The following is a 113,142-nucleotide window of genomic DNA, read 5'->3' on the forward strand; positions in this document are numbered from 1 at the left end:
TTTGATCTTCTTCAACGTGCCGGTGAGCTCGGCAGCGAAAACTGGAGTGCTGATCAGAGCGGCAGCAATGGCTGCGCCCAGAATATGGGGAACGATGCGCATCAAATTTTCCTCGACATTGTTTTTATATGGAGCCAGTTCATCGGCCCTTTTGTGCTTCGAATGAGTGTCGGCTTCTGTAGGTCGGCGCAACAAGCATTCGTTCCAAGAGTGTAGAGCATGACTCGTGCCAGGCTAGGTGATATCGGACAACATGTTGATTATTAAGGATATTAAAAATTTATGGCGTGGGTTTCGTAGAAAGATAATCCGGTTAACCGAATTGACCGGCAGGTCGCGTTCGGAAAACCGAATGCAATATCGAAGTGCGAGCACAGACCCTGTGGGAGCGGGCTTGCTCGCGAACGCGGTCTTTCACCCACATTGATGCTGGTTGACACACCTCTTTCGCGAGCAAGCCCGCTCCCACAAAGGGATTTATGGTGTTCTGCGAATACAAAAAAACCCCTGAATCGTCAGATTCAGGGGCTTTCGCTTAACCGGATTTCGGATCAGGCCGCTTCGATCTTGCTGCGGTTCTGTTCGACCTTGTTCAGGTAATTCGCAAGTTTCTGTTGCTCGGCCTCAGTGGTGAACAGGCCGAGCTTGCTGCGGCGCCACAGAATGTCATGCGCCGTGGTTGCCCACTCTTCGCTGCACAGGTAATCAACTTCGCGGGTGTAGAGACCCCCGCCAAGGTGTTCACCCAGATCGCTGAGGTTCTGCACGCCCTCGAGCATGCGCCAAGTGCGGCTGCCGTAGGTGGTGGCCCAGCGGCGGGCGATTTCAGTGGGCACCCAGTCGAACTGGTCGCGAATTCGTGAGCTCAGCGCCTGCGGTGTGGTCATGTCTTCGCCCCCCGGCAGGGTTGCCGTGGCGGTCCAGCTCGGCTTGATGTGCGTGAAGTACGGCGCCAGCTGTGCCAACGCCGACTCGGCCAGTTTGCGGTAGGTGGTCAACTTGCCACCGAATACCGACAGCAATGGCGCTTCTTCTCCAGTGCCCGACAAGGCCAGGGTGTAGTCGCGGGTGACGGCCGACGGATTGTCGGATTCATCGTTGCACAGCGGACGAACACCGGAATAGCTGTGCAGGATGTCGTCGCGGCTGAGCTGCTTTTTGAAGTGAGCGTTGACCACTGTCAACAGGTAATCGGTTTCACCTTCGGTGATCGCCACCTTCGCCGGATCGCCGGTGTATTCGCGGTCGGTCGTGCCGATCAGGGTGAAGTGGTTCAAATACGGAATGGTGAATACGATGCGCTGATCTTCGTTTTGCAGAATATGCGCATGCTCGCCTTCGTAGAGCTTTGGCACGATAAGATGGCTGCCCTGGATGAGGCGGATGCCGTAGGGCGATTCCATCTTCAGATCGTCACGAATGAACTTGGCGACCCACGGACCGGCCGCATTCACCAGTGCCTTGGCGCGAATCGAAAACAGGCTGCCGTCGGCGCGCTCCAGGTGAAGATGCCACAGGCCTTTGGTGCGACGAGCGCTGACGCAACGGGTCTGGGTGTGAACATGGGCGCCTTTCTCGCGGGCAGCCATGGCGTTCAGTACCACCAGGCGAGCATCGTCGACCCAGCAATCGGAATATTCGAAGCCTTTAGTGATTTCACTTTTCAGCGGGCTGTCAGGGCCGAACCTCAGGCTTTTCGAACCTTCCAGTTTTTCTCGTTTGCCCAGGTTGTCATACAGAAACAGGCCGGCGCGGATCATCCACGCTGGACGCAGGTGCGGGCGGTGCGGAAGCACGAAGCGCATTTGCTTGACGATGTGCGGTGCCTTGGCCAACAGCACTTCGCGCTCGGCGAGGGCTTCGCGCACCAGGCGGAATTCGTAATGTTCAAGGTAGCGCAGACCACCGTGGATCAGCTTGCTGCTGGCCGACGAGGTATGGCTGGCCAGATCATCCTTTTCGCAAAGGAACACCGAGAGACCGCGGCCGGCGGCATCCGCTGCGATCCCCACGCCATTGATCCCGCCACCGATGACGGCAATGTCGTAGACCTCAGCGAGAGGGGGCGTAGGCAAGGTAGAAGTGGGCATCGGCTGGCCTCGGGCTCTTTTGATTTTCGGTATTGGAAATCGAACATGAATGTTCATTTACGAAAATCTTAGCCCATAAAGCTGTGCACGACCAGTCAACTTCGATTAAAAATACTCATCGAAGGGCTGTTAAAGGAAAATTTACGAACATTTATGTCGTTGCGAAGAACAACTGTGGCGAGGGGATTTATCCCCGTTGGGCTGCGCAGCAGCCCTAAAACCTGAAACTACGGTAAGTCTGATACACCACGTGCGATGGTTTGACGACTGCTTCGCAGCCGAACGGGGATAAATCCCCTCGCCACAGGGGAGGGTTAAACGACTTCGAGTCTAATCTTGTGCTGACTCAACAACTGCGCCAAGGCCGGCACAGGCTGCTGATCCGTTACCAGGCAATCAATCAAACTGATCGGCCCCAAGCGAATCATCGCGTTGCGCCCGAATTTGCTGGAGTCCGCCGCCAGAATCACCTGCCTTGCATTGGCAATGATCGCTTGCGACACCCGAACTTCCTGATAATCGAAGTCCAGCAGACTGCCGTCTTCATCGATACCGCTGATGCCGACCAGCGCAAAATCGACCTTGAACTGGTTAATGAAATCGACACTCGCCTGACCGACCACACCGCCGTCGCGCCGCACATTGCCACCGGTCAGCAGTACGTCGAAGTCGTCCTTGGCACTGAGCATCGAAGCCACGTGCAGGTTGTTGGTGATGATCTTCAGGTGATTGTGGTTGAGCAGCGCCCGGGCGATCGATTCAGTGGTTGTGCCGATGTTGATGAACAGCGAGGCGTGATCGGGGATCTGTGCGGCAATGGCTTCGCCGATACGCTGTTTTTCATCGCGCATCTGATCGGCGCGCATGGCGTAGGCAGTGTTTTCGACACTGGAGTCGTAGGCCGCGCCGCCATGGTAGCGACGCAACAGATTGGCTTCCGCAAGCTGATTGATGTCGCGGCGGATGGTCTGCGGTGTAACGACGAACAGCGTGGCCATCTCCTCAATGCTGACATAACCGCGTTCGCGGACCAGTTCGAGGATTTGCTGCTGACGGGGAGGCAGATTCATGGGGCTTCCTTTGGGCTGCCGTGCAAAATTTGCCCATGATGCCGCAGGAATCTGCTCCCGACCAGTTACAACCGGATACGAGTCCGGTGCGTGACTTATTCAGCGCCTTCGTGCGGTTCCCAATCACGCGTGCGGCTGACCGCTTTTTTCCAGCCAGCGTAGAGTTTTTCCTTCGCGGTCTCGTCCAGCGTCGGTTCGAATTCGCGTTCGATAACGGCCTTGCCGCGCAGCTCTTCCAGGCTGCCCCAGAAGCCACACGCCAGGCCGGCGAGATAAGCAGCGCCGAGTGCTGTGGTTTCGCGCATTTGGGGACGCTCGACCTGAGTACCGAGAATGTCGGCCTGGAACTGCATCAGGAAGTTGTTCGCCACTGCGCCGCCATCCACGCGCAGGGCCTTCAGGCGTTCGCCGGAATCCTGCTGCATGGCGTCGAGAACGTCGCGCGTCTGGTAGGCAATCGACTCCAGCGCTGCACGAATGATGTGATCCACGCGTACGCCGCGAGTCAGGCCGAACAGTGCGCCGCGGGCATACGGGTCCCAGTACGGCGCGCCGAGGCCGGTGAAGGCCGGTACCAGGTACACCCCGTTGCTGTCCTTGACCTTATTGGCGAAGTATTCGGTGTCGTGAGCGTCATTGATGATCTTCAATTCGTCACGCAGCCACTGAACGGTTGAACCGCCGTTGAACACTGCGCCTTCCAGCGCGTAGGCCACTTCGCCACGCGGGCCGCACGCGATGGTGGTCAACATGCCGTGCCTGGATTTCACCGCTTTGTCGCCGGTGTTCATCAGCAGGAAGCAACCGGTGCCGTAGGTATTTTTCGCCTGGCCGGGCTCGACGCACATCTGGCCGAAGAGGGCGGCCTGCTGGTCGCCGGCGATACCGCCAATGGCAATGCCGCTTTTGGTATGGCCGTAGATTTCAGACGAGGACTTAACTTCCGGCAGCATCTCGCGCGGAATATCCAGCACCTCCAGCATCTTCTCGTCCCACTGCAATGTGTGGATGTTGAAGAGCATGGTGCGCGAGGCGTTGGTGTAGTCGGTGACGTGTACCTTACCTCCGGTAAATTTCCAGATCAGCCAGGTGTCGACGGTGCCGAACAGTAACTCGCCTTTGCGCGCACGTTCACGGCTGCCTTCGACGTTGTCGAGGATCCACTTGAGTTTGGTGCCGGAGAAGTACGGGTCGGTGACCAGGCCGGTGGTTTCGCTGATGTATTGCTCGTGGCCGTCGCGCTTGAGCTGTTGGCAGATCTCGGTGCTGCGGCGGCACTGCCAGACGATGGCGTTGTAGATCGGCCGGCCGGTGGTCTTGTCCCAGACCACGGTGGTTTCACGCTGGTTGGTGATGCCGATGGCCGCCACCTGGTCGTGATGCAGACCGGCTTGCGCCAGGGCCTCGACCATCACGGCGCTTTGGGTGGCGAAGATTTCCATCGGGTCGTGTTCGACCCAGCCGGCTTGCGGGTAATGTTGGGCGAATTCGCGCTGGGCGGTGCAAACCACGTTCGCGTCGCGGTCGAAAATGATCGCGCGGGAACTGGTCGTACCCTGATCGAGGGCAATGATGTAGTTCTTATTCTGAATGTCGGTCATGTCGATCGCCTTGGACGAAATAAGGGAGTGAAGTCAGGCGCGCGATCAAATGGGCAGGATCACGCGCCAACGGTATCAAGAAGTTCTTGGTTTGCCGTCAATGGCCGGTGTTGCGTCCTTTGTAGCAGGTTCGGTGCTTGGCAGATGACGGGCAATCAGCCCGCGATACGCCGCAGCACCGAGGCAGGCACCGACAATTGGTGCAAAAACCGGAATCAGGAAGTACGGGATATCGCGCCCGCCGGTGAAGGAAATTTCACCCCAGCCCGCAAAGAAAGTCATCAGTTTCGGTCCGAAGTCCCGCGCCGGGTTCATCGCAAAGCCGGTCAGCGGACCCATCGAGCTGCCAATCACCGCAATCAGCAGACCGATCAGCAGCGGCGCCATGGGTCCGTTAGGCAGACCGTTGTTGTCGTCGGTCAGGGACATGATCACGCCCATCAGGATGGCGGTAATGATCACTTCAACCAGGAAGGCCTGGGCGGTGGTCAAAGCTGGGTTGGGAAACGTGGAGAACACCGACGCTAGCTCGAGGCTGGCTTGAGTGCCACGAACCATATGGTGAGTTTGTTCGTAATCGAAGAAGAGGTTGCTGTACAGCGTATAAACCAACAACGCCCCGCAGAAAGCGCCAGCCAGTTGGGCAAGGATATAGAACGGCAGTTTGCGCTTCTCGAAGTCGGCGAAAATGCTCAAGGCGATGCTCACGGCAGGGTTGAGGTGAGCCCCGGAAACCCCGGCGGTCAAGTAGATCGCCATGCTCACGCCGACGCCCCAGATGATGCTGATTTCCCACAAGCCAAAGCTGGCACCCGCGACCTTGAGCGCGGCAACGCAACCGGTACCAAAAAAGATCAGCAGTGCAGTACCCAGAAACTCGGCCATGCATTGGCTCGAGAGCGACGGTTGTTGTAAAGCAGTTGTCATTGAAAACCTCTTTGTTTTTGTTGTCTGGCGCTTTTTTCGTCATGGCCAAAGCGCGATTTTCGCCGGGCAGGATCCCCATCCTGTTTCCCGGCTTGTTGCTGGGTGCCGCGTTGTCACTGTGTACGGTATTCAGATTCGAAAAAATATAGACAAGAAACACTGCTGTCAAAGGTCGAAAGTGAACCATCGGTCACAATGAAACTATTAGTCACATGAATGATCGTTTTGTTTTACCGGCGGGTCGAACGCTGACGAACGGTAAAGAGTCGCGTCAGGCTGTGGAAACGCTGCCGTAATAGAGCCTTTTATGGAGCAATGCCCTAGAATTCAGCGCAGTATTTTTCTCTGCCGCCCCGTCTGGAGCTGTCATGACCCCCGCATTGGATTTGTTGAAAAAAGTTCGTGCCGAACATCGCGTGCACAGTTACGAACATGATCCAAAGGCAGCGTCCTATGGGCTAGAGGCCGCGGAGAAACTGGGGCTCGACCCGGCGCAGGTGTTCAAGACGTTGCTGGCAGCCAGCGAGAAAGGAGAATTGCTGGTAGCCGTGGTGCCGGTCGTCGGAAGTCTGGACTTGAAAGGCCTGGCTCATGCAGCCGGTGTGAAAAAAGTCGAAATGGCCGACCCGGCCGCCGCGCAACGTTCGACGGGTTATCTGTTGGGCGGCATCAGCCCGCTGGGGCAGAAAAAGCGCCTGCGCACTTTTATCGACACTTCGGCTCAGCCTTTTGCCAGCATTTATGTGAGCGCCGGTCGGCGTGGTCTCGAAGTTGAGCTGGCGCCTGCGGTGCTGGCCGAACACACCCAAGCGACATTCGCCGATATCGGTCGCGTCTGAACCAAGGAGAAAGGTATGCAGCTTGAGTTTCATCAGGTCGACGCGTTCAGTGATCGGCCATTCGGTGGTAACCCGGCGATGGTTTATCGTCTCGATGCCTGGCTTGCCGATGAGTTGATGCAGAAAATTGCCGCCGAACACAATCTTGCCGAAACGGCGTTTGTGGTGCGTGAAGCGCTGAATTGGCATATCCGTTGGTTCACCCCGACTACTGAGGTGCCGTTGTGCGGGCACGCCACTCTGGCCAGCGCTTATGTTTTGTTTGAGATCTACAAAGAGTCCGCCGCGCGTCTGGATTTCATCTGCAAATCCGGCCCGTTGAGCGTGAGTCGCGAAGGTGAGCGGCTGTGGCTGGATTTCCCGGCAATTGTGCCGTCTGAATTGGGCGTGACACTGGATGTCGAACGCGCCTTGGGCGTCGAAGTGGTCGATGTGCTGGGTTCAAATGAACTGTTCGTGGTGTTGGAGTCGGAGCAGGCCGTGCTTGATTGTCAGCCAGACATGGTCGCGTTGGCCAAGCTGCCGTGGCCAGGCGCTATCGTTACCGCAAAGGGCAACCAGCATGATTTTGTGTCGCGGTACTTCGCGCCGGCGATTGGTATCAATGAGGATCCGGTGACCGGATCAACCCATTGCAGCCTGATTCCGTACTGGTCGAAACGCTTGGGCAAGTCGAGTCTGAGGGCGTATCAGTGTTCAAAGCGCGGCGGAGAGTTGTTCTGCCGGCTGGAAGGGGATCGAGTGAAGATAGGCGGGAATGCGACGCTCGTTGCGAGCGGCACGCTGATGCTGGGGTAAGTGGGATCCAGTGTGGGAGCGGGCTTGCTCGCGAAGCGGAGTGTCAGTCACCGTCATCATTAACTGACATGCCCCCTTCGCGAGCAAGCCCGCTCCCACATTTGGCCGTGGGTATCAGCTGGCAGTGCTGTAACGACGGACACCGGCCTCGACCGCCAGGATCTGCGCCGCCATGCTGCCGGATGCCTGGAACAACACCAGATGTTCAGCCGCGACGCGAATGCCAACCTCCGCGCCGATCAGATGATCGGCATGGCTCGGGAAAATCGATTCGAGCTGCGCACCTGTCGGCAACTGCAATCGATACAGCGTCGACGCACCCTGGAACGACTTGCCGACAATCCGCGCCTTTAAATCGCTGTCCGGCGCGTAAACGATATCGTCCGGCCGCAGCAGAACATCCACGGCGCCACCAATCGGCCAGGTGTAAGCCCGATTGCCGCGCAGCTCGCCCAACTCGGTCTGCACTGATTCAGGGCTGCTCAATTGGCCGCGAATGAAGTAACCCTGGCCAATGAAACTGGCGACATACGGCGTCAAAGGTTCGTGATACAGGTTGTAGGGCGTGTCCCACTGCTCCAGACGACCTTCTTTGAAAACCCCCACATGATCGCTGACTGCAAAGGCTTCTTCCTGGTCGTGGGTGACCAGAATCGCGCTGGTGCCGCGAGCCTTCAGAATGTCGCGCACTTCATGGCTGAGCTTGCGCCGCAGTTCGCCGTCGAGGTTGGAGAAAGGTTCATCCAGCAACAATAATTGCGGTTCCGGCGCCAGGGCGCGGGCCAACGCGACACGCTGCTGCTGACCACCGGAAAGCTCATGGGGAAAGCGCTTGCCAAGGTTTTTCAGGTTGACCAGTTCCAGCAGCTCTTCAGTCACGCGGTCCTTTTGCGGATGTTTGCGAATACCGAAGGCGATGTTCTCGGCCACGCTCAAATGCGGAAACAGGGCGTAATCCTGGAACACCATGCCGATCCGGCGTTTCTCCGGCGCAAGGGTAAAACCGGCGCTGGAGATCGTCTCTCCCGCCAGGGTGATTTCGCCTTCGTGCACTGGTTCGAACCCGGCAATCGCGCGCAGGGTCGTGGTTTTTCCGCAACCCGAAGAGCCGAGGAGGCAACCGATGTCACCTGCATTCAAATGCAGGTTGAGGTTCTGCACGACACGCTGGTCTTGATAGCCGCAGGCGAGGTTGCGCAGGTTTAGCAGCAGTGGCTGGCTCATGCGTGGTGATACGCCGGCTCGACGAGAAACTCGAGCAGGGCCTTTTGGGCGTGGAGGCGGTTTTCTGCTTGATCCCAGGCGACGGAGCGCGGGTCATCGAGCAGGTCGAGGCTGATTTCCTCGCCACGGTGGGCGGGCAGGCAATGCATGAACAATACGTCCTCAGCGGCCAGATCCAGCAGCGCGCGATTGACCTGGAACGGCGCGAACAGCTTCAGGCGCTTGGCGGTTTCCTCTTCCTGGCCCATGGAGGTCCAGACGTCGGTGCTCACCAGATGTGCACCACGCACGGCATCCTTCGGGTCACGAACGATGGTCACCCGATCACCGGCCTTGGCCACGAATTCAGGGTTGGGCTCGTAGCCTTCCGGGCAGGCAATGCGCAATTGGAAGTCGAACTGGATCGCTGCTTCTATATAGCTGTTGCACATGTTGTTGCCATCGCCGATCCAGGCCACGGTTTTGCCCTGGATCGAGCCGCGATGTTCGAGGAAGGTTTGCATGTCCGCCAGCAACTGGCACGGGTGCAAATCATCGGACAAGCCGTTGATCACTGGTACACGGGAGTTGGCGGCGAATTCGGTCAGGGTGCTGTGGGCAAAGGTGCGGATCATCACCGCGTCGAGCATGCTCGACATGACAATCGCGCAGTCGCCGATCGGCTCGCCACGGCCCAATTGCGTGTCGCGCGGCGAGAGGAAGATGGCCTGGCCGCCGAGCTGGATCATGCCGGCCTCGAACGAGATACGGGTGCGGGTCGAGGACTTCTCGAAAATCATCCCGAGTACGCGGTTTTTCAGAGGCTCGAACAGTACGCCGCGGTTACGCAGGTCTTTGAGCTCAACGCCTCGACGGATCACGCTGACCAGCTCTTCGGGCGTGCAATCCATCAGGGAGAGAAAGTGCCTTGCGCTCATCATTGACTACCTTTTGCAACAGACCGCAGATACTCAAAGCCTTGTTTAACTGAAAAACGGGCGAGACCTGCGGCGTAAGCCGCACGGGGCGACGAAATAGGGAAGGCGCGATCTTGACATTAAATGTCGCGTTTTTCCAATAGGCTACGGTGTTTAGGGGATTTCAGAAGGGCTACGGGGTGACGGCGGTGGCGCGTTTGAAGCCGGTTTCCTGACAGCAGCCCGTCATTTGTACACTGCGCTCACGGGGCTTTGCAATCAAGCGGGGCGGGGATCGCACAGTGCCGGTCAGTTTTTTGAGCTATTGTTCGAAGTCTTCAATGGCAATGTGCCTCATCTGAAACACTTGCTAATGCAATGTGCTGGGTTATAACTATGTCAGGAATGACGCAGGAAGCCTTCGGAATGGAATCGAAAGAACAGCAACTCATGGAACTGCTCGGCCTCACGGCCCGCTCACTGACGCATCTCACGGCTTCCATGACCTCGATGTCCTTCGAGCTTATGCGAAGCAACGACGAGGTGACCAAGGCTGCGGGCCGGCGGATGATCGATCGCATGGCCACCATCAGCGCAGGGCTCGACGAGCACTGGCGACTGATCGGCGAACTCACCGGCGTGCACGTCGCCCACGAGCAGATTGAAACCATTCAGGAAATCCAGTTGCAGGCGCCGAGGCTGACGCCGAACTGATCCCGAGCGGCCATCGGCTGGCCTGATGGTCGCCGATTCACAAGACGAACGTCGCTGGCGCAACGCCGGGGCCAGGGCCATAGTTTTGTTCCCGCGGCCGACATTGCCCGCCCAGAACAAACAGAGACTGGCCATGACCAAGACTCTCCATCACCGTGCTTGCCACTTGTGTGAAGCCATCTGCGGCCTGACCATCGAGACCACCGAAACCGATGGCAATGTGCAGATCACGTCGATCAAGGGCGACGCTCAGGATACGTTCAGTCGCGGGCACATCTGCCCCAAAGCTGTCGCCCTGCAGGATATTCAAAACGATCCGGACCGTCTGCGTCAGCCGATGTTGCGGGTCGGCAGCGAATGGCAGCCCATCGAGTGGGAAGATGCCTTCAAGCTTGTCGCCGAACGCCTGGCCGAGATTCAGGCGCGGCACGGGCAGAACGCGGTGGCGGTTTATCAAGGCAACCCCAGCGTGCACAACTACGGGCTGATGACCCACAGCAATTACTTTCTCGGCCTGTTGAAAACCCGCAACCGGTTTTCCGCGACGTCGGTCGATCAGTTGCCCCATCACCTCACCAGCCATTTGATGTACGGCCACGGTCTGCTGTTGCCGATCCCGGACATCGATCACACCGATTTCATGTTGATCCTCGGCGGTAATCCGCTGGCCTCAAACGGCAGCATCATGACTGTGCCGGATGTGGAAAAGCGCTTGAAGGCGATTCAGGCCCGGGGCGGCAAAGTAGTGGTGGTCGACCCGCGTCGCAGCGAAACGGCGGCGATGGCCGATCAGCATCTGTTCGTGCGTCCCGGTGGCGATGCGGCGCTGTTGTTCGGGCTGCTCAATACCTTGTTCGCCGAAGGCCTGACCCGCGACAGCCATCTGCCGGTGGACGGTCTGGATGAGGTGCGCGAAGCCGTCGCGAGTTTCACTGCCGAGGCCATGAGCCCGCTGTGTGCTGTGCCGGCCGAGCAGATTCGCCAACTGGCCCGGGAATTCGCAGTGGCACCGACGGCGGTCTGCTACGGCCGCATGGGTGTCTCGACCCAGGCGTTCGGTACGTTGTGCCATTGGGTGGTGCAACTGATCAATCTGGTCACCGGCAACCTCGACCGCGTGGGCGGCGCGTTGTGCACTGAACCTGCGGTCGACCTGGTGGCGTCCACTTCAGGCGGGCATTTCAACCTGTGGCAGAGCCGCGTGTCCGGGCGTCCGGAATATGGCGGCGAGTTGCCGGTGTCGGCGCTGGCCGAAGAGATGCTCACTGAAGGGGAAGGGCAGGTTCGCGCGCTGATCACCGTGGCCGGCAATCCGGTGTTGTCGACGCCCAATGGCCGACAGCTTGAACAGGCGCTGGACGGGTTGGAGTTCATGGTCAGTGTCGACCTGTACATCAACGAAACCACGCGCTATGCCGATCTGATTCTGCCGTCGACATCGGCCCTGGAAAACGATCACTACGACACCACCTTCAACATGTTCGCGGTGCGTAACGTCACCCGGTTCAACCGTGCGATTCTGGCCAAACCGGAGGGCGCGCTGCACGATTGGGAAATTTTCGTCGGGCTGGCCAAGGCCTTTGCCGCGAAGACCGGCAAAGAGCTAAAACCGACGATTCCACCCGCACAGATGATTGATGGTGGTTTGCGGATGGGGCCGTATGGCGATGCTTCGGAGCACAAGTTGTCTCTGGCCACCTTGTTCGATCAGCCGCATGGTGTGGACTTGGGGGCGCTCAAATCCAACCTTGCTTCACGCCTTAAAACCGCCAACCAGCGAATCCAGGCCGCTCCGGCCGCCATCCTTGCCGACCTGGTGCGCTTTGCCGCGCTGCGAGCGCCGGCCGCCGATGAGCTGCTGATGATTGGCCGTCGTCACGTACGCAGCAACAACTCATGGATGCACAACTACCACCGACTGGTGAAGGGCAAGCCGCGCCATCAATTGCTGATGCATCCGGACGACCTGGCCAGCCGTGGGCTCAGCGATGGGCAGCGGGTGCGCGTCAGTTCCCGGGTCGGCATGATCGAAGTGGAAGTGCAGGGCAGTCTGGATATGATGAAAGGGGTGGTCAGCCTGCCGCACGGTTGGGGCCATGCGCGGCCCGGCGTGCAGATGACGATTGCCAGCAGCCAGCCGGGATCCAGCGCCAATGACCTGACCGACGAGTGTCAACTCGATGAGTTGTCGGGGAATGCGGCGTTGAACGGTGTGCCGGTGACCGTGGCGGCGGCTTGACTGAGTCTGTCGGGGAGACCGAGCATGGCGCTTGGGTTTCCGTTACAATGCGCCACCGTGCCGACCCCTGAGTCGGAAAGTTCAGCCGAGGTGCTCCATGGATATCATCGAAACGATTAAAGAGCAGATTGCCAACAACACCATTCTGCTTTACATGAAAGGCTCGCCGAATGCCCCGCAGTGTGGCTTCTCCGCGAAAGCCGCGCAGGCTGTGATGGCATGTGGTGAAAAGTTTGCGTACGTGGACATCCTGCAGAACCCGGAAATCCGCGCCAACCTGCCAAAATACGCCAACTGGCCAACCTTCCCGCAGCTGTGGGTCGGTGGTGAGCTGGTCGGCGGTAGCGACATCATGACCGAGATGGCTGCAGACGGTTCGCTGCAAGCCACGATCAAAGCTGCTGTTGAAGCCGCCGCTGCGACCAAGTCCGAAGCCTGATCCGCCTTGTGTGGGGGCGGGCTTGCTCGCGAAAGCGGTAGGTCAGTCGACTTATCTATTGAATGTTTCACCGCTTTCGCGAGCAAGCCCGCTCCCACATTTGTTTCAGGGTGAACCTGAAACCGGGCATGAAAAAGCCCCGTCGCTTCAAAAGAGCGCGGGGCTTTTTATTGTTTCGAGTTTAGCGGGCGCTGTTACTCTTCGCCCATCTGCGATTGCAGATAGTTCTCAAGGCCGACTTTATCGATCAGGCCCAGTTGGGTTTCCAGCCAGTCGATATGCTCTTCTTCGGATTCGAGAATGTCTTCGAGCAGCTCTCGGCTACCGAAATCGCCAACTGTCTCGCAATGAGCAATCGCGACTTTCAGGTCAGCGTGGCCGGTACGTTCGATGCGCAGGTCGCACTCCAGCATTTCCTGGGTGTGCTCGCCGATCTGCAGCTTGCCCAGGTCCTGCACGTTCGGCAGGCCTTCCAGGAAGAGGATCCGCTTAATCAGCTTGTCCGCGTGTTTCATCTCGTCGATGGATTCGTGGTATTCGTGCTTGCCGAGCTTGTTCAGACCCCAATCTTCATACATGCGCGCATGCAGAAAATATTGATTGATCGCGACCAGCTCATTGGCAAGGATCTTGTTGAGATGCTGGATGACTGTAATGTCGCCTTTCATGATGGGGTCCTGCCCTGTATTAACTGTCTATAAAGCAGAGTCTGGGCCGCCCAACTAAGAGTGTCAAACCTAAGTTATTGAAACTTAAATGAAAATTAATCGGAATAAGAATGTTTGTGTTCCGCGTCTGGCCTGTAAGCAATTGATTTTCAGGCATAAAAAAACCGGACATGAAGTCCGGTTCCTTGAAATGGGGGTACTACGCGGCAGTAAATTCTACGGGGAAAGGAATTGAAGCCTGAGCTGTTTGCAATTTGGTCAGGGTTTCACGCACCACTTCCTTGGCAAGGCAGGCGCATTTGCCGCATTGGCTGGCTACGCCGGTAGCCTGGCGGACTTCCTTGTAGCTGCAGCATCCTTCATAGATTGCTTCGCGGATTTGTCCGTCGGTGACGCCAGTGCAGAGGCAGACATACATAAGTGAGAACCGTCGCTGGTTGTGGCTCAATTGCGAGGGATCTTAATGTTAACGAGAATGATTGTCAAAGTGGTTTCTGAAAGCTTTGCGTTATAAGCATGCATGACTGACGAACGGTTTTCTCAAGAGCAATCTGCCAGTAATCGCGGCGACGGCAATTTAAGGTGTTGGCGAAAAACCGTTGAGGACAGCTCAAAAACGCAGTGTATGATGGCCGGTCCTTATGAAGCGGGTGGGTGTCACAGGGCTGTCGCCTGAGGGTGGCAGGCTGGCGCAAACCCGGAACTTCACGTTTTTACACCAGGAGATAATCAATGAGCGTACTCGTAGGCAAGCAAGCCCCTGACTTCACCGTACCGGCCGTACTCGGCAATGGCGAAATCGTCGACAGCTTCACTCTGTCGTCGGCCATCAAAGGCAAATACGGCCTGGTGTTCTTCTATCCACTGGACTTCACCTTCGTTTGCCCATCCGAGCTGATCGCTCTGGACAACCGCATGTCCGACTTCAAGGCACGCAACGTCGAAGTGATCGCCGTTTCGATCGATTCGCACTTCACTCACAACGCATGGCGCAACACCCCGGTGAACAATGGCGGTATCGGCCAGGTTCGCTACACCATGGCTGCCGACATGAAGCACGAAATCGCCAAGGCCTACGACGTTGAGTCCGAAGGTGGCGTGGCTTTCCGTGGCGCGTTCCTGATCGACGACAAAGGCGTTGTTCGTTCGCAGATCATCAACGACCTGCCGCTGGGCCGTAACATGGAAGAGCTGATCCGTCTGGTCGACGCTCTGCAATTCCACGAAGAGCACGGCGAAGTCTGCCCTGCCAACTGGAAAAAAGGCGACAAAGGCATGACCGCTTCCACCGAAGGTGTCGCGGCTTACCTGACCGAGAACGCTGCTGCCCTGTAAGGCGCGTTCGAGGCATAAAAAAACCGGCTGTTGAGGCCGGTTTTTTTATGGGTGCGAATCAGTCGTTGAAATCTTCCCAACCGCCCATTTGCTTCCAGCGATTGACGATGCCGCAGAACAGCTCTGCCGTCTTCTCGGTGTCATAACGCGCCGAGTGGGCCTCACGTCCGTCGAAATCGATGTCGGCAGCCTGACAGGCTTTCGCCAGCACGGTTTGACCGTACGCCAGGCCGGCAAGGGTTGCCGTGTCGAAGCTGGAGAATGGATGGAACGGGTTGCGCTTCATGTCCAGTCGCGCAACCGCCGCATTGAGAAAGCCCAGATCGAAACTGCTGTTGTGCCCGACCAGGATCGCCCGCTTGCAGCTGTTGGCTTTCAACGCCTTGCGGATGCCTCGGAAAATATCGGTGAGCGCTGCTTCTTCGCTCACAGCCATGCGCAACGGGTGATCGAGTTTGATCCCGGTGAACTCCAGGGCGGCCGCTTCGATGTTGGCACCTTCAAAAGGCTCGACGCGGAAGAAGTAAGTGTGATCAGGGTATACAAAACCCCTCTCATCCATGGCGATGGTGGTAGCGGCTATTTCCAGCAAGGCGTCAGTGGCAGAGTTGAAACCACCGGTTTCAACGTCGACAACGACTGGCAGGTATCCACGGAATCGAGCTGCCATCGGGTGGCGTGGACCACCTCCGCCGCCTTGACCGTCCTGTTCGTCGTCGAAATGGTCTTCACTCACGCGTGTTCCTCCAGCAGGCGCCAGCGCAGTTTTTCACCGGCGCGCAGCGGGATAACGGTCAGCTCGCCAAATGGCAGGCTGGTTGGGGCGGTCCACTCGTCGCGGACCAGGGTGATGCGATCGGTGTTCACCGGCAGGCCATAGAAACGTGGGCCGTTGAGGCTGGCGAAAGCTTCGAGCTTGTCCAGCGCATTGCGCTGTTCGAACGCTTCGGCGTACATCTCGATCGCCGCATAAGCGGTGTAGCAACCGGCACAACCGCAAGCGGCTTCCTTGGCATGCTGAGCGTGCGGCGCCGAGTCGGTACCGAGGAAGAACTTTTCGCTGCCGCTGGTGGCGGCGTCGAGCAAGGCTTCCTGATGCGTATTGCGCTTGAGGATCGGCAGGCAATAAAAGTGCGGCCGAATCCCGCCGACCAGCATGTGGTTGCGGTTGTAAAGCAAATGATGCGCGGTGATGGTCGCGCCAACGTTGGCCGAAGCCTCATTGACGAACTGCACGGCGTCCGCGGTGGTGATGTGTTCGAACACCACTTTGAGCGTCGGGAAACGCTCGACCACACGACGCATGTGCTCATCGATGAAGATTTTTTCGCGGTCGAACACATCGACATCGCTACGGGTGACTTCACCGTGAACCAGCAAGGGCATCCCGACGTCGGCCATGGCCTCAAGCACAGGGAAAATCTTGTCGATGCTGGTGACGCCAGAATCCGAATTGGTGGTCGCGCCGGCCGGGTAAAGCTTGGCGGCGTGAATGAAACCGCTGGCCTTGGCCTCGCGAATTTCTTCGGGCTGGGTACGGTCGGTCAGGTAAAGGACCATCAACGGTTCGAAACGGCTGCCGGCCGGACGTGCAGCGAGAATCCGCTGGCGATAGCCGTCGGCTTCAGCGGCGTTGCGCACCGGAGGTACCAGGTTGGGCATGATGATGGCGCGGCCAAAGGTGCGCGCGACATCCGCGACGGTATTGGTCAACACGGCACCATCGCGAAGATGAATGTGCCAGTCGTCGGGACGCAGCAGGGTCAGGCGGTCGGACATGAGGGGATTCCAGGCGGGTCAAACTGAGGGGAATCGTACCGGAAAAGACTCTCTCAGGCACTCGCTATCAAGTTTTGCAGGAAGCTTCCGATATCCAACAGGTATGCCGTAAACATGTGTGTGTCGGTCTTTTTGTTGTAGAAGCCAGTGGAGCCTCCCGTGCGCCAGCGTTATTTAGCCTTGCTCAGCGTGTTTGCCAGCCTTCCCGCGATGGCGCTCACTTTCCAGACCCGTCTGGAGAGCATCGAGTGGACGGTCGAAGGGGACAAGTTCGAGTGCCGCCTGACTCAACCGATCACCGATTTCGGTTCGGGTGAGTTCGTGCGCCGCGCGGGAGAGCAAGCGACGTTTCGTCTGAAAGTCTATAACTCGATGGTGGGCGGCGGCTCGGCGACCTTGCTGGCGGCCGCTGCACCCTGGCAGCCGGGGCGTGGCGACATCAATCTCGGTTCCGTCCAGATCGGCAGCGGTAATGTGCTGTTCAACAGCTCGCAAGTTCAAGCCGGACGTTTGATCAGTGGCCTGATAGATGGGCGCAGCCCGGTTGTTCGACATTATTCGGGTGATGGCCGGGTGTCGGAAGTGCGGCTGTTACCGGTCAAGTTCAGCAAGGCGTTCAACGATTATCAAGGCTGTGTGGCGAAACTGCTGCCGAAGAATTTCGAGCAGGTCAAACAGTCGCAGATCGGCTTCCCCGGCGATGGCCTGGATCTCGATGCGCAGGCCAAGGCTCAATTGCAGGTGATGCTGGAGTTCATGAAGGCCGATCCGACGGTCAACCACATCGAGCTCGACGGTCACTCCGACAACAGCGGCAACCGCCTGAGCAATCGAGACCTGTCGCGGCGTCGGGCGTTGGCGGTCATGGAGTTCTTCAAGGCCAACGGGGTTCAGGAATCGCAGATCACCGTGCGCTTTCACGGCGAGCGTTATCCGTTGGCACCCAACACCAATGCAGCCAATCGGGCGAAGAACCGTCGGGTCAATGTGCACCTCGCGCGGGTTGCACCCACCGAGCAGCCGGCGCCTCAGGCCACCGTTTCGGCCAGCGCGGCGAAGACTTCCTGACCCGTCGGTCATCGTCGCGAGTTCGACACAATCTGTCGCTTCGTCGTCATAAGCTGTCGCGCCTCTGTAAATTATCCTGCATGACCGGTAGACTTGACGGCTTTCCGTAGAACCCCGTGGAGTGATGGCATGGCGGACGTAAACAAGGTCGTTCTGGCGTATTCCGGCGGCCTGGACACTTCGGTGATCCTCAAGTGGCTGCAGGATACATATAACTGTGAAGTCGTGACCTTCACCGCTGACCTGGGTCAGGGCGAAGAGGTCGAACCTGCACGCGCCAAGGCTCAAGCCATGGGCGTGAAAGAGATCTACATCGACGATCTGCGCGAAGAATTCGTACGCGATTTCGTTTTCCCGATGTTCCGCGCCAACACCGTTTACGAAGGCGAGTACCTGCTGGGTACTTCCATCGCTCGTCCGTTGATCGCCAAGCGCCTGATCGAAATCGCCAATGAAACCGGCGCTGACGCCATTTCCCACGGCGCCACCGGCAAAGGCAACGACCAGGTTCGTTTCGAACTGGGCGCGTACGCCTTGAAGCCAGGTGTGAAAGTGATTGCACCGTGGCGCGAATGGGACCTGCTGTCCCGTGAAAAGCTGATGGATTACGCTGAAAAGCACAACATTCCGATCGAGCGTCACGGCAAGAAAAAATCCCCGTACTCGATGGACGCCAACCTGCTGCACATCTCCTATGAAGGCGGTGTGCTGGAAGACACCTGGACCGAGCACGAAGAAGACATGTGGCGCTGGACCGTCTCTCCGGAGAAGGCTCCTGACAAGGCGCAGTACCTGGAGCTGACCTACCGCAACGGCGACATCGTTGCACTGGACGGCGTCGAAATGACCCCGGCCACCGTGCTGGCGACCTTGAATCGTATCGGTGGCGAACACGGTATCGGCCGTCTGGACATCGTCGAAAACCGTTACGTAGGCATGAAATCCCGTGGCTGCTACGAAACCCCTGGCGGCACCATCATGCTGCGCGCTCACCGTGCGATCGAATCGATCACCCTGGACCGCGAAGTGGCTCACCTCAAAGACGAGCTGATGCCGAAATACGCCAGCCTGATCTACACCGGCTACTGGTGGAGTCCTGAGCGTCTGATGCTGCAGCAGATGATCGATGCTTCCCAGGCTCACGTGAACGGCGTTGTGCGCCTGAAATTGTACAAGGGCAACGTGATCGTCACTGGCCGCAAGTCCGACGAATCGTTGTTCGACGCCAACATCGCGACATTTGAAGAAGATGGCGGCGCCTACAACCAGGCTGATGCGGCCGGCTTCATCAAGCTAAACGCCCTGCGCATGCGTATCGCGGCGAACAAGGGTCGTAAGCTTTTCTGAAGTTTTTGACTTGGTAATGGAATTTGTGGCCTTGTTTTCGACAAGGCCACAAATTTGGAAATAGGGGTTTTCTTTCTGACATTGCGATTCATCTTTCTTGATTTGTAAACACCATCCCGCCTGCTGCTCTCCGTTGATCCTGAAAAGCTACTGACCGCTGCGTGTCAGTTTGGCGAGTTGATCAATGACCGTCACGTCCTGTGAGCTCAAACTGTAAGCAATGCAAAACGGCGCGCCGCTGCGTTTCTTTACGTGCCTGAAAAATTTGAGCGCGTTTTCTTTGAGTAAATTTTCTGATTCGACATTGATGAGAAACACGACAACTTGCGCCGAATCTCCCTTGGGTAACCGAATCCTTTCCAGTAGCTCGCGGAACCCGATTTTTCTGTTCACCCATCGCGCATCAATGATGTACAGGTCCTTCAGCCGCTCCGGCAACTCGATGTGGTGCTGCACCGAGAGGTTTTCCCGTCCGTCGTTCTCGTCAGGCGTGCCTTGAGCAATATCCGGACGCTCGGCATTGTCCATGACTTTTATGAAATGTTTTCCTTTCTCAAAATCGGACGGCGCATAGAGCGATCGATAATTGAAGTTGAGTGTGGCGAAAAACAAAAGAAGCAAATAAAAAGGAAAGCTGATCAAAAACCAGATGTAGAGCTCTCGTTCCTTATTGTCGAGGAAAGGCAGGGAGAGTGCTGCTGATGTTTCAGACAGTGTTGCGAATATTGCGATGACTGTCATGGGGTTGGTGATTCTTTGTTTGAGTTTTATCATGTTTTGTACTCATAAAAGTTTATCTTTTCTCATTTGGTTAGTGGGTAATGGTTGGGTGTTGCCGTCTTTATATTAGCTGTGGATTTATAGTTAGCATATATCTGTTTTATTCTGCTTGGATCATTGAAGGCCTTTTGCTGTAAAGTTTTATGTGTGTTGCTTTCAAGGTGATATATGCCCTGTAATGCAGGTTCTCATGAAGGGTAGCTCAACTGTCTGGGCGCGTGGGACCACCGTTATGAAATTTTTATTCTGTTTTTTTCTTGTAAATTGATACAAAAAAATTGTTGAAGAATGGAATGTTGTAAAGCAAAAAAAGTTTCCGGCGCTCTGGTCTTGAGGATTTCTTGTAGGATTATTCCGCGTTATTTGTAGGGAATGTCTCTCGGTGTGGGTGGCTGGGGGAGGCGGCATGCCATGGGTGAAACGACTAGGCTATTGTGCGGGCTCTAAAAATTCGAACAGCGAAAATTGGACTTGCCCATGAATAAAGTGCTGATCGTGGATGATCACCCCGTCATTCGTCTTGCGGTACGTATGCTGATGGAACGTCATGGCTACGAAGTCATTGCAGAAACAGATAATGGCGTGGATGCATTACAACTGGCTCGTGAACATATGCCGGATATTGTTATCCTGGATATAGGAATACCGAAGCTGGATGGACTGGAAGTCATTGCGCGCCTGGTTTCGGCAGCAATGCCAATGAAAGTACTGATATTGACTTCTCAGGCGCCTGGACATTTTTCGATGCGTTGCATGCAGTCGGGTGCTGCCGGATATGTTTGCAAACAACAGGATCTCACTGAGTTGCTCAGTGCAATAAAGGCTGTATTGTCAGGCTACAGCTATTTTCCCAATCAAGCCTTGCATACAGTGCGTTCCAGTCTGGGGAATGCCAGTGAAGCCGATATGGTGGATCGCCTGTCGGGGCGAGAGATGATGGTTTTGCAACAGTTGGCCCGAGGCAAGACCAATAAGGAAATTGCCGATGGAATGTTCCTCAGCAATAAAACCGTCAGTACTTACAAGACTCGCCTGTTGTTGAAGCTCAATGCGCGATCCTTGGTGGACTTGATCGAACTGGCTCAACGCAATGGGCTGGTGTGAGTAGTGCTTCACGGGGCTAGGTGAATGGGCGTTTTCGAGGTTTCGCACTAAAAAGCCTCCGTTTCGGGAGGCTTTCAGGTGCTACAGGTCAAAATCGTAATCGGCCAACTGCTTTTGCAGCCGGCGCTCCTCCAGCAGGTTGTCGATCGTGCGGCGTTTGCTCAGGTTGGTCTTTGCCACTTCCACCACCGGTTCCGCGTCATCGGCCTCAACGGGTGTGAAGTCTTCTTCTGCGTCCAATTGCTCGTTGCCAGTGCTCATAAGGTTAACTCCAGGCTAAGACTGCCTTTGGCGCTCCTTATAGCGACAATCTCTCCGCGGGTAAAAAAGATTTTTTCAATCGATAAATCAAAAAACCTAATAGCGCCTCAATCGTCCGAAGTCTTGTGCCTGTATTCGCACAGGTCTTCAATCCGACAACTGCCACAACGGGGCTTGCGGGCCAGGCAGACGTAACGTCCGTGAAGAATCAGCCAGTGGTGGGAATCGAGCAGGTATTGCCTGGGCACAAACTTCATCAGTTTGTTCTCAACCTCCACCACGTTTTTACCCGGCGCAATGCCGGTACGATTACTGACCCGAAAAATGTGGGTATCCACGGCCATGGTCAGTTGGCGGAAGGCTGTGTTGAGCACCACGTTGGCGGTTTTGCGGCCAACGCCGGGTAGCGCTTCCAACTCCTCACGGGTCTGTGGTACTTCGCCTCCATGGCGTTCCACCAGCAAGCGACAAGTCTCGATCACGTTTTTTGCCTTGCTGTTGAACAAACCGATGGTCTTGATGTATTCCGATAACCCTTCCACGCCCAAGGCATAAATCGCCTCTGGCGTATTCGCCACCGGATAGAGTCGGGCAGTGGCCTTGTTCACGCCAACATCGGTCGATTGCGCCGAGAGAATCACGGAAATCAGCAATTCGAAGGGCGAGGAGTAGGCCAGCTCGGTCTTCGGTTCCGGGTTGTCTTCATGCAGCCTGCGGAAAATTTCCAGACGTTTTGCAGCATTCATGGGTAGTGCGTTTCCTCGAAAGCGGTCAGTGTGAGGGATTCGGGCGAGGCCAGGCTTGCCAGCCGGCGATCACGAGCCCCAACACAATGAATCCACCGGGAACCAGAGTGGCCATGTGCAGGCCTCCATTGCCGATGAGTTCGCGCAGCAGGCCCAAGACCACCATCAGCGCGCCGTACAGGCCACATAGGCGAAGACGGTCACGCAATGCGCTCTGGAAGAAGCCCGTGTGCTCAAGAACGACACATTGCAAGGCGATCAGTCCGGAATAGATTCCCATCTGCTGGTGCCATTCCAGTAACCAGACTTGTGCAGCGATTTCCGCGCAACTGGTCAGCGTGGCAGCCAGCAAAATGCCGGCATACAATCGGGCAGACGGTACAAGCCGTGGTCGCAGGGCCGACATGCCGACGCCATACGCACTGATCACCACAATGAACATCAACCACAAGCCCATTGCGGTCATCCATGAGTCGGTGGCACCAATCAGCGGTGCGAGCATCAGCGAGTTCTGCAGCGTCGATGACTTATTCATGGGGACTGTTCCCGATCAACTGTGGCCGATGTTCATCGAAGTAGCGCAAAGCGTCGTGGATGGCGTTGATCACCGCTCTTGAAGTGATGGTTGCCCCTGCGATCTGATCGAACTGGCCCTGATCCTTTTTCAACGCCCAGCCATTGTCGGCCGGTTCGCTTCGCGACTTACCGGCAAAGTCACTGAGCCAGGCATTCGGCCAGTCGGCGATTCGCGCGCCCAGCCCCGGAGTCTCGGATTGCTTCAGGGTTTTGACCGCCACCAACTTGCCGTTTGCACCGATGGCGATCAACAAGTCGATGCTGCCCGCATAACCCAATGCCTGACTGCGCAACAATACGATAGTGGGCCGGCCAGCCTTGGTTGCCAAGTAGCCGCCCTGCAATGTGCTGTTGGTCAACACGGTATCGTCGAGGCGCAACGGTTGTTCCAGCGGTTGATTGTCGTAGCTGGCGGCAGGCAGCAGGTCCAGCAGGTTGCGACTGTCGATCAGGCGCTGTTCGGTGGCAATGCGTGGCGCGCTGCGCTGTTGCACAAAGTAAGTTGCGCCAATTCCCAGACCTGCCAGCGCTACCAGAATCACCACGCTCGACGCTCGGCTCATGGCGCAGCACGCTCCTGTCTTGACGCGACAAACCGGTCCAGCGCCGGCACGCAGAGGTTCATCAGCAGCACCGCAAACGCCACGCCGTCCGGATAACCGCCCCAGGTACGAATTAGGTAAGTCAGCAACCCGACCCCCGCGCCGAACAACAGTCGGGCGCCAGGGTTTTTGGCGCCGGACACCGGTTCTGTGACAATAAAGAATGCAGCCAGCATGCTCGCGCCGCTGAGCAGATGAAACAGTGGCGAGCCATGGGAATCGGAGCCCGACCCGTTCCAGCACAGCAGGCTGATGACGAACAGACTGGCAAGCATGCCGACCGGCGCATGCCAGCTGAACACTCGCCGTTGCAGCAAAAACACGCCGCCCGTCAAAAAGGCCAGGTTGGCCCATTCCACGCCGCGCGCGCCGAAGTGGCCGAATGCCGGATTGCCGGCGAAGAGTTCGTCCATGGTCAGGCTTTTGTTGATTCGCAAGCTGTCCAGTGCCGTGGCCTGGACCCAGGCATCCGGCGTCTGGCTGAGACTGAAGCCGAACACTTGCTGCAAACCGCCGAGCAGGTCCATGCAGTGGGACGACGGCCAATGGGTCATCTGCTGGGGAAACGTCACCAGCACCAGGGCAAAACCGAGCATCGCCGGGTTGAACGGATTTTTTCCGACTCCGCCATACAGCTGTTTGCCGAACAGCGCGAACGCCGTGGCACAGACCGTCAGCCACCACGGGCAATACGGCGGCAAGGCCAAAGCCAATAACGTCGCACTGACCAGCGCGCTGCCGTCGCTCAAGGTGGGTTTGAGCTCCCGCTTGCGCAACTGCAACACCGCCGCTTCAACGGCCAACGCGGTCACGCCGGCCAGAATCAGGTTGATCAATACGCCCCAGCCATACAACCAGAACAACACCAGCATGCCCGGCACGGTGGCCAGCAATACCAGCTTCATCGCCTGCTGCAGGCGCTCGTCGACTGATTCAAGGGGCGACATAGGCATCCACCTGGCGCTCGGCTTCCTGCAGACGGGCGCGTGCTTTTTTCATCAGCTCGGCGGATGTGTCGGTGCGTCGTTCGAGTTTGCTGACGTCGGCGCGAGCGTAGGCCAATTCGGTTTTCAGCTGGCGAAGCTGCTTGTCGATGGGACGCTTTTCAATCCGTGCCAGGTCAGGCGGCGGTTGTTCGCTCTCGGTTTCAGCGGCATGCAGGGCTTTTTCGGCGTCGCCGAGTGCACGTTCCAAGGCTTCGATCTGCTCGGCCGGCGCTTCGCCGGTTTGAGCTTTCTTGAGTTCCGCGCGGCGCATGGCTAACTGGATTTTCGCCCGTTTCAGCTCGGCGTCCTTCACTGGAGCAGAGGGCGCAGCGGCTGGCGGTGCGCTGCTTTCCAACTGCGCCAAGGCTTGTTCGGCCGCTTCGAACTGCTGTTGCAGGACGATCAGTTGCGATTGCTGTTCGAAGGTCGGCGGATGCCCGAACGCCTTGAGCGACTTGTTCAACTGCGCGCGGCTCATTGCCAAATCGATCCTGGCTTTCTTCAATGCAGCATCGGCATTCGCCGCTTTCTGCGCGCGGACCCTTTCGAGCGCGGCCTGAACCGGATCGAGCGTTGTCACCTCTGTGTGTTGCAGCGCGCGATGCGCTCTGGCTAGGCGCTCAGCGAGTTTCTGTTCTTCTTCACGGCGCAAGCGTGCATTTCGCTGTTCAAAACGGCGCCGTGCGTGATTGCGTTTGGCGGCACGCGCCCGTTGTTCTTCAGGGCTGAACGCCAGGCCGCCGACAATCGGCAGCACCGTTGCCAGCGGCAACGGCCGCATCTCGATGCAGTCCACTGGGCAAGGCGCCACGCAGAGGTCGCAACCGGTGCATTCGTCGATAATCACCGTGTGCATCAGTTTCGCCGCGCCGACAATGGCATCTACCGGGCAGGCCTGAATGCATTTGGTGCAGCCAATGCATTCGGCTTCGCGGATATAGGCGATTTGCGCCGGGGCCGAACCGCGGCTGACATCCAGCTCCAACACCGGGACTTTCAGCAAATCGGCCAGCGCCGAGATAGTTTCGCTGCCACCGGGCGGGCACTTGTTGATCGGCTCGCCGCTGGCAATGCCCTCGGCGTACGGCTTGCATCCGGGGTGGCCACATTTGCCACACTGGGTCTGCGGCAAAAGGGCGTCGATGCGTTGAATCAGACTCATGTTTTGATCAGTCCGCTGAATCCGAGAAAAGCCACTGCGATTAATCCGGCGCCGATCAGGTCGATCGGCAGGCCGCGAAAGGGCAGGGGAACATCGTTATCGAGGGTGCGCTGGCGCAAGTCGCAGAACAGACTCAACACCAGCCAGAAACCCAACCCGGCGCCAAGGCTCAGGGCTGTGGCGTGGAAAAATCCGTTGTCGTCCCGCACGTTGATCAGCGCCAGCCCCAGGACGCCAGCATTGCCGAGAAGCAAAGGCCAAAGACCTTCGAACGAAAACGTTGGAAAGACCTTCGGCAGCAGCGTCAGCAGCGGCGCGATCAGCAAAACGCTCAGTGGTAAAAATACGAATAGCCCCAGCGAACTCAACCCCAGCGGCACCAGCAGCCAGTGGTAGAGGGCATGACCGAGCATGCCGACGATCAGCATCAGGCACGTCGTCGCGATGCCCAGCGCATGAACCTGACGACGTTCAGTACCCAGCAGCGGATCGACGCCCAGCGGCCAGTGCAACACCAGGTTGTTGATCAGGGCAGCGCTGATAAGCGTAAGAACAATCTCGGTCATGATCTTGCCGGAAGAAAGAGGGCTCTTTAACGGGGTGGTCTAAAAAGCTTAGGCATTATCCGGCAAGGAAGGAGGGTGGGCCAGACATGAAAATCCCACAGTCGCGCCGGGCACGACTGTGGGATCGATTTACCGGGGACTTACTTTATGCGCTGACCTGGCTTGGCACCGCTGTCGGGGCTGAGCAGGTAGATTTCTTCACCGCCAGGGCCGGCGGCCATCACCATGCCTTCGGAGATCCCGAATTTCATTTTGCGGGGCTTGAGGTTGGCGATCATCATGGTCAGGCGACCATCGAGCTTGGACGGATCCGGGTAAGCGCTCTTGATGCCGGAGAACACGTTGCGTTGCTCGTCACCGATGTCCAGGGTCAGGCGCAGCAGCTTGTCGGCACCTTCTACGTGTTCAGCCTTGATGATCAGCGCTACGCGCAGGTCAACCGCGGCAAAGGCATCGAACTCGATTTCCGGCGACAGTGGATCCCTGGTCAGTTCGCCGTTGCCGGCAGGCGCCGCTTCGCCAGTGTCGGTCTGGCTGGCGGTCAGGTCTTCTTTCGAGGCGTCGGTCATGGCTTGCACTTTCACCGGGTCGATACGGGTCATCAACGGTTTGAACTCGTTCAGCTGATGGTTGCTGAGAAGGGTCGCGTGATCGTTCCACGTCAGCGGCGCGACGTTCAGGAACGCCTCGGCATCGGCAGCCAGCAACGGAAGTACAGGCTTGAGGAAAATCACCAACTGGCGGAACAGGTTGATGCCCAAGGCGCAGATGGCCTGGACTTCGTCGTGCTTGCCTTCCTGTTTGTTCAGCGACCACGGTGCCTTGTCGGCGATCCAGGCGTTGGCGCGGTCGGCCAGGCCCATGATCTCGCGCATGGCACGGGCAAAGTCGCGAGCCTCGTAGGCCTCGGCGATGCCTGGCGCTGCGGCGAGGAAGGCTTCGGTCAGTTCCGGTGCGGCGTTACCCGCGACCAGCACGCCGGCGTTGCCTTTGTGGATGAAGCCGGCGCAACGGCTGGCGATGTTGACGACTTTGCCGACCAGGTCGGAGTTGACCTTTTGCACAAAGTCTTCGAGGTTCAGGTCGAGGTCGTCGACGCCACGGCCCAGTTTGGCCGCGTAGTAATAACGCAGGTATTCCGGCGACAGGTGATCGAGGTAGGTCCGGGCCTTGATGAAGGTGCCACGGGACTTGGACATTTTCTGACCGTTGACCGTCAGATAACCGTGCACGTTGATGCCAGTCGGTTTACGGAAACCGGCGCCTTCGAGCATCGCTGGCCAGAACAGGGCGTGGAAGTTGACGATGTCCTTGCCGATGAAGTGGTAAAGCTCGGCGGTGGAATCCTTGTTCCAGAACGCGTCGAAATCCAGCTCCGGCGTACGGTCGCACAGGTTCTTGAAGCTGGCCATGTAGCCGATCGGCGCGTCCAGCCAGACGTAGAAGTACTTGCCCGGCTCGCCTGGAATTTCGAAACCGAAGTACGGCGCATCGCGGGAGATGTCCCACTGTTGCAGGCCGGCATCCAGCCATTCGGCGATCTTGTTGGCAACGGCATCTTGCAATGTGCCGCTGCGGGTCCAGGTTTGCAGCATGGCCTGGAAGTCCGGCAGTTTGAAGAAGAAGTGCTGGGAATCCTTGAGCACCGGGGTGGCACCAGAGATCGCCGACTTCGGATCCTTCAAATCGGTCGGCGCGTAGGTCGCACCGCACTTTTCGCAGTTGTCGCCGTACTGGTCTTCGGTGCCGCATTTCGGGCAGGTGCCCTTGATGAAGCGGTCGGCCAGGAACATTTTCTTTTCCGGGTCGAAGTATTGCGTGATCGAACGCGTGGCGATGTGCCCGGCGTCGCGCAGCTTCAAGTAGATCTGGCTCGACAGCTCACGGTTTTCTTCGGCGTGAGTGGAGTGGAAATTGTCGAAGTCCACCAGGAACTCGGCAAAGTCGGCGCTGTGTTCAGCCTGGACGTTGGCGATCAGTTGTTCCGGGGTGATGCCTTCCTTTTCCGCGCGCAGCATGATGGCCGAACCGTGGGCGTCGTCGGCGCAGACATAGATGCATTGATTGCCGCGGTGCTTCTGGAAGCGCACCCACATATCGGTCTGGATGTATTCCAGCATGTGGCCAAGATGGATCGAACCATTGGCATAGGGCAGGGCGCTGGTGACGAGGATCTTGCGTGGCTCGGACATGGGGCTCGGCTACTTGATGAAACGGAGGTCGGCCACTATAAAGCGCCGGCGCATATTTTTCACCCCCGAGGCCCGAGCGGTTGCTGGTACAACCTTGCTTTTGCGGCGAGGGGATTTATCCCCGTTCGACTGCGAAGCAGTCGTAAAACCATCGCACACAATGTACCTGGTACACCGATGTAGCCGATTTCGGGGCGGCTTCGCCACCCAACGGGGATAAATCCCCTCGCCACAGATAAATCCCCTCACCACAGACGGGGTTCCCGCCACAGTAATCTGTTCGCCACAAATGTGTCTGCGGCGTACGATACCCGCCTGATTTTCCAGTCTTGCTATCGGAGTTGCCCATGAGCGCCGTCAATCGCGCAGCGGTGGAAGCCGTCCTTCGCCAGTACACCGACCCTTACCTGAACCAGGACCCGGTCAGCGCCGGGTGCGTGCGCAACATCGACATCCAGGGCGATCGGGTCACCGTCCAGCTGGAGTTGGGTTACGCCGCCGGTCTGTTCAAAAGTGGCTGGGCACAGATGCTGCAAATGGCCATCGAAGGTCTCGACGGCGTTACCGGCGCCCGCGTCGAAATCACCACTGTGATCGCCGCCCACAAGGCTCAGGCCCAGATTCCGGGGTTGGCCAACGTCAAGAATGTTGTAGCCGTGGCGTCCGGCAAAGGGGGCGTGGGCAAGTCCACCACCGCCGCCAACCTCGCCTTGGCCCTGGCCCGCGAAGGCGCCAAGGTCGGGATCCTCGATGCGGACATTTACGGTCCGAGCCAAGGCATCATGTTCGGCATTCCTGAAGGCACCCGCCCCAAGGTCAAGGATCAGAAGTGGTTCGTACCGATCGAGTCCCATGGCGTCGAAGTGATGTCCATGGCCTTCCTGACCGACGACAACACGCCGATGGTCTGGCGCGGCCCGATGGTTTCCGGCGCGTTGTTGCAACTGGTGACACAAACCGCCTGGGGCGATCTGGATTACCTGGTCATCGACATGCCGCCCGGCACCGGCGACATCCAGCTGACCCTGGCGCAGAAAGTCCCGGTGGCCGGTGCGGTGATCGTTACCACCCCGCAAGACCTGGCGCTATTGGACGCGCGCAAAGGCGTGGAGATGTTCCGCAAGGTCAACATCCCGGTGCTGGGCGTGGTGGAAAACATGGCCGTGCACATCTGCTCGAACTGCGGGCATGCCGAGCATCTGTTCGGTGAGGGTGGTGGGGTGAAGCTGGCCAATCAGTACGGCGTCGAACTGCTGGCCTCGTTGCCGCTGTCGATGGTCATTCGCGAACAGGCCGATGGCGGCAAGCCAACGGTGATCGCCGAGCCAGACAGTCAGATTGCGATGGTGTATCAGGAACTGGCCCGTCACGTCGGCGCGCGGATCGTGTTGCAGGAAGCGATATCGCCGGCGATGCCGAACATCACCATCAGCGACGATTGATAGCTTTGAGCTAACGCTGAATACCTGTGGGAGCGAGCTTGCTCGCGATGGCGGATTAACATTGAACAAGTATGTTTAATGAACTACCGCTATCGCGAACAAGCTCGCTCCCACATTTGTTTGCGGTGGGCTTAAATCCGCAACCCGCCATCCATCTCCAGAATCCGACCGGTGTAGTAGTCGTTCTCGAAAATGTAAGCCGCCGAATGCGCGATCTCTTCCGGTTTGCCCATGCGCTTGAGCGGAATCCCCGACGTCATCTTCTCCAGCGCTTCAGGCTTCATGCCCAGCGTCATCTCGGTCTCGATAAAGCCCGGCGCAATACCCGCAACGCGAATGCCGTAGCGCGCCAGTTCCTTGGCCCAGGTCACGGTCGCTGCCGCGACACCGGCCTTGGCGGCGGAGTAGTTGGTCTGGCCGACGTTGCCGGCACGGGAGATCGACGAGATATTGATGATCGCGCCGCTGTTTTTCAACTCGACCATTTTTGCCGCGACTTCGCGGGTGCACAGAAACACGCCGGTCAGGTTGACGTCGATCACTGCCTGCCATTGGGCCAGGCTCATCTTGGTCATCTCGCCGTCCTTGACCTTCAGCAGCAAGCCGTCACGCAGGATCCCGGCGTTGTTGATCAACCCATGGATCGCGCCGAAATCTTCGGCCACTTGAGCGACCATGTGCATTACTTGCTCTTCATTGGCGACGTTGCACAGGTAAGCTCGGGCCTCGACACCCATGGCCTTGCACGCGGCAACGGCGTCGTCGAGCTTTTCCTGGTTCAGGTCAACCAGCGCAAGCTTCGCGCCCTTGCCGGCGAAATACTCGGCCATGGAGCGGCCTAAACCCTGGCAACCGCCAGTGATAATGATTACTTTGTCAGTGAGTTGCATTCGCATGCCCCGGTAACAGGTTGGAGTGGTCTTCCTTCAAGAGAGCCTCTCGATCTGCACCGGATGTAACCTGGTTGCACATGAGAACTGCCCCGATGGCGCACTGAAACTTTCACCAGGCGCCTGTCCGTTTTTTCGACGGATTCTATATAAGGAGTCATAAATTGAGCGTAGAAGCGGCCAAGAATGCCCGAGAATTGCTTCTCAAGGAATACCGTGGAGTGCTTTCGACGCACTCCAAGGCGATGCCCGGTTTCCCGTTTGGCTCCGTGGTTCCTTACTGTCTCGACGGGCAGGGCCGGCCGATGATCCTGATCAGCCGCATCGCCCAGCACACGCACAACTTGCAGAAAGATCCGAAATGCTCACTGTTCGTGGGCGAGCGTGAGGCCGAAGATGTGCAAGCCGTCGGTCGCCTGACCTACCTCGCCGAAGCAGAAAAGCTTGAGGACGAGGTCGCCATCGAAGCGGCGGCCGAGCGTTACTACCGCTATTTCCCGGATTCGCAGAGCTACCACAAGGCCCACGATTTCGATTTTTGGGTGCTCAATCCCGTGCGTCACCGCTACATCGGCGGTTTCGGCGCCATTCACTGGGTCGATCACCTGACATTGGCCAATCCCTTCGCGGGCAAGGCGGAAGTGAGCATGGTCGAGCACATGAACACCGATCACGCCAAAGCCATCGCCCACTATGTCGAGCTCGCCGGCCTGCCGAAAATCGAACCGGCACAATTGGCCGGGATCGACACCGAAGGCATGCACTTGCGCATCGGTCAGGGACTCTACTGGCTACCGTTTCAAGCGCCATGTAATACGCCGACACAAGTGCGCGAAGCCTTGGTTTTCCTGGCTCACGCCGCGCAATGGCCAAAAAATGAAGTGGCTGACGCTTGAATTCACGAATCCTCGACGTCATCTAGGGGAGACTGGCAAGGCATTCTTGCGTTGAGGAACCATTTGATGCGCCCTTTTTTGTTGCTCTTTGTACTGTTTCCGGTGTTGGAGCTGTTCGTATTCGTCAAGGTGAGCGGGGCGATCGGGTTTTTCCCGGCCCTGCTGCTGGTCATTCTCGGCTCGATGCTCGGCGTGTTCGTGCTGCGTATCGCCGGCCTGGCAACTGCGCTGCGTGCGCGTGAAAGCCTGAATCGCGGCGAGCTGCCAGCCCAGACCATGCTCGAAGGCCTGATGCTGGCCCTGGCCGGAGGTCTGTTGATCCTGCCGGGCTTCGTCACCGACGTGCTGGGTCTGATCATGCTGTTGCCGATCTCTCGCCGGTTGCTGGCCAATAAAATGCGTCAGCGCGCCGAAGAGGCGGCAGTCCGTCAGCGTGCGTTCGCCGACGATCTTCAGCCACGTGGTGGACCTGCTCCCCGCGAGCCGCTGGGTCGCGAACCCAACGTGATCGAAGGCGAATTCGAGCACCGCGACTCCAAGTAAACCGCTTCCCCTTCACGGCACCTTCGGGTGCCGTGTTCGTTTTCGGGGCATCAATGTAAAAAATTTCGATCCCCGCCCTTGTAATAAGCTTATGCGCCCTTATGTAACGGTCACCGCAAGGTTTCTGGCGATTGCGCCAGACAGACTTCCGCGGTTCGCTTGACGAACCGCACCCGGCACCGCCGGATTTGTTAAACCCGCCGGGAATACACCGGCCGATGAAAACCACAATTAGGAGAGATCGACAATGAAGCTTCGTCCTCTGCATGACCGCGTCGTCATCCGTCGCAGCGAAGAAGAAAAGAAAACCGCTGGCGGTATCGTCCTGCCAGGTTCGGCTGCCGAAAAAGCCAACAGCGGTGAAATCCTCGCTGTTGGTACCGGTAAAGTGCTGGACAGCGGTGAAGTGCGTGCACTGGCCGTCAAGGTTGGCGACAAGGTTGTGTTCGGTCCTTACTCCGGCAGCAACACTGTGAAAGTCGACGGCGAAGACCTGCTGGTAATGAGCGAGAACGAAATCCTCGCTGTTATCGAAGGCTGATTCCCCGCTCATTTTCCCGCTACTACAAAGTATTTAAGGAATATCGATCATGGCTGCTAAAGAAGTTAAATTCGGCGATTCCGCCCGCAAGAAAATGCTCGCCGGTGTCAACGTCCTGGCTGACGCAGTAAAAGCGACCCTGGGCCCTAAAGGCCGTAACGTGATCATCGAGAAGAGCTTCGGCGCTCCGACCATCACCAAGGACGGCGTGTCCGTTGCCAAAGAAATCGAGCTGAAAGACCGCTTCGAAAACATGGGCGCGCAGCTGGTCAAAGACGTTGCCTCCCGTGCCAACGATGACGCAGGCGACGGCACCACCACCGCGACCGTTCTGGCTCAGTCGATCGTCAACGAAGGCCTGAAAGCCGTCGCTGCCGGCATGAACCCGATGGACCTGAAACGCGGTATCGACAAAGCGACCATCGCGATCGTCAAAGAGCTGAAAGCCCTGTCCAAGCCTTGCGCTGACACCAAGGCTATCGCTCAGGTCGGCACCATCTCGGCCAACTCCGACAACTCCATCGGCGACATCATTGCCGAAGCCATGGAAAAAGTCGGTAAAGAAGGCGTGATCACCGTTGAAGAAGGCTCGGGCCTGGAAAACGAACTGTCGGTTGTTGAAGGCATGCAGTTCGACCGTGGTTACCTGTCCCCGTACTTCGTCAACAAGCCAGAGACCATGACTGCCGAGCTCGACGGTCCGCTGATCCTGCTGGTCGACAAAAAGATCTCAAACATCCGCGAAATGCTGCCAGTACTGGAAGCCGTTGCCAAAGCCGGTCGTCCACTGCTGATCGTTGCCGAAGACGTTGAAGGCGAAGCCCTGGCGACGCTGGTTGTGAACAACATGCGTGGCATCGTTAAAGTCGCGGCCGTCAAGGCTCCAGGCTTCGGCGACCGTCGCAAGGCTATGCTGCAGGACATCGCTGTTCTGACTGGCGGTACCGTTATCTCCGAAGAGATCGGTCTGAGCCTGGAAAGCACTACCCTGGAACACCTGGGTAATGCCAAGCGCGTGATCCTGTCCAAAGAAAACACCACTGTGATCGACGGTGCCGGCGTTGAGGCTGACATCCAGGCTCGCGTTCTGCAGATCCGTCAGCAAGTGGCCGACACTTCGTCCGACTACGACCGTGAAAAACTGCAAGAGCGTCTGGCCAAGCTGTCCGGCGGCGTTGCAGTGATCAAGGTTGGCGCTGGTTCCGAAGTTGAAATGAAAGAGAAGAAAGCCCGCGTTGAAGACGCCCTGCATGCAACCCGTGCAGCCGTTGAAGAAGGCGTGGTACCTGGCGGCGGCGTGGCACTGGTTCGCGCTCTGCAGGCTATCTCCGAACTGAAAGGTGACAACGCCGATCAGGACGTGGGTATCCAGTTGCTGCGTCGCGCTGTTGAAGCACCACTGCGCCAGATCGTTGCCAACTCCGGCGACGAGCCAAGCGTAGTTGTAGACAAGGTCAAGCAGGGTTCGGGTAACTACGGTTACAACGCTGCGACTGGCGAATACGGCGACATGATCGAGATGGGTATCCTGGACCCGGCCAAAGTGACTCGTTCGGCTCTTCAGGCAGCGGCTTCCATCGCTAGCCTGATGATCACGACCGAAGCCATGATCGCCGAGATCAAGGACGACGCTCCAGCTGGCGGCGGCATGCCAGACATGGGCGGTATGGGCGGCATGGGCGGCATGATGTAAGCCAGCCTTACCCCCGTACGAAAAAACCCCGCCTGCGAAAGCAGGCGGGGTTTTTTGTTGTCCGTGGTTTCCCCTGGCTTTTAACCTGCATCGGCCCCTGTGGGAGCGAGCTTGCTCGCGATGAGGCCATCACAGTCAACATCAATGTTGAATGTCAGTCCGCCATCGCGAGCAAGCTCGCTCCCACATTTTTGATCTGTGTTTCAGGCGCTAACCGGTTCTGCCTTGGTTGCTCGATCAACCTTCACCGCCGGTCGATAAAGAATGTAGTAATACGACCCCAGACAAATCAGCCAGCAGAAAATTGCCGTCCACACGTTGTGGGAGAAGAAGTGTGCCCCCTGCATCATCCGGCCAATGGAAAACACCGTGCCCAGTGTGAAGGCGAAAACAAACACCACACGTGCCATGCGTGGACGACGGTCACGCAACACAAAGAACAACGCAAACAACGTGAAACCGGTCGCGGCATGCCCGCCGGGCCAGCAGCGGCCGGGTTTTTCCGTGGCTGGTCGAGGGCTCAACAATTCGCTGTAGGTCTCATGACCGCCGAATTGCTCAAGGCTCCAAGGGCACTGCACCGCCGTCAGCGCTTTCATCGGGGTGACAAAGGATGTCGCCAGGCCCAGGGTCAGCACCAGACAACCCAGTTCCCGTTTGAACGGTTTGAGCCTGTCGATGAAAAAGGTACCCATGAAACCCAAGATCGCGAACACCGAGAAAGCGATGACCACTTGCTTGGCACGGTCATGCAGGATGTTTTCGAGGAAGTAACTGTGTCGTCCGATGAAGTCTCCAGCCGCCGGGTCATAGAACAGCCGGGCCAGGTCCATGTCCAGGGACGTCAGTTCGAGCAGCACCAGAATGATCGCCGCAGTAAAGGGAACGCCCAGGCACACCCGGAAATCGAGAGGGCGAGAGGCGGGGCGGGCAGGGGTCGCAACCATGGCAATTCCTTGGTCGGTTAAATGTTTTTGAGAGCGCAGCCGCGCGGAGTGTGAGCCCGGTTGTGTCGACTCTGTGTGAATCGATAGTGAAAAACTCGTCAAGGACTCAACAGGGTTAACGACAGGATTTTCAACTGCACACAGTCCTAGCCCTGAGCCACGCCAAGCCTTAAGCTGCGCGGGCCAAGACGGCCGTTACTGTGTACGGAGGAGGTGCCCATGCGCATTCTGTTGGTTGAAGACAACCGCGATATCCTGGCCAATCTGGCCGATTACCTGGGGCTCAAGGGCTACACCGTGGATTGCGCGCAGGACGGTTTGTCAGGCCTGCACCTGGCGGCCACCGAGCACTACGATTTAATCGTGCTCGACATCATGCTGCCCGGCATCGACGGCTACACCCTGTGCAAACGCCTGCGTGAAGACGCCCGTCGCGACACACCGGTGATCATGCTCACGGCCCGTGATCAACTGGATGACCGCCTGCAAGGCTTCAAGTCCGGCGCCGATGACTACCTGATCAAACCCTTTGCCCTGTCTGAACTGGCCGCGCGGATCGAAGCAGTGATGCGTCGGGCACAGGGCGGCGGCCGTCGCACCTTGCAGGTCGGCGATCTGATCTACGACCTCGATACCCTGGAAGTCACCCGCGAAGGTCGCTTGCTGAAACTCAACCCGGTGGGCCTGAAGTTGCTGGCCGTGCTGATGCAAAAAAGCCCCCACGTCCTGCGCCGGGAAATTCTCGAAGAGGCCCTGTGGGGCGATGACTGTCCGGACAGCGACAGCCTGCGCAGCCACGTCCACCAATTGCGTCAGGTGATCGACAAACCGTTCGCCAAGCCATTGCTGCAAACCGTGCACGGTGTCGGTTATCGCTTGGCCGAGGGCCGTGATGGAGTTTAAACAGAGCCTTGCTCAACGGATCATCATTGCGTTCGCGCTGATGAGCGCACTGGTCGCCGGGGCCTTCGCTATGGGCATTGTCGCGACCGTGCACCTGGTGGAAGAAAAACTGATTTCGGCGGGTCTGGGTGGCGATTTGCAACGCCTGTTGCTGATGGACAGTGTTTCGGACTGGAGCCATCGCCCCGAGCCCGACCAACTTTTTTATTTCAGCGGCGGCCCGGGCGATTTCGAGCTGCCCAAGGATTTGCGCCATCTCAGCCCGGGTTTCCACGAAGTGTTCCGGGAGCAGCTGTCGTACCACGCGATGGTCGAGGTCGTCGATGGACGGCATTATGTGTTGATGCAAGACCAGAGTGATTTCGAAGAACGTGAGCGGGTGTTGTTCGCGGTGGTGCTGGTGGGCTTCGTTCTGAGTCTGGCCTTGGCGGTGTTTCTCGGTTGGATACTGGCGCGCAAAGTGATGGCGCCGGTAGTACGGCTGGCTCGTCAGGTGCGCCATCGTGACCAGTTGCTGGGGTTGGCGCCACCGCTGGCACCGGACTATGCCGCCGATGAAGTGGGCGAGTTGGCCGTGGCCTTCGACGCCACCCTCGGGCGTCTGCGCCAGGCGTTGACCCGAGAGCGCTTGTTCACCAGTGACGTCAGTCACGAATTACGCACCCCGCTGATGGTGCTGGCCAGTTCCTGTGAGCTGTTGCTGGAGAATCCAGGTATCGACCAGCGTGGCCGGGCTCAGGTCGAGCGAATCGCCCGTGCCTGCGAAGAGATGCGTGAGCTGGTGCAGACCTTCCTGATGCTGGCCCGTGCCCAACGTGAAGACGCCGGCATGGCGCCGCAACAGTCGCTGGCCCAGGTCGCTGACGGGCTGCTCAACCTGTGGCGCGAACCGATCGAGGCCAAAGGGCTGTCGCTGATGTTCGAACCGGGCGATCCGGCCAGCACCTGCTACAACGCCACCCTTCTGCAAGCGGTCATGGGCAACCTGTTACGCAATGCGCTGCACTACACCGAACGCGGCTTCATCCGCTTGACCCTGACAACTACCGGTTTCACGGTCGAAGACAGTGGCGTTGGCATTCCCGAAGAAAAACGAGAAGCGATGTTCGAGCCTTTCGTGCGGGGCAATGAGAAACGCGGCGAAGGCCTGGGACTGGGCCTGTCGCTGGTGCAGCGGATTTGCGAAAACCAGGGGTGGAGCGTCAGTCTGACCAACATGGAGCCCCATGGCTGCCGGTTTCAGGTGGAACTCGTTTCATCGCCTATAAACTGATCGAACGCCTGGAAAGGAGTGGTCCTCAGCGATCAATGGCGCCCAGTAAAACCTTGAAATGACTTAGGGTTTACATGACAATTTTTTCACAAAGGCATGACCTGACGCTGACAGGGCGCTACCTAAGGTAGTTGTCATCAGACGTTCAGGAGTCTTTGATAATGGCCGCCCCGATCAAGCTCGAGTTTTCCGAAAAATACGACGATCAACACGCCCAGAAATACCTGCGAAAACATCAGGAGGGCGTCCGTCGTCGACTGTCCCATTGGCGTGACGAGCAACTGGCGCGCAAGGCACTGACGTTGGCTGGCGAGCCCGGTCTGATCATCGATTTACCCTGTGGTGCCGGTCGCTTCTGGCCATTGCTGGCGGAAAAAACCAACCGCGTGATTATCGGTGCGGACAATTCCGAATCCATGCTCAGGATCGCTCTGCAGGCGCAACCCGCCGAAGTCATCAAACGGGTACAACCCTTGCACACTTCTGCATTCGACATTGCCTTGCCTGATAACGCCGTCGACAGCATTTTTTGCATGCGCTTGCTGCACCACATGGGTGAAGCCGAGCATCGACTGGCCATTTTGCGTGAATTCGAGCGCGTCACTCGGGACAGCGTGATCCTTTCGTTGTGGATTGATGGCAATTTCAAAGCCTGGAAACGCAAGCGTTCCGAGAAGAAGCGCGAGCAGGAAGGTTACCAGAATCGATTTGTGTTACCCGCTGCTACGGTTGAAAAGGAATTCGAGCAGGCGGGTTTCCGTATCCAGGAACAACTGGACTTTTTACCGCTCTATGCCATGTGGCGGGTTTATGTATTACGCAAGAGGTAACACGATGGCAGTGCAATGTGCAGCAGGTACGGACGTCGCTTCCCAGGATCTCTTCGACTGTTTCTGGAATCAGCGCGGTGAGTGGGTTGAAGAGCCCAACGTCCGTCGAGGCGGTGAAAGTGGTGTGCAACGCGTCAAGGGCAGCGATGGACAGCTGTTCTACGCCAAGCGTCAGACCGGGCATGTCTACCGAAGTTTTCTGCACCCTTTCGGTCGGCCGACAGTGCTGCGCGAACGCGATGCGCTCGTCGAGCTGAGTCGGATTGGCGTGCGCGTTCCGGAAATCGTTTTCTGCGGAGCGCAGCGCGATCCCGTGCACAAGTGGCGCGCATTGCTGGTGACCAAGGCACTGGACGGTTTCGAGGAAATCGAACACTGGTACGCAGGCGGCGGCCGCGAGCGTCACGGTGAGAGTGTCCATGATCGGGTGCTTAAGGAGCTGGCCGATAATCTGGCGCGCATGCACAAGCGCCGGAGGCAGCACAGTTGCCTCTACGTCAAGCACGTCTTCGTCCGGATCACCGGTGAAGGCGAGTCGGTCAACGTCGAGGTAGCGATGATCGATCTGGAAAAAAGCCGCCGACGTTTGACCGCCCGTCTCGCTGCGACCCATGACCTGAAGCAACTGCGTCGCCATTCGTCGTTCAGTACCACAGACTGGAAAAAATTCGTCTACTTTTACGAGACAGCGTTTGGCAGCGCTATCAAAGGTTTGTAGCAATGAAACTCGAAATTGCACGAGGTTTGTTCTTCATAGGAGCCTTGGCAGTTGCTTCACTGGCGGTGGCGGCTTGGGAGCAGCCCCGCACGCAAGTCCTCGGTTCATTGAACGGAGACGCGCGTTGTCCGATGCCGCGGGTTGCGAAGGCATCCGTTGCAACCCAACCCGATCATGATTTATTGCTGTTCATGTTCGGACTTTCTCAAGGACTGAGGCCGCAGAGTTGACCAGATTGAAGCCCAAATAAAAGGCCTCGCAAATGCGAGGCCTTTTATTTGGGGCGTCCCCTGTGGGAGCGGGCTTGCTGGCGAAAGCGGTGGGTCAGTCTAACTGTCCGGTGATTGACACTCCGCTTTCGCGAGCAAGCCCGCTCCCACAGGGTTATGCGTGTTCTTTGGATTTATCGGGTTTAGCCAACAACGTGTACACGCATGGCAACACAAACAGCGTAAACAGCGTTCCGATCGACATCCCCGTCGCGATCACCGTGCCGATGTCGAACCGGCTGACAGCACCCGCCCCCGTGGCAATGATCAACGGCACCATGCCGAATACCATCGCTGCGGTGGTCATCAACACTGGGCGCAGGCGAATGGCCGCCGCTTCCTCGACTGCTTCGCGCGGCGTCAGGCCCTTTTCCTTGCGCAGCTGGTTGGCGAATTCGACGATCAGGATCCCGTGCTTGCTGATCAGTCCGATCAGCGTCACCAGTCCGACCTGGGTGTAAATGTTCATGCTCGACCAACCGAGGAACAGCGGGATCAACGCGCCACAGATCGACAGCGGCACCGTCACCAGAATCACCAGCGGATCGCGGAAACTTTCGAACTGAGCCGCCAGCACCAGGAAAATGATCGCCAGCGCCAGGGCAAACGTCACCCACAGCGCGCTGCCTTCCTGAACGTACTGCCGCGATGCCCCGGCATAGTCGACGGCAAAACCCGCCGGCGCTTCTTCCCGGGCAATCTGACGTACGGTGTCGAGGGCTTCACCCATGCTGACCAGCGGAACCCCCGACAGGATCGCCGAGTTGAGTTGCTGGAACTGATTCAACTGCCGCGGTCGCGCCCGGTCGGACACGGTGATCAGGGTCGACAGGGCCAGCAGTTCACCCTGGGTGTTTTTCACGTAGTAGTTGTTCAGCCAGTCGGGGTTGTCCCGGAACGGTCGTTCGACCTGCGCGATGACTTTGTAGCTGCGGCCTTCAATGGTGAAACGGTTGATTTCTGCCTCACCCAGCAACGTCGCCAGTGTTCCGCCCAGATCCTGCATTGACACACCCATCTGCGCGGCCTTGGCACGATCGATATCCACCACGACTTCGGGCTTGTCGAACGCCAGGTCGACGTCGACGAAGGCGAACTTGCCGGACTCCATTGCGCGTTTTTTCACCCGGTCCATCACTTGCAGCAGCGACTCGTAGTCGTTGGCGGTATTGACCACGAATTGAAAGGGTAGCCCCTCGCCGGTGCCCGGCAGGGAAGGCAGGTTAAAGCCGAAAATCTGTAACCCTGGAATGCTTTCCAGTTTGCTCTGCACCTCGGGCAGGATCTCCATCTGCGTGCGATCGCGATCGTTCCACGGTTTGAGCAGAAAGCCGCCTATCCCCGATTGCACGCCGTTGAAGCCGTTGATCTGGAACGAGGAGTAGTACTCGGGAAACGCCTTGAAGATGGTGATGAACTCGTCGGTATAAGTATTCAGGTAATCCAGGTTGGTCGGCTGCGGGGCGTTGGCCAGCATGAAAATGATGCCCTGGTCCTCGTCCGGCGCCAGTTCCGATTTGGTGAAGGTAAGCAGCACCGGAATCAGGCAGAGCACGATCCCCGCGAACACCAGCACCACCGGGCGCGTGTTAAGCGTGCCGTGCAGCATGCGCTGGTAGCGGCGCTTGAGGCCTTCGAAAATCAGGTCCAGACGATGGGCCAGACCAGTGGGGTTTTCGTCGTGGCGCAGCAAAAAGGCGCACATCATTGGCGACAGGGTCAGGGCGACGATGCCGGAGATCACCACTGCCCCGGCAAGGGTCAGGGCGAACTCCTTGAACAGTGCCCCCGTGAGGCCGGTGAGGAAACCGATCGGCGCATAGACCGCCGCCAGGGTGATGGTCATCGAGACCACCGGCATGGCGATTTCCCGGGCGCCCTCGATGGCCGCGTCGAGCGGCGTCTTGCCTTCCTCGATGTGACGGTGGATGTTTTCCACCACCACGATCGCATCGTCCACCACCAGGCCGATGGCGAGCACCATCGCCAGCAGGGTCAGCAGGTTGATCGAGTAGCCCATCATCTGCATGAAGAACATCACGCCGATCATCGACAGCGGAATCGTCACCACCGGGATCACTACCGAGCGCAGCGCCCCAAGAAACAGGAACACCACAACGATCACGATGAGCACCGCTTCAAACAGGGTTTTCACCACTTCGTCGATCGAGGCCTGGATGAATAGCGTGGCGTCGTAGGCAATTTCACCCTTGAGGTTCGGCGGCAGCTGGGCCTCAAGGTCCGGCATGATCTTGCGCACTTCCTTGATCACGTCCAGCGGGTTGGCGCCGGGCGTGGCCTTGATGCCGATATACACCGAGGGCGTGCCACCAAAAGAGCTGATGGTGTCGTAGTTTTCCGCACCCATTTCAACCCGCGCGACATCGCTGAGCAGCACGCGACTGTCGCCATCGACCTTGAGTGGAATCGCAGCGAAGGCTTCAGCGGATTTGAGCTCGGTGTTGGCGTTGATACTGGTGACCACATACTCGCCTTTCACTTCGCCAGCGGCGGAAAGGAAGTTGTACTGGCGCACCGCATCGGTCACGTCACTGGCGCTCAGGCCGAAACCGGCGAGCTTCATCGGGTCCAGCCACAGGCGCATGGCGAACACTTGGTTGCCGAGAATCTCGGCTTCGGCCATGCCCGGGAGGGTCGCCAGTTTTGGCTGAATCACTCGCGACAGGTAGTCGGTAATCTGCGGGTTGCTCAGTTCCTTGCTGAAGAAACTGATGTACATCAGCGCCGAGGCGTCGGCGGCCTCCTTGCTCAGCACCGGGTCTTCGGCATCCTGAGGCAGTTGGTTTTTTACCTCGTTGGCTTTGGCCAGCAGCTCGGTGAACAAACGGTCGCTGTTGGAACCGATACGCGCGTAGATCGAGATCACCGAGAAGTTCTGGCGGCTGACCGAGGTCATGTAGTCGATACCCTCGGCGCTCGCCAGACTCTGTTGCATCGGTTGGGTGATGTAGCCCTGGATCGTTTCGGCGTTGGCGCCGGGATATGCGGTGGTCACCGTGATCAGTGCGTTTTCCATTTGCGGATACTGGCGCAACGGCAGCTTGCTCCAGGCCTGGAAGCCCAGCAGCACAATCAACAGGCTAACCACGGAGGCGAGCACCGGGCGGCGGATGAACGGGTCGGTAAAAGCCATGGGGATTCCTTGATCAGTCCGCGCGCGGCGGGCTGTTCTTCTCGGCTAAAGTCTTGTCGTCGCTGATGGCAATGTGTGCGCCGTTGTCCAGTTTGATCTGGCCGGCCGTGACCACTTTTTCGCCGTTCTGCACACCTTTGGTAATCATCACTACGCCGTCACGGCGTTCACCGGTTTCGATGAAGCGGCGTTCGGCGATCAGGATCGGTTCACCCTTGTCGTCTTTTTCCACTGCCCCATCTTCGGCTTTCTTCTGCGCGACGACATAGAGCGAGTTGCCGTACAGCGTGTAGGTGATCGCGCTTTCCGGCACCACGATGCGCGGCTGCGGGTCGGGCAACATCACTTGCAGGCTGGCGAACATGCCGGGCAACAATTTGCCGTCGGGGTTGGCCAGGGTTGCGCGCACTTGGACGTTTCGAGTGCTGTTTTCGACTTTCGGGTTGATCGCGCTGATGGTGCCGGGAAAGGTAAGCGAGGGGTAAGCCGTCGCAACAATCTGCACCGATTGGCCGATGGCGATTTTAGGCACCGACTGTTCGGGCACAAAAAAGTCGACGTAGAGACTGCTGATGTCTTGCAGGGTGGCGATCATGGTGCCGGTGGCTACGTAGTCGCCGACGTCCACCTGACGAATACCGATGGTGCCGCTGAAGGGGGCCAAAATGCTTTTTTTGCCGAGCGCAGCCTTGAGCTGGTTGACCTGAGCTTTGCTCTTTTTCAGGACCGCCGAGAGCCGGTCGAACTCGCCTTTGGAAATCGCTTGGCTGCCCACCAGTTGACTCCCGCGGCTGTAATCCACCTGCGCCAGCCCGAGGTCGGCCAGGGCGGTTTCGAGCAAGGCGCTTTCCACTGCACTGTCGAGCCGGACGATAGGTTGCCCGGCCTTGACCTTCTGTCCCGACTCGAATTGCACATCAATGACGGTGCCGTCGCTCTCAAGACTCAGGTCCACGCCTTGCAACGCTTTGAGCGTGCCGACGGTCGGCAGGCGTGCTTGCCACGGCTGCTCGGTAGCAGTGGCCACGGCAACGCTTATCGGCGGTTTTGGTGCGGAGAAGCCTTGAATCATCGTGTAGACGGAAAAGGCTTTGTATCCGGCCAGGACCAGCACGATCAGCAGAACGATACCCAACATGATCAGCATGCGGCGACGCAGCATATTTCCACTTCCTTGGAGAAAATCAGGTGAGACAGGCGGGCACATTACTCTGAGTGCGGCGGGTATTCCAACTGCCACTTCTAACAGACAGTCAGATAAGGTGCAGGTGGTTGTCCCAGAGCCCCGCCGGCAGCTCCAGCGGTTTTGCAACCAAATCTGTCCGGCGGCAATCGTAGTACCGGCAACGACCTTGCCCGGAGGTCACTACAAAACCGTCGGCCACCGCACCGACGCCTGCGCAATCGGGAAGTGGCGCATCCAGGCGCACTTCACCGCTGTCCAGGTCCCAGATGAAAAAACGGTTGCCCCGTGGCGCAGTCAACGCGACCAGACGCAAGTCACTGTGCACCGCGACGCTGGCGGTGTAATGCCCCATCGCCTGCAACTGATGCTCAGGCACCGGAAACGCCACGAACGGTTGACCGGGCCGCTTGATGGCCAACAGCTCCGAGGATTCGTGAGAGGGGCCCATGAATTGCTGACCGGCGACGATGGTGCCGTCGCTGGCGATCCCCAGATGCCGCACGCTGTTCATCTGCTGGGCGAGGGTTTCCTTGCTCAACAAAGTACCGTCGCGTTGCATCAGCACCAGGCTGGGTTCCATGGCGTTGAGGTTCATCTCGACCCGGCTTTCGGCCTCGGTGCGGATGCCGCCGTTGGCCACCACCAGGGTTTCGCCATCAGGCAGCCACGACACCTGATGCGGACCGATACCGTGCGTGGAAATTTCGCCGCTGTGCACCAGGCGCTCACCTTCAAACTTATACACACCGAGCAAGCCGCGACCCGGGTCGGACGTGTCGTTTTCGGTGGCGTACAGCCAGTCGCCGCTCTGGTGAATCACCGCGTGACCGTAGAAATGCCGGTTCGGCTGCGAGCCCACGGTTTGCAACAGCGTGCCATCGCGCAGGTCGATCAGGTAGCTCTCTGTGCCTGGGCGCCGGGCGACAAATAGCGCAATCGGCAGCGTCGGGTGATTGATGATGTCGTGGCAACGCTGGCCGACCCGGGTGGCGAACACCCGGGTGCCGTCCAGCCGATAACCGACGGCGTAATGCTTGCCGTCAGTATCGTCCCGCGCCGAGAGCAACAGCGGGCTCTTGTCCTTTTGCTTGAACAGCGTCCAGCCGCCCAGTGTCACTGCTCCCAGCAGCAAACTGCCTAACGTCAGAGCCTGTCGTCGCAGCATGGCACTCGCCCTCATCAGTCACCGTCGTTGGCGTTGAAGCCCAGTTGGATGCCCAGCGCCTTCGCCAGTTCGCCTTCGTGCAAGCGATGGACGACGTTGAGGCTGTCGTAGATGTCGTTGAGTTGCTGACGCCCGGCGTCGTCGTTGAGCATCTCGGTCAGCGAGCGCTGGTTGCTGGCGAACAGTTTGAGGGACGCGGCGTAAGCGGCGTCGATCTTGTCGGCCAGGGGCTTCTGCTCGCTTGGCAGCAAACCGCGCAAGCCTTTGTTGTCGACGCCTTCCCACACCGTTTTGGCGGCGGCGAGGCTGGCTTCGAGGCCGGTCAGGGACGATTGGCTGCGCCACGCATCGGCCTGGAACGGTTGTGGCACACCCTTGCTCTGACGGCCCATCGGCGTGCCAAGTTTCTTCTTCAGGCTGTCCAGCGCGGTGACCTGCACGCGCAAGAGATCGGCGATGGCTTCGTGAGAATCGGCGTAACGCTGGTTCGGAAACTTGCTCATCTGCGCGAGCATGCCGTCGGTGTTGTTCCAGCTTTTCAGAATGTCCTCGGCGAGCAGTTTCTGGCGCTCGCCAATGGCTTTCAGCAGCGGGCAGTATTTGGCTTTCTGCGTATCGCTGGCGACGTCCGGCTTGCTGTCGAACAGGATGTATTCGTAGGCGGAAAGGCCTTGAACCACCACGCTGGACTTCGCCAGATCCTCAGCATTGATCTGCGGCTGGGCGCTGACCAGTTGCTCGACCTGACGGCCGACGAGGTTTTTCTTGTCCGGCCAGAACTGCACCTGCCAGGCGCGATTGCCCTCGGCCAACGGCCCGATCAGCAGCGGTTGCAGCTCGGCCCAGGCTTTCTGCGCGTGCAGGAAGTCGGCGCGGGCGGTGTCGAGGTTTTCCTTGCCTTCGCAGTAGGCCAGCGCGCTGACAGCCAGTTGGCGGTCGGCTTCAACCCAGCGCGTGTAGGTCGGCAGGATCACCGACTTGGCGATGGCCGCCGACGTGACGGCCTGCGGATCCTGCGGTGAGCAGGCGCTGAGGGCCAGTGCGGCAAGGCTGGTGAACAACAACTTGGGACGGAACATGTGAGGCTCCCGCTGATTGAACGCGTATTAAAGGGAATTCAAAAACGCCAGCAACGCTGCGCGCTGCTCGGCGTTGAAAGACAAAACCTGTTGTTGCGCCGCTTGCGCCTCTCCCCCATGCCAAAGCACGGCTTCGAGCAAGTTGCGGGCGCGGCCGTCATGCAGGAACTGGGTGTGGCCACTGACCGATTGCGTCAGGCCGATGCCCCACAACGGCGGGGTGCGCCAGTCGCGGCCACTGGCCTGGAATTCGCTGCGGTGGTCGGCCAGGCCGTCGCCCATGTCATGCAGCAGCAGATCGCTGTAGGGGCGAATCACTTGATTGGCCAGTTCAGGTTCAGCCGCGTTGGCGGCGGTGGTGTATTTGGGCGTATGACAGGACTGGCAGCCGGCCTGGAAAAACAGATTCTTGCCGGCCAGCACTTCAGGCGTGCCGACATCGCGGCGGGCCGGCACCGCGAGGTTGCGGCTGTAGAACAGCACCAGGCGCAAAATGTTGTCGCTGACTTCCGGTTCACCTTCGGGGCCGTTGCCGTTCGGGGCCTGCTTGCATGCGGTTTGCGCGTCGGTGCAGTCGTCAAACGGCCGCAGGCTGGTGGTGAGGCCCATATCACCCGAGAACGCGTGCACATTTTGTTGATTGAGGTTTGGCTGCCCGGCCTTCCAGCCAAATCGTCCGAGCACGGTTTTCTGTTGGATATCATCCCAGACCCGGTTCGGGCGGCCGGCGATGCCGTTTTTATCTTTTGCCTGAGCGTCGGCATTGGCCAGGATGGCTTCCTCGGGGATCGCTTCGAGCAAGCCGAGACCAATCATCGGCGGAGCGATGCGAGCCGAGAAACGGGTGTCTGGGTGCATCGGCCCGTAACCCAGCTGGGTCATGTTCAAGCTGGGTTTGCGCAACTCGATTTCGCTGCCGTCCTTGAAGCGCACCAACACCGGCGTGTACTCGACCCGGACCTTGCCTTCCGGAATGACACCGGGGATCGCCATGTCCTGGAATTGCCCGCCGTACACCGGCTCTGGAACCACACCGAGCTGTTCGATGACTTTGGTGTAGGCGGGGGCATCGGGTATCGACAGACGCACCAGCATCGACACGGCATTCGCCGCATCAGGCGTGGGCGGATGACCGCGGCCGTCCTTGATGTGGCAGTTCTGGCAGGCATTGGTATTGAACAACGGGCCGAGACCGTCCCGGGCGGTAGTGGTCGACGGGGCGATCACCCAGGGGTTGCGGAAGAAACTGTTGCCGACGCTGAAGTCCACGCGCCGGGAGGGCGGCAGGTTGGCGGAAGGCAGGGAGAAGGCGTTCTGATCTGTCTTGCGCACGGTCGCACTGCCAGCGGACCGGGCTTCACCGGGTTCGGCTTCGGTAAAACGCGGGGCGTCATCGCAGGCACTCAGGCCCAGGGCCAGCAACAGTGCGGACAAGCGAAGAAGCAGCGAGGGCATCAGACATCCTGCAAGACGAGCAAACAAGGGCGCAAAGTCTAACAGGGCAGGGGAGATTGAATAAGAGGAATTATCGTTTGGTTGATGTGGGGCAGGGTTTTTCCTGCAAACCGCGATCCCCTGTGGGAGCGGGCTTGCTCGCGAAAGCGGTGTGCCAGTCACCAAAACTATCGAATGTGGCGCCGCCTTCGCGAGCAAGCCCGCTCCCACATTTTGATCTGTGTTCGGGCCAATCAAAAAGGCGACCCGAAGGTCGCCTCTTTATTCAGCCGGCGTTGATCAGAACTCGTGATCAGCGTTGTCCGGGTTCAGGTCGCTGATACCCAGTTTGCCAGCGGCCGCTTCGATCGAGCCGGTCTGCTTGACCAGCGAAGCGATGGCGTCACGGACGATCTGGTTGCCAGCGGTGTTGCCGGCGGCGATCAGCTGGTCGTAGTGCTCGCCCTTGTTGGCGTGATCGACGATGACCTGCATTTTGGCTTCGGTCGCCGCCAGGTCTGCCTTCAGTGCGGTGTCGGCGGCCGGGTCGGCTTTGACCACCAGGGACGACAGGCTGGCGCCGGTCATTTTGGTTCCGTCGACGCGGGTGTATTCGCCCAGGTACACGTTACGAACGCCTTTGGCATCGTAGAACTGCGAGTTGTGGGTGTTGTCGCTGAAGCAGTCGTGTTCGTCTTCCGGGGAGTTGGCTTCCAGGGAAACCTTCATGCGCTCGCCCGCCAGTTCGCCCAAGGACAGGCTGCCCATGCCGAACAGCATTTTGCGCAGGCCGGACTCAGCCGGTTCCGCTTCCAGGGTGGCGCGGTAGTTGTCGGCCACGTTCGGCTTCCAGTTACCGACCATTTCTTCAAGGTCGTTGACCAGTAGCTGGGTCACGGACTTCAGGTAAGCGCGACGACGATCGTTGTGACCACCGGTGGCGCCTTTGCCTTCCAGGTAGTCGGAAGCCGGACGATTGCCGGCGCCAGGGCCGGTGCCGTTCAGGTCCTGGCCCCAGAGCAGGAATTCAATCGCGTGGTAACCGGTGGCAACGTTGGCCTCGGAACCGCCCAGCTCGTTCAGGCTGGCGAGTTTTTCCGGGGTGATGTCTTTCACGTCGATCTTGTCTTCGCCGACCTGGACTTGAGTGTTGGCGATGATATTGGCCGTAGCGCCGGGGTTACCCAGTGCGTGCTCATAGGATTTGTCGACATAGTCGATCAGGCCTTCGTCGAGTGGCCAGGCGTTCACCTGACCTTCCCAGTCGTCGATGATGGTGTTGCCGAAGCGGAACACTTCGCTCTGCAGGTAAGGAACGCGAGCAGCGACCCAGGCAGCCTTGGCGGCTTTCAAGGTGTCGGCGTTCGGCTTGGCGAGGAAGGCGTCGACGGCGGTTTGCAGGGTTTTCGCGGTGGATTCGGCATCGCTGTATACGGCGAAGACGATGTCGGCGTAATGCGCGACAACGGCTTTGGCGGCGGCTTCATCGACTTTACCGGCAGCGGCAGGTGCAGGTGCAGGCGCGGCCGCCGGGGCTGTGGTGGTAGCGGCTGGAGTCGGCGCCGGAGCGGCAGCTTTGTCTTTGCCTTCGCCACAACCGGCGAGGGAAATAGCGATGGCCAACAGACTGGCGGTAGCCAGAGGCATACGAATCATGGCGAACATCCTGCTTCGAGAGGGGGTGGAATGGCGCTGCAAGCGCGCAAAGCTGCGACATAATGCAAATCTTTCGCATTATGTGTAAAGGGTTGTGCTTGTAAATATTTCTTATTCAGATAGCGGATGTCGTTCTTTGTAGGAGCAGCCGGTCGACGCTCGATTGCTCGCGAAGGTCGTGAACGATAATGCGGGCTGTCTGGATTAACGCGGCGCCTGTGCGTTTTTCGCGAGCAAGCTCGCTCCTACAGGAAGGCGCCGCGAACGATCCTATAAAATCGCCGCGTTACTGCGCTGGGCCTGTTTCAGGTAGGCGCCCAGTTCTCGCGCCGGCAGCGGTTTACTGTAGAAGTAGCCCTGACCTTCATGGCAGCCTTCAGAGATGATGTAGGCCTCTTGCTCGGCGGTTTCCACGCCTTCGGCAATGACCTGCATGCCCAGGCTCTTGCCCAACTGAATGATGGCCCGAACGATGGTCGCATCGTCGTCGTCATCGAGCAGGTCCTGAACGAAGCTCTTGTCGATCTTGATCTTGTCCAGCGGCAGGCTTTTCAGATAACTGAGCGATGAGTATCCGGTGCCGAAGTCGTCGATCGCGATCAGCGCGCCGGAGCGACGCAGGCTCAGCAGGTGCTGGGCGGCGGTGCTGATGTCTTCCATCAGGCCGGTTTCGGTGACTTCCAGCTCCAGACTGCGCGGTGGCAGGCGGTACATCTGCAGCAGGTTGTTGACCACTCGCGGCAGCTCGGCGTGGTGCAACTGCACGGTAGACAGGTTCACGGCCATGCGCAGGTCGGTGAAACCCTGGTCATGCCAGTCGCGCAATTGTTTGCAGGCCTGATCCAGTACCCATTCGCCGATGGCGATGATGGTGCCATTCTGCTCGGCCAGCGGGATGAACAGGTCCGGCGGCACCAGCCCATGCTCGGGATGTTGCCAGCGTATCAATGCTTCGACGCCCACCACCCGATGATCGCGGTAGCTGATCTGCGGTTGGTAGACAAGGTAAAACTGGTTGCGGGCCAAGGCATCGCGCAGGTCTTTTTCCAGCTCGCGACGGCGGCGCATTTCAGTGTCGACGCTGGCGATATAGAACTGATAACGGTTGCGCGAACGAGTCTTGGCCAGGGTCATCGTCTGCTCGGCCTTTTGCAACAGTTTCTCGGTGCTGTCACCGTCCTCGGGGAACAGCGTGATACCGATGGTGGCGCGCAGGCGAATCTCCTGATGGTCGAGGGCGAACGCCGCTTCCAGGTCATCGAGAACGCTTTGTGCCAGTTCGGCTGCTTCGTAGGGTTGTTCGATATCGGCCTGAACGAGAGCGAACTGGTCGCCGCCAAGACGGGCGAGAGCGCCGAGGCGACCACTATGGGCCCGCAGGCGATCGGCCAGGGCCAGTAGCAACTGGTCGCCGGTCTGATAGCTGAACTGTTCGTTGATACCTTTGAAGTCATCGAGGCCGACACACAGCACCGCGACCCGCCGTTGCAATCTGCCGGCGTCGACGAGAATCTTGTCCAATTGCTGCTGCAACTGCTGGCGGTTCGGCAGTCCGGTGAGGAAGTCGTACTGGGCCATGCGCAGCAGGCTGTTTTCCGCTTCGTGTCGCAGGTGCGTGTTGCGTTCGATGGATTCGAGTAGCTGGTTGGCGGTGTTGATCCAGATTCCCAGTTCGTTTTTTTCGTGACCCCTGAGCTGCGGAATCTTGTGTTCGCTGGGGCGATCCGGGTTGATTTCGGTCAGGTGCTCGATGATCCGCGACAGCGGTTTGGTCAGCAGCCAGTGATAGACCAGATACAGCACCAGCCCCATGGCCAGGGCCCGCAATACCCCGGAAATGAAGATGATCACCGAACTGACGATGAACCCTTCCCCGTAAGTGGCGGTGTCGAGGGTGATGCTCAGGTCGCCGTAGTACTCACTGTAAGGACCACGGCCCACCAGTTGGGTGGTGAAGGTGCGTTCCTTGCCCAAGATCAGGTCGGTCAGCCAGCGACTGTTGGATTGCTGCAAGTCACGGGACTTTTGCGCAAGCATGGCCTCATGGGGATGACCGATTGATGCGTTACGCACAGCGTCGTCCTGAAACAGGCCTTCTATCACCTGCATGCCCATCTCCCGGTCCAGGCTGTAGACGGCCTGGGTCGAGGGGTCGCGAAACATGTCGAGGATGCGCTGGGCATCGCTGGCCACGGCCTGGTGGGTTTTATAGGCATCGAAAACGATCTGCGCGCAGCTCAAGACCACGCCGACGATCAATGCCGACAGGAGCACGACCCGGAGCAACTTTACCGACAAGCTGTTCTTGAGTTCCAGCTTCAAAGAGTCATTCCTTGTTCCGTGCAGGTAGCATCAAGTTGCCATGATTATTGGCAATCCCGTGATGGCAGTCAAAGGGACAATCAAACACAGGGGAATTTGCCTGTGGGTTGGCCGAAATGCTGTTGTCGGGAGTATTTGCCCTATTAGTACTGTGTCGGTAGTCGAGTTCTTCAACTTGAGGGGGATTTTGGACAAATTTTCCATTTGGTTGATGTTAGACGGCTATGTCGTTGGGGCAAGGGGCTGAAGGCTGGTTTCATTGTGGGAAATCGGCCTGGTTTTTGCGGATGTACCCCGTTCAAGTGTGGGAGCTGGCTTGTCGGGTCGCCGCATCGCTGCGAAGGCGGCCTGACAGCCGACCTGTCTTTTGTTGACGGAGTACATATCCATTTCTGCGGTAACGGCCACTTAGGGTTTCGCCCTTACGGCGACTCACTTTTTTTTCAAACGCCAAAAAAAAGTAAGCAAAAAAAGGCTCGCCCCGAGCGTCCGGCCCCTCGCTAAGGCTCGGCGTTCCTTCGCTCCGGTATTCATCTGGGGACACTGCCCTCCGGTCTGCTTCGCGACGACCTACATGCAGCGTGTTCGACTGCGTCGAACGGCGCTGCGCGCCACTCCCCGGATGAACACCTCCACTCAGCCTCCCGAAGGGGCGGGCAGATCAAAATCAAAAGTAGGCGAGACGAGCTAACGCTCGACCTCGTGGTTTGGTGAAAGTACGCCGATCTGCTTTTGTAGGAGCCGAGCTTGCTCGCGATGGCGGTCCAACAGCCGACAAATCTCCTGCGGTTGTACGCGAATTCTGTAGGGATTTTAGAAGGCAAAAAAAACCCGGCTAAAAGCCGGGTTTTTTGAATGGCGTCGATCTTAAGCAGTGAAGGTCTTGCCTTCGAACTGCTCAGCCACGAATTTCCAGTTAACCAGGTTCCAGAATGCTTCGACGTACTTCGGACGCAGGTTGCGGTAGTCGATGTAGTAAGCGTGTTCCCAGACGTCGCAGGTCAACAGCGGGGTGTCGCCGCTGGTCAGCGGGTTGCCGGCGCCGATGGTGCTGGCCAGGGCCAGGGAACCGTCAGCCTTTTTCACCAGCCAGCCCCAACCGGAACCGAAGGTGCCGATGGAGGTTTTGCTGAACTCTTCTTTGAACTTGTCGAACGAACCGAAGGACGCATTGATCGCGTCGCCAAGTGCGCCGGATGGTTGACCGCCGGCGTTTGGCGCCAGGCAGTTCCAGTAGAAAGTGTGGTTCCAGACCTGAGCGGCGTTGTTGAAAATACCGCCCGAGGAAGACTTGACGATTTCTTCCAGAGTCTTGCCTTCGAACTCGGTGCCTGGCACCAGGTTGTTCAGGTTCACGACGTAGGTGTTGTGGTGCTTGTCGTGGTGGTATTCCAGAGTTTCCTTGGAAATGTGCGGCTGCAAGGCATCGTGTGCGTAAGGCAGCGGCGGCAATTCGAAAGCCATGATGATTCTCCTAATCAGGTCAGTTGCGGTGGTCGCAAGGCCGATCACGGGCGGCCGGACAAGCGCCGGGGAGTTTGTACTCTTTGCGGCGCATCGAACCGGATCATAGCACCGGGGGTGCGGCATAACCACGCAACAACTGTGTGGGATAGAGGTTCCAGAGCTGTTTGAAATAATCAGGAGGCGATAATCAACTGACCGGCCACGGTGAACATCATGACCGCCACCAACAGATCAAGGATTCGCCAGGTACTTGGCCGAGCCAGCCACGGCGCCAACCAGGCGGCGCCCAGTGCCAGCGTGAAAAACCACAGCAATGACGCACTGGCCGCGCCGATGACATAAGCACCGGGCTCGGTTTGTTGTGCACCGAGGGAGCCAATCAGCAAAACGGTATCCAGATAAACGTGCGGGTTAAGCAACGTCACCGCCAGGGCGCTGAGCAGCACCGCGCGCAGTGAACGTACCGTCTGGTTTTCGCCTGATTGCAGACTTTGCTTCGAGCAGGCCCGGCGCAGCGCAAGACTGCCGTACCACAGCAGAAACGCCGCGCCGCCCCAACGGGCGATGGCCAGTAATGTCGGGTTTTGCGCCAGCACCGTCGCCAGGCCGAACACGCCGGCAGCCACCAGCAATGCATCGCACGTCACGCAGAGCGCTGCCACCGGCAGATGATGTTCACGTCGAAGGCTCTGGGCCAGCACAAACGCATTCTGGGTGCCAATCGCCATGATCAGCCCCGCGGCCACCAACAGGCCGTTTACATAGCTTTGCCACATAGGTTTTTACTCCGCGTTCGCTGCCAGATCCCGCAGTACTTGCAGGGCACGCTCGGCATCGGCCTGGCCGACGAACACATGGTCGTGGTAGTAACCGGCGATTACGTTGCAACTGATGCCGGCCTGACCCAATGCCGTGGCGAATGCAGCCGTCAGTCCGACGGCTTCCAGCGCCGAGTGCACGTTCAAGGTGATCCAGGCTGCAACGTAGTCGAAGCTGAAACCTGCCTGTTCCGCGTGGGGACGTTCCAGAATTACCGTCAGCCCTTCCTGCTCGCGAAAACTGCCGACAATCTCAAGACCTGGCGGCAATTGGCCGTCGCGCAGTGTGCAGAACACATACTCGCCAGCGTTGAGTTGAGGGCTCATGCTTCGTAGAAGCGTTGCCAATGAAGTTTCGCCAGCCATGTCGGTGTCCTTGTTCAAGAGTTCTTGCCGGGCATTCTCCGCTGCTACCCTGTATAAGAAAAACCAATCATGCTGATCGCTCATTAGGAAAACTGATGTTCGACTATAAATTGCTTTCTGCGTTGGCCGCCGTGATCGAGCAGGCCGGTTTTGAACGCGCCGCCCAAGTGCTCGGTTTGTCACAATCGGCGATTTCCCAGCGCATCAAACTGCTGGAAGCGCGGGTCGGCCAACCGGTGCTGGTGCGGGTCACGCCGCCAGCCCCGACGGAAATCGGCCGACGTTTGCTCAATCATGTGCAGCAGGTGCGCTTGCTGGAGCGCGACCTGCAAACGCTGGTTCCGGCGCTGGACGAAGAAGGCCTGCCGGAACGTCTGCGCATCGCCCTGAATGCCGACAGTCTCGCCACGTGGTGGGCGCAATCGGTGAGTGAGTTTTGCGCCGAGCAACACCTGCTGCTTGATCTGGTAGTCGAAGACCAGACCGTTGGTCTCAAACGCATGCGTGCGGGCGAAGTGGCAGCGTGTGTCTGTGCCAGCGAACGTCCGGTGGCCGGTGCGCGTAGCGTCCTGTTGGGTGCCATGCGTTATCGCGCCCTGGCCAGCCCGGCGTTCATCGCACGGCATTTTCCGCAAGGCGTTCGCGCGGACCAGTTGTCGAAAACGCCAGCGCTGGTCTTTGGTCCTGACGATTTCCTACAGCATCGCTACCTCGCGTCGCTCGGCGTAGATGGCGGTTTCGAACACCATCTATGCCCATCTTCCGAAGGCTTCATTCGCCTGGCCGAAGCCGGCCTCGGCTGGGGCCTGGTGCCTGAATTGCAGGTGCGCGATCAACTGGAACGAGGGGTTTTGCGCGAGCTTTTGCCAGATAAGCCCATCGATGTGCCGCTGTACTGGCATCATTGGCGCAATGGCGGTCAGTTGCTGGGGTTGCTGACCGATCAATTGGTCCATTCGTCCAGGCAATGGTTGGTGCCGTTGGACTGACCGGCAGCGTCAAGACCTCTCGCACTACGCAAAACGAAATATTCGGAGCACTACATGAAGATTCTGGTCACCGGCGCAAGCGGCTTCATCGGCGGACGCTTTGCGCGTTTCGCCCTGGAGCAGGGCCTGGACGTGCGGGTTAACGGTCGCCGGGCCGAAAGCGTCGAACACTTGGTGCGCCGAGGCGCCGAGTTCATTCAGGGCGACTTGAGCGACCCGGAGCTGGCGCGCGACCTGTGTTCCGACGTCGAAGCCGTGGTGCACTGTGCCGGGGCTGTCGGTGTGTGGGGACGTTACCAGGACTTTCTTCAAGGCAATGTGCAAGTCACCGAAAATGTGGTCGAAGCCTGTCTGAAGCAGCGTGTCCGGCGATTGGTTCACTTGTCCTCGCCGTCGATCTACTTCGATGGCCGCGATCACCTCGGGTTGACCGAAGAACAGGTGCCCAAGCGCTTCAAGCATCCTTACGCCGCGACCAAATACCTGGCCGAGCAAAAGGTCTTCGGTGCTCAGGAGTTCGGCCTCGAAACCCTGGCCCTGCGCCCGCGCTTCGTGACCGGTGCCGGCGACATGAGCATCTTCCCGCGTCTGCTCAAGATGCAACGCAAAGGTCGGCTGGCCATCGTCGGCAACGGTCTGAACAAGGTCGATTTCACCAGCGTGCAAAACCTCAACGAGGCGCTGCTCAGCAGTTTGCTCGCCAGCGGATCGGCGTTGGGCAAGGCCTACAACATCAGCAACGGAACGCCGATTCCGTTGTGGGACGTGGTCAATTACGTCATGCGCAAGATGGATGTCCCACAGGTGACCCGCTACCGTTCCTACGGCCTGGCCTACGCTGTCGCGGCGCTCAACGAGGGCGTGTGCAAGCTGTGGCCGGGTCGCCCCGAGCCCACCCTGTCGCGCCTCGGCATGCAGGTGATGAACAAAAATTTCACCCTGGACATCAGTCGTGCGCGGCATTATCTGGACTACGATCCGAAAGTCAGTCTCTGGACCGCTCTCGATGAATTCTGCGGCTGGTGGAAAGCCCAGGACATTCATTGACACACACGCAGCCCCGATACTGAACCGAGCCCGGGAATGAAAGGTCAATCGATGCAGCTGACGGGTTTATACTTCGCCGCATCAAGCCATCACCGCGTTCCACAAAGGTTGACTCAATGTCCATGCGTAACGATGCCAACGACGACTTCGACGATGTACCGAGCCTGCGTGCAGACTTCCCCGATGACGATGATTTTCCGACCACCGCGCGCACCACGGTTCATTCGCGCACCCCGCCGGTGGTCAAGGTCAAGGCTGCCAGTACCGGCCCGTTGTGGGCACTGGTCGGCGCCATGTTCTTTGCGTTCGCCGGCCTGGCCTGGTGGAGCTTTCAGCAAATCTCGCTGATGGAACAGCAACTGGTGGCGACCCAGGAAAGTTTCGCGCGCATCAGTGAGGACGCGGCGGGGCGCTTGCAGGACATTTCCGGCAAAGTCGTCGCCAGCCAGACTAATGTCAACAGCGACAGCGAAGCGCTGAAACTGCAAATCAGGCAGCTGGAAAGCAAGCTTCAGGATCAGAGCAAGCAGCAGCAAGGCGTTGTCGGCCAGACCTCGGATCTGGACAAACGTCTGGCGCAGATGACCGCGCAAACCACCGATCTGGATAAGCGCCTGGCGCAAGCCACCGCGCAGAACACCGAGTTCCAGACGGCCAACACGCAATTGCAGGCCCAGGTCAAAGCCTTGAGCAATGAACTGACCGCGCTGAAAAATGCTCCGCCGGGCACTGACATCTTCGACGCACAGCTCAAAAGCCTCGGTTCCGACATCGTTGCGCTGAAAAAACAAGGCAACCCGAGCGCCGCCATTGAGCGTCTGGAACAAGACATGATCGTGCTCAAAAGCCAGCAGGACAACCGCTCGGCGGGCTCTTCCAACACCGCGGAGTTCGACGCCTTCCGTGGCCAGGTCACCCGCAACATCAACTCCCTGCAGGCGCAAATTCAGAATTTGCAGCAGCAGTTGCGAGCCAGGCCTTGAGTGTGAAGGCTTGGTGATCCGCTGCAATACCATTTTGCGACTCGGTCCACGCGACCAGAGTCGGTGAATTATTTTTATGGATCGAGTGCTTGCATTTTTCACTTGCGGGTCTGTCAATTGAAGGTGAAAACTGAGTCGATAGCTGTGCATTCTGCCAATCGGTGCGATTATCGCCCGCCACCTCCCGAGGCCTGGATTGAAGTTATGAACAAGCCTGACCTGCCTTCGATGCCGGTGTTCAAACTCTACGGTGAAAGCCTGGACTGGCCGACTCCGGACTTGCTGCACTGCGAGACCATTTCCAGGCGCGGCCGCGAACATCAATGGGAAATCAAACCCCATCGACACGCCGATTTATGCCAGTTGCTCTTTGTGTTCAAAGGTCAGGCAGAGCTTGAAATCGAAGGCAAACGTCGGCAGTTGAGCGAACCGGCCATCCTGGTGCTGCCGCCGCTCTCGGTGCACGGTTATCGTTTTTCCGAGGATGTCGAAGGGTTTGTCGTGACTTTGGCCGCGCCGCTGGTTGCCCATCTTCAGGCGCAACTGGGCAACTCGGTGAATGCCTTGGCCCAGGCCGAAAGTTATCTGGCCGGCCCTGACAGCGAGTACCTCAACAGTTTGTTCTCTGCTTTGCAAAACGAATACACCGGCCATCAACCGGCCCGCGAAATGCTCATGCATTCGCTGGTCAGCGTGATTATGGTGTGGGTCAGCCGTCAGGCGCTGCAGCGTCGCTCGGCCAGTCAGCGTCCGCAGCGCGCTCGGGAATACCTCAATGGGTTTATCCAACTGGTGGAAGAGACCTATCGCCAACACGTCAAGGTCGAGGACCTGGCGCATCGGCTGGGGATTTCCGTGTCGCACCTCAACGGCACCTGTCGCGAACTGGCGGGGCAACCGGCGTTGCAGATCATGCACGAGCGGCAATTGCTGGAAGCCAAGCGCTTGCTGACCTACACCAGCATGACCATTTACGAAATGTCCGACGTGTTGGGGTTTTCCGACCCGACCAACTTCACGCGCCTGTTCCGGCGCCGGGTAGGGATCTCGCCCAAGGCCTTTCGCGACCGCTTGAAGGCCGATCAGGACAGCGAGGCCTGATTACTTTCGTTACCGAAGGGCGTTGAGGGTCGCGTTGTGGGGGATGCAACGCTCGAAGTTACAGCTCGCGTATTCGCGGGGCAGTTGCCGCAACTGCTCGACGCGCCAGGCCGCTGTGCCATACAGCGCCAGCGTGGCCGCGCAGGTGATGAAAATCGCGAGGTATCTTCTTGTTTTGATGTTCATGGCGTTGACCTCTGAACGAATACCCTTGGGTACTACTTTCAGCATAGGTCAGCGGCAGTGAGTTGCCAGTCAGGTGGTTTCGCATGTAACCCGGTATTCAGAACATTGATATCCCCATGTGGGATCGGGCTTGCTCGCGAAGGCGGTGGGTCAGTCACTATCTGTGTTGGATAATCCACCGCCTTCGCGAGCAAGCCCGCTCCCACATTTTGATCCGGTTACAGGCCAGCATCCCACTCTGGCTCTTCCGGGAATCTCAACACCAGAAAATCCAGCACGCTGCGCAACGCCGTGGGCATGTGCTTGCGGGAGGCATACACCGCGTAGATGTTCATCCGGCGCGGTTCGGCCTGGGGCAGCAGCCGGATCAGTTCACCGTTGTGAATATGCACACCGGCCTGATAGCTGGGCAGCATCGCCACCCCGGCGCCGGCCATCGTCGCGCGCAGCAGCGTGCTGGCTTCATTGGCGCTGATGTTGCCCTGCACCGGCACCGAGACCGGTTCGGCGTCCCGTTCGAAATGCCACAGGCTTTTGCCGAAATAGGAGTGCGTCAGGCAATTGTGTTGGCTCAGGTCTTCGATTTTTGTCGGTGCGGGATGTTGTTGCAGGTAAGCGGGAGCGGCGCAGATCACCGATCGGCAGACCGTCAGCCGTCGGGCGATGAGGTTTGGGTCCAGGTCATTGCTGGTGCGAATGGCCAGATCGATACGCTCATCCACCAGGTTTACCGTGCGGTCCAGCATCTGCAGGTCGATGCTGACGTGGGGGTATCGCCTGACGTAGGCGGCCATCGCGTCCGCTAACTGTGCCTGGCCAAACGAGGTGCTGACGCTGATCCGCAGCAGTCCGCGCGGCGCATCGTCAGGTTCGCTGACGGCGGCCTGCATGTCCGAAGACAAGTCGAGCATCTGCCGACAGCGCGGCAGAGTTTCACTGCCGGCGGCGGTCAGACTCAACTTTCGCGTGGTGCGGTGCATCAGGCGGGCGCCGACCCAGTCTTCCAGGTCCGCCAGATACCGCGAAACCACCGGCCGCGACAGGTCCAGGTGATCGGCGGCGGCCGACTGGCTTCCGAGATCGACCACCGTAACGAACACGCGCATTGCTTGTAGACGATCCATGATTTGCCCGCTTTCAGAAACAAACTATGTTCCAGCATCGCATTTTTTGTACTGAGTCAGGCAACTAAGCTCTGTTCCATCGCCAAACACGTACTCGGACAACGGAGCAACAGATGATCGGTTTCACTTCCCTCAAGCGCATTTTGCTGGCCACGGCCACCCTTGGCTTCGCAGCCCACGCGGCGGCCTCGACGTTGACATTGGATGTGTACAACCCGGGTGACAAAGCGATCTTCCCGGTGACCTCGGTTTTGGTCAGCGGCGAGAAAGACGCGATCCTGGTGGACGCGCAATTCGGCAAATCCCAGGCTGAGCAGGTGGTGGAGAAAATCCGCGCCAGCGGCAAGCAACTGACTACCATTTACATCAGCCACGGTGACCCGGATTACTACTTCGGGCTCGACACCCTGACCGCTGCGTTCCCCAACGCCAAAGTACTCGCCTCGCAGCCCACCGTGGACCACATCAAGAAAACCGTCGACGGCAAACTGGCTTTTTGGGGGCCGAAAATGGGCGCCGATGTGCCGGCCAAAACCATCGTGCCAGGCGTGCTCAAAGGCGACAGCCTGATGCTCGAAGGGCAGAAGTTGCAGGTGGTAGGGCTTGAGGGCAAGCAACCGGATCGCACCTTTGTGTGGATCCCGTCGATCAATGCAGTGGTCGGTGGTGTGGTCGTCGCGGAAAACATTCACGTGTGGATGGCCGACACCCAAACCGCGCAATCCCACGCTGACTGGTTGGCTACCCTGCACGCCATAGAAACCCTGAAACCGAACACCATCGTGCCGGGTCACTACCTCGGTCAGAGCGCGCGTTCCCTGGCGGCTGTTCAGTTCACCGGCGATTACATCAAGGCTTTCGACAAAGAAGCCGCCAAGGCCAAAGATTCCGCTGCATTGATGGCAGCGATGAAAAAGCGCTACCCGACACTGGGCGAGGAAAGCTCACTGGAGTTGAGCGCAAAAGTCGCCAAGGGCGAGATTAAGTGGTAACCCGCATTTAAAACCGCTGCCCATCGACTTCAGCGCTTTACAGTCAGTTATTCATACATAAGTTACATAAAGCACCCACCCTGTACAGCGTGTGTGCTTTTTGTTTTTTAATGGATTGGTCGTAAGTTTTCGTTTCTTGAATTTTCAAGTGGTAAGCAAGCAGTGTGTTTTTTTAAGTTCGATTGCAGCGGAACATCTTTAAAATTTCGAGTAGTTTTTGCCGGCGTTAAAATTCGACAGTCACGTGGTTTTAGTTTCCTACGTCATTGCTTCATTGTTCCGATTGAATGTTGGAATCTGGCCGGTTAGTGTCGATCTGCGTTAATCATTGTTTTCAGGTGCTTGAGTTTTCTGAGGCTTGATTAACTGGATTGTGATTCTTTTCAGCTGGATTTTTATGGAAGTGGATATGAGACAGGATTTAGGAAGTCAATTAAAGCGAGTCGCGCTGGACGCTGTTGATAATCTGGAAGGGGTGGAAACGGTTACTGAAGCAGCCAAGTATGTGCCGGTGCAATACTTTGGCGTGATGGCTGGTAAAAATGCCCCTGATTACAAGGACGGAACTTTTATAGTAAAGAAAAGCAACATTGTTGCCATCAAACGCTATGTCAATTTGAGCCTTCTTCTACCGGTCGACTTGGGCGCGGTGGAGAGATTGCTCGGTTATATACACGCCGATTCGGCGGGGTTGGAGCCTAGGGATATACAAGCGTTGCACCAGGAAATTCATAAACATGCGCTTTCCTGGGGGACGCTGGAGCGCGAAACAAAAGATCTCGGTGGACGACTTGATCTATTTTCCAGAGGCTTTATTAACACCGGGGCATTGGTCGTCGATCACCTGAAGAGCTTCACTGGTTACAGGAATCTGTTCGGTACGATTGACACTCTGACGCCTGAGGAGCAGGCAGCGCTGGCCTCAATTCCGCTCGGCAACTCCGACACAGAGAAGGTGAACAGCCTGATCAGGTACCTCGGGCGCATGAAATCTGATATTGAAAATTTCTATAATCGAGTTAGTAGTGTTAAAGCGCTTGCCACTGAGTTTTCCCGAAAAATAACGGAAGATCTCCTGCCCGCAATCAATATTAAAGTGCGTGATGTTGAAGCGGCCGGGATTGAAAAAGATGCCAAGGATGAACAGTTGAAGCTCGAACTTAAAGAGCTGGATGAGCGAATCGCCGAAAAGCTTGCCGAGTACAGCGGTTTGGTTGGCTACGCCTTTACCGGATTAGTGTTCGGGCCGATTGGTGTTGCTATTACCGGTGGCATTTTTGGATCGCAGGCTGAACGCGTCAGGGCTGAGAAAAATCGCATGCTTGAACGGCGAGGTGCACTGCTGGAGCAAATGCGCAGTGCCAATATATCGAAGCTGATGAATGATTTGGCAGGGCGCTTGATTGATATAAGAACATTGATGGTTGATGCAGAGAAAGGCGCCAGGAACCTGGAAGACGTATGGGCCATTATCTGGCTCAACATAGATGAGTCTGCAGTTCGATTGTCAGAAGTTGATAATGCTCTGGATCTGAATATGCTGGTTCTGGATTTGCAGGCGGTCGTTGAGCCTTGGAGGGTGATTTCGGGACATGCCCGCGCGTTGTCCAAGGTGTTTAATGAAGTCGTTGGTTGAGTCGTCTATTTAATTAATTCAAGGATGAAATGTTCATGACAGTTTTTACGTTTAATAATGCCAATAATTTTGATCTGCCCGACAGGCAGGTCATGAAAGCCAGCCAAAATCACTTCAATCTTGCGGTGGCTGGTAAAACATTCGCCTTCCTGCCCGGGGTCCAGGAAAAAACCCTGTACGTACGCAATCAACTGAATGCGGATGATCAGCAGATTGGCGAAGATATCAGGCGGGTAGTCGCTTCACTTAGCAACGTCGGATTCGCCACCGTTCTGATGCGTATTGAAGAGATTCAACGCACCTCGACTATTTCGCCCAGCGTCTGCGAAGAGAAAATCGACGAGCTGGTGAAGTATTGCTCCCGTCGCGTTGCAAGTGCGCAGGTACCGGTGGATAGCGCGGTACATCACTTGAAGCAAATTGTTCAGAACCTGGACGAAATCAGTTTTTCCGATGTTGGAACAGACCTTGTCCGGATCGAATCAGACCGGCTTGCGCGGCTGCGCCAGAGTGCCGCCAGACTGACAGACGATCACGAAAAACTTCTATTGGAAAAACGCACTATCGACCTGCAAATCTCCCAGTTCAATGCGCCGGGCTGGCTGGATATTTTCAATAAGCAGATCCCCGGCGCCGCTGAAATTGAAGCGGCCATCAAACTCGTGGCCACGAAAAAACCAGACCGTGAGTTTCTGGAGTTGGTGCTCAAACGTCTCAAAGGCAATCTGGAAGGCATTGAAGAAGGGCGCCGCTATGCGAGCCTTGCGGAAGCGAGGGATGGCGTTGGCATTCGGCTCGAAAACGCGCGGTCAGAACTGGCTGATATCGATACACAGATGCGTGATCAGGGCCGCAAACTGGAAAAACTCGAGGCCATTGGGGCGCTGGATCAGATGACTGGGAACTGGCTGCGGGAAGCCGAAAAGGTTCTGGCAGCCTATGTGCAATTTTCGAAGACAAGTCAGCCCCAGTCGATTCGCGATGTGCAATCCATTCAGCTCATGGCCGGATCCCATGAAGCGATGCTCAACTACCTGAGGCAAATCACCTGGCGTTGATTCCTCTATGACGGTGCATGGGCCTGAGTTTGCAGCCAATCCAGCAACTCGGCCAATGGCCCACTCGGGGTTGGCTTCCGGGGATGAACCAGGTAATACGCCAACCCCGTTCGTACCTTCAGCTCAAAGGGCATCACCAATCGGCCAGCGCGCAAGTCCTCGCCGATGAGGGACCAGTCACCGATGGCGACCCCGGTTCCTTGTGATGCCATCGACATCGCGAGGTCCAGGGTCTCGAAATGCTGGCCTTTGCTGACGTTGCTCAATTGAAGATCCGCCGCCTTCAACCAGGCATTCCAGTCGCGTTCATCCCGCGTCGGGTGCAGCAGCAAGTGCTGTTGCAGGTCGGCCGGCGTGTGCAAGGCAATCGGCCCTTCCAGCATCGGCCGTGAACAGACTGGCGTCAGTTGCTCATCGAACAGTAGATAAGAAGTCAGCGCGCTGTCGGGTGGTGCGCCATACATCACCGCCGCATCGAATTGTTCGCGATGGAAATCCACGCCGTGCTTGACTGTGGTGGTCAGCTCCACCGGCACGTCCGGACGCTCCCGTTGCCACTGCAAAAGACGCGGCAACAACCAGCGCATCACGCAGGTCGGCGCCTTGAGTTGCAGGGTTTCGCGCTTCTCGCCGATCTGCTCCACCGCCTCATCGATCAAACCGAAAATCTGCTGCACCCTTGGCAGCCACTCCCGTCCTTGCGCCGTCAGGTCCAGTCCTCGTGCCTGGCGGATGAACAGCTCATAACCCAGATGTTCTTCCAGCCCGGCGATCTGCCGACTCACCGCACCCTGGGTGATGAATAGCTGTTCGGCCGCACGGGTGAAGTTGCAGCACTGCGCGGTGATCAGAAAAGTGTGCAGCGCCGGCAGGGGAGGCAATCGTTTCATTGGGATCCAAGGTATGACATGAGGACATGGCTAGTATGACTTTTTATCCATTGTTGCGGCTACGTGTCGCCCGTTCCAATGAGGCCATCCCTGGACCTGCCCAATCATCATAAACACTGCGCAGGCCCGGCGTCTCAATCGAACAAGAAGGGCAAAGACATGGCGACGTGCGGCGAAGTATTGGTCAAGTTACTCGAAGATTACGGGGTCGAGCAGGTGTTCGGCATTCCGGGGGTTCACACCGTGGAGCTGTATCGCGGTCTGGCCCGTTCGAGCATCAACCACGTCACTCCGCGTCACGAACAGGGCGCCGGTTTCATGGCCGACGGCTACGCTCGCACCAGCGGCAAGCCGGGTGTGTGCTTCATCATCACCGGCCCGGGCATGACCAACATCACCACCGCCATGGGCCAGGCCTACGCCGATTCGATTCCGATGCTGGTGATCTCCAGCGTGCAATCGCGCAGCCAGTTGGGCGGCGGTCGCGGCAAGCTCCACGAACTGCCGAACCAGAGCGCACTGGTCGGCGGAGTGGCGGCGTTTTCCCACACCCTGATGTCGGCGTCCGAGATGCCGGGCGTATTGGCCCGCGCCTTCGCCCTGTTCCAGGCCGGTCGCCCGCGTCCCGTGCACATCGAAATTCCGCTGGACGTGCTGGTCGAAGAGGCCGATGACCTGCTCGGCAGCCTGCCGGTCAACATTGACCGTGCCGGGGCTTCGCCAAGCGCGATCAGTCGCATGACTGAACTGCTCGCCGGGGCCAAGCGCCCACTGATTCTTGCCGGTGGCGGCGCCATCGATGCGGCTGCCGAGCTGACACAACTGGCCGAACTGCTCGACGCGCCGGTGGCCCTGACCATTAACGCCAAAGGCATGCTCGAATCCAGCCATCCGCTGCTGATCGGTTCGACCCAAAGCCTCGTCGCGACCCGCGCCCTGGTGGCGGAGGCCGATGTCGTGTTGGCGATCGGCACCGAACTGGCCGAAACCGACTACGACGTCACCTTTGCCGGTGGTTTCGAGATTCCGGGCGTGCTGCTGCGCGTGGACATCGACCCCGACCAGACCGTGCGCAACTATCCGCCGAAAGTCGCCTTGGTGGCCGACTCGCGCAACGCGGCCCAGGCTTTATTGAGCGCGCTGTCCCACAAGTCGCTGGCCGAGCGCCGCAACGATTGGGGCCAGGTCCGCGCCGCACGTCTGCGCGAAGACCTCTCCGCCACTTGGGACGCTCCGACGCTGGCCCAGACTCGCTTCCTCGAAACCGTTCTGCACGAATTGCCGGACGCCGTGTTCGTCGGTGATTCGACTCAGCCGGTGTACACCGGCAACCTGACTTTCAACCCGGAACGCCCGCGTCGCTGGTTCAACTCGTCCACCGGTTACGGCACCCTTGGTTACGCGTTGCCGGCGGCGATTGGCGCCTGGCTCGGCGGTAGCGTTGCAAGCGGCGCGCGCCCTCCGGTGGTGTGTCTGATTGGCGACGGCGGCCTGCAATTTACTTTGCCGGAACTGGCCAGCGCCGTTGAAGCGCGCACGCCGGTGATCGTCCTGCTGTGGAATAACCAGGGTTACGAAGAGATCAAGAAATACATGGTCAACCGCGCCATCGAACCGGTCGGCGTGGACATCTATACCCCGGACTTCATCGGTGTCGCCAAGGCGCTGGGTTGCGCGGCTGAAGCGGTCGACGGTGTTGATCAGTTGCGCAGTGCACTGCGTGGCGCCACCGATCGACAGGGGCCGACCCTGATCGAGATCGATCAGACTCAGTGGATGAAGGCGGTGTCCAAATGAGTTTTCCAACGACGCTCGATGGTCTGTTCATCGATGGCCAATGGTCGGCCGGCAGCGAACACCTTCGCGTGATCAACCCGGCCACCGAAGCGCTGCTGACCACCGTAAATGGCGGCGACGCTCAGGCTGTCGATCGAGCGGTGATCGCCGCAACCGACGCCTTCAAAAGCTGGTCGCAGACCACTGGCGCCGAGCGTGGCGCGATCCTGCGCAACATTGCCGCAGGCGTCCAGGCCGGTCGTGAGCAGTTGATGCAGTTGCAGTCGAGCAACAACGGCAAGCCACTGTTCGAAGCGGCCATCGACGTCGATGACGTGATCGCCACGTTCGAGTATTACGCCGGTCTGGCCGAAAGCCTCGACGCCAGACAGGACAGCAACGTCGAGCTGCCCAGCGACGACTTCAGCGCCCGCGTGCGCCGCGAGCCGTGCGGGGTGGTCGGGCTGATCGTGCCGTGGAACTTTCCGATGGTCACCACCGCCTGGAAACTCGCACCGGCCCTGGCCGCCGGGTGTTGCGTGGTGCTGAAACCTTCCGAAGTGACGCCACTGCCGGAGCTGGAACTGGCGGCGATCATCGCCGAGGCCGGCTTGCCGAAGGGCGTGTTCAACGTGGTCTGCGGTACCGGTCTGGGGGTGGGTGCGCCGCTCTCGGCGGACCCGCGCATCGCAAAGATTTCCTTTACGGGCAGCAACGCGGTAGGCGTGCAGGTGATGCAGCGCGCCGCCGAAACCGTGAAGGGCGTGAGCCTGGAACTGGGCGGCAAATCCTCGCTGCTGGTGCTGGCCGATGCCGACATCGACCTCGCGGTGGAAGTGGCCTGTGGCGGCGGTTTCTTCAACGCCGGGCAAATGTGTTCGGCCACCAGCCGCGTGCTGGTCGCCGATGAGCTGGCCGACGAATTCCTCCTGCGCCTGAAGGCGCGCGCCGAAGCCATTCGCGTGGCCGACCCGTTCGACCCAAATGTGGAGATGGGCGCGCTGGTCAATCAGGCGCAATACCAGCGCGTGCTTGGCCACATCGATCGCGGTTTGAGTGCCGGCGCCAAGTTGATATGCGGCGGTAATCGTCCTGCAGATCTTCCTCGCGGCTATTTTTTGCAGCCGACGATTTTCACCGAAGTGCCCCTCGACAGTGCGTTGTGGTGTGAAGAGATTTTCGGCCCGGTGATCTGCGTGCGCAGTTTCGACACCGAAGCCGAGGCGATAGCCTTGGCCAATGACAGCCAGTTCGGTCTGGTGGCGAGCGTCGTTACCCGCGACGCCGAGGCGGCCGATCGGGTCGCCAACGCTTTGCAGGCGGGGCTTGTATGGATCAACGCGCCGCAAGTGATCTTCCCGCAGACCGCCTGGGGTGGCTACAAGCAGAGCAGCATCGGCCGCGAGTTGGGGCCGTGGGGCTTGCAGGCTTTCCAGGAAATCAAACACGTGATTCGCGCCGTCTGACGGCACGAAAAAGGTGAGCGCATGCCTCTTGTTGAGGCATGCATTGGCGTCATGGCTTCAATGAATATTTATCGATAGTCAGGTGTTTTGCACGACCTCAGGATGAAGCGGTCGGCTCAGCTCAAGTCCTTTGAAACCGGGGGTTTACAGCTGATCTGACCGCGCGGATGCAACGGTTGCGACCAACCTCATACTTAAAAAAACAAAGGGAGTCCTTCATGGGCGAGCATGATTTAAACAGACGTCAATTCATCAAAACCGTGGGCGTGGCCTCGGTGGCTGCGGCGGCCATGAGCTTGCCCTTCGTGCGGGCCAACGCCAGCGACACCCGTTTTCAGGGCAAGACCCTGCGCTTGCTGACCTGGTCCGACGACACCGGCCTGGCCGCGCTGCGCAATATCGCCGCCACCTTTGAAGACAAATACGGCTGCAAGGTCATTGCTGACCGCACCGGCAGTACCTCGGAAATGGTCGCCAAACTCAAGGCCGCTGGTGATCGTCCGCAGTACGACATCATCACCCTGGCCGGCGTCGGCGCCGAAGGTCTGGCCGCCGCCAACCTGCTGGAAAAACCTGACCTCAACCGCATTCCCAACCTGGTCGATGTCCCGGAGAAATACCGCACCGGCGCCAATGGCCACGGGATCGGTTACCTGCTCTGGTGCAACAGCCTGGTCTACAGCACTCGCACCATCAAAGAGGCGCCTAACAGCTACGCTGCCTTGTGGGACGCGGAGCTGTCGCCAAACATCTTCCTGCCGCCGCCGAACTGGACCGAGGCCATGGACCTGATCATCATCGCCGCCAAACTGGCCGGTGGTGACGAACACAACATCGAACCGGGCTTCAAGAAACTTGCCGAATTGAAGGACCGCGTGGTGACTCTCGGCGAAAACCCGAACCAGATCGCCGAGCTGTTCCGCACCGGTTCCCTGGACATGGGCGGCTTGTACGCGCCGGCCTTCTTTCCGAAACAGATTCGCGATCCGGCCTACGGCCTGGGCGCCACGTTCGGCATGAAGGAAGGTTTCTACACCGACCTGATGCTCTCGGTGATGCCGAAGAATCGTCCGGGCGATACCGACCTGACCTACGCGTTCATCAACCACTCTCTGGATCCGCTGGTGCAGGGCAAGATGGCTGAAGACATCTACAACGGCCCGGTCAACGCCAAGGCGATCATTTCCGCCGAAGCGCGCAAGAGCCCGTACATCCTCACGCCGGATCAGATCGCCGAGAAAGCAATCATGCACGACAACGCCTTCCTGGCCACCGTGCATGACCAATGGATTCGTCGTTACACGGAAATCTTTTCTTCCTGATTGAGTAGCGAACTCAAGCCCATCAAACACTGCAAAACACTGTGGGAGCGGGCTTGCTCGCGATAGCTGACTGACATTCACCATTGATGTCGACTGATACACCGCTATCGCGAGCAAGCTCGCTCCCACAAGGGGTCCATGTGGCTTCGAGTCTTGTGTTCGCCAGCTGCCTTCCATTGACGAGACCCTTTCTATGGAACACCAACCTCTGACTCATCCGGTCGTTACCGCTGCGGCGCGCGCCCGTCGGGGTGTTTCGCCGACGACGCGCGCCTGGTTTTTCCTGTCGCCGTCGATGCTGTTTCTGGGCGTGCTGATCGCCGCCAGCCTGCTGGTGCTGCGCATGAGCGTGGGGACCAAAGGCGCGGAATGGACCGGGTTCAGCCTGGCCAGTTATGCCCAGTTGCTGGAACCGTATTACCTCAAATCCTTGCTGCTGACCTTGCGCCTGGCGCTGATCAGCGCGGTGATCGCCGTCGTGCTAGCGATCCCGGTGGCCTACACCATGTCGCGCCTGACTTCGCCGTTTGTGCGCAGGATCTTCCTCGCCGCGGTTCTGCTGCCGTTGCTGGTCAACCTGCTGCTGCAAAGCTACGGCTGGCTGGTGATTCTCGGCCCGGGCGGCATGCTCAATCAGGCGCTGATGGGCATGGGCCTGATCAAGCGACCGATCATGCTGCTGTACAACCAGAACGGCGTGTTGATGGGGCTGGTGCAAACCGCCTTCCCGTTGGCCGTGTTGCCGATTGCCAGCGCCATGCGCGGCGTCGCCCGTACGTACGAAGAGGCCGCCGCCACCCTTGGCGCCAGTCGCTTGCAGGTATTCCGCCAAATCGTTCTGCCGATGAGTTTGCCGGGGATCATTACCGGCGCGACGTTGGTATTCGCCTACAACGCCAGCAGTTTCGTGGTGCCTTTGCTGCTCGGCGGCCGGCGCGTGCCGATGCTGGCGGTGATGGTGCATGACCAGATCGCCCCGCTGATGAACTGGCCCGCCGCCTCCGCCGCCGGTGTGGTGCTGATTGTCACCACGCTCGCGATCATGACCTTGTCCGAATACATCACTGGCCGTCGTCGGCGCATGCTGGAGGCTTCGCAATGAGCGCTGTGATCAAGAAGCGTCACACACTGTTGCCGGGCGATACCGGCAAATTTGCCGGCATCCTCTCGGGCTTCATTCTGCTGCTGGCGGTGCTGCCGATCCTGACCATGATTGTCATGTCGTTCAGCGGTGCGTCGAACCTCGACTTTCCGCCGAGCAGCTACAGCCTGCAATGGTACAAGGCGGCCTGGCACACGTTCGTGTCGCCGGATTCCAGCGATGTGCTGAGCCTCGGCAAAGCCATGACCACCAGCCTGATGGTGGCGTGCCTGACCATGGTCTTCGCCACGATCATCGCCGTGCCGGCGGCCTACGCGCTGACCCGTTGCGAGTTCCGTGGCAAAGCAGTGGCGCTGCAGCTTATGTCTTTGCCCTTGGTGTTTCCGATGGTGGTGTTGGGCCTGGCGTTGCTGCTGGTGTTCGACAGCCTGCCGTTCCAGATGACCACCTCGCGGCTGGTGATTGCCCACGTGATTCTGGCGCTGCCGTTCGTGGTGAAAAACTGCACCGCGGCGATGCTCTCCATCGGCAGCGAAGTCGAAGAGGCCGCGCAAATGCTCGGCGCCTCACCGTTGCGGGCGATTGTCGATGTGGTGGTGCCGCTGATGAAGTCGGGGATCCTGGCGGGGATGCTGCTGGCGTTCATCGTTTCATTCAACGAGTTCACCGTGACCTATTTCCTCTACACCATCGACGTGATGACCGTGCCGATCTGGATGTACAGCCGCACCGTGTCGTCACTCGACCCCACCGTGTTTTCGTTTGCCGTGCTGATCGTGCTGATCGACTTCGTCCTCATCTGGGCGCTGGAGAAGCTGGTCGGTGAAGGTGGCGTTTCGTTCTGATTCTTGAGGTGCTTCATATGTCTGGTCTGATTCTGGAAAACGTCGAGAAACACTACGGCTCGGCCTGCGCGGTAAAGGATGTAAACCTGCATTTGCCGGAAGGCAAACTGGTGTGTTTTCTCGGCCCGTCGGGTTGCGGCAAAACCACGCTGCTGCGGATGATTGCCGGGCTCGAAACCCTGACCGGCGGCGAGATTCGCCTGGACGGTGAGGACATCGGCCACACGCCGGCGCATCAACGTAATTTCGGCATGGTGTTTCAATCCCTGGCGTTGTTCCCGCACATGACCGTGGGAGAAAACATCGCCTATCCGCTGAAACTGCGCGGGGTCAGCAAGGCTGACCAGCAGGCGCGGGTGGTGGAGTTGCTGCAACTGATTCAGTTGCAGGAAATGATCAACCGCCCGGTGTCGAAACTGTCGGGCGGCCAACGTCAGCGCGTGGCGATTGCCCGGGCGATTGCCAACCACCCGAAAATCCTCCTGCTGGATGAACCACTGTCGGCGCTGGACGCCAAGTTGCGGGAGTCGATGCAGGTGGAAATTCGTCAGCTGCAACAGCGTCTGAACATCACCACCATCATGGTGACCCACGACCAGCGTGAGGCGATGACCATGGCCGATATCGTAGTCGTGTTGGGTGAGCATCGCGTGCAGCAGGTCGGCACGCCGATCGAGATTTATCGTCATCCGGCGAACGAGTTCGTCGCGGACTTCATCGGCTCGGGCAACATCTTTCCAGCCACGGCGCTGGGCAACGGCAAGATTGGTTTGCCGGGTGGCGATGCGCTGGAAGTGCCGATCTGCAGCAGCATCGTGGTCGGCGAGAAGGTGAAAATGCTGATCCGCCCTGAAGACCTGCAACTGTCGCATCCGCAGGCGACGGCGGGGAATCGGCTACTGGGCAAGGTGACGTTCGTGCGTGACATCGGCGCGACGATCGAGACGACGGTGGAGTGTTCCGGGGTTTCGTTCACCGCGTTGAGCACGCCGTCTCAGGGGTTTGGGTTGAGCATTGGCAATCCGGTGTCGGTGACGTTGCCGGCGCAGGCGTGCCGCGTACTCGGCGCCTGACCCTAGAGGCAGGCTGACTGGACTGGCCCCTTCGCGAGCAAGCCCGCTCCCACATTGGATTGGTGTACACCAAACCCCTGTGGGAGCGAGCTTGCTCGCGATGAGGCCGTCACAACCCACACAAATCTCAACTAAACCGTCAACCTTAATCGCGCCAAATCCCGCAACGGCGGCGCCCCGAACAACCGGCTGTACTCCCGGCTGAATTGCGACGGGCTTTCATACCCGACCCGATACCCCGCCGCCGACGCTTCGAGCCCTTCTGCCAGCATCAACCGCCGCGCTTCCTGCAAGCGCAATTGCTTCTGATACTGCAACGGACTCATCGCCGTCATGGCCTTGAACCGGTGATGCAACGTCGACACGCTCAGGTTCACTTCCTTCGCCAGATCGTCAATGCGCAGCGGTTGCTCATAATTGCCGTTGAGCCATTTGATCGCCTGGCTGATGCGGTGGCTCTGGCTGTTGGCGATGGCAATTTCATACAGGCGATGGCCCTGCGGGCTGCGCAACAAGCGATAGAGAATCTCCCTGCGTATCAGCGGCGCGAGCATGGCGATGTCTTTCGGTGTATCCAGTAATCGGGCCAGGCGAAGCACCGCGTCGAGCATCGCGGTGTCGATCCGTTCGACATACAACCCGCGACCGGTAGGGCGGGTCGGTACGCCCAAAGGCCCGGCGTCGGCAATCAGCGCGGTGATTTCCGCCGGATCAATGTCCAGCCGCACCGCAAGGATCGGTTCTTCAGACGTGACATTCACCACCCGACCGCTCAGGGGCATGGAGACCGAGACCACCAGATAATTCAACGGGTCGTAATTGAAGTACTCATCGGCCAGCCGAACCTCTTTGCGCCCCTGCGCCATGATGCACAACGCCGGTTGCGCCAGCACCGGGGCGAAGTCATGGGACTGGCTGTGTTTGCCCATGAACAGTGAGCCGACGGCAGTCGCATAAGTGCCATCCTCCTGCGTATTGCGGCGGATGATGGCGGCCAGTTCCGCGCGCTGTTTCTCCATGTCGGCGTCCAGCGGGGCTTGAAAGTGATCGAGCGACGACATGCAGGGCATCCTCGGCGAAGCAGTGGGAATGAGCTGAGCTTAAATTTGTGCAAGGCATGGCGGTAGACACATCCTGCGAAAAGCTTGCCTGATTCTGCACCGAGTTGAAGGACTCGGTGGTGACGACATTCCGCGCCGGGAAAAACTTGCTCGAACCTCGCGTTTCAGTCGTGTGACAGTATTCACACATTGTTACAGGTACGTCATGCGCCCTCGCAGGATCGTGCAACAAGCCGGCAGGAATCGACTAACGGGACGGCGTACGGGCGCTTAACCTTGGATCCTGTCGCAGCCCGTCCCACGGCTGCCACTCGCGTACCTGGGAGGGTTGAACATGTCTACGCAGATCCCCGTCAGTCATATGGCCTTTGTCCGCGCCCGCGCCGGGCGTTCGGCGGAACTCGGTGCGCGCCTCAGCGCCTTGATCGAACCGTCGCGCACCGCGCCAGGCTGCCTGAGTTTTTCCCTGCAGCATTCGCAATGCGATCCCGAGTTGTGGCTGGTGTCCGGTTTCTGGACTCATCAACAAGCCATGACCGCCTACTTCAGCACCCCGGCCATGGAAGTGTTCGCCGAGCTGGTGCAGGAGCTGGTGGTCAACAGCCTGGATTTTCATACCTTCAAAGAAGTATCGGTGGCCCAGGCGCTCGGTGATTCCCGGTCATGGGTACACAAACTGGCGGGTTGAGGGTTTAATGGCTCAATTTTCATTCAGCCAGGATCCGCGACATGGCACGCAAAGCCTTTGAAACCTTCGAAGCCGTATCCGCCGTAGTGCCCCGCGAGGGCGGTTACTACGCGGCGATTGCCACCAAACAGACCGGTGGCTCGGGCGCACCGCGCTTCAACAAATTGCTGGAAGATCAAACCTTCAAGACCGCCAAAGACGCGGACGAGGCTGCCGCCCTGGAACTGACCCGCCTCAAGGGCGTTGGCGAAGACGGCGAGCTGATCTGGTAATTACTTGACCGCCCCCGGGCGGAACATCTTGAACAATGCCTCCGGGCCCAGCTGAAAGTAATCCGCTGGACCGCCGCCGCGCAGGATCGGTTCTGCCGCCGCGGTGTCGTACACGCCGTCTTTCAGCAGCCACTTGGCAATATGCACGGCCACCACTTCGCCGAGAATCAGCCAGCTCGGCACCACGTTGCCATCGGCCCGCTGCAGCTGAATGATCTGCGTGACCTTGCACTCAAAGGACACCGGGCTTTCGGCCACCCGTGGCACCTGAATGATTTTCGACGCGACGGGCGTCAGACCGGACAATTCGAACTCGTTGACCTCCGGTGCGACCATCGCGCAGCTCTGGTTCATCTGCTCGGCCAGCGGCCGGGTCGCCAGGTTCCAGGCGAACTCGCCGGTCTGCTCGATATTGTTCAGGCTGTCCTTGCGCCCGACGCTGGAAAATCCAATGATTGGCGGAATGTAGTTGAACGCGTTGAAGAAACTGTACGGTGCCAGGTTCAGGCGACCGTTGGCGTCTTGCGAAGAAATCCAGCCGATCGGGCGCGGACCGACGATGGCGTTGAATGGATCATGCGGCAGGCCGTGGCCGTTGGCGGGTTCGTAGAAGTGGATGTCGTCGGGCATGAGGGAGGGGCCTGGGTTATTATTTTGGGGGGACTGTAGGAGCTAGCTTGCTCCGGGCGGCGTTCCGACGAAAAACGTTTGGACGACGCATTCTTTCAGGCGGCCCAACTTATCGTTGTCGTACATCGCGAGCAAGCTCGCTCCTACAGGGGGTGTGTCGATTCAATAAAAAAGGGGCAGACCCGTTAAGGTCTGCCCCATTTTTTTTTCGCTGGCGAACTCAGTCCGTCTCGATCCGCGAATGCTTGCGGGTGTCTTTCATGGTGATGTACACCAGCAACGACACCGCAATACACGCGGTGACATACCAGTAGTAGCCGGTTTCCATGCCAATGCTCTTGAACCACAGCGCGATGTATTCAGCGGTACCGCCGAAGATCGACACGGTCAGTGCATACGGCAGGCCAACGCCCAGTGCGCGGATTTCGGTCGGGAACAGTTCGGCTTTGACCACGGCGTTGATCGAGGTGTAGCCGCTGACGATGATCAGCGCCGCCATAATCAGGAAGAACGCGCCCCACCACGTCTGGATGGTGTGCAACGTGGTCAGGATCGGCACGGTGAACAGTGTGCCGAGAATGCCGAAGGCGATCAGGATCGGTCGGCGACCGACTTTATCCGACAGTCCACCGATGATCGGTTGCAGGCACATGAATAGGAACAGCGTGGCCGCCGAAATAGTGGTGGAGTCGGAGATGCTCATGCCGACGGTGTTCACCAGGTATTTCTGCATGTAGGTGGTGTAGGTGTAGAACGCCAGGGTGCCGCCCATGGTCAGGCCGACCACGGTCATCAGTTCCTTCGGATGGCGCATCAACGTGCGCATGGCGCTTTCTTTTTTCTCTTTCTTGACCTTGTTGAACGACTCGGTCTCCTCCATGCCACGACGCAGGTACAGCGCCACCACGGCACACAGCGCGCCGATGGCGAACGGAATGCGCCAGCCCCAGGCATACAGCTCTTCGGTGGTCAGGATGTTTTGCAGCACGATCAGCACGCCCAACGCGATGAGCTGGCCGGAGATCAGGGTCACGTACTGGAAGCTGGAGAAGAAGCCGCGACGTTCCTTGGTCGCCATCTCGCTGAGATAGGTCGCCGAAGTGCCGTACTCACCACCGACCGACAGGCCTTGCAGCAGGCGGGCGAAAATCAGCAGGATCGGTGCGCCAATGCCAATGGTTTCATAACCCGGGCTCAGGGCGATCAGCAGCGAGCCGAAACACATCAAATACACCGAAGCCATCAGCGCTTTCTTGCGACCGGCCTTGTCGGCGTAGAGGCCCATCAGCCAGCCACCGATCGGGCGCATCAGGAAGCCCACGGCGAAAATCGCGGCGGTGTTCAGCAGTTGTGCGGTGGTGTCGCCTTTGGGGAAGAAGGCCTTGGCGAAGTACAGGGAGAAGGCGGCGTAGACGTACCAGTCGTACCACTCGACCATGTTGCCGACCGAACCGCTGAAAATCGATTTGATGCGGCTGGCGGTGGTTCTTTCTTTGACCGGCAAGGCAGCCGACCCAAGGGGCAGGGCGTTGGAGTTATCCATTGAAGGATCCTTCGTTTAATTGTTTTTGTGGAGCGCGTTGAAACGCAGCCTGCAGGGGCTATAGCAGGAGGTGTGCCAAGGAGAGGAGGGGCGGTTTAGAGGGGTGTTGATGCTTAAGTGAGCGGAAATCCGCTTATGTGTTTCGGGTCCGCAAGCGGAATTCCGCGCATTCAGCTTGTGGATTTGTTTTGCCTGGACCGGCCTCATCGCGAGCAAGCTCGCTCCCACAATTGAACGGTGTACACCAGACCCCTGTGGGAGCGAGCTTGCTCGCGATGAGGCCAGACCAGCCACCCAAAAACTAGCTGTCCGGGAGAAACATCTCGCGGGTAAGCCCATGCCGCTGCATCTTTTCATTGAACGTGCGACGTGGCAGTTGCAGCTCTTCAAGCACCGCTTTCACATCGCCCTTGTGCCGGGTCAACGCCGCGCGCAGGCAATGCGCTTCGAACGCTTCCTGCTGCGCCGCCAACGATTGCCCCGGATCGATGCCCGCAGGTGTAGGCTCCTCCAGCCCCAACACCTGCCGCTCAGCAACGTTCGCCAGTTCACGCACATTGCCCGGCCAGTCGTGGCTGAGCAGATGGCTCAACTGCGGGCCGCTGAGTGGTGGAAACGTCCGGCCCAATCGCTCGGCAGCTTTTTGCGCAAACGACTCGAACAACAACGGAATGTCCTCGCGGCGCTCGCGCAACGGTGGTAGCCGCAACTCGGCGACGTTCAGTCGATACGCCAGGTCCTCGCGAAAACGCCCGGCGCGGGCCTCATCCAGCAAATCAGGTTTGGTCGCAGCGATGATCCGCAAATCAACGCGAATGCTCTGATTGGAGCCCAGGCGCTCCAGCTTTTGCTCCTGCAACACCCGCAGCAATTTCACCTGCTGGGCCAGAGGCATGCTTTCGATTTCATCGAGAAACAAGGTGCCGCCATCGGCGTATTCGAGCTTGCCGATGCGTTTGCCCTGAGCACCGGTGAACGCGCCGCTCTCGTGACCAAACAACTCGGCCTCGAACAACTGCTCGGGAATCGCCGCGCAGTTGAGCGCGACAAACGGCTTGTCGGCGCGTGGTCCGAAGTCATGTAGGCAACGGGCAACCAGCTCCTTGCCGCTGCCGGTTTCACCCCGGATCAATACGTTGACCGGCAACGCCGCCAGATCCAGCACCTGCCGACGCAGCGTCTGCAAGCCACGGGACACACCCAGCAGCGTTGCGTCGAGTTTGGCGCGGTTGTCCGCCTGCACGTGCAAGGCGCGGTTTTCCAGCACCAGCCGGCGCTTGTCCAGTGCACGGCGCAGGCTGGCGAGCAGGGTTTCCGGACTGAAGGGTTTTTCGAGGAAATCGTAAGCGCCATCGCGCATGGCATCGACGGCCATCGGCACGTCGCCATGGCCGGTCAGTAGAATCACCGGCAAGTCGGCATCGCGGCGCTGAACTTCGGCCAGCAGTTCCAGCCCGGACATGCCGGGCATGCGCACGTCGCTGAGGATCACGCCGGGGAAATGCTTCGGCAACTGCGCCAGGCACTCATCGGCGCGGCTGAACAGTTGCACCTCGAAACCCGATAGGCTCAGCCATTGTTCAACGGCGCTGCGGATGCTGCTCTCGTCGTCGACCACCATCACTGAATTCAGCATGCGCCAGGAGTCTCCGGGTCGATGGGCAGGGTGAGTGTGAACACTGCGCCGTTGTCGTGATTATCGGCGCTCAGGCGTCCGCCCGATTCGTGAACGATGGCGAAGGATACGGCCAGACCGATGCCCAGACCATCGCCCACCGGTTTGGTGGTGAAAAAGGGATCGAAGACCTTCGCCAGGTTTTCTTCGGCGATGCCGCTGCCGTTGTCAATGACGCTCAGGCGCCAGAGCTGTTCTTCGGCTTGGAGGCGGATTTCCAGGCGTTTACAGGGTTTATCCTGCATCGCATCCAGCGCATTGCGCAGCAGATTTATCAGCACCTGTTCCAACCGGATTGCGTCACCACGTACCCACGCCGGACGGGTCAGGTGCAGCACGGTGCTGACCTGTTCATCACGAAGACGCGTGTCGAGCAGTTGCAAGGATTGGTCCACCACCGAAGCCAAATCCAGACGCTCGCGCAAGCCGCTGGGGCTTTTGCGGGCGAAGGTTTTCAGGTGGCCGGTGAGGGCGGCCATGCGCGTCAGCATGTCATCCACCGGTTTGAGCGCCTTGTAGGCGTCGTCGACCCGGCCGTGATCCAGTAACAGGCGCAAGGTCGCCAGCTGCATGCGCTGGGCGGTCAGCGGTTGATTGATTTCATGGGCCAACGCCGCCGACATCTGGCCGAGGGCCGCGAGTTTGGCCGATTGCACCAGACCGTCTTGGGCCGTGCGCAGGTCGCGGGTGCGTTCTTCCACCAACTGTTCAAGCTCTTCGCGACTGCGCTGGCGCATTTTCGCCAGACGCCAGCGCTGGTTGAGGAACAGCAGCAGAAACACCAGCGTCAGCCACAGGCCGGCAGCGGCGAGCGCGGCGTTGCGACTGTCTTCGAACGCCACCTGCGGGCGGCGCAGCAGGTGCAGCGTCCAGGCTTCGGAGGTCAGCGGCAGGGATTCCCACAGGTAGTCCGCTTTGCCGTCGGGTCCGTTTACCCGCGCCAGATCGCTGTTGTCGTCAAAGCGGCGCAGCGATTGAAATTCCAGGGGCGTCAGCGGCTGCTTGTCGTATTGGCGCGTGGCTTTCAACTCAGCGTGATCGCTGTCACTCAGTGGTTTCAGCAGGCGATAGCGCCAGCCCGGCTGATTGGCGATGAAGATGATCCCGCGTGCGTCGCTGACCAGCAGCGTGTCGCTGCCGTGACGCCATTCGCGTTCCAGTTCGGGAAATTCGAGTTTCACCACCATCGCGCCGAGAAACTGCCCTTCGTCACTCGTCACCGCACTGGACAGGAAGTAACCGGGAATTCCGCTGGTCACGCCCACCGCATAAAAGCGCCCGGTGCCCTGGGTTCGGGTCTGACTGAAGTAGGGACGAAAACCGTAGTTGTGGCCGACGTAACTGCTGGGCAAACGCCAGTTGCTCGCCGCAACGGCGAGGCCGGTGTGATCGAGCAGTTCCAGGGTGGAGGACTCGGCGGCGCCGTTGATTTTTTCCAGTTTGCGGTTCAACGCGTCCTGTTGTTCGGGGCTCACCGAACCCTTGAGCGCCGAACGCAACTCCGGGTCCAGCGCCAGCACGGCGGGCAGGGCGCGGTAACGTTCGATCAGGGTGTGCAGGGAGGTGGCGTACAAGCCCAGTTGCAGATTGGCGCGGGCCGCGTCTTCCACCAAAGCCTGACGCTCGGCGTGACGCATGGCCAATGTGGCGGCGAGGGCTGCACCGGCGAGGATAAGAAAGGTGTACAGCGTCAGGCGCAGGGTGCGAGAAGACTCAGACATGCCGGGCATTACACAATGTTTACGGAGGGGGCGCACCATAACATGAGCAACAAAAAAGGCGACAGGAGCCTGCTCCTGTCGCCTTTTTCCTTAGTCAGTCGAAGCGCTTATTGCACTTCCACCGCCAGACTCTCACTGATCTTTTGCTGCCAAATGGCAGGACCGGTGATGTGTACTGACTCGCCTTTGCTGTCGACCGCAACAGTCACAGGCATGTCTTTAACGTCGAACTCGTAGATCGCTTCCATGCCCAGTTCGGCGAAAGCCACCACGCGGGATTTCTTGATGGCTTGCGCCACCAGGTAAGCCGCGCCGCCAACCGCCATCAGGTAGACAGCCTTGTGGTCCTTGATCGCGTCGATCGCGGTCGGGCCGCGCTCGGATTTGCCGATCATGCCCAGCAGGCCGGTTTGCTCGAGGATCTGACGAGTGAACTTGTCCATCCGCGTGGCAGTGGTCGGACCGGCAGGGCCCACCACTTCTTCGCGCACCGGATCAACCGGGCCGACGTAGTAGATGAAGCGACCTTTGAGGTCTACCGGCAGGGTTTCACCCTTGTTCAGCATCTCGACCATGCGCTTGTGCGCGGCGTCGCGACCGGTGAGCATCTTGCCGTTGAGCAGGACGGTTTCGCCCGGCTTCCAGCTCTGCACGTCTTCCGGGGTCAAGGTGTCGAGGTTGACGCGACGGGCCGACGGACCGGCTTCCCAAACGATTTCCGGGTAGGCGTCCAGCGGTGGTGCTTCCAGCGAGGCCGGGCCGGAACCGTCGAGCACGAAATGCGCGTGACGGGTGGCGGCGCAGTTCGGGATCATGCACACCGGCAACGAAGCGGCGTGGGTCGGGTAATCCATGATCTTCACATCGAGCACGGTGGTCAGGCCGCCGAGGCCCTGGGCGCCGATGCCCAACTGGTTGACCTTCTCGAACAACTCCAGGCGCATCTCTTCGATACGGTTGGACGGGCCGCGCTTTTTCAGCTCGTGGATGTCGATGGATTCCATCAACACTTCCTTGGCCATGACCGCGGCTTTCTCGGCGGTACCGCCGATGCCGATGCCGAGCATGCCGGGTGGGCACCAGCCGGCGCCCATGGTCGGAACGGTCTTCAGTACCCAGTCGACGATCGAGTCGGACGGATTGAGCATGGCCATTTTCGACTTGTTCTCGGAACCGCCGCCCTTGGCCGCCACGTCCACTTCCACGGTGTTACCCGGCACGATGGAGTAGTGGATAACGGCCGGAGTGTTGTCCTTGGTGTTTTTACGAGCGCCCGCCGGGTCGGCGAGGATCGAGGCACGCAGGACGTTTTCCGGCAGGTTGTAGGCACGGCGCACGCCTTCGTTGATCATGTCGTCCAGGCCCATGGTGGCGCCATCCCAACGCACGTCCATACCCACGCGGACGAAGACGGTGACGATGCCGGTGTCCTGGCAGATCGGGCGGTGGCCGGTGGCGCACATGCGCGAATTGATCAGTATTTGCGCCATCGAATCACGGGCCGCTGGCGATTCTTCGCGCAGGTAGGCTTCGTGCATCGCCTGGATGAAGTCAACGGGGTGGTAATAGGAAATGAACTGCAGGGCGTCGGCAACGCTCTGAATCAGGTCGTCTTGCTTGATCACGGTCATGAGTCGCGCTCCTCTAAAAGACGGGAACATTCAATTAAGGTGCTTGCAGCTTGGGTGCATCGGTCGGTTGCAAGCACCTTTCAAGGCACGCCGGGCATGCTGGCGCGACGCTAAAAAGGCGCGGCAGTATAACGCGCCTCGCAGGCGGGTACACTCGCCGGCAGTCAATCGTTGGTCGCATAGGTACACGATGCAACGTGCGGATGGGCTTTTTGTGGGAGCGGGCTTGCTCGCGAAGGCGGTGTGTCAGCGACATCAATGTTGGAGGTGCCGACGCCTTCTCGAGCAAGCCCGCTCCCACAAAGGTTTGTGTGCAATTTTTTGAAAGTCGAAGGTCATGGCTTTGACGCCAGTTTTTCGCTTTGAAAATTGAATGGTCATTTGTCAGACACGCCACTAAAGTGGCATTCGGTCTGTAGAGTAGGACACTCAATCAGCCTCCATTCGCACGGTGAGTCAACGATTGACCCATAACGCCATCCAGCGCCTGTTGCTCAAACGTTTTGCCCTCGCAGCCGGCACCTACGCCCTGGCCTTGCTGCTGCTGTGGCTGGCGTTTTTCACTGGCCATTACGATGAACCCCTGGCTAACGTCGCCGTCGGCAGCGCGCTGGTGGTCATCAGCCAGGCGACGTTGTTCGCGGTGTTTTACAGCGGCTGGAATCTGCGTTTTTCCGACCCCAGCCTGACCGAAGCGCAAGTGTTGCTTGGGCTGGGCTGGCAAACCTGGCTGATCGCCAATCTGGATGAGGCACGCGGCGCGTTTCTGGTGTTCTACATGCTGATTCTGCTGTTCGGGCTGTTTCATCTGTCGCGTCGTGCCTTTGCGCGGTGCGCGTTGCTGGTGTTTTTCAGTTTCAGCGCGATCACGCTGTGGGAGGGCTACCACTTCCAGTTGGCCAACCCCGTACTAGCCGCGTTGCAAGTGTGCGTGCTGTTTATCGTGCTTGTCTGGCTGGAGCTTTACGCCCGATACGTCCAGGCCTCACGCCAGCGGATGCGTCAGCGCCGGTTCGCCTTGCAGGCGCATCAGGACACCCTGCGCGGAATGATGCGTCAGCTCGAAGACCTGGTGGCGACCGACGAATTGACCGGTCTGTTCAATCGCCGGCATTTTCTGCGCCTGGCCTCCCGCGAGCTCGGCGCCATGGAGCCCGGCGTGGTGCATGGCCTGGCGCTGATCGACCTCGACCATTTCAAACGCATCAACGATGTGCACGGCCACGCGGCTGGCGATCAAGTGCTGCAAGCCTTTGCCGGTGTGGCCAGTGCCTGTTTGCGTGAGGGTGACGTGCTGGCCCGTTATGGCGGCGAAGAATTTGTGTTGCTGCTGCCCGATTGCAGCGCTGAACGCCTGACATCCTGTTGCGAGCGACTGCGCATCGCATTCACCGATGTCGAGTTGATCGGCTTGAAGGTGGGCAACCTCAGCCTGTCGGCGGGCATGACGCTGCTGGAACTGGGCGATGATCTTGACGATGCCTTGCAACGGGCCGATCAGGCGCTCTACCGCGCCAAACGCGATGGCCGCAATCGTTGCGCGGCGGCGTGGGAGAACGTCGATGCCTGAGTTGCGGGTCGGCGATCGTCAATGGTCGGTGGCAGTGGGCAGCAACTTGCTCGATGCGTTGAATCAAAAGGGTGTGTCCGTGCCTTACAGCTGTCGCGCCGGCAGTTGTCACGCGTGCCTGGTGCAATGCACGCAAGGATTGCCGAGCGACAGCCGACCCGACGCCTTGAGCGCCGAGCAGCGTCAGCAAGGCTGGCGCCTGGCGTGCCAGTGCCAGGTGGTCGAGGATTTACAGGTGCATGCCTTCGACCCGCAACAGGACGGCCATCCAGCCGAGGTCGCCGCCGTCGATTGGTTGAGCAGCAGCGTGTTGCGTCTGCGCCTGACCCCTCAACGACCGTTACGCTACAGCGCCGGCCAGCATCTGGTGTTGTGGGCCGGACACATTGCGCGGCCTTATTCCATTGCGAGCCTGCCAGAAGAAGACCGCTTCCTGGAGTTTCACCTCGACTGTCGTCAGCCCGGTGAATTCAGTGACGCCGCGCGTCAGTTGAAGATCGGCGACCCGCTGCGTCTCGGTGAATTGCGTGGCGGGGCCTTGCATTACGACCCGGACTGGCACACCCGGCCGCTCTGGCTGATGGCCGCCGGCACCGGGCTGGGCCCGCTGTTCGGCGTCTTGCGCGAAGCCTTGCGCCAGGATCACCAGGGCGCCATTCGCCTGATACACCTCGCCCATGATGCAAATGAGCATTATCTGGCCAAACCGCTGCAAGCCGTGGCTGCCAGCCGCCCGAACCTCAGCATCGAACTGTGGACACCGACCGGGTTGCCCGCGGCTTTGGCGCAACTACGGCTTGTTTCCCGGCAAACCCAGGCCTTACTCTGCGGGGCCCCCGACAGCGTCGACGCCTTTGCCCGGCGCCTGTACCTGGCGGGACTGCCGCGCAATCAACTGCTGGCCGACGTCTTCCTGCCCCGCGGTTGAGCGCTGATTTTTGTGGCGAGGGAGCTTGCTCCCGCTGGGCTGCGCAGCGGCCCCAAAAGCTTGTGAGCGCTTCGCACTCAAGCGGGAGCAAGCTCCGTCGCCACACTGGATCCTCCCAGATCAGGACACGCCATGACCGAAGCCATTCTGCAGCAACGCGAACGCGGCCTCATCATTGCGCGGTGACTGAGTCGGCCGCTTCGCGAGCAAGCCCGCTCCCACATTCGATTGCATTCTTTTTGGAAGAACTCGGTTAAATGTGGGAGCGGGCTTGCTCGCGAAGAGGCCCACACAGGTGACACTTCTTCTGAATCAAAAACCAGAAAGCCCCGCCATTCACATGGCGGGGCTTTCGATTTTCAGCAACCGGTCACTCAGACCATCGGGTCGCCAACGTGCAGGATTTTCATCCCGTTGGTGCCGCCGATGGTGTGGTAGCTGTCGCCCTTGGTCAGAATGACCCAGTCGCCTTTCTCCACAACGCCGCGTTTCAACAACTCGTCGATCGCAGCCTGGCTGACTTGCTCGGGCGGCAAGGACGCAGGGTCGAACGGTATGGTGTAGACGCCACGGAACATGGCTGCGCGAGCCTGGGTTTCGCGGTGCGGGGAGAACGCGTAGATTGGCACCGAAGAACGGATGCGCGACATGATCAGTGGCGTGTAGCCACTTTCGGTCAGGGCGATGATCGCCTTCACGCCCGGGAAGTGGTTGGCGGTATACATGGCCGCCAGCGCGATGCTCTGGTCGCAGCTTTCGAAGACCTTTCCGATGCGGTGGCTGGAGGTCTTGCTGGTCGGGTGCTTTTCCGCGCCGACGCAGATGCGCGCCATCGCTTGCACCGCTTCCAGCGGGTACAGGCCGGCAGCGCTTTCGGCCGAAAGCATCACGGCGTCGGTGTAGTCGAGCACAGCGTTGGCCACGTCGGACACTTCGGCACGAGTCGGCATCGGGTTCTGGATCATCGACTCCATCATCTGGGTCGCCACGATCACAGCCTTGTTGTGGCGGCGTGCGTGCAGAATGATTTTCTTCTGAATGCCCACCAGCTCGGCGTCGCCGATTTCCACGCCGAGGTCACCACGGGCGACCATGACAGCGTCGGAGGCGGCGATCAGTGCATCGAGTGTGGCATCGTCTGCAACGGCTTCGGCGCGTTCAATCTTCGCCACCAGCCAGGCAGTGCCGCCGGCTTCGTCGCGCAGTTGACGGGCGTACTCCATGTCAGCGGCGTCACGCGGGAAGGACACAGCGAGGTAGTCGACTTCCATCTCGGCGGCGAGCTTGATGTCGGCCTTGTCTTTCTCGGTCAGGGCTGGCGCGGTCAGGCCGCCACCGCGACGGTTGATGCCTTTGTGGTCCGACAGCGGGCCACCGATGAGCACGGTGCAGTTCAGTTCGGTGGCGGTGGCGGTATCCACGCGCATCACCACGCGGCCGTCGTCGAGCAGCAGCTCGTCGCCCACGCCGCAGTCCTTGACCAGGTCCGGGTAGTCGATGCCGACCACTTGCTGAGTGCCTTCGGTCAGAGGATGGCTGGTGGAGAAGGTGAATTGATCACCGATCTTCAGCTCGATCTTCTTGTTGGCGAATTTGGCGATACGGATTTTCGGGCCTTGCAGGTCACCCAGCAGGGCAACGAAACGGCCGTGCTTGGCAGCGAGGTCACGCACCAGCTTCGCGCGAGCCTTGTGCTCGTCGGGGGTGCCGTGGGAAAAGTTCAGGCGGGCGACGTCCAGGCCAGCCAGAATCAGCTGTTCGAGAACTTCCGGCGAGTTACTGGCCGGGCCAAGGGTAGCGACGATTTTGGTACGACGGACGGACATGCAAAGACTCCTGAGTTCAAGCGCTGAGTGAGGCTACTATGCTCTCCGGTTGTAGTCATTGTTCATGTGCACTACTTATTCGTTTATATCTTTAACTGAACAATCCTGAAGATTTCCGCTCACGGGTCGATAAAGAGCTCAAGACAGGAGAACCCCCATGCGATTCGTGCTCATAGCCATTCTTGCCCTCAGTGTTGTGGGCTGCACCCGTTTTGCGATGAACCATCATTTGAACAACGCTTACAAAGCGTACGATCGTGGCAATTGCGAGCAAGTGACGCTCGAACTGTCGAAAGTCGAACGTGACAGCCGAGCGCGGCCTTATGTGTGGCCGGAAGTGTCGATGCTGCGCGGTTTGTGCCTGGAACGGCAAAAAATGTTTGTCGATGCGGCGCAAACCTACCAGTTCATTATCGCCTCCTACCCGCAAAGCGAATACGCCTACCGCGCACGAGCGCGTCTGGAAACCTTGCAGTCGCTGGGTCATTACCCGCTGCGCAGCACAGCAGCCGTGGTTCGCCCGACCCGGTTCTGATTGCATCAACGGCTGGCTCACTGGCGGTGGTGAGCTATAGTCGAATAAACCGGTTTAGAGCCTTGCTGTTAAACCGATGTAACACCTGTGATCGGCAGGAGTAGGCGACAGCGTTCCATGGACTGTCGCACCGGGATCGGGGAGAGCGCGCCCATTGCCTGGCTCTCGTTTTATACAGGCAGGCCCGTTCCGAAGCATTAGTGCGGCTCTGCTTAAGGGCCTTGCTGGGCGAATTGCGCATGTTCACTGACCGCCGGATCGAGCGGCATCAACTGCCGTATTTTTTGAGAGTGTTCAACAGCGTCACCGACAAACCGATTGGCTTCCTGGGTAACGTCTCCGAAGACGGGCTGATGCTCATCAGTCAGTTGCCCATCATGATCGGCGCGGATTTCGATTTGCGCCTGAAAATCCCCATGGCCGCTGGCTGCCAGCAGGTGATAGACCTCAAGGCCTGTTGTCTGTGGTGCCATGAAGACGCAACCCCCCACCATTACGACGCCGGGTTCAGCCTGCAACGGGCACCGCCGGAGTATGGGCAGTTGGTGGAGGCGTTGAAGTTGTACTTCAGTTTTCAGTCGTTGCCGGCGTCTGCTTGAAGGTTGCGGTGTTTGAACTGACGCCTTCGCGAGCAAGCCCGCTCCCACAAGGTTTTATGGCGATCACATAATTTGTGAACACCCCCACAACACTGTGGGAGCGGGCTTGCCCGCGAAGGCGTCGGCTCAATCAACACATTCCTAACGGTTAAACGCTAAACCGTGCTGCTTGCCTGTTCATTCGCCAGCGACTTCTCCACCAGCATCAACCCCAACTCACTCAACTGATAAATCGCCACGGCCATATGCCGCGCCTTGTCGTCGAGGCTGTCGGCCAGGTCGAGCAAGAGGTCGTTGACGGAGCAGAAGGTTTCGAAAGCTTGAATGGTGATGGATCTGGGGTCGGCGTCGGGGGCGACGGTGAACATCGACATGCCGCGTACGGGGGGATTCGGTATTGAGTCAGACATTTGTTTTACACCCTTTTAATAAGCCGCTACCGATTCGCGACTAAACGAAGGGGTGGCGGCTGAACGCAGGTTAGTCGACCGGGAGGGTATGGAAAACCGGCGCGCCCGAGGGCGCCCTGCGCACAGCCACCATAAAAGTCAGGGATGGGGATCACCTGACCTCATGACGCTTGTACACATCCAAACCCCGCCCGGGCGACTAAACCCGATCACTGAAAATCAGCGACGCGGATCAAGTTACGTGGCGAGCCCAAGGCGCACAAGCCGGCGGATTCTGGCTGATCTGTAGGCAACGGCGCAAGCCGATGCAGCCTCTTTACGTCCCGCGCGCGTTCCCGTTCCGCACTGGCGTCACAGTCACTAAAACGCCCCGGCTTTCTTCCATTCCAGGTAGCGCGTCACCAGTGCGGCGCCGAGTTCATGAGTGCTTGCGTCCAGCACTGGCACGCCATGGGCATGCAGCCGTTCATGCAGTTCGGCCCGTGCATTCAAGAAGTCCACCGTCCCGCAATAGACCAATGCGTCTGACAACGTTTGCACCGTTGTCTGACGCAAACTGTCGAGTACGTCTTCGCGCAAGCTCGCGACCAGCACCCGATGCTGCTTGCTCAGGCGTTTGACGGCAGTCAGCAGTTCCTCATCGTCTTCGTCCCGCAGGTTGGTCACCAGCACCACCAGCGAGCGGCGTTTTTGTCGGGCCAGCAGTTGAGTCGCCGCGGCTTGATAGTCTGCGTTGCGTTGGGTGCTGTTCAGGTCGTAGACCGTGTTGAGCAAAACGTTGAGTTGCCCGGCACCTTTCACGGGGGCGAGATAGCGCGGTTGTTCCACCGCAAAGGTGCTGAACCCCACCGCATCGCCCTGGCGCAGGGCGATGTAGCTCAGTAGCAGACAGGCATTGAGCGCGTGATCAAAATGCGCGAGTTCACCGTCCTGGCTGCGCATGCGTCGACCGCAATCGAGCATAAAGATGATCTGCTGGTCGCGCTCATCCTGATATTCCCGAGCAATCGGCGTGCGCTGGCGAGCGGTAGCTTTCCAGTCGATCTGGCGCAGGCTGTCACCTTCGCGGAATTCCCGCAGCTGATGAAACTCCAGGCCCAGGCCGCGTCTTTGCCGCTGGCGCACGCCGAGCTGGCTGAGCCAGTTATCCACCGCTAGCAACTGACCGCCGTAGAGGCGGCCGAAGTCGGGGTAGACGCGCGTGTGGTCGGGCACATTTAGCAGGCGTTTGTCGGACCACAGGCCCAAGGGGCTCGGTAAATTGATTTCGCAGTGTTCGAAGGTGAAGCGGCCGCGTTTGAGTGGACGCAGGCGATAGCCGATCTGACTGTGCTGGCCGGGTTGAAGCTCGACAGATAGAGGTAGATTTTCGAAGCCCAGCCCGTCGGGTACGTGGTCGAAAAGTTGAATGCTCAGTGGCTGGGAAAAGTCATGCTCGACCTCCAGACGCACTTCGCTCCAACGGCCGAGCGCCAGACTGCCGGGCATATGTCGTTTCACGCGAAGCGACTGCAGGCGTTTGAGACGGACAGCGTCGAGCAACGCCAGGGCCAGTAGTGCCAGCAACAATCCCCAGTTGATCGATAACAGTGTTGATGGAACGGCGAACTCCAGCGCCCGCAATACGCCCAGCACAATGCCGATGGCTAGCAGCAGTGCCAGCCAGACCAGCAGCAGGCGCGAGGGTTTCACAACCGTGGCGCCGGCACTTGATCGAGCAATTGCTGCAATACCTGATCGACTTCCAGCCCTTCGATATCCAGCTCTGGCGCGATGCGTACGCGATGGCGCAACACCGCCAGTGCGCACCCTTTTATGTCATCCGGAATCACAAACTCGCCGCCACGCAACAAGGCGCGCGCCCGTGCGCAACGCACCAGTGCAATGGACGCCCGAGGCCCGGCGCCAAGGGTCAGGCCGGGCCATGTTCGCGTGGTCCGGGCCAGGCGCACGGCGTAATCAAGGACCTGATCGTCCAGCGGCAAATCGCTGGCGATGCGTTGCAGTGCCAACACGTCCTTGGCTTGCAACACGGTCCGTAGCGGTTGCACGTCGAGCATGTCGGCCCGGGTCGAGCGGCTGACCTGGCGCACCATGTCCAACTCCTGATTGGCGTCGGGGTAGTCCATGCGCACCTTGAGCATGAAGCGATCCAGCTCGGCTTCCGGCAGGGGATACGTGCCTTCCTGTTCGATAGGGTTTTGCGTGGCAAGTACCATGAACGGCTGCGCGATGGGCAGGGCGCGGCCTTCGAGGGTGACTTGGCGTTCCTGCATGGCTTCGAGCAACGCCGCCTGGGTTTTCGCCGGGGCGCGGTTGATCTCATCGGCGAGCAGCAGGTTGGTAAACAATGGGCCTTTGCGCAGTTTGAATTGCTCGGTTTGCAGGTCGTACACCGCGTGCCCGGTGACGTCGCTGGGCATCAGGTCCGGGGTGAACTGAATACGCGCGAATTCGCCACCGAAGCAGCGGGCGAGGGCGCGCACCAACAGGGTTTTGCCAAGCCCCGGCACGCCTTCGAGCAGCACATGGCCACCGGCAATCAGCGCGGTGAGTACGTCGTCGATCACCGTGTTTTGGCCGATCACGGCTTTCTGCAATTCGCTCCGCACGGCCTGAGCCAGCTGACTGGCGCGCTGGCGTTGCTGCGCGGCGTGGCTCGGTGCGCCAGGCTCGATCTGTTCACTCATGACTTCCGGAGCCCTGCTAACAGTTACATGTGTTTTATCTTCCATAAATCAGTCACTTACCTAATCTAACTTTTTTCCACATATTTTTTTGTGTGGAACGAGTGAGTGGCTGCCAACCTACATTATTGCAATCCCATGGCACCCTTATTGAGCGCTCGACAGAAGTGCAGGTTAGTCCATGATGGTTAAAGGTACGCGATTCAGGATCGATTACGAAACCGAAGAAATACAAGCCCTCCCCTTCGGAGGCTTGCAAATTTGAGAGTTGCTACAGAGTCGGGCTGACTCTAGATAACGGCGGTTGATTCTCGTATTGACATATCGAAAAATCTCGATATGCTCGGGTTATGGAATTGATCGAAATATTCAAAGCCCTCTCAAACCCTACACGCCTTGAAATTTTGAAAGGTTTGAAGGATCCCGCAAAGAACTTCCCTCCGCAGGATGAAGGTGACGTTCTGACGGTGGGAGTCTGCGTCAGTAGTATTCAAGAAGGTATCGGACTGTCGCAGTCAACGGTGTCTGGCTATCTTGCAACTCTGCAACGAGTGGGCTTGGTCGAAGTCAGGCGCATTGGTCAGTGGACCTACTATAAGCGGAATGAAGCAACCATCAGAGTTCTTGCCGAGATCATCGGGAAAGAGCTGTAATTTTTTACCGTATGGTATCGAGATATCTCGATATCCCTTTTTGTCGATACGAGGATTTACAATGAAAGCGATGATACTCAAATCATTTGGCGGCCCGGAATCGTTCGAACTCTGCGACGTGCCCAAGCCAGTGCCGCAAACGGGACAAGTCTTGGTCCGGGTGCACGCTACCTCCATCAATCCTTTGGATTATCAGGTCCGACGCGGCGATTATTCCGACCTGGTGCCACTTCCGGCGATTACCGGTCACGACGTATCTGGCGTTGTCGAAGAAGTCGGGCCGGGTGTGACGGCCTTCGCTCCCGGCGACGAAGTCTGGTACACCCCGCAAATATTTGACGGCCCGGGAAGTTATGCCGAGTACCACGTTGCGGCCCAAAGCATTGTCGGGAAGAAACCTGCCTCGCTGAGCCATCTTGAGGCGGCAAGCCTAAGCCTGGTCGGCGGCACGGCGTGGGAAGCACTGACCGTGCGAGCGGCGCTCAAAGTGGGCGAAAGCATTTTGATACACGGCGGCGCGGGAGGCGTAGGTCACGTAGCGATCCAGTTGGCAAAAGCCATTGGAGCGCGGGTCTTCACGACCGTGCGCGAAGCAAACTTTGAGTTCGCACGAAGCATGGGTGCCGATGTGATCATCGACTACGAAAAGGAGGATTACGTCGACGCCATCAATCGGGAAACGGATGGCCGTGGAGTCGATGTGGTGTTTGACACCATCGGCGGCAACACATTATCCCGCAGCCCCGACGCCCTCGCCCAACTCGGCCGAGTTGTCACCATCGTGGACATTGCCCAGCCACAGAACCTCGTTCAGGCCTGGGGCAAGAACGCGAGTTATCACTTCGTTTTCACCAGACAAAACCGCGGCAAGCTGGATGAGTTGAGCACGTTGGTAGCGCGCGGTCAGCTGCGCCCCCACGTTGGCGCCGTCTATTCACTTGCCGACCTTGCGCTCGCCCATGCGCGGCTGGAGAGCCCCAACAACGGTCTTCGAGGAAAAATCGCGATTGCAGTCGAGCCATCGCTCATCTCGTAAGTGCGTACTTTTAACTGTTTAAGTCATTTTCGAGGAACACCATGATTTATGAAGTCGCTCTGCTCCCGGTTCACAAAGAACGCATTGAAATGTTCAGACGTGCATTTGCCGAGGTCGCTCCTTTGCTCTGCCGCGCAAAAGGTTACTGCGGGCACATGCTGGCCCAAGGGATCGAAACCCCGCAGCAATTCAACCTGATCGTGCGATGGCAATCCCTCGAGGATCACACGCCGGGCTTCGAAGCGAGTGAAGACCATCGGATGTTCATGATGGGCTTAGAGGAATTTTTTTCGGAAGAACCGAAGGTCTACCATATTGAGGGGGCAGCTTTTACTACTGGAGAACAGGATGATCCGAACAACATGCAGTGATCGCGATTTGATCTGACGGTTACCCGCTTTGAAGTCTGCGACTGCCAGGACAAATTTAGCTGTTCAGTAGGGTGATTTTATTGCGGTCAAGCTGAATAGCCACTGATCGGAGACTAGACCGAGTGACTGCTTTATGGCCGATTGCTGCCTGTCGCGAAGGGCTGTAATCGGAACGACGCCGGAAAGTTCGTGCTGGTTTGCAATCTCGCCGGGAGCCAGGCGTCGTCAGTTGCTCGAATGAAACCCGAGAGGTTGGCTCCCATGCGACTTGCTCCTTGGGTTAAGTCGTCCTGTTTCGTTGGCTGGACATCAGAATCGCCAGGTCATGTTTCCGGTCAAAGCTTGTATCCAGGCATTGTCGAACTGACCGGAGATTCGATTGCCCGACGTGGACTTGGTTTGATCCAAGGGCTGGTCGCCGAGCCAGGCCACGACCCAACTAACGTTGACATCGGTATCCTTGTTCAGCGCAAAGGTGGCCCCTGTTGCAATGCGCCAGGATTCGCCCATGGGTACAGTGACAGTTCGGTTGCTGTCCGATACGGCGCTGCTGTCATAGGCCACGCCGAAGTTCCATAACAGCTGCTCGGTGGCCTGGTATTGCGCGCCGAGGGATAGGTGCCAGGTGTCCTTGAAGCCCGCGTCGACGGTTCTCGACTGCGCGCCAAACGCCGTGGTGTCGACCTGTACCGCGATATCGCCGAACTCCGACCAGTCTTGCCAGTTGGCCGAGGCCAGCAAGGCCCATTTCCGGTCCAGTTGCTGGAACAGGCTCAGGGTGACGGTTTGCGGGACCTTCATGTCGAGTTCGGTATTGGTGTTGTTGACACGTTCCAGCAATCGTCCGTCACCTTTCACATCCAGCCGGTCTGCGAAATCCAGGTCAACCTGACTGGTGTAGGTCAGGCCGATGCGCGTCCCCGGTTGAGGGGCGTAGATCATCCCAACGTTGGCGCCATAGCCCCAGGTACCATCCTTGTATTTGAACTGGCCGTCTGTGCGGTCGGTGAAACCGAAAGGCGAACGGTCGATGGCGGTTTGCGCCTGCAACATGCCGTACATGGCTTTGATGCCCAGGCCCACCGACCATTGCTCGTTGAAGCGGTAAGCCACGCTCGGCACCAGGGACAAACCGAGCAGGCTGGAGTTCTGCGCAAAGTAGCGACCGGACCAGTCGTTGTCGTAATTGACCGCCAGCCCGAAGTCGCCGTACTGGCCGAAGCCGACGCTCCAGTGGTCATCCAGTTCATGGCTGATGAAGAAGCTGCCGCCGGGAATCGGATCGAGAGCGTTGCCACTGCCGCTGCCCGCGACGTTGGTATCCGAATCGCGGTCAAAGGACAGGTCGCCATAAAGCACCTGCAAACCGCCGGTGATCTGCGTGCCCGACAAGTAACTCATGCCCGCCGGATTGCTGGCGATGGTCGAGGGGCCTTGAGCGCGGGCGGCAGCACCGGCGTTGGCCAGGCCGGTGTTATCCGTGCCGATTTCGTAGAGCATGATGCCGCCAGCCCAAGCTTGCTGACAGCACAACGCAAGGAGCGTAAGGGTGGGCAGGGCAGTTATTCTGGTTTGCATAGGTTAAAACCTCGGCAAATATCCATAATCGAATTAGGGCTTAGCGCCGAAAGTCAGGCTAACTGGCCAAGCAAGCGCTTAACCCGGTCGCCGCGCTATACAGCGTGCCCATTCACAACCCTATTGATCCAGTCCTGAGCGTCTCACCGCTGCTTTACTGAAACCGCGACTCATTCGACGCTGTGAATCACCGGCTGAGCTTTAGCCTCAGTAAGGGGCTACTGGCGATTGTCATCACTGCACAGTGGTGTCAAAGGGATAAATCCTACGCCACTCTTTCGCCATATCGACTACCGTCCAGTTTTGCGCCTTGGCCTGATCCAGCGCTTTGTCCAGCTTGCCGACCTTCGATTCTCGGTCATAGGCCCATTCACGCTGTGCATCTGTGTGATGGACCAGACCCATGAAGCGCTTGCCGTCGCCTGCGGCGGTCCATTGCAACATTTGCTGATCGCCGTCGGAGTTACCAAAAGCGAAGATTGGGCGACGACCAATCACGGCATCAATACTGACGGGTTTGCCGGGGCCGTCGTCGTTATGCGCCATTTCGGGCATGCGCATAATGACCGGCTTGCCGTCGTTGTACTGATACTCGCCGGTGAAGGTGGTGCCGATCACCTGCTCCGGTGGAATGCCATACACTTCCTCCGTCCAGGCGCGCATGAACTCCACCTCGCCACCCGACACGATATAAGTTTTGAAGCCGTTGGCTCGCAGATAGGCGAGCAACTCCAGCATCGGTTGATAGACCATCTCGGTGTAAGGCTTATGGGTCTTGGGATGAACGGCTTTGGCCAGCCATGCTCGGACGTTGGCCAGAAACGCTTGAGTGCTGATCTGTGTATGGGTGGCATCGAGGATCTTCATCAGACCCTCCATTCCGCTGTTGGTCAGGGTTTTTTGGTCGTTTTCCAGCACTGCTTTGAATGGCTGCTGCTCTTTCCATTCTGGATGCTGTGGTGCCATGCGTTTGACTTCATCGAGGGCAAACAGCATTTGAAAGTACAGAGGCTGTTCGCTCCACAGCGTACCGTCGTTATCGAACACTGCAATGCGTGCAGCCGGTGACACAAAATCCTTGGAACCCTCAGTCGTCACTGCCTCGACGAATTCAACTATGGCGTGTTTGGAGGGACCCTCTTGCCAAGAGGGTAAGGGTTCGGCAGCTTGCAGCAGTAGCGGCCACAATAGGATAAGCCAGTACCAACGTAACGACGACCGAGGTGATTTGATGTTGTTCATTAGATTTCTTCCCTACCACATCCAGCCAAGACCCTGAACCAGGAATATCTACTGCGATGTCTGCCGGAGCTTCATGCGCGACTGGCCAGCCGTAACTGTAGGGACAGGCCAGATGGGCCGAAGCCGCCTGCTAATTGCTATTTCAGGAACGTTTTCAAGTCGCGCATCGTGTCTCCGATCGCTGCTTTGGCCACAGTGTCATAGGCCGAGGGCTTGAAATCGGGCGCGACCCAACGAAGCACCGGATGGCCACTGGGTGATGCCACTTGCTGCAAGCCTTCATAGCTGGAGAGGAAACCCGAAAATTGCTCTTTATCTGTAATTTTGGAGGTGCAGCCAGCAATAAGCAGGCTACATAAAACGGCACTGACACGCCATTGATAGGCAGTTTTCATATGGGGGCTCCTGGCAGTGAGTTATTGACGCATAGCGAATACTCATAACTTCAGGTAGCAAAATGACGGCCCCGAGGAGACCGCCATGCTTGCCTGATCGATCAGTTGCCGTTGGGCATCGACAGGTTGATACCTTCTTTTTTCAGACTTTCCCGTACGCTTTCGAATTTATGGTATTGGGACAGTTCGAGCGGCCCGTCATAACCCATGCTTTGCAATTTGCGCGGTGGGTAGTCGACGTACGTCTTCATCAATTTCATGATCGCGGCGCTGATCGGCACGACCGACCAGGTATGCTCGGTGAAGTTGGTCATGAAAATGTCGTAGCGTTCCTGCGGGTCTTGCAGCAGGTCGAACACCTGCGGAATGGTCGCAACGTAACTCGTCGGCCCTTTCCAGCCCCGGTTGGTGTCCACAGCCAATCCCCCGGTCTGGGCTCCGTTATCACCCCGCAGGTTGAACACTGCCTTGAACTGATTCACCCGGGCAGCGCCAGGCGATAATTCGTTTTCGGTAAAGTAGAACCACTCCTTACGCGGGGAGGGCGCAGCACCGGTGAGCACAGAGGTCATGTCGTAACTGTCGAAAATGATGGGCTGACCTTCACGATCTTTCTCGGGCAACTTCACGCCCGCCACCGAAGCAAACGTTGCCATCAGATCCAGGCCTCCGATGATTTCATGGTTTTTTACGCCGGGCTTGATCTTGCCTGGCCAGAGGGCAATCGCCGGCACCCGATTTCCGCCTTCGCGCACCGTGCCCTTTGTCCCGCGAAACGGCGTATAGCCGGCATCGGGGTAGACATCCTGCCAGGCACCGTTATCCGTGGTGTAAACCACCAAGGTGTTTTTATCCATGCCAAGCGCTTTTAGCTTGGCCATGATGCGGCCGATGCGGGTGTCCAGTTCTACCACGGAGTCGGCGTACTTGGACTTGGAAATGGATTTGTGAACGAACTCCGGTGCCGGCATGTTTGGCTGGTGCACTTTCATGAAGTTGACGTTGATGAAAAACGGCTTGGTCGATTTGGCCGCTGTGTCGAGAAACTCCAGCGCGGCTTTTTCAACATAGCTGTCAAAGAACGGAATGCCGACCACGCCGGGTTTGCCATCGACCACAGGGGTATCCACGTACTGGCCATTGACCTTGAACTCTTCGACCGGTTTTTCGCCCGCCTTGCCGGACAAGGCCCCTTGGGTCACTTTGGTAAACATCGCGCGAGTTTCCGCGTCCATGTCCGGGAACCACGTGGGGTCGGCGTAGGTATAGGCGTTGAGGTGGTATAGGCCGACGTATTTCATGACGTCATAACCCTGGGCATTGGGAAGCGAATATTCAGCTTCGCCCAAGTGCCATTTGCCGGTGAAAAAGGTTTCGTACCCACCGGTTTTGAGCACCGACGCGAGTGTCCATTCGGCTGCCGGCAAGCCGCCGCCTTGACCCTGGAAAGCCACTGTGGTCATTCCGCTACGATTGGGGATTCGTCCGGTCTGCATGGCGGCCCGGCCTGGTGTGCAACTGGGTTGGGCATAGAAAGAGTAAAAAGTCATACCTTCGGCCGCCAGTTCGTCGATGCTCGGCGTAGGCATACCTCGGCCGACGCCTCCGCCATACGGCCCGAGGTCGCCATAGCCGGTATCGTCAGAGACGATAAACAGGATATTGGTCTTTTCCGTCTGAGCCGCGTGGGCGACACCATTCAATGACAGCAGCGCAGCAAATGCGATCGACAGCCTGAAGTGATTCGAGAACTTATCCATACCAGGATTCCTCGTTGGTCCGTGGTGTTCGCAAGGGTGATGAGTGCACATCTACAAACCCTTCGTGCATTGACCACCGAGTCATTAGCCTAGATACGGGTACAGAAACACGTTCCCCCTGCGCATGGTCATGTTCCAATGAAGGCCCACGACACAGTCTAGTGCGGTTTCTTAAATTTGAAGGGTAGACTTTGCCTGATCGAAGAAGCGTGTTACATCACCGTTACAACTCCATCGTTTTTCAGCATCGACGTATTGATACTGACCTTTTCTTTTCAACTAGTTTGCTTTTTTTATATCGCCGCAGAATATATCCACGCTGCCATCCTCTGGTGCTGTACGTACGACGATGGAGTACTCGTCGGAAAGCAAGTCGGACAGCGATATCGGCGCGCTTCTGTAAAAACTCCAGCCACGGGTACCAGCATTGCTTTCAGTGTTGACCTTATCGTTCATGGCGTACGCGGCGGGCCCCGGTTGCTGGCAGCTGCCCCCGTTGATGAACGTGTATATTCGAGGGGGCAAGATGGTTCCGCTTGGAACTCCGGTGATGTAGAAGTCAAAATTGGTTTGATTGCCCGTGCCGGTCAATGTGGTCTTGGCGATCTGGCCGGGGTTTTTGTGTGTCGCTGCCAAAGAAAGATTAACCGATTGGTTTGGTGAATGGGTGCAGCCGAATAGACTCGCGGTGACCAATATTACTGCCAGCGTTGTGCCGGGATTCATGACAACCTCCAATAGTGGAGAAGTGCGGAATATTGGGTATAGCTCATTAATACAGCGTTGCATTTCAGGGTGTGTTGTTTCAGGCAAGTTCTACCGGTAAACCCTCCGCTACTTCATCTTCAATTCGGCCAGCTGACGTTCACGCCGGGTAACTTGCTCTTCCACGGCCCGCACTTCGCTCATGTAAGCCTGCACGGCTGGCGGCAGCGAACGCTCTTTGAGGTAGATAAAACCGTAACGGGTGTACAACGCCTGATCGTGAATCGGCAGGGGTACAATTTCTCTCGCGATCAACTCCCGCTCAAAGCTCGACAAAGTGCCTACCGCCAGCGCATCGCTGTTCTCGACGAATTGAACAATCTGCATGGGTACGTCAATTTCAATCGCAGGCACGAAATCGCCATTCACCGTGTCATACGCGCCGGCGCACCCCAGCGTCGCGGGCGACAAATGACCGGCCAGGCGTAACGGAATACGCGAAGCTACCCAAGGGTAATCGAGCGTTTGAGCCAGGCTAAGAGTGCGTTGCGAAAGCAGCGGATGTCCGGGCCGGCAAAACAATCGTCCTTGATGTTCACCCAACAGCTCACAATGGAATTCCTTCCGGTCTTGCAAGGCGCTGATTTCAGCGATCCCCAGATCCACGACACCGTTGGCGACCTGGTGCGCTACGTCACGCCATCCGGCGACATGGGCCGTCACCTTGAGGTGCGGATGTCGGGCGTGCAGCCGGGCAATGCCGGGATAGCCGCTGGTGATGCTGGGGTACGGCCCCAAGGCTACTTTGAGTGCGCCGATATCTCCGCCGGCCAATAAGGCGATGTCGCGCCGTAAGTCCTCTTCGGCCATTAACAAACGCTGGCTCTTTTCTCGAAGCGCATGACCAAAAGCTGTCAACACGACGCCTTCGGTGCGTCGATCGAACAGCGTGACCCCGAGCTCCTGTTCCAGCAGTTGAATGCTTTTACTCAGCGCCGGTTGAGACACTCCCAAGGCCTTGGCGGCGCGACCAAAATGGGCATGTTCAATCAGCACCAAAAACTGGCGCAAACGACGCGGGGTCATAGCATAACCTTTATGTTATCGAATCGTGCTGAAACGGAATTTTTCGTAATCGGATGAATATGCTATTCCTTGTCCGGCGGGTCAAGATGACCACGAGCAAACCCGCGCCATCAACGGCATTGACATCCCCTGGCGAAGGAACACTTCATGTATAACAAGACCCTCTATTGCGCCCTGGCAATCGCGTTGGCTACGGGCATCAGCCCGGCCATTTTTGCTGCCCAGACAACTGCCGAACCGGCTGCAATGCAAAACGGGCATTTCGATAACAAAGGCAAAGCGCCGTCGTCGTACACGATCGAACTGCAGAATGGAGTGCGCGGGGCACTTCCTTTTGCAGACAAGCGCGACTTTGACGAAGCAAAAAAAGGCTTCATCGCAGCACCGGCCTACAACAAGATTATGGCCGAAGCGGGCAACGTCGCCTGGAACATGGGCAGCTACAACTTCCTGCTTGATGGCAAGGACTTCGACACTGTCAATCCGTCCCTGCAGCGCCAAGCCGTGCTCAATATGGCCTATGGTCTGTACGAGGTAGTTCCGGAGAGGATCTATCAGGTTCGCGGCTTTGATCTGGCCAATATCACGTTCATCAAGGGTGATACCGGCTGGATTGTTTTTGACACCCTGACCTCGAAGGAAACCGCCAAAGCGGCACTGGAATTCATCAATGAGAAACTGGGCAAACGCCCGGTTGTGGCTGTGGTGATTTCTCACTCCCATGCGGACCACTTTGGCGGCGTGCGCGGCGTGATCGAGGAAGCGGACGTGCGCAGCGGCAAGGTCGCGCTCATCGCCCCCGTGGGTTTCATGGAGCATGCGGTGGCTGAAAACGTTTACGCCGGCAATGCCATGAATCGACGCGCACTCTATCAGTACGGTCTGCTTCTGCCGCGCAGTCCTTATGGTCATGTCGACATGGCCATCGGCAAAAACGCCGCCGTCGGCAACATGGGCCTGATCACACCCAATCGATACATCGAAAAGGATTTTGAAACCCTGACCATTGACGGGGTGGAAATGGAATTCCAGAACACCCCAGGCACCGAAGCGCCATCGGAAATGAATACCTGGTTCCCGCAATTCAAGGCGTTCTGGGCTGCCGAGAACATTACCGGCACCATCCACAACATCTACACCCTGCGCGGTGCCTTGGTCCGTGATCCGCTGGTGTGGTCGAAGAACATCAACAACGCCCTGTATCGATATGGCCAGCAGGCCGACGTGATGCTCGCCTCCCACAATTGGCCGCGCTGGGGCAATGAGCGGATTCAGGAGGTAATGCGCGCGCAACGCGATGCCTACGCCAACCTGAACAACGCCGTCCTGCACGCGGCCAATCAGGGCGTCACGATCAATGAGATTCAGAATGTCTACAAGTTGCCCGAAAGCCTGAAGAATAACTGGGCGACTCATAGCTACCACGGCTCGGAAGAACACAACAGCCGCGCCGTGATCAATCGCTACTTGGGTTATTGGGACGCCAACCCGGCGACGCTGATGCCGCTGTCACCGAAGGATTCGGCACCGCTGTACGTCGAGATGATGGGTGGCGCAGAGAGGATCATGGCCAAGGGCAAAACCTTGTTCGATCAGGGCAAATACCGCGAAGCTTATGAAATTCTCAATAAACTGGTGTACGCCGAGCCGCAAAACAGCCCGGCCAAGGACCTGCTGGCGGACGTCTATGAGCAGGTCGGCTATCAGAAGGAAAGCGCCGGCGTGCGCAACAGCTTCCTGGCGGCGGCCTATGAACTGCGACACGGCATGCCCAAGGGCTTGCCGCCAAAATCCGGCGGGCCTGACATCATCCGCGCCATGAGCACAGAGTTGTGGCTCGAATACCTTGGCATCAGCCTGGATGGCAGCAAGGTTGCGGATCTGCATTTCATCCTGAACCTCAAGACCCCAGACAATGGTGAACAATTTGTGGTGGAGTTGAGCAATTCGACTCTGACCAATATCAAGGGACCGCAGGCAAAAAACGCCGATCTGACCATTACCCTCGATCGCTCGGCGCTTGAGGGTGTGATGGCGAAGAAGATCAGCTTCAATCAGCTCGTTGCAGACGGCAAGGCTACCTTCGAAGGCGATCGCAAACCTTTCGAACGGCTCATGGCAGCCATGACCCCGTTTACCCCAGACTTTGAACTGTTGCCGGGTACAAAGCAGTAACTGGATGGCGCGGTGAATTCCGCTAAGGGGGCAAACAACCTTGGCGCGCCTGTTGCTTGGACGCGCCCATTCAATACCTGCAAAGGATTTCCATGAACGTTGCACTGAAAAAGTATTTTCTGATCATCTCGTTCCTGACCGTAGGCAGCATTGCACTGATCTACGGCATAAGCCCAACGTGGTTTTATTTCAGTGACGGATCATCACTGTTCATTTTCTTCCAGTCCTGCAAGAGCATCTGAGCCTTCGATTCCTGCCCGCCTTCGAGGTAGTACTGGATCAACGCCACCCGCACATTGCGGTTGGCGGGCTGTATCTTCAACAGCTTTTCCAATTCCTCACACGCCGCCTCAACCTTGCCGCTGTCATGCAGCGCCACGGCCAGGACGTAGCCGTATTGCGCATTTTCCGGCTCGAGTTGCGCGGCTTTGCGCAGAGCCGGCATGGCTTGATCCGTTTTACCCGCACGGATTAGCGACATGCCTTGGGTATGTTGCAGCAGGGCGGCTTCCGGGTGATCCTTCAGGCTTTGCGCGAGCAGCACCTGAGCTTCCTGGCTGCGTCCACCCGCTTCCAGCCATTGGACCAGCGTCACCAGTGCCGGGTAGAAATCAGGGTCACGCTTGAGGGCTGTGCGCAGCAGCGCTTCGACTTCGCCGTTGCGACCGCCGGCCTGATACAGCATGGCCAGGTTGAGATTGGCTTCGGCGCGTTCGGCCAGGCTCTTCTGTACCGCCTCGTATTCGGCAATGGCCGCATTCCAGTTGTTCTGTGCACTGCCTAAACCATTGCGAGCCACACTCAACAAATCCCGGGCTACGGCGATGCGTACTGCCTTCACAGGATCGCTAAGCAACGGCGTCAACAGTGGCGCGCGGTCCGAGTGTGGCAGGAACGCGCTGATCGCCCGAACCGCGCTTTCACGCACTTGCGGTGCCGGGTTGCTCAAGTCCTTGGTGGCAAGTTTCAGCGCCTGTTCGCTGGGATACAGCGCCAGTTCCGCCAGCAAGGTTGCCCGTTGAATGGACGGCAGGTTACTGCGTTGCAGCTGTTCATATAAGGCTAGCGCCGCTCCGGGCTGACCGTTGCGAATCAACCAAAGGCTTTCGTCGTAACGTGGCGCCTGTGTGGGGGTGGCGGTGTTCCAACGCTGGAATTGTTCGGTGATCTTGTCGCCGGCCTTGCCCTGATGACAGGTCAGGCAAGCATCCGGCGTACCGAGTTTTTTCGCCCGCTCTGGATTGGGAATGCTGAAGCTGTGGTCATGCCGGAAGTCATTGCCCATGTAGAACTTGCCGGGCATGTGGCAATCCACGCACTGCGAACCTGGCTGGCCCAAGGCGTGGCGGGTGTGTTCGATGGAATCGTAGTTCTTCGCTTGCAGGCCTTTGCCATCGACAGCTGCAGCCGACGAATTACCCGCGGTGTTGTGGCATTGCAGACAAACGCCATTGCCCGGCGCCTTGAGTTCGCTGCTGTGAGGGTTGTGGCAGTTGCTGCAGCGCACGCCCTTGTCGAACATTTTACTCTGGGCGAAGGAGCCGTGTTCGAACACTTCACCCTTGATTTTGCCGTCCAGTGCATACAACTCGCGAGTCAGGGGGCTCGGCAGATAATCATCCATCAGTCGATTGCCACCGGTGAAACCATCGCCCAGCGGCGCACGGCGGGAATGGCAGCGGGCGCAAGTTTCGATCTCGACGGTGGCATCCTTGTCCTTGAGGTCGACGGAGAAACCGGCATGAATCTGATCTCCTCTTTTCGCGGTCCATTCCAGGTGGTTGGAAGCCGGGCCGTGGCACGCCTGACAGCCTACACCGAGGCTGTTCCAGTGACTGTCGAAGGTGTTTTTCGCTGCATCGAAATTGCGCTTGTAACCCGTGGTGTGGCACTCGACGCACATGAAGTTGGCGTTCTGGCTTGGCTTGCTCCAGTGCAACGGATTCTTGGAATTCACACCCTGACTCGGATAGAGGTCAAACCAGCGGTGTTTCTCGGTATCCCAGGCGATGCCCAACGCTTGCAACCGACCTTCGCCAACCTCGATCAGATATTGCTGCAGCGGCGCGATACCGAAGGTGTAGCCAACCTTGAAGTTGGCGTTCGTGCCGTCAATGCCCGGAGTGTTGACCCAGAATTCGTCGTTCTTGCGCGAGAAGCGGGTGGTTTCGTTTCCTGCGTGGAACGTGGCGTCGTTGAAGTCCCCCAGCACGGTGTCGGCGCTCACCGTCTGCATCGCCAGTTGGTGATGCGAGCCTTGCCAATCCTGCACCTGCTCGCTGTGGCAGCCCTGGCATTGTTGCTCATCGACCATCGTCGCCGGGGCTATTGCCACCTGTGGCAATTTGATAGGCGCGGTGACCGGCGTAGCGGCTGGCGCATAGGTCACGCTGGCCGGTTTGGTGCTGAGCAGAAACCAGCCGATGCCCGCAATGGCCAGGAGCAAAACGCCGATGAGAACGAGAAACAGGTGGCGAGAAATCGAGGCCAATGGCGAGTCAGGGTCAGGGGGCAGCGCTTTATTTTTATGTTTCGGCATTGCGACTTCCAGAGTCCGGGTGCGTTTGCCATCAAGCGCGCGTTCAAGCTTGATTCAGCTTTGTCGGAGGACCGGCGACTGTCAATTATCTATGTGAAAGTCGGATCAATCCTATTGATCGCAACGCCGTATTCGGTGTCGCTCCTTCCTACGATGAATTTAGGACATTGGATCGATTCACATAGGGCAGATATCTAACGCTTTCCAAGGGCCGGATCATAAGGCATTCCTCAAGGTTTGCAGGTGGGCGACCTGACGGCTGAATTCAACGCTGGAAAGCCGTTGCTTCGGTCGGGGGCTCATGGCCTGGCTGATAGCGCGTGTGGTTTGGCCGGTCAGTCGTGCAAGCACCAGCCATTGTTCGGCGACGCCGAGTTGTTCAAAACCGGGATGACGGTGCCGCACCCGGTGCAGGATGTCGTGCTGCAAAGCTTGCAACAGGCTGTCTTGACCTGTGCGGCGCCACATGAAATCGGCGCTGGCACGCAGGTGCTCATGGAGTTGCCGACGGGCGCTCGGGTTGGGTTCGATCAACGGACCATGGCGCACGCCGACATGCCAGAGACCAAGGCCGATCAAGGCGAAGAGGGCAACCAGCGCCTGGGGGAAATAGCGCAGCAACAAGGTCGGCAGGCTGTCGTGGTCGGTGTTGAACAGCAGAGTCACGTTCGTGTCCGCGGTCAGGTACCAGAGCAGCCAGGCGTTGTCGTACTGGTCGATGGCCGGGGTTTTCCAGAGGTCGGCGTCGGTGACCACGATGATCGAACCGAGCCCGTGGTTCAGTTGCATCATGTGCGTGGCCTTGCCGCTGTTGGCCCAGGCTTGCGCGAAATTTTTCGGGTCTTCGAGATGGAACGCGGTATCGAAGGTGGCGTAGGCCGGCGCGTCTTCGTCCTCAAGGTACAACTTGGTCAGTTTGGGGTAGGGATCCTTGCCGATGTCGGGCAGCGGGTCCTTGAGGTCTTTGCTCAATGACTGGTGCACCTGGATCCGGTCGAGCAACAGGTCATTGCTCTGACCCAGTTTTTCATCCCACAACGACTCGGCGATGAATAAAAGACGCCCGCCGGCGCGGGTCCAGTTCAGCACTTGATCGATCTGGCGCGGGGTCATGCCGGAGCGGTCTCCGAGCAACAACAGGCTGTGTTGTCGAGGCTCCAGCGTGGGCAGGATGTCGAGGCTATTGGCATGGCTGACGGTCAGGCCCTGTTTGCGCAGGAAATGCTCGGCGGCCAGATAAGGGTTGGCCTGGGCTTCGGGCGACGGGCCGTGATCGATTTCGGCCTGATAGGGCGTCGCCCTGGCGTACAGATAAAGACTCAACGCGCCCGACAGCACGGCGATGAACACGCCGGCTGCCAGCCACAATCGCCGGTTCAATGCGTTGCTCCCGGACCGAACAAGGTTCGCCAGCGGTCACACAGTTCCTGTTGCAAATGCGCGGGTGGCAGGCGATGCCCGTAGGCCATGTTCTGCCAGTGCCCAGTGAGGTTTTTGCTAAAGGACAACAGCGCGGGTTGTTGCAGTTGTTCGACGCGCTCCAGCACCTGGCCTTCAGTGTCGGCGGGTTTGAGCGCCATGTTGTAATCGTGCAGCAAGTGACTGAGCAGGGCGCGATAGAGCAACCCAAGCGCCTCGCGGGGATTGGATTGCCAGAGACTTTCGGCGCTGGCGGCAATGTCGTGGGGCAGGGTTTCGCGGTTCAGGTCCAGGCCGAATGCCTGCTTCGGTAACGGTCGTGCGCCTTTACGCTGCAACGCCGGTCGACGACTGACGAAGGCCTGCAACCACTCCCGGTAACGGCAGATCAACAAACCGAGTGCGCTGATGATGGCGCCCCACAGCACGACTTCTATAAAGGTAGCCAATGCGCCGAAGCGCTGGTTATCCAGCAACTGGAGCAGGGCCTTCAGCCATTCGGGGGCTTTTCCATCGTCAGGGGTTTCGCTGACGGGCTTGTCCTCGCCAAAACGATAGCGCGTGACGGTTTCCTTGTTCTTGAACGGCGGCTGATCGAGGATCGCCTTGATGCTGTCCCGGGACGCCTGGCTGGTCAGTGGCTGGTCCAGCAGACGCGGACTGTCGGGGGAAATGGCTGGCTCGGCGGCCCAGACGTTTTGCCCGGCTGGCATCAGTAGAAAGGTTGCCAGCAGCAGGGTGAGGGCGGCGCCGCTCAAGCGTTGGCGCAGGCGGCGGAACACCAGTTCGATGTCCCAGGCCTCTAGCACTGTGCGTCGATTCAGGTAAAGACTGAAGCCGCAGGCTACGTAGATTGGTTCCCACATCACCAGCACCAACACGTAAAACGCATTGGTCAGGTGCTCCAGCCAGCGCCAGTCTTGTGTGGCGGCGGACAGCAACGTCTGCCAGCTCCAGTCGAGTTCCACCTGTTGGGGCAAGAGCATGTAGAACAACACCATCAGGCCGATCCACAACGCACTTTCCAGATGCACGCCGATGATCGTCAGCCACCGCGCTGCCCCGCCGTCGCGTTGCAACAGCACCTGCAAGCGTTGTTGTCGCGCCTGACCACTCAGGCCTTCGAGTTGCACCACGGGCAACAGGAAGCTGCGACTCAGGCTCAAGCGTCGCCAGGTCAGACTCGCCAGCAGTTGCGGCTTGAGCAGTCGTGGCCATTGGCGCAGCGCCTGTTTCAAGGTGGGCGTTTCTCCGAACATGGCTTTGGACAGTATGTACAACGGCAGGCGCTCGAACGCCGGTTTCAGCCACCAGAAGATAAACGCGGCGAGGGACGGGGAATCCCACAGCAGCATGGTGAGCAGGGCGAAAACCGGCAGGGTCACGAGGGCCCAGCTGGTCATCAGCAGGCGTCGGTGCCGCTGGCTCAGCAGCACGCCCAGGTCCATGGCTTCCCAGGTGGTGCGTGGGCGGATCACCACGGTCGCGTCACTCAGGCGCATGGCGGGTCCGTCCGGCAAACAGAAGATACATCGTCACCAAAACCCACAGCACCGCGCCGACCAGATACTTGGTCATTGGCGCCGGCCCGGTCATCGACGACCAGTAGGCTTCGATAAACGCTGCAATCAGTAGAAACAGCATGACCCCGCAAATCAGCAGCACACTCTTGCGTGCCGCCACTCGCAAGGCTTCGGTGCGTGGCAGTCGCCCCGGTGCAATCAAGGCCCAGCCCAGTTGCAGGCCGGCGGCGCCCGCCAGGGCAATGGCACTGAGTTCGAAGGCGCCGTGGCCGATCACGAACGACCAGAAGGTTTGCCCGTAGCCGATCTGAGTCAGGTGCCCGGCCACCGCGCCGATCATCAAACCGTTGAAGATCAGGAAAAACGCGCTGCCGAGTCCAAACAGCAAACCGCTGGCAAAGGTCTGAAAGGCAATGCCGATGTTGTGCATGATGTAGAAACCGAACATCACCCAGTCTTCACTGGCCGCCCGCTCCGCCGAGCGCCCAAGGTGACCGGCGACAGGGTCGTACATGCCTTGCATTTCGCTGACCTGTTCGGCCGGGATCAGGTTGTAGACCAGGTCCGGGAACAGGTACACCAGCAACGCAAAGCCGATCAGGCTGCCAAAAAACATCAGGCTGGCGGCGAGCACGAAACGCCATTGCTCGCGCACCAGTCGCGGGAAATCCGCAAGAATGAAACCCAGTACATGGGCGCCCAAGTGGCTGCGATGCCGATAAAGCTGTTGGTGCCCGCGCAGGGCCTGTTGCTGCAACGAGTCGATCAGAAAACTGCTGTAACCGCGCTCTCGAGCCAGAGCCAGATGCTGGCAGAGTCTTCGATAATCTTTCGGGAAACTGGTGAGTCGTGAGGTGTCCTTGTTCCGCTCCAGCCTGTCGAGCAGGAGGGAAAACTGCGCCCATTCAGCCTTGTGGCGATTCTCGAAAAGACTTTGCTTCATGCGGGGCCCAAGCCGCGGGCGATGCCGTTGAGTTCCGTCACGGCTCGTGGCGCTGAAACCTTCAACGGTTGCGCGAGGATGGAAGCGAGTTCCGTGACCCGCGCTTCGGAGAGTTCACCCTGGCGTTCGGCAAACCCGAGGATGGCGCGTTGTTCGGGCAGCGTCAGGGCAAACGACGGACGCCGTGGCTCGGCGTCGGGTAGTTGCGGTCGGGTGAGCGGTTGTTCGCGGTAGATCACCAGCGTGCCGGCGGCCAGGTCGCCGAGGCGCTTGAATTTGGAATGTTGCAGGCAACTGATGACGCCGAGGAAATAGCCGAAGGGCAGCAGGTCGACAAACCGTAACAGGTTGCGCAACAGCGAGGCGGACCAGCCGATCGGCGTGCCGTCGTCCTGCACCACCCGCAGGCCCATCCATTGCTTGCCCGGCGACCGCCCCTGATTGAGCACTTCAAACAGCACCATGTACCACCAGCTCACTCCGAACAACAGGATCGAGCCCAGCCCGGCGCCGAGTTTTCCCAGAAACGCGAGGACAATAAACAGCAGACCCAGAATCAGCCCGCGCAGCCCGAGGTCGATGGAGAACGCCAGCGCACGCACCATCAACCCGGCTGGGCGCAGTGGCAAGTCGATGCCTTCCGGCGTTTCAACCTGATACCGCGTATCCAGTGGCGGGGACAGCGTCGCTTTCCTTGGCAGTGCTGTGGTCTCGAGCATGGGCAACCTGATGACTTGGCCTGATCGGGATTCTCTGTCCGGCCGATGCTAGCAGCCTCTTGGGGATAAACGACATAACTATGTACGGGGTACAGGGGATCTCAAGGCTCTGGCGCAGGTCGCCATCATTCATATTTCTGAATAGTCCGCCCACGATTTCGCAGGGTTACCGCTCATCGGGACTGTCAGATTTAACAGGTTGGAGCAAGAGTTCGGACAGAGTAGAAAGTAATTTCAAATCATGTTTGAACCCACCTATGCAACAGGAGATAAGTTCATGACAGACATTGACGGCGAATTGAGCGATATCGATGAATTTGAAGAAACTCAGGATGATAGTCCCCCGCACATCAAAACCCCGGTAGAGGGAGCCACAGTGACACCCCCAGTAGTGGTCACCGGCGCCGGTCATGCCGGTCGTAACGTCCGAATGGTGACGCCTGGCTTGGAAGACGCACTCAGTACTACGGTGCAGATGGGTTCGAATGGTAACTACCAGGTAGCGATGCTCAACCCTCCAAGTATTGGAAGAAACTTTATTCAGGCGTTCCAGTGGAAGCAGATGCCGAGTAGCTATCGACGCTCTGCCGTTCGTACCTTTTATTACATGCCCCCACACGTCCCTACTGCGCCTGCTCTCGGCGCTGTCGTTAATAGGCGACCAATCTTCTCTGGACATAGCGCGGCACCCGGGGCGACCGTGCATGTATTTCAGGCAGGCTCGGGTGTTGTTCTCTATGCCAGCATCGCTGTGGCCGCCAATGGCACCTTCAGCGGCTCTGCCACGACGGATTTACCTTTGGGGCAATTTATTTATACCGCACGTTATACGCTCGACGGTCGCGATAGCGCATGGGCTCAAGATGTCCTTGTAACTGTCAAGTAACCCCGCTATTTGGTTGCGGTGTGTAGATCGAAGCGCCCAGGCTTTCTTCCAACTCAACCATCACGTCACCCACTCCGCGCGCGGTCCACTGAACTGCGCATCTCCCACGGGGCACACCATGAGTGGGTAACCACTCATGGCGTTGGGCCCGCGCTTTCAATTAGTCCACCGTCCCGGAATAAGCAATTGGGGAAAACGACATAACTATGTATTGCACAGTGCGTTGTCAGAGATGATTGAATGCAAGATGACTGGTCGGGGCGGGATGCAAACGCCTAGACTTTGCCGATCTTCAGTTCAGGAACAGCCCGTGACCTCGATCTTCTGGTACGACTACGAAACCACCGGCATCAACCCTCGTTGCGACCGTCCGCTACAAGTGGCGGGGCTTCGCACTGATTTCGATCTCAATGTCATAGACGAGCCGGTCAACCTTTACTGCCAACCCAGTGAAGACATCCTGCCGCACCCGGCGGCCTGCGCGATCACGGGCATCACGCCAGGCCAATTGAGCGAGCACGGTTTGAGCGAAGCCGATTTCATGACCCGCGTGCATGCCCAGCTGGCGGCGCCGGGCACCTGCGGCGCGGGTTACAACACCTTGCGTTTCGACGACGAGATGACTCGTTACAGTCTGTACCGCAACTTTTTCGACCCCTACGCCCGCGAGTGGCAGGGCGGTAACAGTCGTTGGGACTTGATCGATGTGGTGCGCGCGGCGTATGCCTTGCGTCCGGATGGCATGGTTTGGCCGAAGGATGACGAGGGGCGGGTAACGCTCAAACTCGAGCGCCTGACGGCGGCCAACGGCATTGACCACGGCAATGCTCACGAAGCGCTCTCGGACGTTCGCGCGACCATCGCCCTGGCCCGTCTGATTCGTGAAAAGCAGCCGAAGCTGTACGACTGGCTGTTTCAGTTGCGGGGCAAACAGAAGGTGATGGATCAGATTCGGCTGTTGCAGCCGATGGTGCACATCTCCGGGCGCTTTTCGGCGGCGCGCAGTTACGTCGGCGTGGTGCTGCCATTGGCCTGGCACCCGGGCAACAAGAATGCGTTGATTGTCTGTGATCTGCATTTTGACCCACAGGGCTTGCTTGATCTGGATGCTGACACCTTGCGCCAGCGCTTGTATACCCGTCGCGATGATCTGGCCGAAGGCGAGTTGCCGGTGCCGCTCAAGCTCATCCACATCAATAAATGCCCGGTGGTGGCGCCATTGTCGGTCCTTCGTCCCGATGATCAGCAACGCCTTGAACTGGATATGGCGCTTTATCAGGAGCGTGCGCTGCGGCTAAGTGACGCACAGCAAGTTTGGCGAGATAAAGTGTTGGCCATTTATGCCAGCGAAGATTTCACCCAGAGCCAAGACCCTGAGCAACAGTTATACGATGGTTTTATCGGTGATCGGGACCGGCGTCTTTGTGAGCAAGTCCGAGCGGCTGACCCGGCGCAATTAGCAACGAAACACTGGCCTTTCGATGATGAACGTTTGCCCGAATTAATGTTTCGATATCGAGCACGCAACTTTCCCGACACGCTGAATTTCCAAGAGCAAGAGCGTTGGCGAATATTCTGTCAGCAACGTTTGTCAAACCCCGAACGGGGAGCGCCCAATACGTTGGAAACTTTTGTAGAGGCCGCGGCTCAATTGAATGTTACTGCGACGCCATTGCAGCAAGCGGTGCTCGGTGAATGGAGCAATTATGTCCAGGCATTGCGCAAACGTTTGAATCTTTGAAAATGAAAATGCCCGGCACTGAATGCCGGGCATAAAAAAACGCCAGCAATTGCTGGCGTTCTTTTTGTCGCGGCTTAAAGCGGCGGCTTAGCCCAGCAGGGTAGCCCAGCCTTCAACCACGTCACCGCCCCACTTGGCTTTCCACTCTTTCAGAGTTTTGTGGTTGCCACCTTTGGTTTCGATGACTTCGCCGTTGTGCGGGTTTTTGTACTGTTTAACTTTGCGAGCACGCTTGGTGCCAGTCGTTTTTACTGCGCCGCCGCGTGGTGCTTTGGTTTTGGATTCTGGATCCAGCAGCGCGATGATGTCACGCAGGGACTTGGAGTATTCGCCCATCAGGGTGCGCAGTTTGCCTTCGAATTCCAGCTCGGTTTGCAGTTTGTCGTCTTGGGACAGGTTCTTCAAACGGGCTTGCAGCTCTTTGATAGCTTCTTCGGTGGCACGATATTCGTTGATCAAGGACATGGGGACTACCTTATGTTTTGCGCAGGATGGCAGGGGACAGTGTCGCAATAATAGTCAGGGTGTTTCATCAAGTAAACATTTAACCGGGGTTTATTTAAATTAGTTGTGCTGAATAGTGCGCCAACTGGATGTGCAGTTAAATAGTGTGACGCAGGTAGCACAGATATTCTCAGTTGAGCACTTGATTATTGGCAACAAGAGCACCATTGCGCGGGTGAGCGGACGCTTTTAACGCCTGCGTCTGCCACTGTCGCGCGACGCAAGGTGTCATCTATACTGCAGTTTTGCGGCACAGTCGCTAGAATGGCAGCCTTTGCGAAGTTCTGGAGTTTCCCCCTCATGCGCACTTTTCGGCTGGTGATTGCTTGCCCGGACCGCGTCGGCATCGTTGCTAAAGTCAGTAACTTTCTGGCGTCACATAACGGCTGGATCACTGAAGCGAGCCATCACTCGGACAATCTCAGTGGCTGGTTCTTCATGCGTCACGAAATTCGAGCCGATTCGCTGCCTTTCGGTATCGAGGCCTTCCGCGAAGCGTTCGCGCCGATTGCCGAAGCGTTCTCGATGAACTGGCGCATCACTGATACCGCGCAGAAAAAGCGCGTGGTGTTGATGGCCAGTCGCGAGTCGCATTGCCTGGCCGACTTGCTGCACCGCTGGCACAGCGATGAACTGGACTGCGAAATCTCCTGCGTGATTTCCAACCATGACGATTTGCGCAGCATGGTCGAATGGCACGGTATTCCTTACTACCACGTGCCGGTCAATCCACAGGATAAGGAACCGGCGTTCGCCGAAGTCTCGCGTCTGGTCAAACAGCACGAAGCCGAAGTGGTGGTCCTTGCCCGTTACATGCAGATCCTGCCGCCCGAGTTGTGCAGTGAATATGCCCACAAGGTCATCAACATTCACCACAGCTTCCTGCCGTCGTTCGTTGGCGCCAAGCCTTATCACCAGGCTTCCATGCGTGGAGTGAAGCTGATCGGTGCGACGTGCCACTACGTGACTGAAGAGCTGGACGCCGGCCCGATCATCGAGCAGGACGTGGTGCGTGTCAGCCACAGCGACAGTATCGAAGACATGGTGCGTTTCGGTCGTGATGTCGAGAAGATGGTGCTGGCTCGTGGTCTGCGTTATCACCTGGAAGACCGGGTGCTGGTGCACGGCAACAAGACCGTGGTGTTCTGATACCCGCACGATACGGTTGAAATTCGAAGGGCCTGGGCGTTCAATCGCTTCAGGCCCTTCGCCGTTTCTGCACTGAGGATTTCACCATGGCCGATCCGCTCGACAAAGCTACTTCCAAGGCTCCCGCGACGTTGGGGGAGGGGTGTTTGAGCCGTTATGACCCGGATGACTTGAGTCCTGAAGACGGCACGGAGTTTCCGGGGGCGGTGGAGTTGTGGGAGCAGTTGAATCCTGAGCCTGACCTTGTGCCTGTAAGAGATGGGTTGCCGGCGAAGAAGCCCTGAGGTCTGGCGGTATTTTTTGGGTTATGGGTTTGTTGATTGTGTACATATCCGTTTTTGCCGTAAGGGCGGAACCGTCAGCCGCCGTTACCGCAGCAACGGATATGTACACCATCAAAAAACGCCACCAGCCCAGACATCCTAAGCCTGCTTAAACCTCATCAACTTCTTCAAAAGCGGCCGCCCAAGCATCAACAAAAACACCGGCCCCCCCACCACCAGATAAAAGTAATAAGTCACCGCCCGCCAAATCAGAATCGCCGCTGCCGCCGTGGATTTCCCCACCATCGGCGCCAGCAGCGCCGCCGAGGTCAATTCCGCCGCACCGGCGCCGCCAGGCAACAGGCTGAACTGCCCCGCGCTCAGCGAAAGCATCTGAATCAGGAAACTCCAGGCCCACTGCAAATCCGCGCCAAGCCCGCGCAACGCCAGATACAGCACACTGTATCGCAGCACCCAATGCACACAGGTCAGGGCAAACACTGTGATGAGTGTCTGAAAGGGCAACTTCAGCGTGTCAGTGAATGCCGCCAGAAAATGCAGGAGTTTTCGCGCCCAACGCATTCGCGTGCTGCCTTTGACATTCAGGCGAATGAGCAGGCGGCCACTCAGGCGAATCAGCAGTCGATGGTAGCGCGCGATCACTACGCAACTGAGCAACCCGCCAAACATCGAAATGGCGCTGACTGTCAGCAGCCACTCCATGCGTTCGCTGAGGTGCTGGAACAGTGCATAAATCAGAATGCCGCTTAACGCACAGAGAAAGAACAGCAGATCGCTCAGTTGATCCATGGCGAACACCGCGCTGCCCCGTGCCGGGCGCACGCCGTTGCGTGCCAGCAGCGCCATGATCGTCAGCGGTCCGCCGCTGCCGCCCGGTGTAGCGCAGTAGGCGAACTCGGCCGCCATCACCACGCCAAGGCTTTTGACCGGGCTGACCTTATCGCGCTGGTCACCCAGCAACAGACGCAAGCGCATCGTGTTTACCACCCAGCACAACAGAATCATGCCGAACATGATCAACAGCCAGTTCAATGGAAAACTTTGCAGTCGCGACCAGGTCTGGTTACCGCCGAGCAACAAAGGAATCAGCACCGCAGCGAGCAGCGCGACAAACAGCAGAATGGCGCGGCTCATGCGGCGTGACCGGCACGGTCGTTGTGCAGTGCCAGCCACCGCGCCTTGGTCATTGGTACGCGGCCCTCGTCGAGCAGGCGCTTGAGAATTTGCAGCCAGTAATTGCGTGAGAATGAATGACGCATGTCCACCGGATGCAACCCCAGACGAATCACCGGAGCGAGACGCCAGCGTTTTTCGCGCTGATCGCTGACCAGCTTCGACAAACCCCGGCGCCAGGCACTGCGCGCACTCCAGACCAACCCCGGGGCATCGACCGGGGTGAAATCCGGCAGCCGATACAGGTGCTGCGGATCGCTGGTGTAACTCAAGGGTAACTGGCGTAATGCCTGG

103 protein-coding genes and 2 pseudogenes (2 of these 105 running past the window's edge) are annotated in these 113,142 nt (G+C 58.5%); 46 read left to right on the forward strand and 59 right to left on the reverse strand.

What is annotated here, in order from left to right; translation table 11 throughout:
- From ACYZT9_RS06310 to ACYZT9_RS06330, 5 genes are all read right to left on the reverse strand, one after another.
- Positions 1–102, reverse strand: the 5' end (the start) of a protein-coding gene (locus ACYZT9_RS06310; RefSeq protein ID WP_462009027.1) for a glutamate/aspartate ABC transporter substrate-binding protein. 813 nt of this gene lie to the left of the window's left edge; only the first 102 of its 915 coding nucleotides appear in the window; its start codon is at positions 100–102; its stop codon lies beyond the left edge, outside the window.
- Between the two features lie 449 nt (positions 103–551).
- Positions 552–2,090, reverse strand: a complete 1,539-nt coding sequence (glpD, locus tag ACYZT9_RS06315; protein WP_462009028.1) for a glycerol-3-phosphate dehydrogenase — start codon at positions 2,088–2,090, stop codon at positions 552–554.
- Between the two features lie 314 nt (positions 2,091–2,404).
- Positions 2,405–3,160: a DeoR/GlpR family transcriptional regulator gene (locus ACYZT9_RS06320; protein ID WP_007916700.1), complete on the reverse strand. Its 756-nt coding sequence runs from the start codon at positions 3,158–3,160 to the stop codon at positions 2,405–2,407.
- A 95-nt stretch (positions 3,161–3,255) separates the two neighbouring features.
- On the reverse strand, positions 3,256–4,761 hold the full coding sequence (gene glpK / locus ACYZT9_RS06325) for a glycerol kinase GlpK (RefSeq protein ID WP_462009029.1): 1,506 nt from the start codon (positions 4,759–4,761) through the stop codon (positions 3,256–3,258).
- A gap of 75 nt (positions 4,762–4,836) precedes the next feature.
- Positions 4,837–5,688, reverse strand: coding sequence for an MIP/aquaporin family protein (locus tag ACYZT9_RS06330; protein WP_462009030.1), 852 nt, complete (start codon positions 5,686–5,688; stop codon positions 4,837–4,839).
- A gap of 368 nt (positions 5,689–6,056) precedes the next feature.
- Here ACYZT9_RS06330 and ybaK point away from each other — a divergent pair, with 368 nt between their 5' ends.
- Both ybaK and ACYZT9_RS06340 read left to right on the forward strand, forming a co-directional pair.
- The gene (ybaK, locus tag ACYZT9_RS06335; protein WP_462009031.1) at positions 6,057–6,527 is read left to right on the forward strand and encodes a Cys-tRNA(Pro) deacylase; all 471 of its coding nucleotides are present in this window, start codon (positions 6,057–6,059) and stop codon (positions 6,525–6,527) included.
- 15 nt (positions 6,528–6,542) lie between these two features.
- Positions 6,543–7,325: a PhzF family phenazine biosynthesis protein gene (locus tag ACYZT9_RS06340; RefSeq protein ID WP_462009032.1), complete on the forward strand. Its 783-nt coding sequence runs from the start codon at positions 6,543–6,545 to the stop codon at positions 7,323–7,325.
- Positions 7,326–7,439: 114 nt separating this feature from the next.
- Here the strand turns inward: ACYZT9_RS06340 and ACYZT9_RS06345 are convergent, their stop codons facing one another.
- Complete coding sequence (locus ACYZT9_RS06345) at positions 7,440–8,549, reverse strand: ABC transporter ATP-binding protein (RefSeq protein WP_462009033.1); 1,110 nt, start codon at positions 8,547–8,549, stop codon at positions 7,440–7,442.
- On the reverse strand, positions 8,546–9,466 hold the full coding sequence (argF, locus tag ACYZT9_RS06350; RefSeq protein WP_462009034.1) for an ornithine carbamoyltransferase: 921 nt from the start codon (positions 9,464–9,466) through the stop codon (positions 8,546–8,548). Before argF ends, ACYZT9_RS06345 begins: the two co-directional genes overlap by 4 nt.
- 405 nt (positions 9,467–9,871) lie before the next feature.
- On the opposite strand from argF, the gene ACYZT9_RS06355 reads away from it, so the two are divergent.
- The 3 genes from ACYZT9_RS06355 to grxD all read left to right on the forward strand — a co-directional run bounded on the left by ACYZT9_RS06355 (position 9,872) and on the right by grxD (position 12,837).
- Positions 9,872–10,159 carry a hypothetical protein gene (locus ACYZT9_RS06355; RefSeq protein ID WP_462009035.1) on the forward strand — a complete coding sequence of 96 codons (288 nt, stop codon included), beginning with the start codon at positions 9,872–9,874 and terminating at the stop codon, positions 10,157–10,159.
- A 133-nt stretch (positions 10,160–10,292) separates the two neighbouring features.
- On the forward strand, positions 10,293–12,398 hold the full coding sequence (locus ACYZT9_RS06360) for a molybdopterin oxidoreductase family protein (protein WP_462009036.1): 2,106 nt from the start codon (positions 10,293–10,295) through the stop codon (positions 12,396–12,398).
- A gap of 97 nt (positions 12,399–12,495) precedes the next feature.
- Positions 12,496–12,837: a Grx4 family monothiol glutaredoxin gene (grxD, locus tag ACYZT9_RS06365; protein ID WP_462009037.1), complete on the forward strand. Its 342-nt coding sequence runs from the start codon at positions 12,496–12,498 to the stop codon at positions 12,835–12,837.
- Positions 12,838–13,031: 194 nt separating this feature from the next.
- Here the strand turns inward: grxD and bfr are convergent, their stop codons facing one another.
- Positions 13,032–13,505 (reverse strand): bacterioferritin, encoded by a 474-nt coding sequence (gene bfr / locus ACYZT9_RS06370; RefSeq protein WP_017340571.1) that lies wholly within the window; start codon positions 13,503–13,505, stop codon positions 13,032–13,034.
- Positions 13,506–13,704: 199 nt separating this feature from the next.
- Positions 13,705–13,923, reverse strand: coding sequence for a bacterioferritin-associated ferredoxin (locus ACYZT9_RS06375; protein ID WP_462010167.1), 219 nt, complete (start codon positions 13,921–13,923; stop codon positions 13,705–13,707).
- A gap of 314 nt (positions 13,924–14,237) precedes the next feature.
- Here ACYZT9_RS06375 and ACYZT9_RS06380 point away from each other — a divergent pair, with 314 nt between their 5' ends.
- Positions 14,238–14,840: a peroxiredoxin gene (locus ACYZT9_RS06380; RefSeq protein ID WP_017340570.1), complete on the forward strand. Its 603-nt coding sequence runs from the start codon at positions 14,238–14,240 to the stop codon at positions 14,838–14,840.
- Positions 14,841–14,898: 58 nt separating this feature from the next.
- Here the strand turns inward: ACYZT9_RS06380 and rnt are convergent, their stop codons facing one another.
- Together rnt and pyrC are read right to left on the reverse strand one after the other, a co-directional pair.
- Positions 14,899–15,576 carry a ribonuclease T gene (gene rnt / locus ACYZT9_RS06385; protein WP_462009039.1) on the reverse strand — a complete coding sequence of 226 codons (678 nt, stop codon included), beginning with the start codon at positions 15,574–15,576 and terminating at the stop codon, positions 14,899–14,901.
- Entirely contained in the window at positions 15,573–16,619 is a 1,047-nt protein-coding gene (pyrC, locus tag ACYZT9_RS06390) for a dihydroorotase (RefSeq protein WP_462009040.1), read from the reverse strand. The genes rnt and pyrC overlap by 4 nt, the downstream gene beginning before the upstream one ends.
- Positions 16,620–16,778: 159 nt before the next feature.
- Between pyrC and ACYZT9_RS06395 the strand changes: the two genes are divergently transcribed.
- Together ACYZT9_RS06395 and ACYZT9_RS06400 are read left to right on the forward strand one after the other, a co-directional pair.
- On the forward strand, positions 16,779–17,687 hold the full coding sequence (locus ACYZT9_RS06395) for a flagellar protein MotY (RefSeq protein ID WP_462009041.1): 909 nt from the start codon (positions 16,779–16,781) through the stop codon (positions 17,685–17,687).
- Positions 17,688–17,816: 129 nt separating this feature from the next.
- Positions 17,817–19,034: an argininosuccinate synthase gene (locus ACYZT9_RS06400; protein WP_008009296.1), complete on the forward strand. Its 1,218-nt coding sequence runs from the start codon at positions 17,817–17,819 to the stop codon at positions 19,032–19,034.
- A 147-nt stretch (positions 19,035–19,181) separates the two neighbouring features.
- Here the strand turns inward: ACYZT9_RS06400 and ACYZT9_RS06405 are convergent, their stop codons facing one another.
- On the reverse strand, positions 19,182–19,808 hold the full coding sequence (locus ACYZT9_RS06405) for a hypothetical protein (protein WP_462009042.1): 627 nt from the start codon (positions 19,806–19,808) through the stop codon (positions 19,182–19,184).
- 483 nt (positions 19,809–20,291) lie between these two features.
- Between ACYZT9_RS06405 and ACYZT9_RS06410 the strand changes: the two genes are divergently transcribed.
- On the forward strand, positions 20,292–20,918 hold the full coding sequence (locus ACYZT9_RS06410; protein WP_084322710.1) for a response regulator transcription factor: 627 nt from the start codon (positions 20,292–20,294) through the stop codon (positions 20,916–20,918).
- 81 nt (positions 20,919–20,999) lie between these two features.
- Here the strand turns inward: ACYZT9_RS06410 and ACYZT9_RS06415 are convergent, their stop codons facing one another.
- From ACYZT9_RS06415 to metG, 8 genes and pseudogenes are all read right to left on the reverse strand, one after another.
- Positions 21,000–21,179 carry a PA3496 family putative envelope integrity protein gene (locus ACYZT9_RS06415; protein WP_462009043.1) on the reverse strand — a complete coding sequence of 60 codons (180 nt, stop codon included), beginning with the start codon at positions 21,177–21,179 and terminating at the stop codon, positions 21,000–21,002.
- A gap of 107 nt (positions 21,180–21,286) precedes the next feature.
- Positions 21,287–21,925, reverse strand: coding sequence for an endonuclease III (nth, locus tag ACYZT9_RS06420; RefSeq protein WP_462009044.1), 639 nt, complete (start codon positions 21,923–21,925; stop codon positions 21,287–21,289).
- Between the two features lie 25 nt (positions 21,926–21,950).
- Positions 21,951–22,460: an Rnf-Nqr domain containing protein gene (locus ACYZT9_RS06425; RefSeq protein ID WP_462009045.1), complete on the reverse strand. Its 510-nt coding sequence runs from the start codon at positions 22,458–22,460 to the stop codon at positions 21,951–21,953.
- Entirely contained in the window at positions 22,453–23,064 is a 612-nt protein-coding gene (locus ACYZT9_RS06430) for an RnfABCDGE type electron transport complex subunit G (RefSeq protein ID WP_462009046.1), read from the reverse strand. The genes ACYZT9_RS06425 and ACYZT9_RS06430 overlap by 8 nt, the downstream gene beginning before the upstream one ends.
- A complete protein-coding gene (locus tag ACYZT9_RS06435) occupies positions 23,061–24,050 on the reverse strand; it encodes an RnfABCDGE type electron transport complex subunit D (RefSeq protein WP_462009047.1) in 990 nt (329 codons plus the stop codon). Before ACYZT9_RS06435 ends, ACYZT9_RS06430 begins: the two co-directional genes overlap by 4 nt.
- Positions 24,051–24,855: 805 nt before the next feature.
- Positions 24,856–25,230: pseudogene (gene rsxB / locus ACYZT9_RS06440) on the reverse strand (electron transport complex subunit RsxB); the annotation flags it as partial.
- A 17-nt stretch (positions 25,231–25,247) separates the two neighbouring features.
- A complete protein-coding gene (locus ACYZT9_RS06445) occupies positions 25,248–25,817 on the reverse strand; it encodes an electron transport complex protein RnfA (RefSeq protein ID WP_462009048.1) in 570 nt (189 codons plus the stop codon).
- 140 nt (positions 25,818–25,957) lie between these two features.
- The gene (gene metG / locus ACYZT9_RS06450; RefSeq protein ID WP_462009049.1) at positions 25,958–28,009 is read right to left on the reverse strand and encodes a methionine--tRNA ligase; all 2,052 of its coding nucleotides are present in this window, start codon (positions 28,007–28,009) and stop codon (positions 25,958–25,960) included.
- A 347-nt stretch (positions 28,010–28,356) separates the two neighbouring features.
- Here metG and apbC point away from each other — a divergent pair, with 347 nt between their 5' ends.
- On the forward strand, positions 28,357–29,451 hold the full coding sequence (gene apbC / locus ACYZT9_RS06455; protein WP_462009050.1) for an iron-sulfur cluster carrier protein ApbC: 1,095 nt from the start codon (positions 28,357–28,359) through the stop codon (positions 29,449–29,451).
- 131 nt (positions 29,452–29,582) lie between these two features.
- Here apbC and ACYZT9_RS06460 read toward each other — a convergent pair whose 3' ends face one another.
- A complete protein-coding gene (locus ACYZT9_RS06460) occupies positions 29,583–30,341 on the reverse strand; it encodes an SDR family oxidoreductase (RefSeq protein ID WP_462009051.1) in 759 nt (252 codons plus the stop codon).
- A 164-nt stretch (positions 30,342–30,505) separates the two neighbouring features.
- Between ACYZT9_RS06460 and ACYZT9_RS06465 the strand changes: the two genes are divergently transcribed.
- The 4 genes from ACYZT9_RS06465 (at position 30,506) to groL (ending at position 34,014) form a co-directional block, all read left to right on the forward strand.
- On the forward strand, positions 30,506–31,237 hold the full coding sequence (locus ACYZT9_RS06465; RefSeq protein ID WP_462009052.1) for a HugZ family pyridoxamine 5'-phosphate oxidase: 732 nt from the start codon (positions 30,506–30,508) through the stop codon (positions 31,235–31,237).
- Between the two features lie 66 nt (positions 31,238–31,303).
- Positions 31,304–31,780 carry an FxsA family protein gene (locus tag ACYZT9_RS06470; RefSeq protein WP_462009053.1) on the forward strand — a complete coding sequence of 159 codons (477 nt, stop codon included), beginning with the start codon at positions 31,304–31,306 and terminating at the stop codon, positions 31,778–31,780.
- Between the two features lie 247 nt (positions 31,781–32,027).
- On the forward strand, positions 32,028–32,321 hold the full coding sequence (locus tag ACYZT9_RS06475) for a co-chaperone GroES (protein WP_090180803.1): 294 nt from the start codon (positions 32,028–32,030) through the stop codon (positions 32,319–32,321).
- Between the two features lie 49 nt (positions 32,322–32,370).
- A complete protein-coding gene (gene groL, locus ACYZT9_RS06480; RefSeq protein WP_462009054.1) occupies positions 32,371–34,014 on the forward strand; it encodes a chaperonin GroEL in 1,644 nt (547 codons plus the stop codon).
- A 203-nt stretch (positions 34,015–34,217) separates the two neighbouring features.
- Here the strand turns inward: groL and ACYZT9_RS06485 are convergent, their stop codons facing one another.
- Positions 34,218–34,961, reverse strand: a complete 744-nt coding sequence (locus ACYZT9_RS06485) for a phosphatase PAP2 family protein (protein ID WP_462009055.1) — start codon at positions 34,959–34,961, stop codon at positions 34,218–34,220.
- 219 nt (positions 34,962–35,180) lie between these two features.
- Between ACYZT9_RS06485 and colR the strand changes: the two genes are divergently transcribed.
- The 5 genes from colR (at position 35,181) to ACYZT9_RS06510 (ending at position 38,915) form a co-directional block, all read left to right on the forward strand.
- Entirely contained in the window at positions 35,181–35,864 is a 684-nt protein-coding gene (gene colR / locus ACYZT9_RS06490; protein WP_095132512.1) for a two-component system response regulator ColR, read from the forward strand.
- Positions 35,854–37,137: a sensor histidine kinase gene (locus ACYZT9_RS06495; RefSeq protein WP_462009056.1), complete on the forward strand. Its 1,284-nt coding sequence runs from the start codon at positions 35,854–35,856 to the stop codon at positions 37,135–37,137. The genes colR and ACYZT9_RS06495 overlap by 11 nt, the downstream gene beginning before the upstream one ends.
- Before the next feature lie 161 nt (positions 37,138–37,298).
- On the forward strand, positions 37,299–37,967 hold the full coding sequence (locus ACYZT9_RS06500; RefSeq protein ID WP_462009057.1) for a class I SAM-dependent methyltransferase: 669 nt from the start codon (positions 37,299–37,301) through the stop codon (positions 37,965–37,967).
- A 4-nt stretch (positions 37,968–37,971) separates the two neighbouring features.
- Entirely contained in the window at positions 37,972–38,685 is a 714-nt protein-coding gene (locus tag ACYZT9_RS06505) for a lipopolysaccharide kinase InaA family protein (RefSeq protein WP_462009058.1), read from the forward strand.
- Between the two features lie 2 nt (positions 38,686–38,687).
- Entirely contained in the window at positions 38,688–38,915 is a 228-nt protein-coding gene (locus tag ACYZT9_RS06510; protein WP_462009059.1) for a hypothetical protein, read from the forward strand.
- Between the two features lie 154 nt (positions 38,916–39,069).
- Here the strand turns inward: ACYZT9_RS06510 and ACYZT9_RS06515 are convergent, their stop codons facing one another.
- From ACYZT9_RS06515 to ACYZT9_RS06560, 10 genes are all read right to left on the reverse strand, one after another.
- Positions 39,070–42,108 carry a multidrug efflux RND transporter permease subunit gene (locus ACYZT9_RS06515; protein WP_462009060.1) on the reverse strand — a complete coding sequence of 1,013 codons (3,039 nt, stop codon included), beginning with the start codon at positions 42,106–42,108 and terminating at the stop codon, positions 39,070–39,072.
- 13 nt (positions 42,109–42,121) lie between these two features.
- Complete coding sequence (locus tag ACYZT9_RS06520) at positions 42,122–43,270, reverse strand: efflux RND transporter periplasmic adaptor subunit (RefSeq protein WP_462009061.1); 1,149 nt, start codon at positions 43,268–43,270, stop codon at positions 42,122–42,124.
- A 91-nt stretch (positions 43,271–43,361) separates the two neighbouring features.
- Positions 43,362–44,459, reverse strand: coding sequence for a DUF1513 domain-containing protein (locus tag ACYZT9_RS06525; RefSeq protein WP_462009062.1), 1,098 nt, complete (start codon positions 44,457–44,459; stop codon positions 43,362–43,364).
- Between the two features lie 14 nt (positions 44,460–44,473).
- On the reverse strand, positions 44,474–45,538 hold the full coding sequence (locus tag ACYZT9_RS06530) for an imelysin family protein (RefSeq protein ID WP_462009063.1): 1,065 nt from the start codon (positions 45,536–45,538) through the stop codon (positions 44,474–44,476).
- Positions 45,539–45,565: 27 nt separating this feature from the next.
- The gene (locus ACYZT9_RS06535; protein WP_462009064.1) at positions 45,566–46,993 is read right to left on the reverse strand and encodes a di-heme oxidoreductase family protein; all 1,428 of its coding nucleotides are present in this window, start codon (positions 46,991–46,993) and stop codon (positions 45,566–45,568) included.
- A gap of 279 nt (positions 46,994–47,272) precedes the next feature.
- On the reverse strand, positions 47,273–48,628 hold the full coding sequence (locus tag ACYZT9_RS06540; protein ID WP_462009065.1) for an imelysin family protein: 1,356 nt from the start codon (positions 48,626–48,628) through the stop codon (positions 47,273–47,275).
- Between the two features lie 270 nt (positions 48,629–48,898).
- Positions 48,899–50,950, reverse strand: a complete 2,052-nt coding sequence (locus ACYZT9_RS06545) for a putative bifunctional diguanylate cyclase/phosphodiesterase (RefSeq protein ID WP_462009066.1) — start codon at positions 50,948–50,950, stop codon at positions 48,899–48,901.
- A gap of 867 nt (positions 50,951–51,817) precedes the next feature.
- Entirely contained in the window at positions 51,818–52,414 is a 597-nt protein-coding gene (locus ACYZT9_RS06550) for a superoxide dismutase (RefSeq protein ID WP_462009067.1), read from the reverse strand.
- Positions 52,415–52,590: 176 nt separating this feature from the next.
- Positions 52,591–53,193: a LysE/ArgO family amino acid transporter gene (locus ACYZT9_RS06555; RefSeq protein ID WP_462009068.1), complete on the reverse strand. Its 603-nt coding sequence runs from the start codon at positions 53,191–53,193 to the stop codon at positions 52,591–52,593.
- A gap of 6 nt (positions 53,194–53,199) precedes the next feature.
- Positions 53,200–53,601 (reverse strand): ACT domain-containing protein, encoded by a 402-nt coding sequence (locus tag ACYZT9_RS06560; RefSeq protein WP_462009069.1) that lies wholly within the window; start codon positions 53,599–53,601, stop codon positions 53,200–53,202.
- A gap of 95 nt (positions 53,602–53,696) precedes the next feature.
- On the opposite strand from ACYZT9_RS06560, the gene ACYZT9_RS06565 reads away from it, so the two are divergent.
- From ACYZT9_RS06565 to ACYZT9_RS06580, 4 genes are all read left to right on the forward strand, one after another.
- Entirely contained in the window at positions 53,697–54,590 is an 894-nt protein-coding gene (locus ACYZT9_RS06565; protein ID WP_462009070.1) for a LysR family transcriptional regulator ArgP, read from the forward strand.
- Positions 54,591–54,644: 54 nt separating this feature from the next.
- Positions 54,645–55,637 (forward strand): NAD-dependent epimerase/dehydratase family protein, encoded by a 993-nt coding sequence (locus ACYZT9_RS06570; RefSeq protein ID WP_462009071.1) that lies wholly within the window; start codon positions 54,645–54,647, stop codon positions 55,635–55,637.
- 116 nt (positions 55,638–55,753) lie between these two features.
- Positions 55,754–56,620: an ATPase gene (locus ACYZT9_RS06575; RefSeq protein ID WP_462009072.1), complete on the forward strand. Its 867-nt coding sequence runs from the start codon at positions 55,754–55,756 to the stop codon at positions 56,618–56,620.
- Positions 56,621–56,824: 204 nt separating this feature from the next.
- The gene (locus tag ACYZT9_RS06580) at positions 56,825–57,721 is read left to right on the forward strand and encodes a helix-turn-helix domain-containing protein (RefSeq protein ID WP_462009073.1); all 897 of its coding nucleotides are present in this window, start codon (positions 56,825–56,827) and stop codon (positions 57,719–57,721) included.
- Positions 57,722–57,730: 9 nt separating this feature from the next.
- On the opposite strand, the gene ACYZT9_RS06585 is transcribed toward ACYZT9_RS06580, so the two are convergent.
- Both ACYZT9_RS06585 and ACYZT9_RS06590 read right to left on the reverse strand, forming a co-directional pair.
- Positions 57,731–57,907, reverse strand: a complete 177-nt coding sequence (locus ACYZT9_RS06585) for a hypothetical protein (RefSeq protein WP_017340530.1) — start codon at positions 57,905–57,907, stop codon at positions 57,731–57,733.
- 218 nt (positions 57,908–58,125) lie between these two features.
- Complete coding sequence (locus ACYZT9_RS06590) at positions 58,126–59,031, reverse strand: LysR family transcriptional regulator (protein WP_462009074.1); 906 nt, start codon at positions 59,029–59,031, stop codon at positions 58,126–58,128.
- A gap of 113 nt (positions 59,032–59,144) precedes the next feature.
- Between ACYZT9_RS06590 and ACYZT9_RS06595 the strand changes: the two genes are divergently transcribed.
- The 3 genes from ACYZT9_RS06595 (at position 59,145) to ACYZT9_RS06605 (ending at position 62,717) form a co-directional block, all read left to right on the forward strand.
- Positions 59,145–60,023: an MBL fold metallo-hydrolase gene (locus ACYZT9_RS06595; protein WP_462009075.1), complete on the forward strand. Its 879-nt coding sequence runs from the start codon at positions 59,145–59,147 to the stop codon at positions 60,021–60,023.
- Between the two features lie 358 nt (positions 60,024–60,381).
- Positions 60,382–61,659 carry an alpha-xenorhabdolysin family binary toxin subunit A gene (locus ACYZT9_RS06600; RefSeq protein ID WP_462009076.1) on the forward strand — a complete coding sequence of 426 codons (1,278 nt, stop codon included), beginning with the start codon at positions 60,382–60,384 and terminating at the stop codon, positions 61,657–61,659.
- A 35-nt stretch (positions 61,660–61,694) separates the two neighbouring features.
- Positions 61,695–62,717 carry an alpha-xenorhabdolysin family binary toxin subunit B gene (locus ACYZT9_RS06605; protein ID WP_462009077.1) on the forward strand — a complete coding sequence of 341 codons (1,023 nt, stop codon included), beginning with the start codon at positions 61,695–61,697 and terminating at the stop codon, positions 62,715–62,717.
- Positions 62,718–62,722: 5 nt separating this feature from the next.
- Here the strand turns inward: ACYZT9_RS06605 and ACYZT9_RS06610 are convergent, their stop codons facing one another.
- Positions 62,723–63,607 (reverse strand): LysR substrate-binding domain-containing protein, encoded by an 885-nt coding sequence (locus tag ACYZT9_RS06610; protein WP_462009078.1) that lies wholly within the window; start codon positions 63,605–63,607, stop codon positions 62,723–62,725.
- Positions 63,608–63,766: 159 nt separating this feature from the next.
- Here ACYZT9_RS06610 and ACYZT9_RS06615 point away from each other — a divergent pair, with 159 nt between their 5' ends.
- From ACYZT9_RS06615 to ACYZT9_RS06640, 6 genes are all read left to right on the forward strand, one after another.
- Complete coding sequence (locus ACYZT9_RS06615) at positions 63,767–65,404, forward strand: 5-guanidino-2-oxopentanoate decarboxylase (RefSeq protein WP_462009079.1); 1,638 nt, start codon at positions 63,767–63,769, stop codon at positions 65,402–65,404.
- Positions 65,401–66,849, forward strand: coding sequence for an aldehyde dehydrogenase family protein (locus ACYZT9_RS06620; protein WP_462009080.1), 1,449 nt, complete (start codon positions 65,401–65,403; stop codon positions 66,847–66,849). The genes ACYZT9_RS06615 and ACYZT9_RS06620 overlap by 4 nt, the downstream gene beginning before the upstream one ends.
- Before the next feature lie 218 nt (positions 66,850–67,067).
- On the forward strand, positions 67,068–68,171 hold the full coding sequence (locus ACYZT9_RS06625) for an extracellular solute-binding protein (protein ID WP_462009081.1): 1,104 nt from the start codon (positions 67,068–67,070) through the stop codon (positions 68,169–68,171).
- 193 nt (positions 68,172–68,364) lie between these two features.
- Positions 68,365–69,273, forward strand: coding sequence for an ABC transporter permease (locus ACYZT9_RS06630; protein WP_462009082.1), 909 nt, complete (start codon positions 68,365–68,367; stop codon positions 69,271–69,273).
- Entirely contained in the window at positions 69,270–70,118 is an 849-nt protein-coding gene (locus ACYZT9_RS06635; RefSeq protein ID WP_462009083.1) for an ABC transporter permease, read from the forward strand. The genes ACYZT9_RS06630 and ACYZT9_RS06635 overlap by 4 nt, the downstream gene beginning before the upstream one ends.
- A gap of 17 nt (positions 70,119–70,135) precedes the next feature.
- Positions 70,136–71,191 carry an ABC transporter ATP-binding protein gene (locus ACYZT9_RS06640; RefSeq protein WP_462009084.1) on the forward strand — a complete coding sequence of 352 codons (1,056 nt, stop codon included), beginning with the start codon at positions 70,136–70,138 and terminating at the stop codon, positions 71,189–71,191.
- Positions 71,192–71,322: 131 nt separating this feature from the next.
- Here ACYZT9_RS06640 and ACYZT9_RS06645 read toward each other — a convergent pair whose 3' ends face one another.
- Positions 71,323–72,252, reverse strand: coding sequence for an AraC family transcriptional regulator (locus tag ACYZT9_RS06645; RefSeq protein ID WP_462009085.1), 930 nt, complete (start codon positions 72,250–72,252; stop codon positions 71,323–71,325).
- Between the two features lie 334 nt (positions 72,253–72,586).
- Here ACYZT9_RS06645 and ACYZT9_RS06650 point away from each other — a divergent pair, with 334 nt between their 5' ends.
- Together ACYZT9_RS06650 and ACYZT9_RS06655 are read left to right on the forward strand one after the other, a co-directional pair.
- Complete coding sequence (locus ACYZT9_RS06650) at positions 72,587–72,940, forward strand: putative quinol monooxygenase (RefSeq protein WP_462009086.1); 354 nt, start codon at positions 72,587–72,589, stop codon at positions 72,938–72,940.
- A 41-nt stretch (positions 72,941–72,981) separates the two neighbouring features.
- On the forward strand, positions 72,982–73,212 hold the full coding sequence (locus ACYZT9_RS06655; RefSeq protein ID WP_462009087.1) for a hypothetical protein: 231 nt from the start codon (positions 72,982–72,984) through the stop codon (positions 73,210–73,212).
- Here the strand turns inward: ACYZT9_RS06655 and ACYZT9_RS06660 are convergent, their stop codons facing one another.
- From ACYZT9_RS06660 to ACYZT9_RS06680, 5 genes are all read right to left on the reverse strand, one after another.
- A complete protein-coding gene (locus ACYZT9_RS06660; protein ID WP_462009088.1) occupies positions 73,213–73,842 on the reverse strand; it encodes a flavin reductase family protein in 630 nt (209 codons plus the stop codon).
- Between the two features lie 220 nt (positions 73,843–74,062).
- A complete protein-coding gene (locus ACYZT9_RS06665; protein WP_462009089.1) occupies positions 74,063–75,385 on the reverse strand; it encodes an MFS transporter in 1,323 nt (440 codons plus the stop codon).
- A 301-nt stretch (positions 75,386–75,686) separates the two neighbouring features.
- Positions 75,687–77,021: a sigma-54-dependent transcriptional regulator gene (locus ACYZT9_RS06670; RefSeq protein ID WP_462009090.1), complete on the reverse strand. Its 1,335-nt coding sequence runs from the start codon at positions 77,019–77,021 to the stop codon at positions 75,687–75,689.
- Positions 77,015–78,781 carry an ATP-binding protein gene (locus ACYZT9_RS06675; protein WP_462009091.1) on the reverse strand — a complete coding sequence of 589 codons (1,767 nt, stop codon included), beginning with the start codon at positions 78,779–78,781 and terminating at the stop codon, positions 77,015–77,017. The genes ACYZT9_RS06670 and ACYZT9_RS06675 overlap by 7 nt, the downstream gene beginning before the upstream one ends.
- Positions 78,782–78,888: 107 nt before the next feature.
- Positions 78,889–80,412 (reverse strand): fumarate hydratase, encoded by a 1,524-nt coding sequence (locus ACYZT9_RS06680; RefSeq protein ID WP_438662558.1) that lies wholly within the window; start codon positions 80,410–80,412, stop codon positions 78,889–78,891.
- Between the two features lie 463 nt (positions 80,413–80,875).
- Here ACYZT9_RS06680 and ACYZT9_RS06685 point away from each other — a divergent pair, with 463 nt between their 5' ends.
- Together ACYZT9_RS06685 and ACYZT9_RS06690 are read left to right on the forward strand one after the other, a co-directional pair.
- Positions 80,876–81,982 (forward strand): GGDEF domain-containing protein, encoded by a 1,107-nt coding sequence (locus tag ACYZT9_RS06685; RefSeq protein ID WP_462009092.1) that lies wholly within the window; start codon positions 80,876–80,878, stop codon positions 81,980–81,982.
- Entirely contained in the window at positions 81,975–82,910 is a 936-nt protein-coding gene (locus ACYZT9_RS06690) for an iron-sulfur-binding ferredoxin reductase (protein ID WP_462009093.1), read from the forward strand. The genes ACYZT9_RS06685 and ACYZT9_RS06690 overlap by 8 nt, the downstream gene beginning before the upstream one ends.
- Positions 82,911–83,284: 374 nt before the next feature.
- Here ACYZT9_RS06690 and pyk read toward each other — a convergent pair whose 3' ends face one another.
- Positions 83,285–84,736, reverse strand: a complete 1,452-nt coding sequence (pyk, locus tag ACYZT9_RS06695; protein ID WP_462009094.1) for a pyruvate kinase — start codon at positions 84,734–84,736, stop codon at positions 83,285–83,287.
- A 157-nt stretch (positions 84,737–84,893) separates the two neighbouring features.
- Between pyk and ACYZT9_RS06700 the strand changes: the two genes are divergently transcribed.
- Both ACYZT9_RS06700 and ACYZT9_RS06705 read left to right on the forward strand, forming a co-directional pair.
- Complete coding sequence (locus ACYZT9_RS06700; RefSeq protein ID WP_462009095.1) at positions 84,894–85,271, forward strand: tetratricopeptide repeat protein; 378 nt, start codon at positions 84,894–84,896, stop codon at positions 85,269–85,271.
- Between the two features lie 239 nt (positions 85,272–85,510).
- Complete coding sequence (locus ACYZT9_RS06705) at positions 85,511–85,870, forward strand: PilZ domain-containing protein (protein ID WP_462009096.1); 360 nt, start codon at positions 85,511–85,513, stop codon at positions 85,868–85,870.
- A gap of 155 nt (positions 85,871–86,025) precedes the next feature.
- Here ACYZT9_RS06705 and ACYZT9_RS06710 read toward each other — a convergent pair.
- The 3 genes and pseudogenes from ACYZT9_RS06710 to ACYZT9_RS06720 form a co-directional block, all read right to left on the reverse strand.
- Positions 86,026–86,250 (reverse strand): annotated as a pseudogene (locus ACYZT9_RS06710) (DUF6124 family protein); the annotation flags it as partial.
- Between the two features lie 390 nt (positions 86,251–86,640).
- The gene (locus ACYZT9_RS06715) at positions 86,641–87,972 is read right to left on the reverse strand and encodes a DUF58 domain-containing protein (protein ID WP_462009097.1); all 1,332 of its coding nucleotides are present in this window, start codon (positions 87,970–87,972) and stop codon (positions 86,641–86,643) included.
- Complete coding sequence (locus ACYZT9_RS06720) at positions 87,969–88,970, reverse strand: AAA family ATPase (RefSeq protein ID WP_462009098.1); 1,002 nt, start codon at positions 88,968–88,970, stop codon at positions 87,969–87,971. The genes ACYZT9_RS06715 and ACYZT9_RS06720 overlap by 4 nt, the downstream gene beginning before the upstream one ends.
- Before the next feature lie 347 nt (positions 88,971–89,317).
- On the opposite strand from ACYZT9_RS06720, the gene ACYZT9_RS06725 reads away from it, so the two are divergent.
- The 3 genes from ACYZT9_RS06725 (at position 89,318) to ACYZT9_RS06735 (ending at position 91,027) form a co-directional block, all read left to right on the forward strand.
- Positions 89,318–89,620 (forward strand): ArsR/SmtB family transcription factor, encoded by a 303-nt coding sequence (locus ACYZT9_RS06725; RefSeq protein ID WP_462009099.1) that lies wholly within the window; start codon positions 89,318–89,320, stop codon positions 89,618–89,620.
- Positions 89,621–89,681: 61 nt separating this feature from the next.
- Positions 89,682–90,656 (forward strand): zinc-dependent alcohol dehydrogenase family protein, encoded by a 975-nt coding sequence (locus ACYZT9_RS06730; protein WP_462009100.1) that lies wholly within the window; start codon positions 89,682–89,684, stop codon positions 90,654–90,656.
- Positions 90,657–90,697: 41 nt separating this feature from the next.
- The gene (locus ACYZT9_RS06735) at positions 90,698–91,027 is read left to right on the forward strand and encodes an antibiotic biosynthesis monooxygenase family protein (protein WP_462009101.1); all 330 of its coding nucleotides are present in this window, start codon (positions 90,698–90,700) and stop codon (positions 91,025–91,027) included.
- A 309-nt stretch (positions 91,028–91,336) separates the two neighbouring features.
- Here the strand turns inward: ACYZT9_RS06735 and ACYZT9_RS06740 are convergent, their stop codons facing one another.
- The 6 genes from ACYZT9_RS06740 to ACYZT9_RS06765 all read right to left on the reverse strand — a co-directional run bounded on the left by ACYZT9_RS06740 (position 91,337) and on the right by ACYZT9_RS06765 (position 97,793).
- Positions 91,337–92,605, reverse strand: a complete 1,269-nt coding sequence (locus tag ACYZT9_RS06740) for an OmpP1/FadL family transporter (RefSeq protein ID WP_462009102.1) — start codon at positions 92,603–92,605, stop codon at positions 91,337–91,339.
- Positions 92,606–92,839: 234 nt separating this feature from the next.
- The gene (locus ACYZT9_RS06745; RefSeq protein WP_462009103.1) at positions 92,840–93,847 is read right to left on the reverse strand and encodes an HAD family hydrolase; all 1,008 of its coding nucleotides are present in this window, start codon (positions 93,845–93,847) and stop codon (positions 92,840–92,842) included.
- Positions 93,848–93,984: 137 nt separating this feature from the next.
- The gene (locus tag ACYZT9_RS06750; protein ID WP_462009104.1) at positions 93,985–94,242 is read right to left on the reverse strand and encodes a DUF3313 family protein; all 258 of its coding nucleotides are present in this window, start codon (positions 94,240–94,242) and stop codon (positions 93,985–93,987) included.
- A gap of 101 nt (positions 94,243–94,343) precedes the next feature.
- Positions 94,344–96,002 (reverse strand): arylsulfatase, encoded by a 1,659-nt coding sequence (locus ACYZT9_RS06755; protein ID WP_462009105.1) that lies wholly within the window; start codon positions 96,000–96,002, stop codon positions 94,344–94,346.
- A gap of 279 nt (positions 96,003–96,281) precedes the next feature.
- Positions 96,282–96,728 (reverse strand): hypothetical protein, encoded by a 447-nt coding sequence (locus ACYZT9_RS06760; protein WP_462009106.1) that lies wholly within the window; start codon positions 96,726–96,728, stop codon positions 96,282–96,284.
- 108 nt (positions 96,729–96,836) lie between these two features.
- Entirely contained in the window at positions 96,837–97,793 is a 957-nt protein-coding gene (locus tag ACYZT9_RS06765; protein ID WP_462009107.1) for a LysR family transcriptional regulator, read from the reverse strand.
- 147 nt (positions 97,794–97,940) lie between these two features.
- Between ACYZT9_RS06765 and ACYZT9_RS06770 the strand changes: the two genes are divergently transcribed.
- Complete coding sequence (locus ACYZT9_RS06770; RefSeq protein WP_462009108.1) at positions 97,941–99,968, forward strand: alkyl/aryl-sulfatase; 2,028 nt, start codon at positions 97,941–97,943, stop codon at positions 99,966–99,968.
- A 184-nt stretch (positions 99,969–100,152) separates the two neighbouring features.
- On the opposite strand, the gene ACYZT9_RS06775 is transcribed toward ACYZT9_RS06770, so the two are convergent.
- From ACYZT9_RS06775 to ACYZT9_RS06795, 5 genes are all read right to left on the reverse strand, one after another.
- On the reverse strand, positions 100,153–102,507 hold the full coding sequence (locus tag ACYZT9_RS06775; protein ID WP_462009109.1) for a tetratricopeptide repeat protein: 2,355 nt from the start codon (positions 102,505–102,507) through the stop codon (positions 100,153–100,155).
- Between the two features lie 216 nt (positions 102,508–102,723).
- Positions 102,724–103,887 carry a DUF4350 domain-containing protein gene (locus tag ACYZT9_RS06780; protein ID WP_462009110.1) on the reverse strand — a complete coding sequence of 388 codons (1,164 nt, stop codon included), beginning with the start codon at positions 103,885–103,887 and terminating at the stop codon, positions 102,724–102,726.
- Positions 103,884–105,428, reverse strand: coding sequence for a DUF4129 domain-containing protein (locus ACYZT9_RS06785; protein ID WP_462009111.1), 1,545 nt, complete (start codon positions 105,426–105,428; stop codon positions 103,884–103,886). Before ACYZT9_RS06785 ends, ACYZT9_RS06780 begins: the two co-directional genes overlap by 4 nt.
- The gene (locus ACYZT9_RS06790; RefSeq protein WP_462009112.1) at positions 105,415–106,392 is read right to left on the reverse strand and encodes a stage II sporulation protein M; all 978 of its coding nucleotides are present in this window, start codon (positions 106,390–106,392) and stop codon (positions 105,415–105,417) included. The genes ACYZT9_RS06785 and ACYZT9_RS06790 overlap by 14 nt, the downstream gene beginning before the upstream one ends.
- Entirely contained in the window at positions 106,389–107,111 is a 723-nt protein-coding gene (locus tag ACYZT9_RS06795; RefSeq protein ID WP_462009113.1) for an RDD family protein, read from the reverse strand. The genes ACYZT9_RS06790 and ACYZT9_RS06795 overlap by 4 nt, the downstream gene beginning before the upstream one ends.
- 277 nt (positions 107,112–107,388) lie before the next feature.
- On the opposite strand from ACYZT9_RS06795, the gene ACYZT9_RS06800 reads away from it, so the two are divergent.
- Both ACYZT9_RS06800 and sbcB read left to right on the forward strand, forming a co-directional pair.
- Positions 107,389–107,997 (forward strand): hypothetical protein, encoded by a 609-nt coding sequence (locus ACYZT9_RS06800; protein ID WP_462009114.1) that lies wholly within the window; start codon positions 107,389–107,391, stop codon positions 107,995–107,997.
- Between the two features lie 310 nt (positions 107,998–108,307).
- Positions 108,308–109,738: an exodeoxyribonuclease I gene (sbcB, locus tag ACYZT9_RS06805; protein ID WP_462009115.1), complete on the forward strand. Its 1,431-nt coding sequence runs from the start codon at positions 108,308–108,310 to the stop codon at positions 109,736–109,738.
- An 87-nt stretch (positions 109,739–109,825) separates the two neighbouring features.
- Here the strand turns inward: sbcB and mvaT are convergent, their stop codons facing one another.
- A complete protein-coding gene (gene mvaT / locus ACYZT9_RS06810) occupies positions 109,826–110,203 on the reverse strand; it encodes a histone-like nucleoid-structuring protein MvaT (RefSeq protein ID WP_007933316.1) in 378 nt (125 codons plus the stop codon).
- A gap of 339 nt (positions 110,204–110,542) precedes the next feature.
- Between mvaT and purU the strand changes: the two genes are divergently transcribed.
- Complete coding sequence (gene purU, locus ACYZT9_RS06815) at positions 110,543–111,391, forward strand: formyltetrahydrofolate deformylase (RefSeq protein ID WP_462009116.1); 849 nt, start codon at positions 110,543–110,545, stop codon at positions 111,389–111,391.
- Between the two features lie 86 nt (positions 111,392–111,477).
- Entirely contained in the window at positions 111,478–111,675 is a 198-nt protein-coding gene (locus tag ACYZT9_RS06820; RefSeq protein WP_462009117.1) for a hypothetical protein, read from the forward strand.
- Positions 111,676–111,813: 138 nt separating this feature from the next.
- Here ACYZT9_RS06820 and ACYZT9_RS06825 read toward each other — a convergent pair whose 3' ends face one another.
- On the reverse strand, positions 111,814–112,809 hold the full coding sequence (locus ACYZT9_RS06825; RefSeq protein ID WP_462009118.1) for a lysylphosphatidylglycerol synthase transmembrane domain-containing protein: 996 nt from the start codon (positions 112,807–112,809) through the stop codon (positions 111,814–111,816).
- Positions 112,806–113,142, reverse strand: partial view of a DUF2334 domain-containing protein gene (locus ACYZT9_RS06830; protein ID WP_462009119.1) — the 3' end only. Its footprint extends 440 nt past the window's final position; 337 of the gene's 777 nt are visible here — the last part of the coding sequence; its start codon lies off the right edge, out of view; it ends in the stop codon at positions 112,806–112,808. The genes ACYZT9_RS06825 and ACYZT9_RS06830 overlap by 4 nt, the downstream gene beginning before the upstream one ends.

This window comes from Pseudomonas sp. ZT5P21 (genome assembly GCF_054897785.1).

Excerpts from the sequence above, each read along its gene's own strand:
- ACYZT9_RS06525 (WP_462009062.1), bottom strand. The coding sequence starts at position 44,459 with ATGCTGCGACGACAGGCTCTGACGTTAGGCAGTTTGCTGCTGGGAGCA.
- ACYZT9_RS06785 (WP_462009111.1), bottom strand. The coding sequence starts at position 105,428 with ATGCGCCTGAGTGACGCGACCGTGGTGATCCGCCCACGCACCACCTGG.
- ACYZT9_RS06515 (WP_462009060.1), bottom strand. The coding sequence starts at position 42,108 with ATGGCTTTTACCGACCCGTTCATCCGCCGCCCGGTGCTCGCCTCCGTG.
- ACYZT9_RS06750 (WP_462009104.1), bottom strand. The coding sequence starts at position 94,242 with ATGAAAACTGCCTATCAATGGCGTGTCAGTGCCGTTTTATGTAGCCTG.
- ACYZT9_RS06665 (WP_462009089.1), bottom strand. The coding sequence starts at position 75,385 with ATGGATAACTCCAACGCCCTGCCCCTTGGGTCGGCTGCCTTGCCGGTC.
- ACYZT9_RS06690 (WP_462009093.1), top strand. The coding sequence starts at position 81,975 with ATGCCTGAGTTGCGGGTCGGCGATCGTCAATGGTCGGTGGCAGTGGGC.
- colR (WP_095132512.1), top strand. The coding sequence starts at position 35,181 with ATGCGCATTCTGTTGGTTGAAGACAACCGCGATATCCTGGCCAATCTG.
- glpD (WP_462009028.1), bottom strand. The coding sequence starts at position 2,090 with ATGCCCACTTCTACCTTGCCTACGCCCCCTCTCGCTGAGGTCTACGAC.
- ACYZT9_RS06615 (WP_462009079.1), top strand. The coding sequence starts at position 63,767 with ATGGCGACGTGCGGCGAAGTATTGGTCAAGTTACTCGAAGATTACGGG.
- ACYZT9_RS06565 (WP_462009070.1), top strand. The coding sequence starts at position 53,697 with ATGTTCGACTATAAATTGCTTTCTGCGTTGGCCGCCGTGATCGAGCAG.
- ACYZT9_RS06740 (WP_462009102.1), bottom strand. The coding sequence starts at position 92,605 with ATGCAAACCAGAATAACTGCCCTGCCCACCCTTACGCTCCTTGCGTTG.
- ACYZT9_RS06725 (WP_462009099.1), top strand. The coding sequence starts at position 89,318 with ATGGAATTGATCGAAATATTCAAAGCCCTCTCAAACCCTACACGCCTT.
- ACYZT9_RS06620 (WP_462009080.1), top strand. The coding sequence starts at position 65,401 with ATGAGTTTTCCAACGACGCTCGATGGTCTGTTCATCGATGGCCAATGG.
- ACYZT9_RS06495 (WP_462009056.1), top strand. The coding sequence starts at position 35,854 with ATGGAGTTTAAACAGAGCCTTGCTCAACGGATCATCATTGCGTTCGCG.
- ACYZT9_RS06610 (WP_462009078.1), bottom strand. The coding sequence starts at position 63,607 with ATGAAACGATTGCCTCCCCTGCCGGCGCTGCACACTTTTCTGATCACC.
- bfr (WP_017340571.1), bottom strand. The coding sequence starts at position 13,505 with ATGAAAGGCGACATTACAGTCATCCAGCATCTCAACAAGATCCTTGCC.
- ACYZT9_RS06680 (WP_438662558.1), bottom strand. The coding sequence starts at position 80,412 with ATGACCGTGATCAAGCAAGACGACCTGATTCAGAGCGTTGCCGACGCC.
- pyrC (WP_462009040.1), bottom strand. The coding sequence starts at position 16,619 with ATGTCCGACCGCCTGACCCTGCTGCGTCCCGACGACTGGCACATTCAT.
- ACYZT9_RS06625 (WP_462009081.1), top strand. The coding sequence starts at position 67,068 with ATGGGCGAGCATGATTTAAACAGACGTCAATTCATCAAAACCGTGGGC.
- ACYZT9_RS06560 (WP_462009069.1), bottom strand. The coding sequence starts at position 53,601 with ATGGCTGGCGAAACTTCATTGGCAACGCTTCTACGAAGCATGAGCCCT.
- argF (WP_462009034.1), bottom strand. The coding sequence starts at position 9,466 with ATGAGCGCAAGGCACTTTCTCTCCCTGATGGATTGCACGCCCGAAGAG.
- mvaT (WP_007933316.1), bottom strand. The coding sequence starts at position 110,203 with ATGTCCTTGATCAACGAATATCGTGCCACCGAAGAAGCTATCAAAGAG.
- purU (WP_462009116.1), top strand. The coding sequence starts at position 110,543 with ATGCGCACTTTTCGGCTGGTGATTGCTTGCCCGGACCGCGTCGGCATC.
- pyk (WP_462009094.1), bottom strand. The coding sequence starts at position 84,736 with ATGTCCGTCCGTCGTACCAAAATCGTCGCTACCCTTGGCCCGGCCAGT.
- ACYZT9_RS06635 (WP_462009083.1), top strand. The coding sequence starts at position 69,270 with ATGAGCGCTGTGATCAAGAAGCGTCACACACTGTTGCCGGGCGATACC.
- ACYZT9_RS06585 (WP_017340530.1), bottom strand. The coding sequence starts at position 57,907 with ATGAACATCAAAACAAGAAGATACCTCGCGATTTTCATCACCTGCGCG.
- ACYZT9_RS06575 (WP_462009072.1), top strand. The coding sequence starts at position 55,754 with ATGTCCATGCGTAACGATGCCAACGACGACTTCGACGATGTACCGAGC.
- ACYZT9_RS06745 (WP_462009103.1), bottom strand. The coding sequence starts at position 93,847 with ATGAACAACATCAAATCACCTCGGTCGTCGTTACGTTGGTACTGGCTT.
- apbC (WP_462009050.1), top strand. The coding sequence starts at position 28,357 with ATGAGCGCCGTCAATCGCGCAGCGGTGGAAGCCGTCCTTCGCCAGTAC.
- ACYZT9_RS06730 (WP_462009100.1), top strand. The coding sequence starts at position 89,682 with ATGAAAGCGATGATACTCAAATCATTTGGCGGCCCGGAATCGTTCGAA.
- ACYZT9_RS06550 (WP_462009067.1), bottom strand. The coding sequence starts at position 52,414 with ATGGCTTTCGAATTGCCGCCGCTGCCTTACGCACACGATGCCTTGCAG.
- ACYZT9_RS06415 (WP_462009043.1), bottom strand. The coding sequence starts at position 21,179 with ATGAGCACTGGCAACGAGCAATTGGACGCAGAAGAAGACTTCACACCC.
- ACYZT9_RS06590 (WP_462009074.1), bottom strand. The coding sequence starts at position 59,031 with ATGGATCGTCTACAAGCAATGCGCGTGTTCGTTACGGTGGTCGATCTC.
- ACYZT9_RS06510 (WP_462009059.1), top strand. The coding sequence starts at position 38,688 with ATGAAACTCGAAATTGCACGAGGTTTGTTCTTCATAGGAGCCTTGGCA.
- metG (WP_462009049.1), bottom strand. The coding sequence starts at position 28,009 with ATGTCCGAGCCACGCAAGATCCTCGTCACCAGCGCCCTGCCCTATGCC.
- ACYZT9_RS06345 (WP_462009033.1), bottom strand. The coding sequence starts at position 8,549 with ATGAGCCAGCCACTGCTGCTAAACCTGCGCAACCTCGCCTGCGGCTAT.
- ACYZT9_RS06670 (WP_462009090.1), bottom strand. The coding sequence starts at position 77,021 with ATGCTGAATTCAGTGATGGTGGTCGACGACGAGAGCAGCATCCGCAGC.
- ACYZT9_RS06485 (WP_462009055.1), bottom strand. The coding sequence starts at position 34,961 with ATGGTTGCGACCCCTGCCCGCCCCGCCTCTCGCCCTCTCGATTTCCGG.
- ACYZT9_RS06605 (WP_462009077.1), top strand. The coding sequence starts at position 61,695 with ATGACAGTTTTTACGTTTAATAATGCCAATAATTTTGATCTGCCCGAC.
- ACYZT9_RS06790 (WP_462009112.1), bottom strand. The coding sequence starts at position 106,392 with ATGAAGCAAAGTCTTTTCGAGAATCGCCACAAGGCTGAATGGGCGCAG.
- nth (WP_462009044.1), bottom strand. The coding sequence starts at position 21,925 with ATGAATGCTGCAAAACGTCTGGAAATTTTCCGCAGGCTGCATGAAGAC.
- groL (WP_462009054.1), top strand. The coding sequence starts at position 32,371 with ATGGCTGCTAAAGAAGTTAAATTCGGCGATTCCGCCCGCAAGAAAATG.
- ACYZT9_RS06760 (WP_462009106.1), bottom strand. The coding sequence starts at position 96,728 with ATGAATCCCGGCACAACGCTGGCAGTAATATTGGTCACCGCGAGTCTA.
- ACYZT9_RS06655 (WP_462009087.1), top strand. The coding sequence starts at position 72,982 with ATGGCACGCAAAGCCTTTGAAACCTTCGAAGCCGTATCCGCCGTAGTG.
- ACYZT9_RS06330 (WP_462009030.1), bottom strand. The coding sequence starts at position 5,688 with ATGACAACTGCTTTACAACAACCGTCGCTCTCGAGCCAATGCATGGCC.
- ACYZT9_RS06755 (WP_462009105.1), bottom strand. The coding sequence starts at position 96,002 with ATGGATAAGTTCTCGAATCACTTCAGGCTGTCGATCGCATTTGCTGCG.
- ACYZT9_RS06820 (WP_462009117.1), top strand. The coding sequence starts at position 111,478 with ATGGCCGATCCGCTCGACAAAGCTACTTCCAAGGCTCCCGCGACGTTG.
- ACYZT9_RS06520 (WP_462009061.1), bottom strand. The coding sequence starts at position 43,270 with ATGCTGCGTCGCCGCATGCTGATCATGTTGGGTATCGTTCTGCTGATC.
- ACYZT9_RS06645 (WP_462009085.1), bottom strand. The coding sequence starts at position 72,252 with ATGTCGTCGCTCGATCACTTTCAAGCCCCGCTGGACGCCGACATGGAG.
- ACYZT9_RS06355 (WP_462009035.1), top strand. The coding sequence starts at position 9,872 with ATGGAATCGAAAGAACAGCAACTCATGGAACTGCTCGGCCTCACGGCC.
- ACYZT9_RS06530 (WP_462009063.1), bottom strand. The coding sequence starts at position 45,538 with ATGTTCCGTCCCAAGTTGTTGTTCACCAGCCTTGCCGCACTGGCCCTC.
- ACYZT9_RS06410 (WP_084322710.1), top strand. The coding sequence starts at position 20,292 with ATGAATAAAGTGCTGATCGTGGATGATCACCCCGTCATTCGTCTTGCG.
- ACYZT9_RS06630 (WP_462009082.1), top strand. The coding sequence starts at position 68,365 with ATGGAACACCAACCTCTGACTCATCCGGTCGTTACCGCTGCGGCGCGC.
- ACYZT9_RS06765 (WP_462009107.1), bottom strand. The coding sequence starts at position 97,793 with ATGACCCCGCGTCGTTTGCGCCAGTTTTTGGTGCTGATTGAACATGCC.
- ACYZT9_RS06660 (WP_462009088.1), bottom strand. The coding sequence starts at position 73,842 with ATGCCCGACGACATCCACTTCTACGAACCCGCCAACGGCCACGGCCTG.
- ACYZT9_RS06445 (WP_462009048.1), bottom strand. The coding sequence starts at position 25,817 with ATGACCGAGATTGTTCTTACGCTTATCAGCGCTGCCCTGATCAACAAC.
- ACYZT9_RS06570 (WP_462009071.1), top strand. The coding sequence starts at position 54,645 with ATGAAGATTCTGGTCACCGGCGCAAGCGGCTTCATCGGCGGACGCTTT.
- ACYZT9_RS06795 (WP_462009113.1), bottom strand. The coding sequence starts at position 107,111 with ATGCTCGAGACCACAGCACTGCCAAGGAAAGCGACGCTGTCCCCGCCA.
- ACYZT9_RS06775 (WP_462009109.1), bottom strand. The coding sequence starts at position 102,507 with ATGCCGAAACATAAAAATAAAGCGCTGCCCCCTGACCCTGACTCGCCA.
- ACYZT9_RS06430 (WP_462009046.1), bottom strand. The coding sequence starts at position 23,064 with ATGAGCCGAGCGTCGAGCGTGGTGATTCTGGTAGCGCTGGCAGGTCTG.
- ybaK (WP_462009031.1), top strand. The coding sequence starts at position 6,057 with ATGACCCCCGCATTGGATTTGTTGAAAAAAGTTCGTGCCGAACATCGC.
- ACYZT9_RS06770 (WP_462009108.1), top strand. The coding sequence starts at position 97,941 with ATGTATAACAAGACCCTCTATTGCGCCCTGGCAATCGCGTTGGCTACG.
- ACYZT9_RS06375 (WP_462010167.1), bottom strand. The coding sequence starts at position 13,923 with ATGTATGTCTGCCTCTGCACTGGCGTCACCGACGGACAAATCCGCGAA.
- ACYZT9_RS06675 (WP_462009091.1), bottom strand. The coding sequence starts at position 78,781 with ATGTCTGAGTCTTCTCGCACCCTGCGCCTGACGCTGTACACCTTTCTT.
- ACYZT9_RS06360 (WP_462009036.1), top strand. The coding sequence starts at position 10,293 with ATGACCAAGACTCTCCATCACCGTGCTTGCCACTTGTGTGAAGCCATC.
- grxD (WP_462009037.1), top strand. The coding sequence starts at position 12,496 with ATGGATATCATCGAAACGATTAAAGAGCAGATTGCCAACAACACCATT.
- ACYZT9_RS06470 (WP_462009053.1), top strand. The coding sequence starts at position 31,304 with ATGCGCCCTTTTTTGTTGCTCTTTGTACTGTTTCCGGTGTTGGAGCTG.
- ACYZT9_RS06435 (WP_462009047.1), bottom strand. The coding sequence starts at position 24,050 with ATGTCGCCCCTTGAATCAGTCGACGAGCGCCTGCAGCAGGCGATGAAG.
- ACYZT9_RS06425 (WP_462009045.1), bottom strand. The coding sequence starts at position 22,460 with ATGAATAAGTCATCGACGCTGCAGAACTCGCTGATGCTCGCACCGCTG.
- ACYZT9_RS06705 (WP_462009096.1), top strand. The coding sequence starts at position 85,511 with ATGTTCACTGACCGCCGGATCGAGCGGCATCAACTGCCGTATTTTTTG.
- ACYZT9_RS06400 (WP_008009296.1), top strand. The coding sequence starts at position 17,817 with ATGGCGGACGTAAACAAGGTCGTTCTGGCGTATTCCGGCGGCCTGGAC.
- ACYZT9_RS06540 (WP_462009065.1), bottom strand. The coding sequence starts at position 48,628 with ATGATTCGTATGCCTCTGGCTACCGCCAGTCTGTTGGCCATCGCTATT.
- ACYZT9_RS06340 (WP_462009032.1), top strand. The coding sequence starts at position 6,543 with ATGCAGCTTGAGTTTCATCAGGTCGACGCGTTCAGTGATCGGCCATTC.
- ACYZT9_RS06700 (WP_462009095.1), top strand. The coding sequence starts at position 84,894 with ATGCGATTCGTGCTCATAGCCATTCTTGCCCTCAGTGTTGTGGGCTGC.
- ACYZT9_RS06320 (WP_007916700.1), bottom strand. The coding sequence starts at position 3,160 with ATGAATCTGCCTCCCCGTCAGCAGCAAATCCTCGAACTGGTCCGCGAA.
- ACYZT9_RS06825 (WP_462009118.1), bottom strand. The coding sequence starts at position 112,809 with ATGAGCCGCGCCATTCTGCTGTTTGTCGCGCTGCTCGCTGCGGTGCTG.
- ACYZT9_RS06580 (WP_462009073.1), top strand. The coding sequence starts at position 56,825 with ATGAACAAGCCTGACCTGCCTTCGATGCCGGTGTTCAAACTCTACGGT.
- ACYZT9_RS06650 (WP_462009086.1), top strand. The coding sequence starts at position 72,587 with ATGTCTACGCAGATCCCCGTCAGTCATATGGCCTTTGTCCGCGCCCGC.
- ACYZT9_RS06405 (WP_462009042.1), bottom strand. The coding sequence starts at position 19,808 with ATGATAAAACTCAAACAAAGAATCACCAACCCCATGACAGTCATCGCA.
- ACYZT9_RS06595 (WP_462009075.1), top strand. The coding sequence starts at position 59,145 with ATGATCGGTTTCACTTCCCTCAAGCGCATTTTGCTGGCCACGGCCACC.
- ACYZT9_RS06735 (WP_462009101.1), top strand. The coding sequence starts at position 90,698 with ATGATTTATGAAGTCGCTCTGCTCCCGGTTCACAAAGAACGCATTGAA.
- ACYZT9_RS06505 (WP_462009058.1), top strand. The coding sequence starts at position 37,972 with ATGGCAGTGCAATGTGCAGCAGGTACGGACGTCGCTTCCCAGGATCTC.
- ACYZT9_RS06460 (WP_462009051.1), bottom strand. The coding sequence starts at position 30,341 with ATGCAACTCACTGACAAAGTAATCATTATCACTGGCGGTTGCCAGGGT.
- glpK (WP_462009029.1), bottom strand. The coding sequence starts at position 4,761 with ATGACCGACATTCAGAATAAGAACTACATCATTGCCCTCGATCAGGGT.
- ACYZT9_RS06640 (WP_462009084.1), top strand. The coding sequence starts at position 70,136 with ATGTCTGGTCTGATTCTGGAAAACGTCGAGAAACACTACGGCTCGGCC.
- ACYZT9_RS06380 (WP_017340570.1), top strand. The coding sequence starts at position 14,238 with ATGAGCGTACTCGTAGGCAAGCAAGCCCCTGACTTCACCGTACCGGCC.
- ACYZT9_RS06800 (WP_462009114.1), top strand. The coding sequence starts at position 107,389 with ATGACAGACATTGACGGCGAATTGAGCGATATCGATGAATTTGAAGAA.
- ACYZT9_RS06500 (WP_462009057.1), top strand. The coding sequence starts at position 37,299 with ATGGCCGCCCCGATCAAGCTCGAGTTTTCCGAAAAATACGACGATCAA.
- ACYZT9_RS06475 (WP_090180803.1), top strand. The coding sequence starts at position 32,028 with ATGAAGCTTCGTCCTCTGCATGACCGCGTCGTCATCCGTCGCAGCGAA.
- ACYZT9_RS06555 (WP_462009068.1), bottom strand. The coding sequence starts at position 53,193 with ATGTGGCAAAGCTATGTAAACGGCCTGTTGGTGGCCGCGGGGCTGATC.
- ACYZT9_RS06535 (WP_462009064.1), bottom strand. The coding sequence starts at position 46,993 with ATGCCCTCGCTGCTTCTTCGCTTGTCCGCACTGTTGCTGGCCCTGGGC.
- ACYZT9_RS06720 (WP_462009098.1), bottom strand. The coding sequence starts at position 88,970 with ATGAGTGAACAGATCGAGCCTGGCGCACCGAGCCACGCCGCGCAGCAA.